Annotated in this window: 85 protein-coding genes, 1 pseudogene and 1 riboswitch (1 of these 87 only partly in view); of the genes and pseudogenes, 31 read left to right on the top strand and 55 right to left on the bottom strand. The window is 66.8% G+C overall.

Annotated features, from left to right (window positions below):
- The 14 genes and pseudogenes from AC5P7S_RS08600 to AC5P7S_RS08665 all read right to left on the bottom strand — a co-directional run.
- On the bottom strand, nucleotides 1-718 hold the 5' portion of the coding sequence (locus AC5P7S_RS08600; RefSeq protein ID WP_095378699.1) for a phytanoyl-CoA dioxygenase family protein. The gene continues 242 nt to the left of window position 1, outside the view; the window shows 718 of its 960 coding nt (coding positions 1-718); it begins with the start codon at nucleotides 716-718; its stop codon lies beyond the left edge, outside the window.
- 102 nt (nucleotides 719-820) lie between these two features.
- Nucleotides 821-1,966 (bottom strand): acyltransferase family protein, encoded by a 1,146-nt coding sequence (locus AC5P7S_RS08605; RefSeq protein ID WP_095378702.1) that lies wholly within the window; start codon nucleotides 1,964-1,966, stop codon nucleotides 821-823.
- Nucleotides 1,967-1,987: 21 nt separating this feature from the next.
- Entirely contained in the window at nucleotides 1,988-2,872 is an 885-nt protein-coding gene (locus AC5P7S_RS08610; RefSeq protein WP_095378705.1) for a class I SAM-dependent methyltransferase, read from the bottom strand.
- 36 nt (nucleotides 2,873-2,908) lie between these two features.
- Nucleotides 2,909-3,835, bottom strand: coding sequence for an NAD-dependent epimerase/dehydratase family protein (locus tag AC5P7S_RS08615; protein ID WP_095378707.1), 927 nt, complete (start codon nucleotides 3,833-3,835; stop codon nucleotides 2,909-2,911).
- A gap of 4 nt (nucleotides 3,836-3,839) precedes the next feature.
- Nucleotides 3,840-7,205: a glycoside hydrolase family 99-like domain-containing protein gene (locus AC5P7S_RS08620; RefSeq protein WP_242441382.1), complete on the bottom strand. Its 3,366-nt coding sequence runs from the start codon at nucleotides 7,203-7,205 to the stop codon at nucleotides 3,840-3,842.
- Nucleotides 7,206-7,208: 3 nt separating this feature from the next.
- Nucleotides 7,209-8,384: a class I SAM-dependent methyltransferase gene (locus AC5P7S_RS08625; protein WP_095378710.1), complete on the bottom strand. Its 1,176-nt coding sequence runs from the start codon at nucleotides 8,382-8,384 to the stop codon at nucleotides 7,209-7,211.
- A gap of 55 nt (nucleotides 8,385-8,439) precedes the next feature.
- Nucleotides 8,440-9,369 carry a Wzt carbohydrate-binding domain-containing protein gene (locus AC5P7S_RS08630; protein ID WP_495213622.1) on the bottom strand — a complete coding sequence of 310 codons (930 nt, stop codon included), beginning with the start codon at nucleotides 9,367-9,369 and terminating at the stop codon, nucleotides 8,440-8,442.
- Nucleotides 9,358-9,687: pseudogene (locus tag AC5P7S_RS08635) on the bottom strand (ABC transporter ATP-binding protein); the annotation flags it as partial. The gene AC5P7S_RS08630 and the pseudogene AC5P7S_RS08635, both read right to left, overlap by 12 nt.
- Nucleotides 9,688-9,841: 154 nt before the next feature.
- Nucleotides 9,842-10,624: an ABC transporter permease gene (locus AC5P7S_RS08640; protein WP_238379838.1), complete on the bottom strand. Its 783-nt coding sequence runs from the start codon at nucleotides 10,622-10,624 to the stop codon at nucleotides 9,842-9,844.
- Between the two features lie 71 nt (nucleotides 10,625-10,695).
- Nucleotides 10,696-11,868, bottom strand: a complete 1,173-nt coding sequence (locus AC5P7S_RS08645) for a cystathionine gamma-synthase (RefSeq protein WP_095378718.1) — start codon at nucleotides 11,866-11,868, stop codon at nucleotides 10,696-10,698.
- A gap of 123 nt (nucleotides 11,869-11,991) precedes the next feature.
- Nucleotides 11,992-13,362, bottom strand: coding sequence for a pyridoxal-phosphate dependent enzyme (locus AC5P7S_RS08650; protein ID WP_005415163.1), 1,371 nt, complete (start codon nucleotides 13,360-13,362; stop codon nucleotides 11,992-11,994).
- Nucleotides 13,363-13,662: 300 nt separating this feature from the next.
- Complete coding sequence (locus AC5P7S_RS08655) at nucleotides 13,663-13,899, bottom strand: HP1242/YdcH family protein (RefSeq protein ID WP_005407964.1); 237 nt, start codon at nucleotides 13,897-13,899, stop codon at nucleotides 13,663-13,665.
- 324 nt (nucleotides 13,900-14,223) lie between these two features.
- Nucleotides 14,224-15,108 carry an OmpA family protein gene (locus AC5P7S_RS08660; protein WP_095378721.1) on the bottom strand — a complete coding sequence of 295 codons (885 nt, stop codon included), beginning with the start codon at nucleotides 15,106-15,108 and terminating at the stop codon, nucleotides 14,224-14,226.
- Nucleotides 15,105-15,470, bottom strand: a complete 366-nt coding sequence (locus AC5P7S_RS08665) for a DUF4398 domain-containing protein (RefSeq protein WP_005415160.1) — start codon at nucleotides 15,468-15,470, stop codon at nucleotides 15,105-15,107. The genes AC5P7S_RS08660 and AC5P7S_RS08665 overlap by 4 nt, the downstream gene beginning before the upstream one ends.
- A gap of 121 nt (nucleotides 15,471-15,591) precedes the next feature.
- Between AC5P7S_RS08665 and AC5P7S_RS08670 the strand changes: the two genes are divergently transcribed.
- The 3 genes from AC5P7S_RS08670 to AC5P7S_RS08680 all read left to right on the top strand — a co-directional run bounded on the left by AC5P7S_RS08670 (nucleotide 15,592) and on the right by AC5P7S_RS08680 (nucleotide 19,572).
- Nucleotides 15,592-16,719 (top strand): PilT/PilU family type 4a pilus ATPase, encoded by a 1,128-nt coding sequence (locus AC5P7S_RS08670; protein WP_049416904.1) that lies wholly within the window; start codon nucleotides 15,592-15,594, stop codon nucleotides 16,717-16,719.
- A 128-nt stretch (nucleotides 16,720-16,847) separates the two neighbouring features.
- Entirely contained in the window at nucleotides 16,848-18,131 is a 1,284-nt protein-coding gene (locus tag AC5P7S_RS08675; RefSeq protein ID WP_095378724.1) for a putative DNA modification/repair radical SAM protein, read from the top strand.
- Nucleotides 18,112-19,572, top strand: coding sequence for a UdgX family uracil-DNA binding protein (locus AC5P7S_RS08680; protein WP_095378727.1), 1,461 nt, complete (start codon nucleotides 18,112-18,114; stop codon nucleotides 19,570-19,572). Before AC5P7S_RS08675 ends, AC5P7S_RS08680 begins: the two co-directional genes overlap by 20 nt.
- 43 nt (nucleotides 19,573-19,615) lie before the next feature.
- On the opposite strand, the gene maiA is transcribed toward AC5P7S_RS08680, so the two are convergent.
- Both maiA and AC5P7S_RS08690 read right to left on the bottom strand, forming a co-directional pair.
- The gene (gene maiA / locus AC5P7S_RS08685; protein ID WP_095378741.1) at nucleotides 19,616-20,284 is read right to left on the bottom strand and encodes a maleylacetoacetate isomerase; all 669 of its coding nucleotides are present in this window, start codon (nucleotides 20,282-20,284) and stop codon (nucleotides 19,616-19,618) included.
- Nucleotides 20,285-20,298: 14 nt separating this feature from the next.
- Nucleotides 20,299-21,288: a fumarylacetoacetate hydrolase family protein gene (locus AC5P7S_RS08690; protein ID WP_005415155.1), complete on the bottom strand. Its 990-nt coding sequence runs from the start codon at nucleotides 21,286-21,288 to the stop codon at nucleotides 20,299-20,301.
- 901 nt (nucleotides 21,289-22,189) lie between these two features.
- On the opposite strand from AC5P7S_RS08690, the gene AC5P7S_RS08695 reads away from it, so the two are divergent.
- Nucleotides 22,190-23,608 carry a DEAD/DEAH box helicase gene (locus AC5P7S_RS08695; protein ID WP_095378730.1) on the top strand — a complete coding sequence of 473 codons (1,419 nt, stop codon included), beginning with the start codon at nucleotides 22,190-22,192 and terminating at the stop codon, nucleotides 23,606-23,608.
- Between the two features lie 543 nt (nucleotides 23,609-24,151).
- On the opposite strand, the gene AC5P7S_RS08700 is transcribed toward AC5P7S_RS08695, so the two are convergent.
- Complete coding sequence (locus AC5P7S_RS08700) at nucleotides 24,152-26,746, bottom strand: M14 family zinc carboxypeptidase (protein WP_095378733.1); 2,595 nt, start codon at nucleotides 26,744-26,746, stop codon at nucleotides 24,152-24,154.
- A gap of 74 nt (nucleotides 26,747-26,820) precedes the next feature.
- Nucleotides 26,821-29,460, bottom strand: a complete 2,640-nt coding sequence (locus AC5P7S_RS08705) for a TonB-dependent receptor (protein WP_095378735.1) — start codon at nucleotides 29,458-29,460, stop codon at nucleotides 26,821-26,823.
- A 192-nt stretch (nucleotides 29,461-29,652) separates the two neighbouring features.
- Here AC5P7S_RS08705 and queD point away from each other — a divergent pair, with 192 nt between their 5' ends.
- Nucleotides 29,653-30,015, top strand: coding sequence for a 6-carboxytetrahydropterin synthase QueD (gene queD / locus AC5P7S_RS08710; RefSeq protein WP_005407953.1), 363 nt, complete (start codon nucleotides 29,653-29,655; stop codon nucleotides 30,013-30,015).
- 115 nt (nucleotides 30,016-30,130) lie between these two features.
- Nucleotides 30,131-30,478, top strand: a complete 348-nt coding sequence (locus AC5P7S_RS08715) for a phasin family protein (protein WP_005415151.1) — start codon at nucleotides 30,131-30,133, stop codon at nucleotides 30,476-30,478.
- 1,108 nt (nucleotides 30,479-31,586) lie between these two features.
- On the opposite strand, the gene asnB is transcribed toward AC5P7S_RS08715, so the two are convergent.
- Entirely contained in the window at nucleotides 31,587-33,488 is a 1,902-nt protein-coding gene (asnB, locus tag AC5P7S_RS08720; RefSeq protein ID WP_095379304.1) for an asparagine synthase (glutamine-hydrolyzing), read from the bottom strand.
- Nucleotides 33,489-33,837: 349 nt separating this feature from the next.
- Here asnB and AC5P7S_RS08725 point away from each other — a divergent pair, with 349 nt between their 5' ends.
- Entirely contained in the window at nucleotides 33,838-34,527 is a 690-nt protein-coding gene (locus AC5P7S_RS08725; RefSeq protein WP_005415149.1) for a winged helix-turn-helix domain-containing protein, read from the top strand.
- Entirely contained in the window at nucleotides 34,524-35,873 is a 1,350-nt protein-coding gene (locus tag AC5P7S_RS08730; RefSeq protein ID WP_138953163.1) for an ATP-binding protein, read from the top strand. The genes AC5P7S_RS08725 and AC5P7S_RS08730 overlap by 4 nt, the downstream gene beginning before the upstream one ends.
- Here AC5P7S_RS08730 and AC5P7S_RS08735 read toward each other — a convergent pair.
- Together AC5P7S_RS08735 and AC5P7S_RS08740 are read right to left on the bottom strand one after the other, a co-directional pair.
- Nucleotides 35,870-37,339, bottom strand: a complete 1,470-nt coding sequence (locus AC5P7S_RS08735) for a sensor histidine kinase (protein WP_095379306.1) — start codon at nucleotides 37,337-37,339, stop codon at nucleotides 35,870-35,872. The genes AC5P7S_RS08730 and AC5P7S_RS08735 overlap by 4 nt on opposite strands.
- Nucleotides 37,336-38,055 (bottom strand): response regulator transcription factor, encoded by a 720-nt coding sequence (locus AC5P7S_RS08740; protein WP_065186281.1) that lies wholly within the window; start codon nucleotides 38,053-38,055, stop codon nucleotides 37,336-37,338. Before AC5P7S_RS08740 ends, AC5P7S_RS08735 begins: the two co-directional genes overlap by 4 nt.
- 145 nt (nucleotides 38,056-38,200) lie before the next feature.
- Here AC5P7S_RS08740 and msrB (AC5P7S_RS08745) point away from each other — a divergent pair, with 145 nt between their 5' ends.
- From msrB (AC5P7S_RS08745) to AC5P7S_RS08760, 4 genes are all read left to right on the top strand, one after another.
- A complete protein-coding gene (gene msrB, locus AC5P7S_RS08745) occupies nucleotides 38,201-38,773 on the top strand; it encodes a peptide-methionine (R)-S-oxide reductase MsrB (RefSeq protein WP_005415145.1) in 573 nt (190 codons plus the stop codon).
- Nucleotides 38,774-38,775: 2 nt separating this feature from the next.
- On the top strand, nucleotides 38,776-40,548 hold the full coding sequence (locus AC5P7S_RS08750; RefSeq protein WP_095379308.1) for a cytochrome c biogenesis protein DipZ: 1,773 nt from the start codon (nucleotides 38,776-38,778) through the stop codon (nucleotides 40,546-40,548).
- Nucleotides 40,549-40,562: 14 nt separating this feature from the next.
- A complete protein-coding gene (gene msrA, locus AC5P7S_RS08755) occupies nucleotides 40,563-41,300 on the top strand; it encodes a peptide-methionine (S)-S-oxide reductase MsrA (RefSeq protein ID WP_032953890.1) in 738 nt (245 codons plus the stop codon).
- Between the two features lie 171 nt (nucleotides 41,301-41,471).
- On the top strand, nucleotides 41,472-42,920 hold the full coding sequence (locus AC5P7S_RS08760) for an aminotransferase-like domain-containing protein (protein ID WP_005415142.1): 1,449 nt from the start codon (nucleotides 41,472-41,474) through the stop codon (nucleotides 42,918-42,920).
- Between the two features lie 64 nt (nucleotides 42,921-42,984).
- Here the strand turns inward: AC5P7S_RS08760 and bioD are convergent, their stop codons facing one another.
- Nucleotides 42,985-43,677 (bottom strand): dethiobiotin synthase, encoded by a 693-nt coding sequence (gene bioD / locus AC5P7S_RS08765; protein ID WP_095379311.1) that lies wholly within the window; start codon nucleotides 43,675-43,677, stop codon nucleotides 42,985-42,987.
- Between the two features lie 68 nt (nucleotides 43,678-43,745).
- Between bioD and AC5P7S_RS08770 the strand changes: the two genes are divergently transcribed.
- A complete protein-coding gene (locus AC5P7S_RS08770) occupies nucleotides 43,746-44,228 on the top strand; it encodes a GAF domain-containing protein (protein ID WP_004140850.1) in 483 nt (160 codons plus the stop codon).
- Nucleotides 44,225-44,587 (top strand): TfoX/Sxy family protein, encoded by a 363-nt coding sequence (locus tag AC5P7S_RS08775; protein ID WP_005415140.1) that lies wholly within the window; start codon nucleotides 44,225-44,227, stop codon nucleotides 44,585-44,587. Before AC5P7S_RS08770 ends, AC5P7S_RS08775 begins: the two co-directional genes overlap by 4 nt.
- Before the next feature lie 91 nt (nucleotides 44,588-44,678).
- On the opposite strand, the gene AC5P7S_RS08780 is transcribed toward AC5P7S_RS08775, so the two are convergent.
- A complete protein-coding gene (locus AC5P7S_RS08780) occupies nucleotides 44,679-45,257 on the bottom strand; it encodes a histidine phosphatase family protein (protein WP_065179285.1) in 579 nt (192 codons plus the stop codon).
- Between the two features lie 143 nt (nucleotides 45,258-45,400).
- A riboswitch (cobalamin riboswitch) is annotated at nucleotides 45,401-45,623 on the top strand.
- A 116-nt stretch (nucleotides 45,624-45,739) separates the two neighbouring features.
- Between AC5P7S_RS08780 and btuB the strand changes: the two genes are divergently transcribed.
- Complete coding sequence (btuB, locus tag AC5P7S_RS08785) at nucleotides 45,740-47,581, top strand: TonB-dependent vitamin B12 receptor (RefSeq protein WP_095379314.1); 1,842 nt, start codon at nucleotides 45,740-45,742, stop codon at nucleotides 47,579-47,581.
- Nucleotides 47,582-47,672: 91 nt separating this feature from the next.
- Here the strand turns inward: btuB and gph are convergent, their stop codons facing one another.
- The 3 genes from gph to AC5P7S_RS08800 all read right to left on the bottom strand — a co-directional run bounded on the left by gph (nucleotide 47,673) and on the right by AC5P7S_RS08800 (nucleotide 50,123).
- Nucleotides 47,673-48,341, bottom strand: a complete 669-nt coding sequence (gene gph, locus AC5P7S_RS08790) for a phosphoglycolate phosphatase (protein WP_095379316.1) — start codon at nucleotides 48,339-48,341, stop codon at nucleotides 47,673-47,675.
- A gap of 64 nt (nucleotides 48,342-48,405) precedes the next feature.
- On the bottom strand, nucleotides 48,406-49,197 hold the full coding sequence (locus tag AC5P7S_RS08795) for a class I SAM-dependent methyltransferase (protein ID WP_005415136.1): 792 nt from the start codon (nucleotides 49,195-49,197) through the stop codon (nucleotides 48,406-48,408).
- Entirely contained in the window at nucleotides 49,194-50,123 is a 930-nt protein-coding gene (locus AC5P7S_RS08800) for a LysR family transcriptional regulator (RefSeq protein ID WP_005415135.1), read from the bottom strand. The genes AC5P7S_RS08795 and AC5P7S_RS08800 overlap by 4 nt, the downstream gene beginning before the upstream one ends.
- Before the next feature lie 108 nt (nucleotides 50,124-50,231).
- On the opposite strand from AC5P7S_RS08800, the gene AC5P7S_RS08805 reads away from it, so the two are divergent.
- Nucleotides 50,232-50,870, top strand: coding sequence for an NAD(P)-dependent oxidoreductase (locus AC5P7S_RS08805; RefSeq protein ID WP_095379318.1), 639 nt, complete (start codon nucleotides 50,232-50,234; stop codon nucleotides 50,868-50,870).
- 92 nt (nucleotides 50,871-50,962) lie between these two features.
- Complete coding sequence (locus AC5P7S_RS08810; RefSeq protein WP_095379320.1) at nucleotides 50,963-51,874, top strand: MBL fold metallo-hydrolase; 912 nt, start codon at nucleotides 50,963-50,965, stop codon at nucleotides 51,872-51,874.
- Nucleotides 51,875-52,193: 319 nt separating this feature from the next.
- Here AC5P7S_RS08810 and dinB read toward each other — a convergent pair whose 3' ends face one another.
- The gene (dinB, locus tag AC5P7S_RS08815) at nucleotides 52,194-53,288 is read right to left on the bottom strand and encodes a DNA polymerase IV (protein ID WP_005415131.1); all 1,095 of its coding nucleotides are present in this window, start codon (nucleotides 53,286-53,288) and stop codon (nucleotides 52,194-52,196) included.
- 190 nt (nucleotides 53,289-53,478) lie between these two features.
- Between dinB and fabA the strand changes: the two genes are divergently transcribed.
- Nucleotides 53,479-53,994 carry a 3-hydroxyacyl-[acyl-carrier-protein] dehydratase FabA gene (gene fabA / locus AC5P7S_RS08820; RefSeq protein WP_005415130.1) on the top strand — a complete coding sequence of 172 codons (516 nt, stop codon included), beginning with the start codon at nucleotides 53,479-53,481 and terminating at the stop codon, nucleotides 53,992-53,994.
- On the top strand, nucleotides 53,994-55,202 hold the full coding sequence (gene fabB / locus AC5P7S_RS08825) for a beta-ketoacyl-ACP synthase I (RefSeq protein WP_005415129.1): 1,209 nt from the start codon (nucleotides 53,994-53,996) through the stop codon (nucleotides 55,200-55,202). Before fabA ends, fabB begins: the two co-directional genes overlap by 1 nt.
- A 95-nt stretch (nucleotides 55,203-55,297) precedes the next feature.
- Here the strand turns inward: fabB and AC5P7S_RS08830 are convergent, their stop codons facing one another.
- From AC5P7S_RS08830 to AC5P7S_RS08840, 3 genes are read right to left on the bottom strand one after another with little or no spacing between them, the layout of a single operon-like run.
- The gene (locus AC5P7S_RS08830; RefSeq protein ID WP_095379322.1) at nucleotides 55,298-55,981 is read right to left on the bottom strand and encodes an HAD family hydrolase; all 684 of its coding nucleotides are present in this window, start codon (nucleotides 55,979-55,981) and stop codon (nucleotides 55,298-55,300) included.
- Nucleotides 55,978-56,679, bottom strand: a complete 702-nt coding sequence (locus AC5P7S_RS08835) for a pseudouridine synthase (protein WP_053498050.1) — start codon at nucleotides 56,677-56,679, stop codon at nucleotides 55,978-55,980. The genes AC5P7S_RS08830 and AC5P7S_RS08835 overlap by 4 nt, the downstream gene beginning before the upstream one ends.
- Nucleotides 56,676-57,740, bottom strand: a complete 1,065-nt coding sequence (locus AC5P7S_RS08840) for a class I SAM-dependent methyltransferase (protein ID WP_095379324.1) — start codon at nucleotides 57,738-57,740, stop codon at nucleotides 56,676-56,678. Before AC5P7S_RS08840 ends, AC5P7S_RS08835 begins: the two co-directional genes overlap by 4 nt.
- A 158-nt stretch (nucleotides 57,741-57,898) precedes the next feature.
- Here AC5P7S_RS08840 and AC5P7S_RS08845 point away from each other — a divergent pair, with 158 nt between their 5' ends.
- Nucleotides 57,899-58,162, top strand: a complete 264-nt coding sequence (locus tag AC5P7S_RS08845) for a hypothetical protein (RefSeq protein ID WP_005415125.1) — start codon at nucleotides 57,899-57,901, stop codon at nucleotides 58,160-58,162.
- A gap of 70 nt (nucleotides 58,163-58,232) precedes the next feature.
- Here the strand turns inward: AC5P7S_RS08845 and AC5P7S_RS08850 are convergent, their stop codons facing one another.
- Together AC5P7S_RS08850 and AC5P7S_RS08855 are read right to left on the bottom strand one after the other, a co-directional pair.
- Nucleotides 58,233-58,526: a DUF3247 family protein gene (locus AC5P7S_RS08850; protein WP_095379156.1), complete on the bottom strand. Its 294-nt coding sequence runs from the start codon at nucleotides 58,524-58,526 to the stop codon at nucleotides 58,233-58,235.
- 43 nt (nucleotides 58,527-58,569) lie between these two features.
- Nucleotides 58,570-60,558 (bottom strand): hybrid sensor histidine kinase/response regulator, encoded by a 1,989-nt coding sequence (locus AC5P7S_RS08855; RefSeq protein ID WP_005415123.1) that lies wholly within the window; start codon nucleotides 60,556-60,558, stop codon nucleotides 58,570-58,572.
- Nucleotides 60,559-60,802: 244 nt separating this feature from the next.
- Between AC5P7S_RS08855 and AC5P7S_RS08860 the strand changes: the two genes are divergently transcribed.
- On the top strand, nucleotides 60,803-61,366 hold the full coding sequence (locus tag AC5P7S_RS08860; RefSeq protein WP_049412742.1) for a DUF3016 domain-containing protein: 564 nt from the start codon (nucleotides 60,803-60,805) through the stop codon (nucleotides 61,364-61,366).
- 88 nt (nucleotides 61,367-61,454) lie between these two features.
- Here AC5P7S_RS08860 and alr read toward each other — a convergent pair whose 3' ends face one another.
- Entirely contained in the window at nucleotides 61,455-62,522 is a 1,068-nt protein-coding gene (gene alr / locus AC5P7S_RS08865) for an alanine racemase (RefSeq protein ID WP_095379158.1), read from the bottom strand.
- Nucleotides 62,501-63,805, bottom strand: a complete 1,305-nt coding sequence (locus AC5P7S_RS08870) for a D-amino acid dehydrogenase (RefSeq protein ID WP_095379160.1) — start codon at nucleotides 63,803-63,805, stop codon at nucleotides 62,501-62,503. The genes alr and AC5P7S_RS08870 overlap by 22 nt, the downstream gene beginning before the upstream one ends.
- A gap of 149 nt (nucleotides 63,806-63,954) precedes the next feature.
- On the opposite strand from AC5P7S_RS08870, the gene AC5P7S_RS08875 reads away from it, so the two are divergent.
- A complete protein-coding gene (locus AC5P7S_RS08875; RefSeq protein WP_005407919.1) occupies nucleotides 63,955-64,434 on the top strand; it encodes an Lrp/AsnC ligand binding domain-containing protein in 480 nt (159 codons plus the stop codon).
- A gap of 111 nt (nucleotides 64,435-64,545) precedes the next feature.
- Here the strand turns inward: AC5P7S_RS08875 and AC5P7S_RS08880 are convergent, their stop codons facing one another.
- Complete coding sequence (locus AC5P7S_RS08880) at nucleotides 64,546-64,725, bottom strand: lana protein (protein ID WP_069139404.1); 180 nt, start codon at nucleotides 64,723-64,725, stop codon at nucleotides 64,546-64,548.
- A 143-nt stretch (nucleotides 64,726-64,868) separates the two neighbouring features.
- On the bottom strand, nucleotides 64,869-65,240 hold the full coding sequence (locus AC5P7S_RS08885; RefSeq protein ID WP_053498066.1) for a hypothetical protein: 372 nt from the start codon (nucleotides 65,238-65,240) through the stop codon (nucleotides 64,869-64,871).
- A gap of 140 nt (nucleotides 65,241-65,380) precedes the next feature.
- Here AC5P7S_RS08885 and msrB (AC5P7S_RS08890) point away from each other — a divergent pair, with 140 nt between their 5' ends.
- From msrB (AC5P7S_RS08890) to AC5P7S_RS08910, 5 genes are all read left to right on the top strand, one after another.
- Nucleotides 65,381-65,848 carry a peptide-methionine (R)-S-oxide reductase MsrB gene (msrB, locus tag AC5P7S_RS08890; RefSeq protein WP_005415117.1) on the top strand — a complete coding sequence of 156 codons (468 nt, stop codon included), beginning with the start codon at nucleotides 65,381-65,383 and terminating at the stop codon, nucleotides 65,846-65,848.
- A 91-nt stretch (nucleotides 65,849-65,939) separates the two neighbouring features.
- Entirely contained in the window at nucleotides 65,940-66,794 is an 855-nt protein-coding gene (gene motA, locus AC5P7S_RS08895) for a flagellar motor stator protein MotA (RefSeq protein WP_005407915.1), read from the top strand.
- A 3-nt stretch (nucleotides 66,795-66,797) separates the two neighbouring features.
- Nucleotides 66,798-67,736, top strand: coding sequence for a flagellar motor protein MotB (gene motB / locus AC5P7S_RS08900; protein WP_065186684.1), 939 nt, complete (start codon nucleotides 66,798-66,800; stop codon nucleotides 67,734-67,736).
- A gap of 97 nt (nucleotides 67,737-67,833) precedes the next feature.
- On the top strand, nucleotides 67,834-68,328 hold the full coding sequence (locus AC5P7S_RS08905; RefSeq protein ID WP_005415115.1) for a hypothetical protein: 495 nt from the start codon (nucleotides 67,834-67,836) through the stop codon (nucleotides 68,326-68,328).
- 13 nt (nucleotides 68,329-68,341) lie between these two features.
- Nucleotides 68,342-68,617 (top strand): DUF4031 domain-containing protein, encoded by a 276-nt coding sequence (locus AC5P7S_RS08910; RefSeq protein WP_005415114.1) that lies wholly within the window; start codon nucleotides 68,342-68,344, stop codon nucleotides 68,615-68,617.
- A 107-nt stretch (nucleotides 68,618-68,724) separates the two neighbouring features.
- Here the strand turns inward: AC5P7S_RS08910 and AC5P7S_RS08915 are convergent, their stop codons facing one another.
- Nucleotides 68,725-69,267 carry a DUF6630 family protein gene (locus AC5P7S_RS08915; RefSeq protein WP_053498070.1) on the bottom strand — a complete coding sequence of 181 codons (543 nt, stop codon included), beginning with the start codon at nucleotides 69,265-69,267 and terminating at the stop codon, nucleotides 68,725-68,727.
- Between the two features lie 90 nt (nucleotides 69,268-69,357).
- Here AC5P7S_RS08915 and AC5P7S_RS08920 point away from each other — a divergent pair, with 90 nt between their 5' ends.
- A complete protein-coding gene (locus AC5P7S_RS08920) occupies nucleotides 69,358-69,606 on the top strand; it encodes a DUF3297 family protein (protein ID WP_005415112.1) in 249 nt (82 codons plus the stop codon).
- 79 nt (nucleotides 69,607-69,685) lie between these two features.
- Here the strand turns inward: AC5P7S_RS08920 and AC5P7S_RS08925 are convergent, their stop codons facing one another.
- From AC5P7S_RS08925 to AC5P7S_RS08935, 3 genes are all read right to left on the bottom strand, one after another.
- On the bottom strand, nucleotides 69,686-71,335 hold the full coding sequence (locus tag AC5P7S_RS08925) for a Na+/H+ antiporter (protein WP_005415111.1): 1,650 nt from the start codon (nucleotides 71,333-71,335) through the stop codon (nucleotides 69,686-69,688).
- A gap of 117 nt (nucleotides 71,336-71,452) precedes the next feature.
- Complete coding sequence (locus AC5P7S_RS08930) at nucleotides 71,453-72,241, bottom strand: dioxygenase family protein (protein ID WP_095379162.1); 789 nt, start codon at nucleotides 72,239-72,241, stop codon at nucleotides 71,453-71,455.
- A 31-nt stretch (nucleotides 72,242-72,272) separates the two neighbouring features.
- Nucleotides 72,273-72,683: a DoxX family protein gene (locus AC5P7S_RS08935; RefSeq protein WP_005415109.1), complete on the bottom strand. Its 411-nt coding sequence runs from the start codon at nucleotides 72,681-72,683 to the stop codon at nucleotides 72,273-72,275.
- 95 nt (nucleotides 72,684-72,778) lie between these two features.
- Here AC5P7S_RS08935 and AC5P7S_RS08940 point away from each other — a divergent pair, with 95 nt between their 5' ends.
- Nucleotides 72,779-73,660 carry a LysR family transcriptional regulator gene (locus tag AC5P7S_RS08940; RefSeq protein WP_095379164.1) on the top strand — a complete coding sequence of 294 codons (882 nt, stop codon included), beginning with the start codon at nucleotides 72,779-72,781 and terminating at the stop codon, nucleotides 73,658-73,660.
- 227 nt (nucleotides 73,661-73,887) lie between these two features.
- Here the strand turns inward: AC5P7S_RS08940 and AC5P7S_RS08945 are convergent, their stop codons facing one another.
- Nucleotides 73,888-76,950, bottom strand: a complete 3,063-nt coding sequence (locus tag AC5P7S_RS08945) for a bifunctional diguanylate cyclase/phosphodiesterase (protein ID WP_095379166.1) — start codon at nucleotides 76,948-76,950, stop codon at nucleotides 73,888-73,890.
- A gap of 177 nt (nucleotides 76,951-77,127) precedes the next feature.
- On the opposite strand from AC5P7S_RS08945, the gene AC5P7S_RS08950 reads away from it, so the two are divergent.
- Nucleotides 77,128-79,239 (top strand): M13 family metallopeptidase, encoded by a 2,112-nt coding sequence (locus tag AC5P7S_RS08950; RefSeq protein WP_095379168.1) that lies wholly within the window; start codon nucleotides 77,128-77,130, stop codon nucleotides 79,237-79,239.
- A 110-nt stretch (nucleotides 79,240-79,349) separates the two neighbouring features.
- On the opposite strand, the gene AC5P7S_RS08955 is transcribed toward AC5P7S_RS08950, so the two are convergent.
- Nucleotides 79,350-80,279, bottom strand: coding sequence for an oxygenase MpaB family protein (locus tag AC5P7S_RS08955; protein ID WP_005415105.1), 930 nt, complete (start codon nucleotides 80,277-80,279; stop codon nucleotides 79,350-79,352).
- Between the two features lie 309 nt (nucleotides 80,280-80,588).
- Between AC5P7S_RS08955 and AC5P7S_RS08960 the strand changes: the two genes are divergently transcribed.
- Nucleotides 80,589-81,203 (top strand): hypothetical protein, encoded by a 615-nt coding sequence (locus AC5P7S_RS08960; protein WP_049411437.1) that lies wholly within the window; start codon nucleotides 80,589-80,591, stop codon nucleotides 81,201-81,203.
- A gap of 39 nt (nucleotides 81,204-81,242) precedes the next feature.
- On the opposite strand, the gene AC5P7S_RS08965 is transcribed toward AC5P7S_RS08960, so the two are convergent.
- The 13 genes from AC5P7S_RS08965 to AC5P7S_RS09025 all read right to left on the bottom strand — a co-directional run bounded on the left by AC5P7S_RS08965 (nucleotide 81,243) and on the right by AC5P7S_RS09025 (nucleotide 93,747).
- Entirely contained in the window at nucleotides 81,243-81,587 is a 345-nt protein-coding gene (locus AC5P7S_RS08965) for a hypothetical protein (RefSeq protein WP_095379170.1), read from the bottom strand.
- A gap of 33 nt (nucleotides 81,588-81,620) precedes the next feature.
- Complete coding sequence (locus tag AC5P7S_RS08970; protein ID WP_095379173.1) at nucleotides 81,621-82,391, bottom strand: LytR/AlgR family response regulator transcription factor; 771 nt, start codon at nucleotides 82,389-82,391, stop codon at nucleotides 81,621-81,623.
- Nucleotides 82,381-83,640, bottom strand: a complete 1,260-nt coding sequence (locus AC5P7S_RS08975; RefSeq protein WP_095379175.1) for a sensor histidine kinase — start codon at nucleotides 83,638-83,640, stop codon at nucleotides 82,381-82,383. Before AC5P7S_RS08975 ends, AC5P7S_RS08970 begins: the two co-directional genes overlap by 11 nt.
- Before the next feature lie 212 nt (nucleotides 83,641-83,852).
- Nucleotides 83,853-85,502, bottom strand: a complete 1,650-nt coding sequence (locus AC5P7S_RS08980) for a M28 family metallopeptidase (protein ID WP_095379177.1) — start codon at nucleotides 85,500-85,502, stop codon at nucleotides 83,853-83,855.
- Nucleotides 85,503-85,862: 360 nt separating this feature from the next.
- On the bottom strand, nucleotides 85,863-87,515 hold the full coding sequence (locus AC5P7S_RS08985; protein ID WP_095379180.1) for a CsgG/HfaB family protein: 1,653 nt from the start codon (nucleotides 87,513-87,515) through the stop codon (nucleotides 85,863-85,865).
- A gap of 16 nt (nucleotides 87,516-87,531) precedes the next feature.
- Nucleotides 87,532-88,209, bottom strand: a complete 678-nt coding sequence (locus tag AC5P7S_RS08990; protein WP_005415096.1) for a hypothetical protein — start codon at nucleotides 88,207-88,209, stop codon at nucleotides 87,532-87,534.
- Nucleotides 88,210-88,309: 100 nt separating this feature from the next.
- Nucleotides 88,310-89,410, bottom strand: coding sequence for a hypothetical protein (locus tag AC5P7S_RS08995; protein WP_032953880.1), 1,101 nt, complete (start codon nucleotides 89,408-89,410; stop codon nucleotides 88,310-88,312).
- A complete protein-coding gene (locus AC5P7S_RS09000; RefSeq protein ID WP_005415094.1) occupies nucleotides 89,401-90,597 on the bottom strand; it encodes a hypothetical protein in 1,197 nt (398 codons plus the stop codon). The genes AC5P7S_RS08995 and AC5P7S_RS09000 overlap by 10 nt, the downstream gene beginning before the upstream one ends.
- A gap of 106 nt (nucleotides 90,598-90,703) precedes the next feature.
- Nucleotides 90,704-91,966, bottom strand: a complete 1,263-nt coding sequence (locus tag AC5P7S_RS09005; protein ID WP_095379182.1) for an RNA polymerase sigma factor — start codon at nucleotides 91,964-91,966, stop codon at nucleotides 90,704-90,706.
- A gap of 45 nt (nucleotides 91,967-92,011) precedes the next feature.
- Entirely contained in the window at nucleotides 92,012-92,368 is a 357-nt protein-coding gene (locus AC5P7S_RS09010) for a DUF1428 domain-containing protein (RefSeq protein ID WP_005415092.1), read from the bottom strand.
- 24 nt (nucleotides 92,369-92,392) lie between these two features.
- The gene (locus AC5P7S_RS09015; protein WP_021202152.1) at nucleotides 92,393-92,803 is read right to left on the bottom strand and encodes a VOC family protein; all 411 of its coding nucleotides are present in this window, start codon (nucleotides 92,801-92,803) and stop codon (nucleotides 92,393-92,395) included.
- A gap of 40 nt (nucleotides 92,804-92,843) precedes the next feature.
- Nucleotides 92,844-93,266, bottom strand: a complete 423-nt coding sequence (locus tag AC5P7S_RS09020; RefSeq protein ID WP_005415090.1) for a VOC family protein — start codon at nucleotides 93,264-93,266, stop codon at nucleotides 92,844-92,846.
- Between the two features lie 67 nt (nucleotides 93,267-93,333).
- Nucleotides 93,334-93,747, bottom strand: a complete 414-nt coding sequence (locus AC5P7S_RS09025; RefSeq protein WP_053500761.1) for a YciI family protein — start codon at nucleotides 93,745-93,747, stop codon at nucleotides 93,334-93,336.
- Nucleotides 93,748-94,375 lie beyond the last annotated feature (628 nt).

Genomic DNA, 94,375 nt, shown 5'->3' on the forward strand with positions numbered 1-94,375 from the left:
AGTACACGATCGGCTCGATCGCCTTTTCCTTCATCTGCGCGGCAAGGTAGACGCTGAGTTCATCCGGCTGGCGGACGCTGTCCGGCTCGAACAATACCGACCCGTTGCCCCAGTCGAAGAAACCGGACTTGTCCACGCGGTGCGAGCCGGGGTAGTAGGCCAGGGGGCCTGAAGCCGGATCGATGTCCTCAAGCGGGATCCAGCTTGCAGCAAGGTGTGCAACCGGGTCCTGGCAGCGGACATAGGGATAATCGATATGCACCGGCTGCTGGCTGCCCTTGTAGAAGGTCAGCGACTGCATCGCGCAGGCCGGCCCGCCGAAGACATGACGGAGAAAGACCGCGACGTGACGGGTCAGGCTCAATTCTGCCGCGACACGGGAAATGGTATGGATACTGTTGAACTTCAGGCCGGAAAAATCGAGCTCTTCCGCTGTGAGATCGCGAATGTGCTTCTGGACACCGCGAACCTCGACGTTCAGGTCGAAGTCGAGGAAATTCCTGCGCAGGTGCTCGATGTCATTCTCCAGCGCATCAATCAGGCTGCGATTGACCACGTCCTTGAACAACACGACACCGTTCTCATGCCAGTTCTTCAACGACTCGCGAAGGTCAAAGTCCAGCTGCTCGCTGACCTTGGCCACGTAAGCATCAATCGCAGGATTGTCCAGATCCAGCCAAGGACGGCCAGCCAGCCATTTGTTCGCGTCGTACAACATTACTGCTCCAGGGAAATTCGGGGTGACTCCTGCTCATGCCCCCAATCTGATGGTGCCGGGCAGGTCCTTGTTGCTTTCGGTCCGGCATCCTCCGCCGGGCCACTATCGTCTCACAACCGCAGCCTGACCGGCCGGCTGCTTCCACCAACGTTCCTCCAGCGCCCTGCCCAGGCGGATGCCCGGCAGCTCGATGAACCGATAACCCAGCCAGGCCAGGGGCAACATAATGCTGAAGGTCAGCAGCGTGCAGGCCAGGAAGGAAAGGGTCACCGGATGCTGGCCGGCGTAGATCCACCGGTAAACCGGCATCAGCAGGACCACCACCGGAGGGTGCATCAGATAGAGGGAGTAGCTGATCTTGCCCAGGAATGCAGTGAACCGGTTCACCAGCAGCTGCCAAGGGGCCTGCGCCAGGCCCGCGAAGATCAACCCATAGGCCACGCCCTGCAGGTAATACGGCATTCCCAGCAGATTGGGCAGCCACCCACGGATCAGTGCAAGGAAAGTGAAAACGCCGGCAACGAGCATCATCGTGCCCTTGGACCGCCGCTCCGGGTCGGCCGGGTCCAACCTGGCAAACCAGAAATAGAGCAGGCCACCTACCGCGAAGATCGGCAGATGCCGTAATACGCTCCACTGCTCGATCGACTCACGCCACCCCGCCGGCAACGCCACAAGGTCCAGTGCAGCCAGAGTCAGGTACCAGAGCAGCAGCATGGCAAACACCATTGCGATTGCCGAATACAGATTCCGCACGCGGGCATATATCAGCGGGAACACGGCGTAGAAGATCATCTCCACGCCGATGGTCCAACCTGCCCAGACGATACCCTCCTGACGGAGCGGGAAGAAGTTGAACACGAACAGGACCGACGCCATCACTCCTTGCAGGGAATGGTGGTTGTCGAACACCCATGCATCGCGAAGAACGGTCGCGGCAATCATGAAGTAGAACAGCGGGGCGATACGCAGGAAGCGGTGTAGATAGAACGCTTTCAAGGGAGCCCCACCCGCCTGGCGCAGCGGCATGGTGTAGTAGAGCGAGAACGCGCTGACGATGAAGAACAGGGTGACGCCGGTTCCTCCCATCAACGTGAACGTCTCGGCCCAGCGCGGCAGCAGCAGCTGAGGCTGCGGGATAAGCGCCATGTGGTAGACGACGACATAGGCCGCAGCCAGTCCCCGCAGGCTGTCCAGAAACACCAGCCGCTGCTTTCCGCTCACGTCGGCAGAGTTGAATCCCTTCATTGTTACTCTCTGATCAGCCTGTCAGCGGACAGCTTTGATGACCACGGGCAGCATAAGAAAATCGTCGCTGTACCGGTAGTTGTTGGTGACCATCCCCGCGTACGGCGCGTAGGAAAGGCCAAACTGGACGCTGCGAAAACCAGCATCCAGAAGCAGTTCCGGGAGATCGGCACCAAAGCTGTTGAAGGTGTAGACACCTTCCGGCCGCAACCCATCACCATGCATTTCGGTCGGCAGGAACTCGTGCAGGACACCCTCCGCGTCGAGCCGTCCGCGTACCAGAGTCTGCGGCAGCCAGGGGAACCACGGGACATTGAACAGCAAGATGCCATCCTCTTTCAGTACGCGGCTGCATTGACGCAGTGCTTTCGAAGCATCCGGCACGTGCTCGAGAACATCGTTGTGCAGGATCCCGTCCAGCTCTCCATCGGCAAACGACAGTGCCTGCATGTCCTGATGGATCGCATGCCGGCGCTGTTCCTCCTGCCCCTCCCTGCCCGGGAACTCGTAGATCATGCCGCTCAGCGCGGCCGGATCATGGAACTCCGAAAGACGGCAGTCCCGCCAAGTCGCCGCGCAGTAACGCCCCAGTGGGCTGAATGCCTCCAGCAGCGCCAGCTTCGCGTCATCGGCAAACAGGCGCCTGGCCGCGATGAACAACTGCCTGGAGCGTGCGTTCAATCCGCAGCGTTGGCAAACCAGTCCTTCGCGAAGATTGACATCGTCGCCGAACATCGCACCGCCATTGACCGCCATGTCCACCACATGGCGACAATGCACGCAGTAGCCTTCGAATACCGGCCTGGCCGCAATCGCCGCATCGATTTCGCGCATGTCGTCCAGTTGATCCTGGACCGCAGTGGTCAGCAATGTTACCGAGTCGTACCACATCAAGCTGGGATACATTCCGTCTCCTTGCGCTGCAAGGCCGGAGAGGTACGCTCAGGGAAGGGACGAGGAAGCACCCTCGATAGCCTGCCACGTGCGTCGGACGCCAGCCTCAAGATCGATTCGCGGATACCAGCCCAGCTGTTCACGGGCCTGCGTAACATCCAACACGACAGCCTTGACGTCAAATGACCGTCCCGGCAGGTAGTCCACCTGCACGGGGATTCCGGTCACCCTGCGAATAGTATCGCAGAGGGCATTCAAGCTGTTGCCTGCGCCCGATCCGACATTGAAAACACTGTTCTTCCCCGAGTCAACGGCCATCATTGCCAGATCGACCACGTCATCAATGTAGACGTAGTCGCGGATGATCTCGCCGTCCCCCCATATCTGCACCCGCTGGCCAGCCAGCGCTTTGCCCAGGAAAACCGCGACGGCGCCCTGGATTCCCCCCAGCGCCTGCCCGGGACCATACGGGTTGGACGGCCGGATGATGACCGGATCAAGCCAGCCCTGCCGCTGGAACATGGCCAGGTACTGCTCGATGGCCACCTTGACGATGCCATAGGAAGAGATCGGCCGCAGCGCATGGCTTTCCGGCACGGGCACCCGCTCCGGGTTGCCATACACTGTGCCACCGGACGAGAAATAGCAGATGCGCCGGATGCCCTGCTCGCGCATCGTTGCGAGCAGGGCGAGCGTACCGAGCAGGTTGCCTTGGACGTCGGACTCCGGTTCGGCATCGGCGGTGCTGGGCACGGTACAGCTGGCAAGGTGGTACACCGCGTCGACCCCTGAAAGCACGCGCCGCAGCAACACCGGATCGTGGAAATCACCCGTGTGATAATCCACACCGGTCAAGTTCCTGTCCGCGCGTGGTGCGAAGCGGTCAAGGACCACAACGGTATCGCCGCGCCTGCTCAACGCCCGCACGAGGTGGGTGCCGATGAACCCGTTACCGCCGATGACCAGTGCCTTCATGCGATCACTCCGTCACTGCTGGACCGTCGTGCAGACCGAATTGCGCCCTGAGCCTGCCTTCATAACCCGCAGCCGCGGCGCGTGTGGCAGCGCTGAGCGGGAACAAGCGCTCGGCATGGGCGTGCAGGCGGCGGATCTCGTCCAGATGCCCCTGCGCCTTGGAGCCCAGCGTTACGCTGTTCCCATGGCGACGGTGCTTGTTCAGCGCCTCGGCATTGAAACTCAGGCCACCTTCGCGCAACAGCAGCAGGTAGACCAGCCAATCCCCCGCGATGCGGAACTGGGCGACCTCCTCGATATGGGCCTGCATCACCCTCAACAACGGCTCGCGACGGAACAGCACGGCGCTGACATTGGGCAGGGTGTTCTTCACGGCAAGGCCAGCCTCGACTTCCTCTGCTCCCTGGGCAGAATAACTGCTGCACCAGCGTTCACGCGAAAGGTCGTTCGTGTAGTCCAGGTAATCGGCAGCCATGACATCGCCGAACTCATCGATCTGCTCGGACTGCGAATAGGCAAGCACCGAGCGCGGATTGGCCTCCAGCAGATCAACCAGTGAGCCCAGGAAGCCCGGCTTTGACAGGTCATCGGCTTCAGCGATCCACACATACTCGCCACGCGCCAGGCTGATCCCCTTCATCCACTGGCGGAACACCGAGCCGCTGTTGGCCGCAGAAGCTTCCAGCCGCGGCTCAGGGTCCAGTTTCGGCCACAGCCGCTCCAGTTCGCCCAGGCTGCCATCGGAAGATGCGTCGTCAAGGATGATCACCTCGTAAAGCGGGAACTCCTGTCCATAGATCGAGGCAAGACGCTGCTCAAGGTAATGAGCGTAGTTGTAGTTCGGCACGATGACCGACACGCGCGGAATGCGATGTCCCGCCATTTCGAGCAGATCGAGCAGATAGGCGCGGAATGAGAAGTCGGCATTGACCAGGCGGCGTCCTGCACGGCCCGTGGTCACCCGCAGCTCCTGATCGTCGATCAGTTGCGTCAGCGCGGCGCCATAGGCCGAGGCATCCAGGGCCGGCACCACCACTCCACTGTGATGCTCTGCAACCAGGTCCGCACCACCACCCGTGCCGGCAAAAGCCACCACCGGAAGCTCTACGGACAAGGCTTCCAGCACCACTGACGGGAAGGGATCCTCCCGCGAAGCCAGCGCATAGACGTCGGAACCGGCGTAGTAGTCATCCGTATCGAAATCCAGGCCCACAAAGTGGAAGCGCTCGGTCATGCCATGACGCGCCAGGGTCTTTGCCGCTGATTCACAGGCGGCCTCGTCACGATGGCCGACCCAGACGACGTGCACATCGGCACGCTGCGCAAACGCGCTGGTGAATGCCTCGGCCAGCAGATCGACACCCTTGCGCGCATCGGCATAGCCGACAGACAGCACGATCCTGGTGGCCGGTTCCAGGCCGAGCCGCTTGCGCAGGGCTAGGCGCGCTGCGCTGCGATCCTGGCGACCACGGTGACGATTGGCTGCGAAAAGTCCCTGCGGCAACTTGCTCACCTTGCCGCGCCCCGCGTCGTCCAGATACGGCTGCAATCCATCGCGGACAGCATCGGACGCAACGACGATACGGCGGGCAACACGCGAGATATCCGCCAATGCCGGCTGCAGTCCGTAGCTCTCGATCACTCCGGGCAGCTCGTGGATCATGGAAACCACGGTCAGGCCCGCCTGGTCCAGGGCCTCGACGATGCGACCACTGACCGCAGTGTTGGCCAGCACCGAGCGAATACCCAGCTGCCGCAGCTCGAGAGCCAGGGCGGCGGCGTCCCGATTGCCGAGGAGGTGGACGGTGGCGCACTCTTCAAACTGGGAACGCAGCCTTCCGTCCTCAAGCAGGACCACATGCACGTCCAGGTCCAGCCCGGCAGCCATCTTCCTGGCCATGTTCAGCGCAAGATACTGTGCGCCATGAGGATGCGCGTCATGTGATACCAGCGCGATGCGCGCACGGCCTGTGCCGGCCGTTGCGTTGCGCGTGGCCTGCAGGAAGGCATAGCCGTAGTGGCGATCAGGCTCAAGGTGCGCACCTTCGGCCCATTCGTTCCACGCATTGATGAATACAACACTCTCGCCACGGACCGGATGGGCGAGAGCGAACTCACCGGCCGATTCAAGCCAGCGCTGGTACTCGTCTGGCGAGGAGTGGGCGAAGGTGTAGCCCCGACCTGGCTTGCGCGCTTCATTGTCCCAACGCGGCGTAACCCCCTTGAACAGCGGGTAGTCCTCGGCGGGCCACTCACGGGAGCGTTTGGCCATCTCGCGGTAGTCGACCACGTAGCCTTCGTAGCGCGGATTGGCGATGTCCAGGGTGTGGTTGATGCTGGGCAGGTTGCGGGCAACCTTGTGCGGCGGGAACTCCAGTGCAGCATCAAAGCCGTAGGTCCGCGGGTCATCCACGTCGAACTGCACCATGGCGATGAACAGCTCACCCAGGCCGTGCTCGCGCGCATACGCGCGCCAGGTCTCGAGCGAACTGCGCGCGTCAGGGAGCAGCGAAGGCCGGTAGATGATCAGCAGCGGCCGTCCATCAATGCGGATGTAGCGGGCATCGGACAGGTAGGGCATGGCGTCGCGGATGAACGCCAGATCATTGTCAGCCGTGTAGTTCTGTCCAATCAGAACGTCATTCTCATGACCATCCCAACGTCGGGTCCAGTTTTCATTGGCCCAGCAGATGCAGAACGGCAGGTCGATTTCCGGGTGCTCCAGCAGCTGATCGACCGGCCGTTCCATCAGACGATGGCCAGAGAACCAGTAATGGTGGAAGCAGAAACCATGCAGACCATAAAGCTTGGCCAGTTCGGCCTGGCGCTTGAGCACATCGATCAGGCGCAGATCGTAGAAACCCAGCTCGCCTGGCAGGTGGGGCTGGCGATGTCCGGCAAACTGGGGCACCGCCTTGCTGACGTTGGTCCACTCGGTGAACCCACGTCCCCACCATGCGTCGTTCTCCGCAAATGGATGGAACTGCGGAAGATAGAACGCAATGGACTTGAAGCGCAGGGTTGCCGGCGGTTGCAGCGCCGGCGACAACTCGACATATTCAGGGCCGCGTACGCCCGCCGCAGCATCCACTGCGCCAGCATAAAGACGCGCTACGGCCGGCACCTTGACTCCCTCGGCGACGAGGGTTGCGGTTGCCGGCGGCGGCGATTTGGCGAAGGTTTCAGCGGACAGCCGCTGCCCAGCGCCCACTGCCCGCCAGCGGCGGTACGCGTTGGTATTGGCGAATGCGAAACTGAAATTGCGGAACAGGAAGTCCTTCAGTGCCAGTCGGGCATTCCAGCCGGGCACAGCCATGTAGATGCGCCTGGCGAACGCTCCGAGCTTGCCGCCGTTGTGATTCTGATGCATCTGTTACAGGTGCCTCCGTGCGCTACCGGTCAATCGGCGTAGCCAACCAGTGTACCGCCAACTGCGAGACTCCTTCAGCAGTTGGACCTCGCGCTCCCGCTGCTCGCCAATCAAGCGCTGCTCGGTGACAGCCAGCTGCAGCTGCTGGACCTGCTCGCGATCTTCATTGTGCTGCGCCACCAGGCGCGCCAGTTCATCGCGAAGCGCCCCTTCGCCGGCGAACTGGGTAAGCAGGGTCTGCTGCGATGTCGCCAGCAGGCCTTCCAGATGACGCACCTGCTCGCCGACCTCCCGCAACGCCTCGTGCTGCCGCGACAGCTGGCGCAGAAACTCATCGTGCGACTGGTCGTCGGTCTTTGCCTGCAGCACAGCCACCTGGTGATCGGCGCTGCTGACCCGCTCGAGCAGGTGGACGCCGTAGAACGTCGCAGCATCCAGCCCATGAACCTTCATCTCATAGAAGCTGGATTCTGCTTCCGGCAGCTCTCCATCACTGGCCAGGATGAGGTCGTAGAGGGGGCGGCTCAGTCCCCGCTCGCTCTCGCTGCTATCCGGACCCGTCCCAAGGATTGAATCAAAGGCAGCCTTGCCCTCCGCAATGAGCAGGGAGCCATGCACCACGCGCTGCGAGTAGATCTGGACGGCGCTGAAATGGCGGCCAGCCAGAGCGAGCAGCTCCTCGCGGAAAAGCTCCTTTACATGGTACGGATTGGAGTATCCCGGCTCGATGGAGTAGTACTGCTTGTTCGGGCTCGACAGCACCAGCAGGCCGCCTGGACGCAGGACGCGACGAATCTCGGACAGCATTTCCTCATGCTGATCGTGATGCTCGATGGTTTCGAAGCTGACAACCACATCGAACGAGTCATCCGGAAACGGCAACGAGGCAGCGGACGCTTCCACGAACTCCAACGAACCACATGCGTACTTGCCCTGCGCATGGGCAACGGCCTCAGCCGAGATGTCCACACCCACCACTGACGACGCAGCGTTGGACAGAATGCGGCTGCCATAGCCTTCGCCACAGGCGACATCGAGCACCCGCTTGCCTTGACAGAAGCGCGAGGCAAAGTGATACCGATGCAGGTGCTCGAAGGCGATCTGGCCAGCCACTTCGGGCATGAAGCGCTCGCCGGTGAACTCCAGATCGTTGGTTTGTACGTCAGTCTGCGATGTCATTGGGCATCTCGCTCATCAGTGGAGTGCAGGATGCCGCTCGGCACCCACACCAAGATCATTCGGCAACGGCATCTTCCGCTTCCACGGCAAGATGTACGCGCTGCATGGGGGCGCGGAACATGCCCAGGCAGACGCCCTTTGCGTGTACATGGAAGGCCAGGGCGTCGTGCAGCCAATGGTGCTGCACATGGCGTTCCTGGTTGCCATCGGCGATTGCGGCACTAAGTGTGTAGTCACCTTCGCGCAGCACGGGCATGCGGAAATCGAACGCAGCGGTCAGGACCTCGCCCGGTGCAACCAGCGGCGGGGGTTCCGCCGATGCAACGTAGGTATTGTCGGCGAACAAGGTCTGCCCCAGGCGATCATAGACCTCGAAGCCGATGATGGGCGATGCCAACGCCACCTGGGTCCGGCATCGAATCTGCAGCCGCACCGCTTCACCGCCGATCACCCATGCCAGCGGCCGATTGCTGGCATCAACGAAACTGACCGATTCAATCTGCGCACCTCCCAGTCCGAATCCGTTCTCACGATTGAATTCGAACAGCCGGATATCGACCCGCTGTGCGCTGGCATTGATCAGGTCCTGGCGGAAATCACGCGGCGCCATAGCCATCGGACCCGGCTCATTGGCGGGTGCCGGCCTGGCGCCTTCGGCGGCTTCCGCAGCGATCGCTGCCGGCGCTGGACCAGCCGCCGCCATCTCCACCGCATACAGGTCTTCCAGGTACTTGGCCGTGACCTCTTTCGGGGAACCGTCGGCAACGACCTTGCCCTGCGAAAGCCAGATCACCCGGTCACAAAGATTGATGACGGCAGCGGTGTCATGGGAGACAAACACCACGGTGCCATTCTTCATGAATTCGCGCAGGAACCGCATGCACTTCTGCACAAAGAAGGCATCACCGACGCTCAGGGCCTCGTCGATGACCAGGATGTCGGCCTCGACATGGGCAATCACAGCGAACGCCAGGCGAACGAACATGCCGCTGGAATAGGTTTTGACCGGCTGATCGATGAACTCGCCGATATCGGCGAATTCGACGATCGAGTCGTACTTCTCGCGCAGCCGATCTTCAGACAGCCCCAGCAGCGAACCATTGAAAAACACGTTTTCGCGGCCGGTGAATTCGGGGTTGAAGCCCGCGCCCAGCTCCAGCAGAGGGGCGACCCGGCCATCGACCAGGATCTGCCCGGCACTCGGTGACAGCGTGCCGCTGAGCAACTGCAGCAACGTGGACTTGCCCGAGCCATTACGGCCAATGATTCCGACGGTTTCACCCTTGCGGATGCTAAAGGAGACGTCATCGAGCGCACTGAACCGGCGCCCCGAGGACTCACGCCGACGCCCCAGCATGCTGGCTGCCTGATTGAACAGCGCTGCCTTCAGCCGCTGCTGCGGAGAAGCGTAGATCTCATAGTGCTTGGACACACCATCGACCTTCAATGCGATCGGGTCAGATGACATCGGCGAATCCATCCCGCGACTTCTGGAAGAAGAAATAGCCGACATAGGCGACGGCCAAGCCAATGAGGGAACCGATCAGCAGGTTCGAGATGGACGGAAGCTCACCGAACATCAGGACCTTCCGCGCCGACTCAAGCACGCCGGTAAGCGGATTCATCTCGATCAACGGCCTGTATTTCGGTGGAATTGAATCCAGCGCATAGAACACCGGTGACAGGAACAGCAGCAGCGTGGACAGCGTGCCCGTGATCTGGACGATGTCCCGGAAATAGACTCCCAGCGCCGACAGGAACCAGGACACCCCCAGGCAGCCCAACAGCAAGGGAATCATCACGACCGGGAACAGCACCGCCGTCCAGGGCAACGGAACACCCATGCAGATCTGGGCGATGGTCAGGACCAACCAGCTGATGCCTGCGTGGAAGACTGCCGAACCGACGGTCACCCAGGCGTAGATTTCCAGTGGGAAGACCATCTTCTTGACGTAGTTGGCATTGCCGGTGATCAGACCTGGGGAGCGGTTGATGCACTCGGCCAGCAGGCCGTGCACGATGAGGCCGGAGAACAGGATCAGCGCGAAGCCGCCGCTGGTATCGAAGTCCTTCCACTTCGCCTTGAACACGACCGAGAAGACGAACGTGTACAGGACCAGCATGATCAACGGCGTGATGAATGACCACGCTAGGCCAGCGAATGAGCCACGATACCGGCCGACGATCTCCCGCTGGATGAGCCGGAAAATGAGGTGGCGATGGCGGATGGGCGTGGACACGAAGCCCACCAGAGGGTTCCGCCTTGAAGAAGCGTACGGTCGCAATCCTTCCGTTGTGCTCACCGGGTCGGTCATTGAAGCGCCCTCTCCAGATCCACCTGCAGATCCCCCAACTCTTCCACACCCACGCTCAGCCGCACCAGCGCATCGCTGATGCCCAGCTGCTCCCGACGCGCCACCGGGATCGAGGCATGCGTCATCACCGCCGGATGGTTGACCAGGCTTTCCACACCGCCCAGCGACTCGGCCAGGGTGAACAGTTCGGTCTTCTCGCAGAAACGCTTGGCGGCCTCGAAACCACCCTTCAGCACGATCGAGACAATGCCGCCGTAGCCGGCCATCTGCTTGCGGGCAAGATCATGCTGCGGATGCGACGGCAGGCCCGGATAGATCACCTTGTCCACCTCGGGATGAGTTTCCAGCCATTTGGCCAGCGCCATCGCATTGGCGCAGTGCGCCTTCATGCGCAGCGGCAGGGTCTTCAGGCCGCGCAGGGCCAGGAAGCTGTCGAACGGGCCCTGCACGCCACCCACCGAGTTCTGCAGGAACGCCATCTGCTCGGCCAGCGGCGCGTTGTCGCCGACCACGACCATGCCACCGACCATGTCCGAGTGGCCATTGAGGTATTTGGTGGCCGAGTGCAGCACAAGATCGGCGCCCAGCAGCAGCGGGCGCTGCAGCATCGGCGAGGCGAAGGTGTTGTCCACCACCACGATCAGGCCATGGCGCTTGGCGATGGCAGCCACCGCGGCGATGTCCACGATCTTCAGCATCGGGTTGGTCGGGGTCTCGATCCAGACCATCTTCGTCTTCGACGTGATGGAGGCTTCGAATGCGGCCAGATCGGTGAGGTCGACGAAGCTGAAGTCCAGCCCGGCGGTGCGGCGGCGCACGCGCTCGAACAGGCGGAAGCTGCCGCCGTAGATGTCGTCCATCGCCACCACGTGGCTGCCGGCGTCCAGCAGCTCGATCACCGTCGAGCTGGCCGCCATGCCCGAGGCGAAGGCGAAGCCACGGGTGCCGCCTTCCAGCGAGGCCACGCAGCGCTCATAGGCAAAGCGCGTCGGGTTGTGGGTACGCGAGTACTCGAAGCCCTGATGCTCGCCCGGGCTGGACTGGGCATAGGTCGAGGTGGCGTAGATCGGCGGCATCACCGCGCCGGTGCTGGGATCGGGCGACTGGCCGCCATGGATGGCCAGCGTGGCCAAGGCCAGCGCGCGGTCGGGCGAAGAGGAGTTGGACATGTCGTTTCCTGAATGGCGCCGACGTGCGGCGCCGTCAAAGGATCGGGAGTCTATCAGCGCAGCCTTAACGAGCTTTGACGCGAATAAACCGGAATTCAGCGGTGAACGGCAGCGATCAGCGGTTTACTGCACGCGACGGCGCAGATAGTTCAACAGGTCGATGCGGGTGATCAGGCCGAGGAAGGCGTCACCGTCCATTACGATCGCCACCTGCCCGCGGTCGAACACCGGCAGCAGGGCCTCGATCGGCGACTTCACGTCCAGCCGGTCCAGCTTGCTGACCATCGCGGTGGCCACGGTGTCGCGGAAGCGCGCTTCGTCACCATAGACATGCAGCAGCACGTCGCTTTCATCGACGATGCCGACCAGCTGCTCACCGTCCATCACCGGCAGCTGCGACACGTCATACAGCTTCATGCGCTGGTAGGCGGTGGTCAACAGGTCGTTCGGACCGATCACCACCGTGTCGCGCTGGCCGTACGGACGCAGGATCAGGTCGCGCAGGTCACCGTGCTGCGGGCGCTCCAGGAAGCCGTTGTCCAGCATCCAGTAGTCGTTGTACATCTTCGACAGGTACTTGTTGCCGGTATCGCAGACCAGCACCAGCACCTTCTTCGGCGTGGTCTGCTCCTTGCAGTACTTCAGTGCCGCGGCCAGCAGGGTGCCGGTGGACGAACCGCCGAGGATGCCTTCCTTGCCCAGCAGCTCGCGCGCGGTGTGGAAGCTCTCGGCGTCGCTGATGGCATAGGCCTTCTTGACGCGGCTGAAGTCGGAGATCGAGGGCAGGAAGTCCTCGCCGATGCCCTCCACCAGCCAGCTGCCCGACTTGTCGTTGAGCACGCCGTCGTTGATGTACTCGGCCAGGATCGAGCCGACCGGATCGGCCAGCACCAGCTCGGTCTTGGGCGACAGCCTGGCGAACGCACGCGACAGGCCGGTCATGGTGCCGGAGCTGCCGCAGCCGAACACGATGGCGTCGAGGTCACCGCCCATCTGCTCGAGGATCTCCGGGCCGGTGCCGAACTCATGCGCGGCCGGGTTGTCCGGGTTGCCGAACTGGTTGATGAAGTAGGCGCCCGGGGTCTGCTCGGCGATGGTCTTAGCCAGATCCTGGTAGTACTCCGGGTGGCCCTTGGCGACGTCCGAACGGGTCAGGCGCACTTCGGCGCCCATCGCCTTCAGGTTGAAGATCTTTTCCCGGCTCATCTTGTCGGGAACAACCAGGATCAGCTTGTAGCCCTTCTGCTGGGCCACCAGTGCCAGGCCCAGGCCGGTATTGCCAGCGGTACCCTCGACCAGGGTCGCCCCCGGCTTCAGGTCACCCCGCTGCTCCGCTGCCTCGATCATCGACAGGCCGATGCGATCCTTGATCGAACCGCCCGGGTTGGCGCTCTCGAGCTTCAGGTAAAGCTCGCAGACGCCGGTGTCCAGGCGCTGGGCCTTGACGATCGGGGTCTGGCCGATGAGTTCGAGGACGGAAGAATGGATGGGCATTCGGAGGACTTTCGATTCGCGCCACGCAGGGCCGGACCGATGATTATCCGACGGATGACGCTGAATGTCAGGTCGGCGCGGGCATGCCGCCCGCCGTCCCGTAGAGGGATGCGGACGGCCCCGGGTCGACGAGGAGACCGGTACCGCCCGCATCGGTGAGTTGTGCCTGCAGGCCAAGGCACCACCGCCTGTGGTGCCTTGGCGCGGCCGCCTCATCGGCGGTGCCGCGATGCCGGGGCAGGAGCGCCCGGCCGGGCCATCGATGGCCGGGTCACGCCGTTCCGGGCGTGACGGGGTGCGTCAAAGCGTGGGGGACGTCGTTGGGAGCGGTGTTTCGTACATTCGCAGAAGTCGTTGCTTGGCCAGCAGCTTCTCGCGCTTCATGCGACCCAGGGTGACATCATCGATCGGGAGTACACCCAGCTCCGCGTCCATGCACTTCTTGTTCAACTTGCGGTGCTGGTCATGGAGTGCCCTGAACTCCGGATCACGCGCGCGACGTGCGTCGATCTCGCTCTGGGGCTGATCTTCAAACATGATGGACCTCCTTCGACAGATACACGAACGCCCCGGCCGCAAGGCACGGGGCGTTGTTCATGGAGGAGTGCCGGCCGATGGCCACCTGGACGCCTGCAACGACCTGCGGCACTGGCCTGCGCACGTCGATCTGCTGCGGTTCGCGCCCTGCTTGCATCGGCCCGGCCCTCCCATCGTCCGGTCCGCGGCATTGCGTCCCGGACGATTGACCCTACGCCTGCTCAAGGCGGGGTACAAGACCCCTGCGTCAAAAAGACCGAACCCCGCCGGGGCGGGGTTCAGGCTGAATGCTCATCGCAACGAAAAACAAACAATATCAATGCATTACGGCGCGATGATGACCTCGGCCGAGCGCCCCCGGGTGGACGCAGCCTTCTTGCCGCTGACCTGGATCCGGTTGCTGGCGACACCACCCGCGACCAGGGCGTCGCGCAGCGCTTCGGCACGCTTCTGGCCCACGCCGTTGGCGCTGTCGTAGGCCTCGATGCGCAGGCGCCCCTTCTTGCCGATGTTCAGGTACTCGGCCAGGGCCTTGGCCTGGTTGCGGGCGCCACCCGACAGGCTGGAGGCGCCTGCGGCGAACGCGTCACCACCGAAGGTGAAGACCTCACCGCGAGCGTCGAACTTCGAACCGGGCAGCTTCTGCCCGGACACCAGCTCGGCTTCCTCCCGGGCCAGCCTGGCAGCGTTCTGCTGGGCAGCGCTCAGACGCTGCTGCTGCTTGCCGGCCACGCTGGTCAGGGCATTCTCGGCGTCCTGGCGGGCCAGAGTCTCGGCCTCGGCCGCCTGGCGCAGGCGTTCGGCCTCCTCGGCCTGCATCTGCGCCTGCATGCGCAGCTGCTCGGCTTCCTGGCGGGCACGGGCGGCATCGCGGCGGCTGGCCTCGATCAGCAGGTCGCTGCGGGTACGCTCCAGGCGGTCGACCTCGCGCGCGGCCAGCGCGGTGCGCACGGCGGTCTCGGCAATCTCCACCCGACGCTCGGCCAGGTACGTGGCCAGCTCCTGGTCGCGACGCTTGGCCTTGTCCAGGGTGGCGATGGCCTGCTGCGCCTGCATGCGCTCGAAGGCGCCCAGCTCAGCGGTATCGGGGTTGGCCTGGATGGCCATCAGGCGCTGGCTCAGCTGCGCCACCATCGGGTTGTCGGCGGCCGTGGCCAAGGTCGGCAGCGCCAGCAGCGCGGCCAGGGTTGCGGCGGTCATCGGCTTCACCGGCGGTCCTCCCCGGTCGACAGCTGGCGCTGCAGCTGGTTGACCTCGTTGCGGCGCAGCTGCAGCTGCGCGGTGACGGTGGCTTCCTCACTGCGGACGCGGGCCAGGTCGGCATCGGCGGCGGCGCGCAGGGCCATCGCCGGGGCGTTCTTGCGCTCGCGGCGGTCGCCGGCGGCGCGCTGGGCCTGCTCCAGCCCCTGCCGGGCCAGCCCGATCAGGTCCGGGGCGTACTGGTCGGCATCGGCCTGGGTGGCCTTGTCGACCGCCTGCCGGGCCTGCGCCAGTTCCAGGGCAGCGTCCTGCGCCCAGGCGGGGGCAGACAGTGCGAATGCAAACGCCATCACATACAGGCCATGGCGCATTCGTGCGAAGCTAAGTCGTTTCATTGGGGAGGCCGTACCGGTTGTCGGTTCACGGCCATTGTCGTCAAGCCGACACCGTGCTGGCAACGGGCGTCGGCCGTTTCGTTGGGGAAAATTCGCAATGGATATCGGCTACTTCCTGAAGCTGATGACCGAAAAGAACGCTTCGGACATGTTTCTGACCACCGGGGCACCGGTCTACATCAAGATCGAAGGGAAGCTCTATCCGCTGGGCAACACCGGCCTGCCGCCGGGCATGGTCAAGAAGATCGCTTACTCGCTGATGGACGAAGGCCAGGTGCCGCAGTTCGAGCGCGAGCTGGAGCTCAACATGGCCATCGCGCTGCCCGATGCCGGGCGCTTCCGCGTCAACGTGTTCAAGCAGCGGGGCGAGGTCGGCATGGTCATCCGCGCCATCCGCAGCCGGATTCCGAGCATCGAGGAGCTGAACCTGCCGCAGGTGCTGAAGGACGTCATCATGACCCCGCGCGGGCTGGTGCTGGTGGTGGGGTCCACCGGTTCCGGCAAGTCCACCTCGCTGGCGTCGATGATCGACCACCGCAACAGCACCACCACCGGTCACATCCTCACCATCGAGGATCCGATCGAGTACCTGCACAAGCACAAGATGTCGATCGTCAACCAGCGCGAGGTCGGCCTGGACACCCACGCCTTCCACAACGCGCTGAAGAACGCGATGCGTGAAGCGCCGGACGTGATCCTGATCGGCGAGATCCTGGATGCGGAAACGATGGAGGCGGCGATCGCCTTCGCCGAGACCGGCCACCTGTGCCTGGCCACCCTGCACTCCAACAACGCCGACCAGACCATCGAGCGCATCCTCAACTTCTTCCCGGAAAGCGCGCACAAGAACGTGCTGATGAACCTGGCGCTGAACCTGCGTGCGGTGATCAGCCAGCGCCTGGTGAAGAACAAGGAGGGCCGTCGCCTGCCGGCCACCGAGGTACTGATCAACACGCCGATGATCCGCGACCTGCTGCGCCGCGGCCAGGTGCACGAGATCAAGGCGGCGATGGAAGCCTCGCTGGAAGAAGGCATGGAGAGCTTCGACCAGTGCCTGTTCCGGCTGGCCAAGGCCGGCACCATCGAGCAGGAGGAAGCGCTGCGCGCGGCCGATTCGCGCGATGGCCTGGCCCTGAAGTTCCGCCTGTCCGAAGGCAGTAGCGGCGAGCACGACCCGTACGCCGATTTCTCGGCAGGCGCACCCAGCATCACCCACGGCTTCTGATCCCACGAAAAAGGGGACGGAGGGGATTAAGTCGTTTGTGCACTTGCGACTTTATCCCCCGTCCCCTTTTTCTGAAGAATTCAGGGGCGGTCTCATCCAATGAGACCCCTCATCCGTAGGTTTCCTCAATGGAAACCATCCGCAAGCTGGCCATTCTGGCTGATGCCGCCAAGTACGATGCCTCCTGCGCCTCCAGCGGCTCGGGCAAGCGCGATTCGCGCGCCAGCGGCGGTATCGGCAGCACCGAGGGCATGGGCATCTGCCACAGCTACACGCCCGATGGCCGCTGTGTTTCGTTGCTGAAGATCCTGCTGACCAACTTCTGCGTCTACGACTGCGCCTATTGCGTGAATCGGGTTTCCAGCAACGTGCCCCGTGCACGTTTCAGCGTGGATGAGGTGGTCACGCTCACCCTGGACTTCTACAAGCGCAACTACATCGAGGGCCTGTTCCTGTCCAGCGGCATCATCCGCAATGCGGACTACACCATGGAACAGATGGTGGAAGTCGCCCGGCAACTGCGCGAAGAACACCGCTACGCCGGCTACATCCACCTCAAGACCATTCCCGAGGCCTCGCCGGAACTGCTGGCCAGTGCCGGGCGCTATGCCGACCGCCTGTCCATCAACGTGGAACTGCCCACCGAAGCCGGCCTGAGCGCCTTGGCGCCGGAGAAGACGGTTCATTCCATCCGTGGCGCGATGGGGGAATTGCGCTGGCGCATCGAGGAAGCCAAGGAAGCTCGCAAGGCCCCCGCAGCGGTGGCACCGACGGCCAGCCGCAGCACTCGCCCGCGCCCTCCCCGTTTCGCACCGGCCGGGCAGAGCACCCAGATGATCGTCGGCGCGGACGGGGCAAACGACCAGCAGATCCTGGCCAGCGCCGACAGCCTGTACGGCAACTACCGCATGCGCCGGGTCTACTACTCCGCGTTCAGCCCGATTCCGGACGCCAGCCGGCAGCTGCCACTGCAGCCGCCACCGTTGCAGCGCGAACATCGCCTTTACCAGGCTGACTGGCTGCTGCGCTTCTACGGGTACGGCGTGGATGAGATTACCGATACCACCCAGGACGGCATGCTCGACCTGGATATCGACCCGAAGATGGCCTGGGCAATCCGCCATCCCGAGCGCTTTCCGGTCGATCTGAACCGGGCACCGAAGGAGATGCTGCTGCGCGTGCCCGGCCTTGGCGTGCGCAACGTCACGCGCGTGCTGATGGCACGCCGTCACGGGCGGCTGCGCGTGGCCGACATCGCACGCCTGAAGGCACCGATGAGCAAGCTGCTGCCGTTCGTGCTGCTGGCCGACCATCACCCGCGCAAAGCACTGGACGATCCGGCGGCGCTGCGCGCGCAGCTGGCCCCGCCGCCGCGACAGGGTTCGCTGTTCGATGCCCCGTCCGCGGCCTGACGCGCAGCGCTGGTCGCTGCGGGTGGATCCGCCATGGTCGCTGGAGGCCTGGCGCAGCGGTGCGCGCGAAGCCCTGCTGCGCGGCGTCGCGCCGGAGCAGCTGGACTGGCTCGAGGGCAGCGACGCATCACTGCTGGACGCGCCAGCGGTCACCTCGGCGCCCGCACAGGCCGACGCTGGCGCACCGACGGTACCTCGCGACTTCCTGGAGCTGGCGGACACCTGCCTGTGCCATCGCGACGGACAACGCATGGCCCTCCTGTACCGGTTGCTGTGGCGCATCGCCCATGGCGAACGCTCGGTGCTGTCAAACCCTGCCGATGCCGACGTACTGAGGGCGATGGCCATGGCCCAGGCGGTCCGCCGCGACACGCACAAGATGAAGGCATTCGTGCGCTTCCGCGAAGTGCCTGGCCAGCCTGATGCGTTCATCGCCTGGTTCGAGCCACAGCACCACATCGTCGACCGGGTCGCGCCGTTCTTCGCGCGCCGCTTCACCGGCATGCGCTGGGCCATCCTCACGCCTTCGCGCAGTGCCTCCTGGGATGGGCAGGCGCTTGCCTTCGGCCCCGGTGCACGACGCGAGGATGCCCCGGCCGAGGATGCACGCGAGTCGCTGTGGCAGACCTATTACGCCAGCATTTTCAATCCGGCCCGGCTCAACACGCGGATGATGATGCAGGAGATGCCGGCCAAGTACTGGCGCCACCTGCCTGAAGCCCGATTGCTGCCTCGCCTGGTACGCGACGCCGCCGACCGCGTGCAGGAAATGCATGACCGTCCCGCGCAGGCACCGCAACGCAGGATTCCGCTGCGAGCGAACCCTCCGGCATCGGCAGCCGAAGCCAGCAGCCTGGACAATCTGCGCGGGCAGGCCAGCGCCTGCCGCCAGTGCCCGTTGTGGGAGCAGGCCACGCAGACCGTATTCGGACAGGGGCCGGCAGGGGCCGGGGTGATGCTGGTCGGAGAGCAACCCGGTGACACCGAAGATCTGCGTGGGCAGCCATTTGCAGGACCTGCCGGCCAGGTGCTGGACCGCGCATTGGCGGAACTGGGGATCGATCGCGCCACGCTGTACCTCACCAACGCGGTGAAGCACTTCCACCATGAACGGCGCGGCAAGGTGCGGCTGCACAAGCGGCCGGAGAGCCGTCACATCCAGGCCTGCCGGCCCTGGCTGATGGGTGAGATCGCGCGCGTGCGGCCCCAGGTGATCGTGTGCCTCGGCGCGACAGCGGCAGCCTCGGTGTTCGGCCATGATTTCGACCTCTCGCGTGACCGCGGGCGCTGGCACACCCTCGAGGACGGCACGCGCGGCTACGCCACGGTGCACCCGGCATGGGTGCTGCGACAGACCGACGATGCCCGCCGCGAGGAGGCCTACCGGTTGTTCCGCGATGACCTGGCCCGATTGCAACAGAAAGGGGACGGAGGGGATTAAGTCGTAAGTGCATATACGACTTAATCCCCTCCGTCCCCTTTTTTCAGGCGGCGTCGGGCTGGTGTTCCGGGCGTGCGCGGTCGAAGGCGTCCAGCGCCTGGCAGGCCGCTTCGATGCGGCGCAGGGTCGGGTACGGTGCCAGGTCCAGGCCGAAGCGGTGGGCGTTGTACAGCTGCGGCAACAGGCAGATGTCGGCCAGGCCAGGGCGGTCGCCGTGGCAGAAGGTGCCGGTGTCGCGGCTGTTGGCCAGCATCGCTTCCATCGCGTCAAAGCCCTCGGCGATCCAGTGCAGGGTCCACTGCGTGCGGGTTTCGGCAGGCAGCTGCAGGTCGCGTTCCAGGTACTGCATCACCCGCAGGTTGTTGATCGGATGGATATCGCAGGCCACAAGCTGCGCCAGCGCCCGCACCCGTGCGCGGCCCGCAGCGTCGGCCGGCAGCAGCGGCACCTGTGGGAAGCGCTCTTCCAGGTACTCGATGATCGCCAGCGACTGGGTCAGCGTGTGCCCATCATGCAGCAGGGTCGGCACCAGCTGCTGCGGATTGAGCGCGCGATAAGCCTCATGGTGCTGCTCGCCACCGTCGCGCACCAGATGCACCGGCCGCACCTCCCAGGCCAGGCCCTTCAGCTCCAGGCCGATGCGCACGCGGTAGGCGGCGCTGGATCGCCAGTAGGTGTACAGCACGATGCCGTCGTCGACCGGGATCTCCATCGCCGCCTCCATGCTCAGGGCTTGGCCGCCTGTTCGATGCGCTGCTCGATCGCACCGAAGATGCTGTTGCCGGCAGCATCGAGCATCTCGATGCGGACCACGTCGCCGAAGGACATGAACGGCGTGCTCGGCTTGCCGTCACGCAGGGTCTCGACCACGCGCTGCTCGGCGAAGCACGAGGCACCCTTGCTGGTGTCTTCATTGGCGATGGTGCCCGAGCCGACAATGGTGCCGGCACCCAGCGGGCGGGTCTTGGCCGCATGCGCGACCAGCTGGGCGAAGTTGAACTGCATGTCCACGCCCGCCTCCGGCGCACCGAACCACTGGCCGTTGATGTGGGTCAGCAGCGGCAGGTGCACCTTGCTGTCCTGCCACGCAGCGCCCAGCTCATCGGGGGTGACGAACACCGGCGACAGCGCCGAACGCGGCTTGGACTGCAGGAAGCCGAAGCCCTTGGCCAGCTCGCCCGGGATCAGGTTGCGCAGCGAGACATCGTTGACCAGGCCGACCAGCTGGATGTGGCTGGCGGCCTGTTCCGGGGTGGCCGCCATCGGCACGTCGTCGGTGATCACCACGATCTCCGCTTCCAGGTCGATGCCGTAGTCCTCGCTGACCACCTTGACCGCATCGCGCGGGCCGTAGAAGCCTGCGCTGGTGGCCTGGTACATCAGCGGGTCGGTATAGAAGCTCTCCGGCACCTCGGCACCGCGGGCGCGGCGCACGCGCTCGACGTGCGGCAGGTAGGCGCTGCCATCGACGAACTCATAGGCACGCGGCATCGGTGCGGCCAGCGCCTGCGGATCGAGGTCGAACACGCCATCGGCGTCGCCAGCGTTGAGCGATTCGTACAGGGCGTTCAGGCGCGGTGCGATGTGGCTCCAGTCCTCCAGGGCCTGCTGCAGGGTGGCGGCGATGCCGGTGGCGCGCACGCCGTGGCGCAGGTCACGCGAAACGACGATCAGGGTGCCGTCGCGGCCGCCTTCCTTCAAAGAACCAAGCTTCATGGGTGGGTGTCCGGAGTCGTGGGCAAACAAGTTTCAAGTGTAATCAAATCTGCGGCGGCGCCAAGCTGCAGCGCGGCATCGGCCCACCCTACCGCAGTGAGGGTTCGGCAGGGTTGCACCCTGCACCCGCTTCAAGCCAGGGCAACAGCCGACGCAACAGCAACAGCGGACATTCCGTGGGATGGCGAGGCACTGTGGGTTTGCGGGGACGCGGTAAACCCATCCATGGGGGCTTGGTCGCGGCATCCATGCCGCTCACACCCCGCAAACCCACAGTGCCCCGCCTTCGACAGTAGGCCGGTGACCAGTAGATCCACGCCATGCGTGGATGAAATCTGTCAGATATCGAATGGAATTCCGGGGTCAGATCCGTTTTCCTGCGGAAAACGGATCTGACCCCATGCCATTCCGACAGATCGCGGGAAACTGTCGAAGGCGGGGTGGGTCCGGTGGCGAGAGTGTCCGCGGCATGGATGCCGCGGCCAAGCCCCCATGGACGGGTTTACGGCGTCTCCCACCACCGGACCCACCCCGCCATCCCTCAAGAAACCTGCTTTTGACGTTGACGTCGCTTTGGCCTCTGCGGGTGCAGGACGCAGCCCTGCAGAGAGCCCCCCTTACCTGAACGGGGCTTTTTGCGCGAGGTCTCAGCCATCGGTTAGACTAGGCAGGTCTGCAGCGGCCGTCCGTTTCCCTCCGGGATCGCCGGCGACCAGGGTCCGCCCTCTTCGCCCGCCCCCACTCCGACGCCGTTCGTCACGCATTCCAGCCTGCGCTTCGTGCCGGCTGCACCCAACTTCTCGCAGCGCGGTTCACGGGAACGCTCCGAGTCAGCCGATCACTTTGATCTGCCCCCGTCTGTCCGCTCGGACAGGCGTTTCTTGTACCTGGAGCAATCTCAATGTCTTTTGAATCGCTGGGCCTGGCGCCCTTCCTGCTGCGTGCGCTTGCCGAGCAGGGCTACGAAACCCCGACCCCGATCCAGCAGCAGGCGATCCCGCTGGCGCTGGCCGGTCGCGACCTGCTGGCCGGCGCACAGACCGGTACCGGCAAGACTGCTGCGTTCGGCCTGCCGTTGCTGCAGCACCTGGGCACCGCCTCGCAGGAGGTGCGTGCCGGCCCGCGCAAGCCGCGTGCGCTGATCCTGGCCCCGACCCGCGAACTGGCCACCCAGGTGCATGACAGTCTGCGCGGCTACAGCAAGTATCTGCGCATTCCCAGCGCCTGCATCTACGGCGGTGTCGGCATGGGCAACCAGCTGGACATCCTGCGCCGTGGCGTGGACCTGCTGGTGGCCTGCCCGGGCCGCCTGATCGACCATCTGGAACGTCGCAGTGTCGACCTGTCCGGCATTGAACTGCTGGTGCTGGACGAAGCCGACCGCATGCTCGACATGGGCTTCCTGCCGTCGATCAAGCGCATCCTGGCCAAGCTGCCGAAGCAGAACCGCCAGACGCTGCTGTTCTCGGCCACCTTCGAGGACAACATCCGCCAGCTGGCGCTGGAGTTCATGCGCAACCCGGAACAGATCCAGGTGACGCCGAAGAACACCGTGGCCGAAACCATCACCCATCGCGTGCATCCGGTCGATGCCGGCCGCAAGCGCGACCTGCTGCTGCACCTGCTGGCGCAGGACAGCCGCGAGCAGACCCTGGTGTTCGCACGCACCAAGCACGGCAGCGACAAGCTGGCCACGTTCCTGGAAAAGTCAGGCATCAAGACCGCGGCGATCCATGGCAACAAGAGCCAGGGCCAGCGCCTGCGTGCGCTGGGCGACTTCAAGGCCGGCCGCGTGACCGTGCTGGTGGCCACCGACATCGCTGCGCGCGGCATCGACATCAACGAGCTGCCGAAGGTGATCAACTTCGACCTGCCGATGGTGGCCGAGGACTACGTGCACCGCATCGGTCGTACCGGCCGCAACGGCGCGACCGGCCAGGCGATTTCGCTGGTGGCGCAGGATGAAGTGAAGCTGCTGCGCGCGATCGTGCGCCTGCTGGGCCGCGACATGGACATCCGCGATGTGCCGGGCTTCGAACTGCAGGTTCCGATCCGCTGGGGCAACAGTGCGCCGGGCAAGGCCGAGCACGATACCGGCGAGCGCGCACCGCGCAAGAGCCACGCACGCCGTCCGCACGGTGATGCACCGCGCCATGCGCATGCCGGCCCGAAGAAGGCCGGTGGTGGCCGTCGCGAGGGCAGTGGCAACGGCCAGCAACGTGCGGGTGCAGGCGCCGGTCAGGGCCAGCGTCGTGGCGGTGGCGGTAATGGTGGCGGCCGTGGCCGCGGCCAGGGCGGCGGCGGCGGTCGCGCCGGCTGATCCCAGCTGCCAGGGAGGGTGCTTCCCGCTGCGCGGGGGGCTATCGAGGGACGGCGCTGACGCGCCGTCCTTTTTTTTTGCTGGCTACCGTGGCTGAAAGCACGCGGTGGCGGTACCGAGGGCGGATGGGCATGGGGGCAGCGCAGAACACGCTGTAAATACGTCCATGTAAGCTCGATGGCGCCATCCATGGCGCCAACGGTTCTGCGCTGCCCCCATGCCCATCCGCTTCAAGCATTGCCTGCGCCTTCTTCTCCCGCCGGGTAGCCGGGAGAAGAAAGATCAAATTCAAATTCAAGTTCAAAGGCAAAAGCCGAAGTCGCAATTCCTGGCTGTGCCTTTGCCTTTGCCTTTGCCCTTGCTCCCGCCTTGGGGTCTGATGCGTCCGCGCCCGCAGGAAACCGTCGAGGGGCGGCCGGGCGGGCTGCGCAGGACCGTTGGCGCCATGGATGGCGCCATCGAGCCCCCAAGGACGGGTTTACGGCGTGTCCTGCGCAGCCCGCCCGGCCTCCCCCAAGCGCATCAACCAAGGCGCGCAAAGCCTCAACCCCGCGCCTTACTCGGATTCACCAGATTCCCGAAGAAGATCGCGTTGATCAGCAGCCGATCCGTCCCGTGCCAGTACTTGCGGTGCGCCGGGTCATCGGCAAACAGCACCACGTTGCCCTGCCCCTGCGCCGACACCAGCAGCCACGCGCTGCCCGCCACCCGCGCACGGTTGCGCTCGGAAAGATAGCCATTCACCCGCGGCGGCGTGTCGATGCGTACCACCGTCGAGAATGGGTTCGCACTCGGCTGCAGCGTCACCGTGTTCTCCTTGTTGATCGCCAGTTGCCGGCGCGGCACGCCGAACGCCAGCGGATGACTGGTGTCCACATCGGCGCTGAGGATGTTGCCGCTGACCCGCTCGATCGCGGCGATGTCGCGCTGGTCGCCGAATGCACGGCGGCTCTCGTCGGCAGTCTCTTCGTCCTTGCCGAGCTTCTCGCCGTCGGCGAGCTTCTGTTCGATCGCCCACTTCGAGGCACTGCCATAGGTCACCAATGAACCACCGGCCTGCACCCAGCGCTTCAGTGCAGCCACCGCCGCGGCATCGACGCCGGTATAGGTGCCACCGGACAGCACGATCGTGGTGTAGCGGTCCAGGGACACTTTGCCCAGCTGCTGCGGGTCCAACTTGCTGGCAGGCAAGTGCAACTGCTGGTCGAGCAGGAACCAGGCCGAGCCGATCTCGGTGGCGGCCACGCCCTCCCCCATCACCAGCGCAACCTCGGGTTTGCGCAGCGCCTTGACGCCGTCACTGCCCAGATCGATGCCTTCGCGGCTGCGGCCAGTGGACAGCGCGTGCACCTGCACACCTGCCTCGCGCGCGGCCGATGTCACTGCCTCAAGCAGCGCCGCGCCCTGCAGCGTTTGCCCGGCAACCGGAATCACCAGGCTGCCGGCGGCGAAGCTGACGTCGCCCTGAGCGGTCGCCGTGGTGAACGGCTGGAATGCCGCACGTGCGCTCACGCCCTTGCCCTGCAGCACCGCCAGCGCACGCCCGGCGTTGTAGTCGCGCCAGTCGATGACATAGGCGAAGCCGGCCTGGCCACCCAAGACCGCGCCCTGCTCCTCCGGCAGCGCGGCCACGCGGGCGCCACCTTCGATACGACTGCGGCTGCCGGCGAAGGCCACACCGTAGGCCGGTGCGATCGCATAGCTGGTGCTGCCGTAGAACACATCCCCCTTGATCGGCGGTGTCTCGTCAAAGATCGAATGGACCAGGCGGAACTGCGCCTGCTGCACCGGCACCACGTAGGCGCTGCCGGCATCGAAGCGCTGCCCATCGACGATGATTGCACGCTCCAGCGCGCGTACCTCGATGCGATGCAGCAGCAACAGTTCCAGCAGGCGGCGGGTCAGTGCCGGATCATGCACATCACCGAACACGAAGCTCTTCACCGGCTGCTGTGCGGCCTGCTTCAGCGCGCTCTGGAAGAACTGCTTCTGCAGGTCGAACAGGCCGCTGCGCTCAGTTACCGCGCCACGCACCGTGCCCAGCCCGGTGGCGACCTGGTTGCGGATGGTGAACGGGAAGGTCAGCAGGCCGTTCACCGATTCCTGCACGCGGCCACGCGAACTGGCCTGCTCGACGGTAACGCCGACGGCACCATGGAAGTCCGGGTAGGTGGAACCGTACACCGGCGAGAAGTTGTCGAAGTTCTCGCCGGTGTAGTACAGCGAACCCAAGGCATCCAGCGCCTGCGCGTGGTACTTGGCCAGGGTCTTGTTGAATTCATACGACGCCGCCGGAATCAGCGGGCTGTGCATGCTCTTCGGCGAGGGCTCGAAGTAGTAGGTGCTGTCCTTGCCCATTTCGTGGAAGTCGATCTGCACGTTCGGGTACCACTGGTGGAACACCTCCACCTTCGGCCGCGAGTCCTGCTGGGTGAGGGCAAGCCAGTCGCGGTTGAGATCGGTGAAGTAGTGGTTGGTGCGGCCCTGCGGGAACGGTTCGACGTGTTCCTTGTCGGCCGGGTCGGCCGAGGCCGGATCGGAGGCCCAGGCGTTGTGCCAGTTGGCCGCACGATCGCGGCCATCCGGGTTCTGTGCCGGATCGAACAGCACCACCGCGTGCTGCAGCCACTGCTGGGTTTCGGCACTGCGGTTGGCCACCAGGTAGTAAGCAGTCAGCATCGCCGCCTCGGCACTGGACGTCTCGTTGCCATGCACGCTGTAACCCAGCCACACCACCACCGGGCTGTCACCGGCCGCGCTGCGCGGTTGCGCCGGATCGGCCAGGGTCGCATGCTGTTGGCGCAGCTGTTCCAGCCGCGCGTGATTGCCGGCGGCGGTGACGGTGGCGATCAGCAGCGGGCGGCCCTCGTAGCTTCGTCCGATCTCGCGCACGCTGATCTTGTCCGAGCGTCTGGCCAGCTCCTGGAAATACGCCACCAGTTGGTCGTGCCGGGTGTAGCGGCTACCGATCGGGTAGCCGAGGAACTGCTCCGGCGTCGGCACCGCTGCATCGAAGGCTGCCGCATCCGTGGCCTGCGGGAAGAAATAGGCACTCTGTGCCTGCGCCGGCTGCGGGCAGGACAGTACGGTGGCGGCGGCAAGCAGCAACGGAAGAACGGCACGGCGATGCAAGGACACGGTGACTCCCCTGGAACACAACGGCAGACGGTCGCGCGGCCGGTCCCTTCAGGTGGCCGGCCGCGGCGGATGGATCAGAAGCGGTAATCGAAGCCCAGCGTGAAGTAGCGGCCGCGCAGGTCGTACTGGCTGAAGTCGTATGGCGCGCGGATGCCCGGGAACGAGGCGTCGTACGGCGGCGTCTTGTCGGCCAGGTTCTGCACCTTGGCATACAGCGTCAGCTTGTCGATGCCGGTGTAGGCCAGGTACAGGTCGTACTGGCTGTAGCTGCCGACGCGCTGCTGCACGGCCTTGGCGGCGGTGCTGGCTTCCTGGCGGTAGCTGCTGGTGTAGTACCAGGTCACGGCTGCGTTGAAATCACCGTACTTCCAGTCCAGCGTGGTGGTGGCCTTGTCCTTGGGCAGGGTCGCGCCCAGGTTGCTGCCGGCGTAGTCGACCAGCGGGCCACCGACCACGGTCGGGCGACGGTAGTCGCGCACGTGGGTGTAAGCCGAGGACACGGTGAAGTCACCCAGCACCGCGGTCGGGATGCGCTGGCGCAGTTCGACGTCGATGCCCGAGGTCTTCAGCTCGCTCAGGTTCTGGTAGCGGTTGTAGACCGCCTGCAGCTTGCCGCGCTCATCGCGCTGCACCGCGCCAGCCACATTGTCGTTGACCAGGGTCTGGGTGTTGTTGGTGCCGACCAGGTTGTCCAGCTGGATGCGGTAGTAGTCCACGCTCAGGTTGGTGTTGGCCCACGGCGACAGCACCACGCCGAAGTTCACGCTCTTGGTGCGCTCGGGCTTCAATGCGTTGTTGCCGACGGTGAAGAAGGTCGGGTTCTGCCGCGAGCCCGGCACGTCCGGATCACGCGGATCGACCACGCTGCCATAGGCGATGCTGGTGCTGTTGGAGTTTTCCGACAGCGACGGTGCACGGAAGCCCTTCGACGCCGACGCACGCACCAGCAGGAAATCCAGCGGCTGCCAGCGCAGGCCGATCTTCGGCGAGAACGCATCGCCGAAATCATCGTAGTGATCGGCACGCGCGGCGGCGGACAGCTCCAGGGTCGAGGCCAGCGGCACGTTCACTTCGGCGTAGGCGGCACTGACCTGGCGCTGGCCATGCACTTCGGCGATCGCCGGGCGCACCTGCAGGCCGGCATCGATCTGCCACGGGTTGTTGGAATCGAGCTTCTCGCGGCGCCACTCGGCACCAGCGGCGAAGCCGATCTCGCCGGCCCAGGTGCGGCCCAGGCTGCCGGAAATCTTGGCATCGATGCCCTGCAGCTTGGACTCGGCCGGACGCAGCGTGGCGATGTTGATCGAATCACGCACCGACTGCGGCGTGGCTGCCGGGTCAAGCAGGTTGTAGCTGCCCGTGGACAGTGCGTTGGCCAGCGCCCAGCGGTTGGCGAAGCCGCCGGACACGCTCTCGCGCTCGCTGCTGCGCGCACCGAATGCGGCCACTTCCCAATCCCAGTTGGCGGTGGTGCCACGCAGGCCGAACACGCCGCGATAGGCGGTGGAGCGGTTGGTCTTGATCGTGCCGCCGAGGTCGAAGAAGGTGTACTCGATCGGGATCGCACGCCCGTACGGGTTGTACGGATTGCTGGCCGGCAGCAGCGACGACACCGGCTCGGCCAGGCCGCTGTCCGCGTTCAGTGCGAAGCGGCCGCTCTCCAGGGTGAAGAAGGGGCTGCTGCCAAACCAGGCAGCGCTCTTGATCTGGCTGTACAGCACTTCGCCGAAGGCTTCGACATTGTCGTTCAAGCGGAAGGTGCCGTTGGCATAGGCCTGGTAACGCTTGGTCGAAGGGATCAGCGTGGTGAACGGTGCCTGGTTGAAGCCGCAGGTATCACCGGACAGGCCATCGATCGGCGCGCTGGCAACGCGGGTGGTGCCGGCCGGGCAGTTGCCGTTGGCATCGAGCATCGGCACCGACACGCCGTTGACCAGGTAGCGTGCGCCCTTGGCCGACCAGCCGTTCCCGCGGCCACCGGGCTTGTCGGTGTAGATGCCACTGCGGGTCAGGTTGCGCTCGTCCTGGTCCAGGCGCTCGCGGTTGTAACCCTGCAGGCTGAAGAGGATGTTGTAGCCATCGGTGTCCAGATCACCGAGGCCGCCGACGAACTTCAGGTTCTGCTCGTGCAGGCCGCCCTGGTCGGCACCGCCGAAGCTGCCGCCGATCTCGGCGCCTTCGAAGTTCTGCCGGGTGATGATGTTGACCACGCCGGCCACGGCGTCGGAGCCGTACACCGCCGAGGCGCCGTCCTTGAGCACTTCGATGCGCTCGACTGCGACCAGCGGCAGCGCGTTGAGATCAACGAACGTATCGGACAGGCCGCCGGCCGGGAAGCCGTAGTTGGCCAGACGGCGGCCGTTGAGCAGCACCAGCGTGTTCTTCTGCGACAGGCCGCGCAGGCCGATGCCGGCCGAGCCGGAGGCCCAGCCGTTGTTGGTGGTTTCGTTGGCGGCGTTGCCGGTGTTGGCCGAGATCGAACGCAGCACGTCGGCCACGGTGGCCTTGCCGGTCTGTTCCAGCTGCTGGCGACCGATCACCTGCACCGGGTTGGAGGCCTCGGTATCGGTGCGCTTGATGTTGGAACCGGTGACACGCACGGCGGCGAGGGTATTGGCGTCACCAACGGCGTCGGCGGAGGTTTCGGCGGCGGCGGACAAAGGCGCGGCCAGAGCGACGGCCAGGGCCGCCACGAGCAGGGTGTGCTTGGGCATGACGATGTGGGGGAGGTGGTAAGGACGACGAAGTTCCGCAGTAGTCCATGCCTGGCCGGCGCCCGGCCAATAACATCTCTTCATACGGATATAAGAGAAACTATCATCTCTTCATCCGGATGGAAAGAGTCACTTCACGAAAGCCCGGCGTCCGCTCAGGCTGCCGGGCCGCCTGCGGCGTACAATTGCGCCATGGAAATCTTCAAAGTCTTCATGCTCGAGGCGGCGCACCGCCTTCCCAACGTGCCGCCGGGGCACAAGTGCGCGCGCCTGCACGGCCACTCGTTCCGGGTGGAACTGAAGGTCGAGGGCGAGCCCGGCGCGCAGACTGGCTGGATCATGGACTTCGGCGACGTGAAGGCGGCTTTCCAGCCGATCTATGACCGCCTGGACCATCACTACCTCAACGACATCCCCGGCCTGGAGAACCCGACCAGCGAGAATCTGGCGGTGTGGATCTGGAACGAACTCAAGCCCAGCCTGCCTGCGCTGAGCGAGATCACCGTGCACGAAACCTGCACCTCCGGCTGCCGCTACCGCGGTCCGACGGCCTGATCAACCCATTGATCTGAAAGGTGTTTCAAAGGCGCCCTGGGCGCCTTTGTTATTTTTGTTGCATTGCCACATCAAGAGCGTATGCTGCACTGCATCAAGCCACTCCCTGATGCCCATGGCCGCCGCCTTCAGCGATCGCTTCAGTGATGCCACCCGCCAGCTCGCCGCCGCAGCCACGCGTGCGAACCGGCTGGCGTTGGAGAACGCGGAGAGCATGTTCGGCGTGCAGTTGAAGGTGATGGAGCGCAACCTGACCGCGACCGGCGGCTGGCTGGGTGAACTGGCCCGCAGCGACGACACGGCTGGGATGCTCAACAAGGGTGCACAGCTGTGGCAGGACAACCTGCAGCGGCTGGGCCAGGCCCAGCAGGATGTGGTCGGTCTCGGCCTGCAGGCCAGCAAGGCGTGGTCCGAACTGGTGCAGGGCTGCAACGAATCAATGGCGGACGCGAACAACCACTGACGCGACGCAACGCTCATTGCATGGGTCCCTCCCCCCATGCAATCCGGACCCGGCAGATCCCTCCCTCTGCCGGGTCTTTTTTTGCCTGGTGTTCGGATTCCGAAGTGCGTCTTCGTCCGATGTCTCTGCGAGCTGAGGGGCCCCGCCGGGACAGGCAGGGGCCTGGGCAAATGTCCCCCGGCGCCGGCCGTTGGCCGTCACCTCCTCCTTTACTTTGCCCAGACCCCTGCCCGCCCCGACAAGGCTCGGCGTGCGGTGGGTAGAGCGCAGTGCTCGCGGCAACCTTTCAATGACGCGCCGACGAACTCCGAACGCAGGGCGGAGGCCCTTGCGTACGAAGTAAAGGAGGAGGTGACGGCCAACGGCCGGCGCCGGAGGACATTCGTACGCGAGGGCCTCCGCCCTGCGCCACGCAGAATGAGCCCGCCACAAGCGTGTCTTCGTCTCGATTCCCCGCGAACTGATGGGCCCCGCCGGGGCAGGCAGGGGTCTGGGCAAATGTCCCCCGGCGTCGGCCGTTGGCCGTCACCTCCTCCTTTACTTTGCCCAGACCCCTGCCCGCCCCGACGAGGCTCGGCGTGCGGCGGCCAAGGCACCGAGCAGGCTGCCTTCAATAAAGCGCCGATAGATTTCGAACGCAGGGTGGAGGCCCTTGCGTACGAAGTAGAGGGGGAGGTGACGGCCAACGGCCGGCGCCGGAGGACATTCGTACGCAAGGGTCTCCGCCCTGCGCCACGCAGAATGAACCCACCGCACGCGTGCCTTCGTTTCGATTCGCCGCGAATTGAAGGGCCCCGCCGGGGCAGGCAGGGGTCTGGGCAAATGTCCCCCGGCGTCGGCCGTTGGCCGTCACCTCCTCCTTTACTTTGCCCAGACCCCTGCCCGTCCCGACGAGGTTCGGCTTGCGGCGGCCAAGGCACCGAGCAGGCTGCCTTCAATAAAGCGCCGATAGATTTCGAACGCAGGGCGGAGGCCCTTGCGTACGAAGTAAAGGAGGAGGTGACGGCCAACGGCCGTCGCCAGAGGACATTCGTACGCGAGGGCCTCCGCCCTGCGCCGCGCAGAACGAATCCGCCACGCGCCACGCAGAACACACCGCGAAGGAACCTCAGCGCCCGCGACCACCGTGCCAGTGCTGGTGCCACGCCTGGAACATCAACACGTTCCACAGGTGCGTGTGCCACTTGCGCTCGCCGCGCAGGAACGCATCCCAAATGCCGCGCACGCGTGCCGGATCGAAACAGCCCTGATTGCGAAGCAGCTGCGGGTCCAGCAGCGCCTCCGCCCAATCGCGCAACGGACCGGCCAGCCAGCGCGCCATCGGCGGGCCAAAGCCGCGCTTGGGACGGTACACCAGCGGCTCGGGCAGGTAGCGTGCCAACAGGTGCTTCAGGATCAGTTTGTGTTCGCCGTCGTGGTACTTCAGGTGCTGCGGCAGGCGCCAGGCCAGTCGCACCACCTCCATGTCCAGCAGTGGCGCACGGGTTTCAACGCCCGCCGCCATGCCCGCGCGGTCGACCTTGGCCAGGATGCCCTCGGCCAGATCCATGCGGAAATCCAGCAGCTGGATGCGCGCTTCGGCCGGCAGCGCCGAGTCCTGCTGCTGGAAGATCGTCACCGGTTCACGCGCGCCCAGCACCACCTGCGCCGGCTGCCGCCAGCGCGTCACCCGCTGCAGGTAGTGGCCTTCCACATCGTTGGCAGCAACTTCGGCCACCAAGGCACGCCATCCACCGAGACGACCACGCTCGGCGTTCATGCGGTTGCCGCTGCGCCGCGCCAGGTCGCGTACCCAGTCCGGCAAGCCACCGCACAGGCGCGCATTGCGCAGCGCGCGGCCATAGCTGGGGTGGCCGAAGAACAGTTCATCGCCACCGTCACCGGTCAGCGCCACCGGCTTGCGTGCCCCCAGCAGTTCACTGGCCAGCAGCGTCGGCAGCTGCGAGGCGTCGGCGAACGGTTCGCACCAGACCTGCGGCAGGCGCTGCAGAAGATCCAGGCCCTGGCGCGCGTCCATGCGGTGCAGGTGGTGCTGCACACCCAGATGGCGCGCGACCTGCGACGCCCAGTCGCTCTCGTCATGTCCCGGATCGTCGAAGCCGACCGTCCAGGCTTCGATCGGCAGGGTCGATTGGGCCTGCATCATCGCCGTCACCAGCGAGGAGTCGGTGCCTCCGGACAGGAACGCGCCACAGGCCAGCGGCGAGTGCATGCGTGAAGCGATGGCTTTCTGAAGTACCGCCTCAAGCTGGTCGGTGGCCTGTTCCAGGCTCGGCGCCGGTTGCAGCGGCTCCTGCAGTGCACGCTGCATTGCTTCACGTGCGCACCAGTAACGCGCGCCCCCCTGCTCGGCCTGGCTGGAGCAACCCGCGGCATGGTCGCTGAGATCGATGCGCAGCATCGCGCCCGCCACCAGCTTGTGGATGCCGCGGTAGATGGTGTGCGGCGCCGGCACATAGTCGTGACGCAGCAGAAGGCTCAGCGCATCCTGGTCGATGCTTGGTGCGAACCCGGCGAAGGCCTGCAGCGCCTTCAACTCCGAGGCGAACAGGAACTGGCCCTGGTACCAGCCGTAGTACAGCGGCCTCTCGCCCACCGGATCACGGGCCAGCCACAGCACGCGCGACTCGCGGTCCCAGACGCTGAAACCGAAGGCGCCCTCGATACGCGACAGCGCCCGCTGCACGCCCCATTCGACGATCGCCTGCAGCAGCAGCCGTGCATCGCTGCAGCTGCGTGGCAGATCGCGCAACTGCGCCTGCAGGTCAGCGCGGTTGTACAGGCGGCCGTCCAGGCACAGCACGTAGCGACCGCAGTCCGAGCTCAGCGGCTGCAACGGCGTGTCGGTCGGCGCCCGGCAGTGGCCCAGCGCGAGGCCGGCCTCGGCGTCGGTCCAGTAGCCGATGCGGCCACGCCCGCGCTGCTGCAGCGCCCGCAGCATCGGCGCCAGCTGCTGCAGCAACTGCTCGTCCTCGGCGGGCGGCAACCAGGCCCCGACCACGCCGCTCATCGCGAGCCTCCGCACTGGCGGCGGCGGGACGGGTTCAGCAGGCAGGGGGCGGCGGGCGACATGGGGACGGCACGCGGAGCGGAGGAGACTCCATGCTCGGCGCCGGGCCGCGCGGCGTCAGTCGCTTTGCTGTCAGCGATCGTCACCCGTCGTATCACGAAGGTAACGTTTTGTAACAGCATCAGGCTATGCTGAACGCCAAGTTGTTGCCGGGACTGAGACCCGGCCCCTGCGCCAGCAACCCCGGCTGAATGGCGCCCGCCCCCGGGACCCGGGCGGCCCGATGGCTGGGATAGCATCGCCGCGCTCGTGCCGTGGCGGTACGTTTGCGCCTACGGAGGCCTTGGAAATGCTGGATATCGTACTGGTCGAAGACGATGCCCGCCTGGGAACGATGGTCAGCGACTACCTGCAACGGCATGGCTACCAGGTGGCCCACGAGCGCAGCGGCGAGCGCGCAGTGGCCCGCATCCTGGCCGAGAAACCAGCCCTGGTGCTGCTCGATGTCGGCCTGCCCGACCAGGATGGTTTCGAAGTGTGTCGGCAGATCCGGCCCCTCTATGACGGCATCATCTGCGTGCTGACCGCCCGCACCGACAACATCGACCAGGTTCTGGGGCTGGAGCTGGGGGCCGACGACTACATCGGCAAACCGATCGAACCGCGGGTGCTGCTGGCGCGGCTGCGCGCCCACCTGCGCCGCCACCGCCGGGTCGAACCGCGTGACGGCAGCCTGCGCTTCGGCGAGCTGAGCATCGACCCGTCCACCCGCAACGTGCACCTGCAGGGCAGCCTGCTGGAGCTGACCACGGCCGAGTTCGACCTGCTGTTCCTGCTGGCCAGCAATGCCGGCCAGATCCTGGACCGCGACGCGCTGCTGCGCGGCCTGCGTGGCATCGCCTTCGACGGCCTGGACCGTTCGATCGATGCCCGCATCTCGCGCCTGCGCCGCAAGCTGGGCGACAACCCCGAGCAGCCGGAACGGATCAAGACCGTCCGTGGCCGCGGCTACCTGTTCAGCCGCTCGGCATGGGGATGAAGCGCACGCCCTCGGCGATGCGCGGCCACGCCTTCCACTTCCTGCGCTACGGCATCGGCTTCCTGGTTGCCCACCTGTTGCTGATCGTGCTGGGCCTGTGGGCCTGGGATGCCCTGCTGGAGGACCGCACCGAAGCCGGGCTGCAGGCCGAAATGCGTGGCACCCATGCCCTGCTGCAGCACCGCTTCGCCGAAACCCCGCGCGACCAGTGGCCGGTGCTGGCACGCGAACTCGACGCCGATTTCGCCTACGCGCTGCGCATGGTGCCGCTGGCTGAGGCAGTGAAGGCGTTGCCGGCCAGCCAACGTCCGCCGTTCAACAACGGCCGCGTGCAGATCGACCTGGAGCACATGCGCAGCCTGCAGCGCATCGGTGACAGCGACTACGCGGTGATGCTGGGGCCGCTGGATGAAGCGCTGCCGGACGAGGGCTGGCAGGACAGCGAAGTGTCCGGCGTGGCGATCCTGCTGCTGATCCTGATGGTGGCGGTGGCATTGCCGATGTACGTGATGGTCTATCGGTTGTGGCGCGACGTCTCGCAGCTGGCGCAGGCGGCCAGGCAGATGCGCGATGGCCAGTTGGACACGCGTGCGCCGCGTGCGGGCACCGCGCTGGTGCGGCCACTGGCCAATGCCTTCAACCACATGGCCGAGCAGCTGCAGCAGCTGCTGGAAAGCCAGCGTGTGCTGGCGCAGGCGGTGGCGCACGAAGTGCGCACGCCATTGGCACGGATGCGTTTCGGCCTGGCCGACCTGGAGGACACCGCGCTCGATGATGGGCAGCGCGATGCACTGGGCGGATTGCGCACCGATGTGGATCGGCTGCAGCACCTGACCGATGCAGGCGTCGAGTACGCCGCACTGGGCCGCTGCCATCAGCTGACCCGCCAGCGCCTGCAGCTGGCTGCGCTGGTGCGCGGCGTGGTCGCCCAGTTCGCGCCGCTGCCGATGCCGGTGCAGCAGGCGCTGTCGCCGGTGGGTCTGGTCAACGTCAACCGGCATATGCTGGAGCTGGCACTGCGCAACCTGCTCGGCAATGCACTGCGCTACGCGCGCCGGCAGATCCGTATTGCCAGCAGCGTCAATGACGGCTGGCTATGCCTGCAGGTGGAGGACGACGGCCCCGGCATCGCACCCGAACTGCGCGGCCAGGTACTGCAGCCCTACGTCCGGCTGGACCCGGGCAGTCCCGGCTTCGGCCTCGGCCTGGCACTGGTGCAGGTGGTGGCCGACAAGCATGGCGGCCACGTCGAAGTGACCGATTCGGCGCTGGGCGGTGCCTGCATCCGCCTGCACCTGCCGCTGGAAAACGGCGGCGGCATCGTCGAATGCGAAGCGGCCTGCTAGGCCGCCGGTTCCGCACGCGGCAAGGCAAACACGAACAGCGCGCCACGCTCGCTGTCGCGCAGTTCGATGCGGCGGCCGTGCAGCTGCACGATGCGCTGCACGATCAACAGCCCCAATCCGCCGTTCTCGCCGCGCCGCGCGCCCAGCGCGGCCGGTGCCTGGAACAGCTGGGTGCGCAACGCCGGCGCCACCCCTGGGCCGTCATCAGCCACGCTGACCTCCACGCTGTCGGGAGTCGCACGCAGGCGCACCTCGATCTGCCCACCGTCGGGTGCATGGCGCAGCGCGTTGTCGAGCAGGTTGGTCAACACCCGTTCGACCAGGCCCAGGTCGGCGCGCACCAGCGGCAGGCCGGGGGGGAACGCCGCGTGCAGCTGCTGGCCGCGCGCCTGTGCCGCCAGTTCGAACTTCTGCAGCACGTCCTGCAGCAGCTCGGGTAGTGCGAACACCTCCCACTCCAACCGCACTTCGCCATGCTCCAGCCGCGCCAGCTCGAACAGCGCGCGCGCCAGCCGGCCGACCTTGGCGCTCTGTGCCAGCGCGATGCCGAGATAGCGGCGGCGCTCGTCCGCTGACAGCGTGGCGTCCTTCAACGCCAGCGTTTCCAGGTAGCCATGCAGCGACGACAGCGGCGTGCGCAGGTCGTGCGAGATGTTGGCGACCAGTTCGCGGCGCTGCAGGTCCTGCTGGCGCAGCTGCTGCCACTGCTCGCCCAGCCGCTGCGCCATCTGCGCGTGCGCGTGTTCGAGGATCACCAGCTCGTCGCGCTCACCGGGGCGCAGCGGCTCCGGCGGTGGCAACGGCGTGGGTGCGTCGATGTCGAAGGCCTGGATGCGCCGGGTCAGCCGCCGCAGCGGACGGGTCACCCAGTAGAACGCCACCAGCCCGGCCAGCAGGCCGAGGCCACCGACCAGCACCACCGACCACAGCGTGGTGTTCCACTGGCTGCCGGCGGCAAGATCGTCGGCCAGCATCTGCCGGTGCTCGCCGACCAGCACCACGTACACGTAGCCCGCCGGCCGGCCCTGCACGATCAGAGGTGCCGCGCTGAACACCTTGCGGCCATTCGCGCTGCGCGGGTCATCGCCGAGGATCGGCAACGGCGCACCGGCCAGCAAGCGGCGCAGCGGCGCCACGTCCACCCGGTTTCGCACCAAGTGCCCACTGGGTGCATCGTGGCCGAGGATGCGGCCCTGGTCATCCAGCAGGTAGACCTCGACGCTGGGGTTGACCGCCATCAGCTGGCCGAACAGCGCCCGCACCGCCGCATCACGCATGCCGCTGGTATCCATCAGCTCGCTGCGCTGGGCGATGTGCTCGGCCAGGCCCAGCGACAACCGCTGTACCACCTCCTGCTCGTGGCGGGTATTGGCACGCATCTGCAGTGCAAGCAGCGCCATGCAGCACGCCAGCATCAGCGCAGCGGTCACCACTGCCAGCTTCTGCCACAGGTTCGGCTTGATCATGCCGCTGCTCCGGCCGGGTCGACCAGCTTGTAGCCGCGGCCCCACACCGTCAGCAGCCGCCGTGGATTGGCCGGATCGGGCTCGATCTTGCTGCGCAGGCGGTTGATATGGGTGTTGACCGTATGCTCGTAGCCATCGTGCTGGTAGCCCCAGACCTGGTTGAGCAGTTCCATGCGCGCGAACACCTGGTCCGGGTGACGGGCGAAGAACAACAGCAGGTCGAACTCGCGCGGGGTCAGCTCCAATGGATTGCCATCCACCGAGGCGGTACGCGCGACCGGGTCCAGCTGCAGTCCCCCCAGCTCGATCGCGCCGGCATCGATGCGTGCGCTCTGCGCCATCGCCTCGGCGCGGCGCAGCAGCGCGCGCACGCGTGCCACCAGTTCCGGCATCGAGAAGGGTTTTGCCAGGTAATCGTCCGCGCCCAGTTCCAGGCCGACGATGCGCTGGGTTTCGCTGCCGCGCGCACTGATGATGATGATCGGCACATACCGCGCCATCGCGCGTGCGCGCTGGCACACCTGCAGGCCGTCCACGCCGGGCAGCATCACGTCCAGCACCAGCGCATCCCACGGGCCGTCCTGCTCGAGCAGGCGCAGGCCGGCATCGCCGCTGGCAGCATGGGCGACATCGTAGCCCTCATCGCCCAGGTGCATGCGCAGCAGGTCGGCGATGTGGGCATCGTCTTCAACGATCAGCACGCGTTTGGTCGACATCGTCAGCTCAAGGCCAGTGGGGAGGCGGGTTGCATTGTGGCGCGGGACGGCCGCCGATACCTCACGAAAAATTGAATCCTGCGTGAGGATTCGTTGACCCGGGCGGGCGCAGCATGGCCCCGTCACCCCCTTCCCGGAGTCCGCCATGTCCTTGTCCCGCCGCCATCTGCTGGGCCTCGGAGGTGTTGCCACCGCCGCCGGCCTGCTCGGCCTGGGGGCCTGCAGCCGCGCCGCCCCAGCCGCCGCCGAAGCGCGCCCGTCGCGACAGTTCGAGGTCATGCACAGCGATGCCGACTGGCGCCAGCGCCTGACCCCGGCGCAGTACGCGGTGCTGCGCCAGCAGGCCACCGAACGGCCGTGGAGCAGCCCGCTCAACAAGGAACACCGCCAGGGCACCTTCGCGTGTGCCGGCTGTGCGCTGCCGCTGTTTTCCTCCTCCACCAAGTTCGAGAGCGGCACCGGCTGGCCCAGCTTCTGGGCGCCGCTGCACAACGCCATCGGCGAAGACCGCGACGTTACCTTCGGGATGCTGCGGGTGGAGGTGCACTGCCGTCGCTGTGGCGGCCACCTCGGCCATGTGTTCAACGATGGCCCACGCCCGACCGGGCTGCGCTACTGCATGAACGGTGCAGCGATGGTGTTCGTTCCCGGCGCCACGGATGGCACTGCCGACGGCTGGCGGGTGCCGGTCGGTTCTTCCCCTGTTTCCGGAGCCTGACGATGCTGCTGTTGCTGCTTGCCTACCTGGGGGGCGCACTGACCCTGCTCAGCCCCTGCATCCTGCCGGTGCTGCCGTTCGTGTTCGCGCGTGCCGACCGTCCGTTCCTGCGCAGCACGCTGCCATTGCTGCTGGGCATGGCGCTCACCTTCACCGTGGTTGCCAGCCTGGCCGCGGTGGGCAGCCAATGGGTGGCACAGGCCAACCAGGTCGGGCGCTGGATCGCCCTGCTGCTGATGGCACTGTTCGCGGTTGCCCTGCTGTGGCCACGACTGGCCGACCATCTGCTGGCGCCGTTCCAGCGCGTGGGTGCCCGTCTGAGCGCGCGCGCCGATGCCGCGGATGCCGCTGGGCGCGGCGGCGCGTGGACCTCGCTGCTGATCGGCATCGCCACCGGCCTGCTGTGGGCACCGTGTGCAGGTCCGATCCTCGGCCTGGTGCTGACCGGTGCCGCCCTGCATGGTGCCAGCGCTGGCACCAGTGGGCTGCTGCTGGCGTATGCGCTGGGCGCGATCACTGCGCTGGCGCTGGCGGTATGGGTGGGTGGCCGCGTGTTCCGTGCGCTGCAGGCGCGGCTTGGCCTCGGCGATGTGCTGCGCAAGGTGCTGGGCGTGGCCGCCTTGCTGGCGGTGGTGGCAATCGGCCTGGGCTGGGATACCGGCCTGCTGACCCGTCTTTCCACGGTCAGCACCGCGCGTATCGAGCAGGGCCTGCTGGACGCGGTACCCGGCGCGCAGCCGGCGGCACCACCGATGATGATGATGATGGCCGGTGCCAACGCCGCTGGCGATGCACCGCTGCCGGTCGAGGGCACCCTGCCCGCGCTGGACGGGGCCACCGGCTGGCTCAACAGCCCACCGCTGACGGCCCAGCAGCTGCGCGGCAAGGTGGTACTGGTCGACTTCTGGACCTACTCCTGCATCAACTGCCTGCGTGCGATGCCGTTCGTTCACGAATGGGAGCGCCGCTACCGCGACCACGGCCTGGTGGTGATCGGCGTGCACACGCCGGAGTTCGCCTTCGAGCGTGACCCGCGCAACGTGATGAAGGCGGTGCAGCAGCTGAAGGTCGAGTACCCGGTGGCGCTCGACAACCAGTACACGATCTGGCGCGCGTTCAACAACCGCTACTGGCCGGCGCAGTACTTCGTTGATGCGCAGGGCAACATCCGCGGCCACCAGTTCGGCGAAGGCAGCTACGCGCGTTCGGAACAGATGATCCGTCGCCTGCTGACCGAAGCCGGGCAGGCCAACCTGCCGCCGCCTGCCGATCCTGCGGCCGCCGACCTGAAAGGCGTGGCCGTGCAGGCCGACATGGGCAACCTGCGCTCGCCGGAAACGTATCTGGGCCACGCCCGCGCCGAACAGTTCGCCTCGCCCGGCGGGCAGCGCAGTGATGCCGCGTTCGACTACTCCTTGCCAACGACCCTGGCGCTGAACCAGTGGGGACTGTCGGGGCGCTGGACCGTCACCGATGAAGCCGCACAGCTGCAGCAGGCCGGTGGCCGCATTGCCTTCCAGTTCCATGCGCGCGACCTGCACCTGGTGCTGGCGCCCAGCCGCGACGGCAGGCCGGTGCGCTTCCGCGTCTGGCTGGATGGCAAGGCGCTGCCCGCCGCCGATGCCGGTAGTGATGTCGGCGCCGATGGCAGTGGCGTGGTCGACGAGCATCGCCTGTACCAGCTGGTACGCCAGCGCGGCACGGTCGGTCCGCATCGCTTCGAGATCGAATTCCTCGATGCGGGCGTGCAGGCCTATGCCTTCACCTTCGGTTGAACCGGGAGCACATGATGAAACTCTCCTTTGAACAGGGCATCGCCGCCGGTGTGGCCGGCCTGGTGGCCATGGCATTGATTGCCGGGGTGCTGCTGGTCGATCACGGTGCGGCTGCGGCGCCGGTCGAAGCCAGCGCGCAGATCCAGGCACTGCCGGCCCCCACCGGCGATGCGGCGTTCCGCGATGACGCCACCCACGCCAGCGTGGTGTTTGCCGGCGGTTGCTTCTGGGGCGTGCAGGGCGTGTTCCAGCACGTCAAGGGCGTGAGCAATGCGGTGTCCGGCTATATCGGTGGCAGTGCAGCCAATGCGCGCTATGAGCGCGTCAGCGGTGGACAGAGCGGCCATGCCGAAGCTGTAAAGATTGACTACGACCCGCGCCAGGTCAGCTATGGACAGCTGATGCAGGTGTTCTTCTCGGTCGCGCACGATCCGACCCAGCTCAACCGCCAGGGTCCGGACCACGGCAGCCAGTATCGCTCGGCGATCTTCAGTGATGACGCCCGCCAGCAGGCGGCCAGCCGTGCCTACATCGCCCAGCTCGGCCAGGCCGGCAGCTACCGCGCACCGATCGTCACCCAGCTGGTCAGCGGCCAGCGCTTCTATCCGGCCGAGAGCTACCACCAGAACTACATGACCAACTACCCGCAGGCCGCCTACATCCGCTACTACGACGCACCGAAGCTGGCGGCCCTGGCCAGGCAGTTCCCGGCGCTGTACCGGCGCGAGGCGGTGCTGGTGCCGATGCGCTGACGGCATTTGCCCTGGGGCTGATCGGTGCTCGGCTCTACACACAAAAAAAGACGCACGGCGGTCCCGCCGTGCGCGTGGAATGCGCCAGCCACGCCCCGATCAGGCCCGGCCGACGACGACATGCTAGGCTCGCCATCATCATGGGTACAGAACCAGATGGCGGGATGTTCGATGGATACAGATGACCAGGCCACGATGATCCCTCCACGCTACCAGCGGCTCTCCGACGAACTGGCCGAGGCCATCCACGGCGGTCGCCTTCCGGTCGGCAGCCGCCTGCCCTCGCTGCGGCAGATGGCGTCGCAGCGCAGGCTCAGCCTCAACACGGTGATCGCCGCCTATCGCCAGCTGGAAGATGCCGGCCTGGTCATTCCGCGGCCCAAGGCCGGCTTCGAGGTGGCGCCGCGGCTGTCGGTGCCGGAACGATCATTGCGCGATGCGCCCTCGGCACCCACCGCACCGCTGCAGCAGGTGCTGATGGCGCGCGTGCTGGAAGCGCAGCGCCGGCCGGGTGTGGTCGACCTGGCCTTCGCCGGCCCGCGTGGTCGCCAGTTCTACCCCGGCGCGCAGTTGGCCAAGCACACCGCGCAGGTACTGCGCCATGGCCAACAGACGGTGGAGACCTACGCGCGCCCGAATGGTTCACCGCGGCTGCTGGCGCAGATCGTGCGCCGCAGTCCGCGCATGGGCCTGCACACCCACGCCGAGCGACTCCTGCTGACCCATGGTGCGATGGAAGCCCTGCAGCTGGCATTGCGCGCGGTCACCCAGCCCGGTGATGCGGTGGGCATCGAGGCGCCGTCCTACTTCAACCTGTATCCGTTGCTGGCCAACCTCGGCCTGCAGGCCATCGAGTTGCCCACCCACCCGCAGCACGGACTGGATGTAGATGCACTGGATGCGCTGCTGGAGCACACGCCGCTGGCCGCACTGGTGGTGATGCCGACCGTGCACAACCCACTCGGCTGCACCATGCCGACCGCCGCCAAACAACGCTTGGCCGAGCTGGTCAACGCACGGCAGCTGCCCCTGATCGAGGATGCGGTGTACGCCGAGCTGCAGTTCTGCGAGCCACCGGCACCCTTGCTGAAAGCCTTCGATCGCGATGGCTGGGTGATGGTGGTCGGTGGCTTCTCAAAGACACTGGCGCCGGATTACCGCATCGGCTGGCTGGATGGCGGCCGCTTCGCAGAGCGCATCGCGCTGCTGAAGTTCCAGTCCACCGGCGGCGAGCCGCAGCTGCTCGGCGATGCGGTGGCCGCGTATCTGGAAGCAGGCAGCTACGAGCACCATCTGCATCGCATGCGCCGCCTGTACCGCGAACAGGTGGGACGGCTGCGCCAGCTGGTAGCCGAGCATTTCCCGGCAGGCACCCGCGCCACCGAACCACAGGGCGGATTCCTGCTGTGGCTGGAACTGCCGGGCGTGGACACGCGCGAGCTGTTCGAGCGAGCGTTGCAGGAGGACATCGTGTTCATGCCCGGCCAGGTCTATTCGCGTGGTGCGCGCTATCGCCACTGCCTGCGGCTGTCGTGCTGCCAGAGCCTGGATGCGCGCTTCATCGGTGCGGTGGAACGGCTGGGTGCGATCGCGCGGGAGCTGGCAGCTGCAGCACGGTAGTGCCGGCCGCTGGCCGGCAACTGCACGGACGTGATTCATCGAGGTTGCCGGCCAGCGGCCGGCACTACCCCAGGTCGTCGAGCAGGTGCGCCGCCAGCACTTCACCACTGGCATTCGGCAGATGCGGCAGCCGTCCCCAGCACGGCATCGGCAGGCGCTGCTGCAGCGTGGCGATGTTCTCGTCCTGGCGCTGCATCGCCGGGTCGATGTGGTTGCCGATCCAGCCCAGGCAGTCCACGCCGCTGGCCTGCAGTGATTGCGCAGTCAACCGCGCGTGATTGACGCAGCCCAGCCGCATGCCCACCACCAGCAGCACCGGCAGCTGCAGCGCACGCACCAGGTCGAGCTGGTCCAGCGTGGCCGAGACCGGCGCCAGCCAACCGCCCACGCCCTCCACCACGACGATATCGGCCTTCGCGCGCAGGCGTTCGAACGCGGCCACGATCGGCGCCAGCTCCACCTGCACGCCGTCCTCGGCAGCGGCCAGCTCCGGTGCCAGTGGCTGCCGCAGCGCATAGGGATTCAGATCGGCATAGTCCGGCACCGGCCAGCTGGCCGCCTGCAGCGCCAGCGCGTCCTCGTTGCGCAGGCCCTGCCCCAGATCCTCGCTGCCGCTGGCCACCGGCTTCATGCCCACTGCGCGCAGGCCACGCTGGCGCAGTGCATGCAGCAGCGCGGTGCTGGCCGCGGTCTTGCCGATTTCGGTATCGGTGCCGGTAACGAACAGGGCGGGCGGCAGCGTAGCGGGCAACGGCATCGATGGGCTCCAACAGGGCAACAGTGTGTGCATTATCGCCGGCCCGGTGCACTTGCTAGACTGCAGGCATGTTCGCCAATGCCTCGCTCACCGGCAGCAAGCCGGAACAATACGCCCAGCTGCTGGAACAGGCCCGTGGCCTGGTCTACGCCGAGTCCGACCGCATCGCCAACGCGGCCAACCTCTCCGCACTGGTCTATCACGCCCTGCCCGACCTGAACTGGGTGGGCTTCTACCTGTATGACGGCAAGGAACTGGTGGTCGGCCCGTTCCAGGGCCTGCCGGCCTGCGTGCGCATCCCGCTGGACAAGGGTGTGTGCGGTGCCGCCGCCAGCCAGCGCGTAACCCAGCGCGTGGACGACGTCGATGCCTTCCCCGGCCACATCGCCTGCGATTCGGCCTCGCGTTCGGAGCTGGTGGTGCCGCTGCTGCGCGGCGATGAACTGATCGGCGTGTTCGATATCGACAGCCCGAAGGTCGGCCGCTTCGACGCCGACGATCAGGCCGGCCTGGAAGCCATCGCCCGCGTGTTCGTCGAGGCACTGGGATGAGCGCACCGAAGCTGCGCAACATCGGCCCGAAGAGTGCAGCGTGGCTGCGCCAGGTCGGGCTGCGCAGCCGCGAGGACCTGGTTGCGATCGGCGCAGTCGGCGCCTTCGTCAAGGTCAAGCGGGCCGGCTTCAAGCCCAGCCTGAACCTGCTGTACTCGCTGGAAGGCGCATTGCTGGACTGCCACTGGCAGGAGCTGAGCGAGCCGCAGCGTGAAGCGCTGGTGCAGGACTACGAGGCGCGCATCGCCGCGCATCCGCTGAAGGCGGCCGGCCCGGCGTCGGGCCCGGTGCATGAGCAGCGCTTCGATGCCGACGATGAGGCCGAGGACAACGTGGCCGAGCGCGCGGACGAGGATTGACTGCACCGGTAGTGCCGGCCGCTGGCCGGCAACTGCGTGATCCTTGCAACGTTCCTGAGGCTGCCGGCCAGCGGCCGGCACTACCGATGGACTACGGCTGCTGCAGTTCCAGCAGCTCGCCCACCAGCCCGACCTCGCCCCGCTCCAGCCACACCCGCAGGCGCGTGCCGTGGTCGATGCGCAGGGCCCAGCACAGCGACATCGGCAGGCCGCAGACCTGCGACAACACCATGCGCAGCGGGCCACCATGGCTGACCACCAGCGTCGGCACCGGATCATCATCATCGAGCAGGCGATCCAGCGCGCGCGCGATACGCCGCTCGAAATGCCCCCAGCTCTCGCCGTTCGGCGGCGGGAACGCATGCGGATCGGCGTGGAAGGCGGCCAGCGCATCTTCCGGCAGGTCGAACAGCGACTGCCCGTCCCAATCGCCGAAATCCAGTTCTTCCCATTCCTCGTCCGCTTCGACGTCCAGCCCGCGTGGGGTGGCCAGCGCCATCGCCGTGTGCAGGGCGCGCAACCGCGGTGAACTGATCACCCGCTCCCAGCGTTGCCCGGCATAGGCCTCGACCAGCTCCTGCGGCAGGCCGGCCAGCTGCGGTGGATCGCTGCGGCCATCAAGGAACTCATCGCGACCGTTGCCGGCATGGCGGACCAGGTCGAGGATCATGCGTGCGTCCCGGACGGGCGACGCAGGTACAACGGAGAACGGGCAGACATCGGTAACGGCACCACGGGATCGAGCAACCATTCTAAAGGCACAGCAAAGGCAGCCGCGCAGGCGCGACGCAACGGGACGGCCTGCGATGCCGTAGACTGCGCGCACTTCCAGGTGACCTGCGGCCGTGGCCGGCAGGTTGAAACGGGAAGCCGGTGACGCGTGATTCCACGCCAGGCCGGCGCTGCCCCCGCAACGGTAAGCACGTCAGTTCCAGGCAACACCGCCACTGTGCCGCAGGCATGGGAAGGCGCCTGGACGGTGGCCTCGCGCCACCCGGCGGCAAGCCCGGAGACCGGCCCGGAAGCCTCAGGTCGCGATGCGGTGGGCATGGCGCTGGATGACCGTGGCGTGCGCTGCGGCATCGGCGCGTGCCTGCCTTCGCGGCTCCTCCCCTTCGCCACGCGGGCGTGCGTGGCACCTGGAGTCCCCCCATGAAGCTGCAGTCCCGAATGCTGTCCCTGGCCGTACTGGCCGCCCTGCCCGCGCTGGCACAGGCCGCCGATGACACCACCGCGCTCGACCAGATCCTGGTCACCGCCACGCGCACCCCGATCGCCCTGCAGGACAGCATCGCGCCGGCTCAGGTGATCGACCGCGCGCAGATCGAATCCAGCCAGGCCACCTCGCTGCAGGAACTGCTGCGCGGCCGCGCCGGCATCAACCTGACCAATGCCGGCGGGCTCGGCAAGCAGAGCTCGCTGTTCCTGCGCGGCACCAACTCAGGCCACACCGTGGTGCTGGTCGACGGCGTGCGCATCAACAGTGCCGACCTCGGCCTGGCGATGTACCAGGACCTGCCGCTGGCGCAGATCGAGCGCGTGGAAATCGTGCGTGGCCCGCAGTCGAGCCTGTACGGCGCCGATGCCATTGGCGGCGTGATCCAGATCTTCACCCGCCGCAACCAGGGTGATTTCGCCCCGCACTTCCAGCTCGGTGGCGGCAGCAACGGCCTGCGCGAAGCCAGCGGCGGGATCGGCGGCGGGACCGAACGCGGCTGGTTCGGCGCCGACATCGCCTACCAGCATTCCGATGGCATCGATGCCTGCCGCGGCTCGGCAACGCTGTTCACCGGCTGCTTTGCCGACGAACATGACCGCGATGGCTACCGCAACCTGTCCAAGAGCCTGCGCGGTGGCTACACCTTCAACGACCAATGGAACGTGGAAGGCAGTGCATTGCGTGCCGACGGAAAGAACCATTACGACGGCTACTACAACTATTCGGAAACCCGCCAGCAGGTGCTGGCCGGCAAGGTGCGCTACACCCCGTCCGAACGCCTGGCGTTCACCGCCAATGTCGGGCGCAGTGACAACGAGTCGGACAACTTCGGTGACTTCGGTGCCCGTGGCAGCGCTCAGACCCACCGCGACAGTGCCTCGCTGCAGGGTGACTTCGCCTTGGCCGAAGGCCAGCTGCTGAGCACCGGCGTGGACTGGAGCGAAGACAACCTGGATGGCAGCAGTGCCGGATATCGGGTCGACAGCCGCCGCAACACCGGCGTGTTCGTGCAGTACCAGGGACGCTTCGGCCGCCACCAGCTGCAGGCCAGCGCGCGCAACGACGACAACCAGCAGTTCGGCAACCACGCCACGGGCAGCCTCGGCTGGGCGATGGAGCTCGGCCACGGCCTGCGTGTCAATGCCAGTTACGGCACCGCGTTCAAGGCGCCGACCTTCAGCGACCTGTATGACCCGTGGAGCGGTGTGCCGACGTTGAACCCGGAGAAGTCCAAGAGCGCCAACCTGGGCGTTTCGCAGCAGGGACAGGGCTGGCACTGGGGCCTGGACGTCTATGAAACCCGCATCGATGATCTGATCACCTACGATGCGGCGACCTTCAGGATGCAGCAGGTGGAGAAGGCGCGCATCCGCGGTGCCGAACTGACCGGTGGCGTGCTGCTGGCCGGCTTCGACATCAACGCCCAGCTGAGCTACACCGACCCACGCAACCGCACCGGCGGCAGCACCCAGTTCGACAACTGGCTGCCGCGTCGTGCACAGCAGACCGCGCGCCTGGACCTCGATCGGCGTTTCGGGGCCTTCCGCGCAGGCCTGACGGTTCAGGGAGCGGGCAAGCGCTATGACGATGCCGCCAACGCGGTGAAGGTGGGGGGTTACGGCACGCTGGATCTGCGCGCCGAGTACGCGCTGACGCCATCGTGGTCGCTGCTGGCGCGTGCCGCCAACGTGTTCGACCGACGATACGAGACCGTGGCGTGGTTCAACCAGCCCGGCCGTGAGTACCAGTTGAGCGTGCGTTACCAGCCGAAATGAAAGAAGGCGCCGGGCATTGCCCGGCGCTTTCTCTGTAGAGCCGAGTCCATGCTCGGCTCAGGCAGCAAAGCAGCCGAGCATGGGCTCGGCTCTACACCGGGACGCCGGCGGTCAACCCCGGCAGTTCACGCAGGTCATCGATCACCGCCACCGCATGCGCGGTGGCCAGGTCCAGACCGCGCGGGTAGCCGTAGCGGACCAGCGCGATCGGCATGCCCGCATCTTCGGCGGCGCGGTAGTCGGTCAGCGAGTCACCCACCATCAGGCAGGCATCGACCGGCAGCCCGAAGTGCGCAGCGATATGCCGCAGCGGCTCACCGCTGGGCTTGCGCTGTGGCAGTGAATCGCCGCCCAGTACCAGCGCGAACGCATCACCGATGCCCAGGTGCTGCAGCAGCGGCGGCACCAGTGCTTCGGGCTTGTTGGTGCAGATCGCCAGTGGCACGGCGCGCGCGCGCAGCTGCGCCAGTGCCTCGGCCACGCCATCGAACAGGCGCGGGCTGCGCAGCAGGCATTCACGGTAGTGCACCATGAACACCGGCATGACCTCGGCCAGATCGACCTCACGACCGGCGGCGTGCACGGCCTGTTCGACCAGGCGGCGCACCCCGTCGCCGATCCAGCCGAGCACGGTGGCTTCCGGCACGCGTGCCATGCCGATGGCTTCCAGCGTGCGGTTCAGCGCTTCGGCGATGTCAGATGCGCTGTCGACCAGCGTGCCATCGAGATCGAATACGACCAGCGGATAGGGATACGACAAGGGACGACGCCTGTACAACGTGGGGCCGTCCATTGTACGCCGCGCTTTTCCCCCGGGATCCGCCTCAGCCGATCCTGCGTGCGCGGGTGGCCAGAAAGGTGGGCAGGTAACGGTCGATCAGGAAGCGTGGCTTCGGCTGCCAGTCTTCCATGAACCGATCAATCACGAAGCCTGCATCCAGCTGCCCGCCGATCAGTTCGGTCAGGCTGTGGCCAAAGGTCAGCGCATCACCGCGCGCGAGTTTCGCCTCACGCTCTGCGGCGGGCAGGTCTTCCAGGTCCGAATAGGGAATGGCGTACTGCGGCCGGATCAAACCCTGTGCATCCAGCTGCGGATCACGTGCACCGACGAACAGCACCGGGTTGTAGAAGCTGGCCATCAACATGCCATCGCGCGCCAGCACGCGGCGGCATTCGGTCCACACCGGGCGCACGTCGGGTACGTACAAGTTGGAGATCGGATGGAACACCACGTCGAAGCTGTCATTGGCGAATACGTGCAGGTCGCGCATGTCGCCCTGCACCGTGCGCAGCTGCAGGCCGTCGCGCGCAGCGACCCTGCGGTCCTGTTCCAGCTGCCCATCGGACAGGTCGAACACGGTGACGTCGGCGCCCGCAGCGGCCAGCACGGGTGCCTGCTGGCCGCCGCCCGAAGCCAGGCACAGGATGCGACGGCCGCGCACGTCGCCCAGCCAGTCCAGTGGCAGCGCGCGTGGGGTCAGGTGCACCTGCCAGCGCCCTTCGCGCGCGGCGGCAATGGTTGAACTCTCCACCGGGCGCGACCATTCGCGCACTTCGCTGGCCTGGCGGTCCCAGGCAGCACGGTTGTGGTCGATCAAAGCCTGTCCATGGTTCATGTGTTCTCCTTGCCCGGCGGGCGCCAATCCAGATCCTGGAAGGCCGGGCTGGCGAAACACTCGGCCAGGTAATCCAGGAATCGCCGCATGATAGCGGGCTGCTGGCGCCGTGACGCGTACACGGCATGAATGCCGAGCTCGTCCAGACTGAATCCGGGCAGCAGTTCGATCAGCTCGCCGCTGCGCAGCAGTGGCGCCACCTGGTAGGTCGGCAGCATGGCGATCCCGGCACCGGCGCGTACCGCCTCCAGCAGCAGCGAGGCCTCGTTGGCGCTGATGTTGCCGCCCACCGCCACCGACAGCGAACGGCCATCGCGGTGCAGCTGCCACAGGCTCTTGCCGACGTAGTGGTGGGTCAGGCAGTTGTGCGCGGCCAGGTGCTCCGGCGCGGTCGGCGTGCCACGCGCCTGCAGGTACGACGGCGTCGCGCACAGCACCGAGCGGCAGGTGGCCAGCCGCCGCGCGATCAGGCTGGGGTCGATCTGGCGCGCAATGCGCACGGCCAGGTCCACGCGCTCCTCGACCAGGTTCACCGTGCGGTCGACCAGCAGCAGCTCGATGCGCGCCGCCGGATGGCGCGCGACGAAACCGGCCACCGCCCGTGCCAGGTGGCTCTGCCCGAACGACACGCTGGCGGTCACGCGCAGCGTACCGTGCGGCTCGGGATCATCACTGGCCAGCTCGCCCTGCAGTTCTTCGCCGATCGCCAGCATCTGCCGGAAGCGCGCCAACGCCGCCTCGCCCGGGCCGGTCAGGCTGACCCGGCGCGTGGTCCGGTGCAGCAGGCGTGCACCCAGCCAGCCCTCGACCTCGGCCAGGTAGCGGCTGACCATCGCCCGCGACATGTCCAGCACTTCCGCGGCGGCGGTGAGGCTGCCGCGCTCGGCCACCTCGACAAACACGGTCATGGCGGTCAATCGGTCCATATGCTCGATCCACGCAACAAACAAGCGCGTTATACGCTGTTTTTCGAGCGACTGCAGCAGCCTAGAGTGGCCCCATTCCCAGCCCACATCGCCCCACGGAGTCCTGCCATGAAGATCGCCCTCGTTGGTTCCACCGGCAACATCGGCCGCCAGATCGCCCGCCACGCGCTGGCCCACGGCCACGAACTCACCGTCATCGTGCGCAGCGCGCAGGACCTCCCGGCCGAACTGGCCGGCGCCCATCCGGTGATCGCCTCGCTGGATGACCAGGACGCGCTGGTCGCCGCCATCGCGGGCCACGACGTACTGGCCAGCGCCTACGGCCCGCGCCCGGGCGACGACATCGGCCGCGTGGGCGAGATCGCCGCGCAGCTGGCGGCCGCCGCGCGCAAAGCCGGCGTACCGCGCCTGGTGGTGGTGGGTGGCGCTGGCAGCCTGGAAGTCGCGCCGGGCGTGCAGCTGGTCGATACCCCCAACTTCCCGGAAGCCTACAAGCCGTACGCGCTGGCCCATCGTGAAGCCTTCAATCGCCTGCAGGCAGTGGACGACCTGGACTGGACCTTCTTCTCGCCGGCCGCCGAAATCGGCCCGGGCGATGAGCGTGGCCAGTATCGCGTGCAGCCCAAGGCCTTCCTGGCCGACGCCAGTGGCCACAGCCGCATCAGCTATGCCGACTACGGCGCCGCGTTCGTCGCCGAGCTGGAAGCGCACGCTTACCCGAAGCAGATCATCACCGCCGCGTACTGATCCAGCTACGCCCCTTGTAGAGCCAAGCCCGCGCTCGGCTCTACGCGAACATGCAGCCGGGCATTGGCCCGGCTCTACACAAGGAATTCCCCATGCGCGCCGCTGCCCTGCTGCTCCCCCTCGCCCTGGCCGCCACGTTCACCAGTGCGCCGCTGCTGGCCGCACCGGCCACCGCGGCGCCGGCCGCCGCGACGAAATCACAACTGCACCTGCAGACCTTCCATCCCGGCCCGCAGGCGATGTTCTCGGTATCCTCGGTACTGATCGAAGGCCGCCATGACGCGATCCTGATCAACGCGCAGTTCGGCGCCAGCGACGCACGCAAGCTGGTCGAACGGATCCGCGCCAGTGGCAAGCAGCTGACCACGATCTACATCAGCCACGGCGATCCGGACTACTACTTCGGCCTGGCCACCCTGCAGGATGCCTTCCCGCAGGCACGCATCGTCGCCACTGCGCAGACCGTCGCCCACATCCAGCAGACCCGGGCCGGCAAGCTGGCCTACTGGGGACCGAAGATGGGTGCCGACGTGCCCGCGCGCATCGTGGTGCCGCAGGTGCTGGACGGCGATGCCCTGCAGCTGGAAGGCCAGCGCCTGCCGTTGATCGGCCTGGATGGCCCGACCCCGGACCGCACGGTGCTGTGGGTACCATCGCTGCGCGCGATCGTCGGTGGCATTCCGGTGGTGGCCGGTGAGCACGTGTGGATGGCCGACACACAGACGCCGAAGTCGCACACTGACTGGCTGCAGACCCTGCAGCGATTGCAGGCACTGAAGCCGAAGGTGGTGGTGCCGGGGCATTACGCGCCGGGTGCGGCGCTGGATGCCAGTGCGTTGCGCTTCACCGCGGACTACATCCGCGCGTTCGACGCCGAGGCGGCAAAGGCGAAGGACAGTGCGGCGCTGGTGCAGGCGATGCAGGCGCGCTATCCGAAGCTGGACGGCGTGGCGTCGCTGGAGCTGAGTGCGAAGGTGGCCAAGGGCGAGATGCAGTGGCCATGAGGTGGGAGTTTTCTTTTGCAGGGCTGCGCCCTGCACCTGCCCAATGCAACGGCAACAGCCGAAGCAACAGCAACAGCAACAGCTGGCTATCCGTGGGATGGCGAGGTGGGTCCGGTTGCGGGGGGGCGCTGCAAGTACGTCCATGTAAGCTCGGTCGCCGCATCCATGCGGCTCACGCCCCCGCAACCGGACCCACCCCGCCTTCGACAGTTTCCCGCTATCTGTCGGAACCTGCTGCTGATGGTGGGTGCCGACCGTTGGTCGGCACGGGGTCAGAGCCCGTTGCTGCGCAACGGGCTCTGACCCCACTATTTGATGATTAGGTATCTGTGGGATTGTTCATGTCGTGCTCGAACAACTCCCCCTGCACCACCGGTTCCTTTTCGCGGAAGCCACCCAGCCCGACACCCACCAGCCGATAGCGCGTCTCCGCTGGCAGGTCGACGCGGGCGCGCAGGGCCAGTGCGATGTCGCGCAGTTCTTCCATCGACTCCGGCGGACGTTCCGGGGTGAAGCTGCGGGTGAGAATGCGGAACTGCGCGGTTTTCAACTTCAGCACCACGGTATGGCCGACACGTTCGGTCTTGCGTGTGGCATTCCAGGTCTTCTCCGCCAACTGCACGATCGCCTCGCCCAGGTCTTCCAGCAGCAGGTCTTCGGCGAAGGTGTCCTCCGAGGAAATCGACTGCACCTGCTGGTCCGGTTCCACCGGCCGCTCGTCGATGCCGCGTGCGCGGTTGTACAGGCTGCGGCCGAAACTGCCGAACGCTTCTTCCAGATCGATCAGTGCCCACTGCCGCAGGTCGCCGCAGGTGGCGATGCCGCGCGCGGCCAGCTTGCCTTCCATCACCTTGCCGACGCCAGGCACCCGGCTCACCGGCAACGGCAGCAGGAAGGCGTCCACCCGCTGCGGCGGAATCACGAACTGGCCATCGGGCTTGCGCCAGTCCGAGGCGATCTTGGCCAGGAACTTGTTCGGCGCGATCCCAGCTGAAGCAGTCAGGTTGGTCTCCTCACGGATCTGCATGCGGATGGTACGGGCGATGTCGGTCGCCAGTTCGATGCCGCTCTTCGGCTCGGTCACGTCCAGGTAGGCTTCATCCAGTGACAATGGTTCAACCAGGTCGGTGTGGCGCAGGAAGATCTCGCGCACCTGGCGTGACACCGCCTTGTAACGTGCGAAGTCGGGCGGCACGAAGATCGCATCCGGGCACAGGCGTTCGGCCCGCACTGCCGGCATGGCCGAACGCACACCGAACACGCGTGCCTCGTACGATGCCGCGCACACCACCGAGCGTGCGCCGCGCCATGCCACAACCACCGGCTTGCCGCGCAGTGACGGATCGTCGCGCTGCTCCACCGACGCGTAGAACGCGTCCATGTCAACGTGGATGATCTTGCGCAGTCGGGTCATGTCAGGTGGAAAAGGCGGGGCCGGGCCGGGTGGGCCACACGCCGAAGTATGGTCGTTGCACATCAACAGGATGCGCGTATTCCCTTGAAAACACTACGGTTGCGTACGGTTGAAATGTTTGATCGGGACAGTTTCCACGGGCATTCTCGGGCGCTTGTTTCCCTGTTCTCCGCTTCCAGGATTGTGCTTCATGACCCGTCTCCACGCGTTCAACCGCGAACAGCTGCTGGCCAGCGCACGCGGTGAACTGTTCGGCACCGCCGCCGGCCGTTTGCCCAACGACCCGATGCTGATGTTCGACCGCATCACCGACATCCGCGAGGACGGCGGACCGCATGGCAAGGGCATGGTACGCGCCGAACTGGATATCCGCCCGGACCTGTGGTTCTTCGGCTGCCACTTCATCGGCGACCCGGTGATGCCAGGCTGCCTGGGCCTGGATGCCATGTGGCAGCTGACCGGCTTCTTCCTGACCTGGCTGGGTGCGCCCGGCAAGGGCCGCGCGCTGGGCTGTGGCGAGGTGAAGTTCACCGGCCAGGTACTGCCGGACGCCAAGCTCGTACGCTACGAGATCGACATCAGCCGGGTCATCAACCGCAAGCTGGTGATGGCCCAGTCGGACGCCCGCATGTACGTGGACGACCGCGAAATCTACAGCGCGCGCGACCTGCGCGTCGGCCTGTTCACCGAAACCGGGAGCTTCTGATGCGTCGCGTCGTCATCACCGGCATGGGCATCACGTCCTGCCTCGGCAATGATCTGGATACCGTTTCGGCCGCGCTGCGTGAAGGACGCTCGGGCATCACCGCCCTGGCCGACCACGCCGAAGCAGGCCTGCGCAGCCAGGTCGGAGGCCGCGTCGACCTCGACCTGGACGCCTTGATCGACCGCAAGCAGAAGCGCTTCATGAGCGACGCGGCGGCCTTCGCCTACCTGGCCATGCGCGATGCCATCGCCGATGCCGGGCTCAGCCCCGAGCAGGTCAGCAGCCTGCGCACCGGCCTGATCGCCGGTTCCGGTGGCGGCTCCAGCGAATGGCAGATCGGTGCCGTCGACCTGCTGCGCGAACGTGGCGTGCGCAAGGTCGGCCCATACATGGTGCCGCGCACGATGTGCTCGACGGTCTCGGCCTGCCTGGCCACGGCCTACCAGATCAAGGGCGTCAGCTACTCGCTGTCGGCTGCCTGCGCGACCTCGGCGCATTGCATCGGCGCCGCTGCGGACATGATCCGGCACGGTGCGCAGGACATCATGTTCGCCGGCGGTGGCGAAGACCTGCACTGGTCGATGAGCGTGATGTTCGACGCGATGGGCGCGCTGTCGACCAGCTTCAACGAAACCCCGGCCAGCGCCTCGCGCCCGTACGACAAGGACCGCGACGGCTTCGTCATCGCCGGAGGTGGCGGCATGCTGGTGCTGGAGGATTACGACCACGCCGTCGCACGCGGTGCCCACATCCATGCCGAGCTGATCGGCTATGGCGTCACCTCCGACGGTGCCGACATGGTGGCGCCCTCCGGCGAAGGTGCGGTGCGCTGCATGAAGATGGCGCTGCAGGGTGTCGATCGCCCACTGGACTACCTGAACACCCACGGCACCTCGACCCCGCTGGGCGATGTCACCGAGCTCAACGCGATCCGCGAAGTGTTCGGCGATGCAGTGCCGCCGCTGTCTTCGACCAAGGCGTTGTCCGGGCACTCGCTCGGTGCAGCCAGCGTGCACGAGGCGATCTACTGCCTGCTGATGATGCGCGATGGCTTCGTTGCCGGTTCGGCCAACATCGGCGAGCTGGACCCGAAGGTGGAGAGCTTCCCGATCCTGCGCGAGAGCCGCGAGCAGAAACTGGATACGGTGATGTCCAACAGCTTCGGCTTCGGTGGCACAAACGCCGCGTTGGTGTTCGGACGGGTGTGATGGGGGCAGGTGTGCCGACCAACGGTCGGCACCCACCAATAGATGTAGAGCCGAGCCATGCTCGGCTCAGTGCCGGCCAACGGTCGGCACCCACCTTACTTCGGCAGCAACGGCAGCAGCAGCGCGTGCGCGTCCACCAGGGACCCAACGATGCGGTGGCCCAGTGCGCGCAGCTCTTCATCAGGATGCACCAGGTCCGGCACCTGGATCACGGTCATGCCGGCCGCCAATGCTGCGCGCGTACCGGCCGGTGAGTCTTCCAGCGCCAGGCAGCGTTCCGGGGCCTGGCCCAGCCGCTGCGCGGCCAGCAGGTAGATATCCGGCGCCGGTTTCGGCCGCGCCACGTCGCCACTGGTGATCACCGCATCGAAGTACGGCAGCAGGCCAGCGGCCGTCAGCTTGCGGTTGGCCCGCGGCTGCCGCGTGGTGGTGGCCACCGCACGCGGTACCGCGTGCGCCTTCAACAGCTCCAGCAGTTCCAGGATGCCCGGCCGCAGCGGCAGGCCGGTCTGGGTGCGTGCTTCGTACAGCTCATGGCAGCGTGCAGCCACCGCCTCGATCATGCTGTCCTCGATCCCCTGCGCACGCAGCAGCGCGTGCGAATCGCGGTCGCCGAGGCCGACCATGCGCAGGAACACCGCCTCGTCCAGGCCCAGCCCGAATGCGTCGGCCGCCTCGCTCCAGCAGGCCAGCGAAACGCGCTCGCTGTCGATCATCAGGCCGTCCATGTCGAAGATGACGGCGTCGGGGAGGAACGGCAGCGCAGCAATGTTGGTCATGAAGCGAACAGCGTATCCAGGTCGGTGGAAGTGAGCTGCCGCCATTGCCCCTCGTCCAGCCCCTGCAGGTCCAGCCCGCCGACGCGGCTGCGGTGCAGGGCCTGCACGTGGTTGCCGGTGGCGGCGAACATGCGGCGTACCTGATGGTAGCGGCCTTCGTGCAGCACCAGCCGCGCACGGCGCGCATCCAGCACCTCCAGTTCAGCCGGCAGCAGGGGCGTCTTCTCCGATTCCAGCATCAGCGTGCCGCTGGCGAACAGCGCCACCTCGTCGCCGCGCAGGTCCTCGCTCAACTCGACCTCATAGACTTTCGGCAGCTTCGACTTCGGCGAGATGATCCGGTGCAGCAGGCCACCATCGTCGGTCAGCAACAGCAGGCCACTGGTCTCGCGGTCGAGGCGGCCGACCGTGGACAGCACCGGATCGCGGTCGCGGAAGCGCGGCGGCAGCAGGTCGTAGATCAGGCGCCCGGTGTCCTTGGTCGAACAGGTGTAGCCGGCCGGCTTGTGCAGCGCGATCGACAGCCCCGGCGGTGGGTCCAGCGGCTCGCCATCGACCCGGATGGCGTCATGCGGCACCTGGTCGTCGGCATACAGCACCTCGCCATCGGCGTCGGTGACGCGGCCTTCGCGGAACATCCATTGCACCTGCTTGCGGCTGCCATAGCCCAGGTTGGCGATGTGCTTGACCAGCTTCACTTGCCCTTCCCCTTCACTGCTTCCACCAGCTTGAAACCGTCGCGTTCGGCGACCACGCGCACCGCGCCGAAGCTGTCGTTGAGGGTGTGCTCGTAAGGCAGGTGGCGGTTGGCCACCACGTACAGGCGCCCGCCCGGGCGCAATGCCTGCGCAGCCACGGCGATGAAGCGCTGGCCGATGTCCGGGCGGTCAGCGCGCGACGGCGTGTGGAACGGCGGGTTGCTGATGATGACGTCGTAGCCCGGCTCGATGCCGGCGGTGACGTCCTGCCACAGGAAGCGCAGCGGCAGCGGGCGCGGTGGCGGCGCCAGATTGAGCTCGGCCAGCGCCAGTGCGCGCTGCTCGGCCTCGTACAGGTCCAGCGCGGTGATCTTCGGGCAGCGTTCCAGGAGTTCGCGCGACAGGTAGCCGTAGCCGGCGCCGAGGTCGGCGGCGCGTCCGGCCAGGTCGGCCGGCAGGTGCTCGGCCAGCAGCGCCGACGCCGGATCGATGCGATCCCAGGCGAACACGCCCGGGCGGCTGAGGAAGCGACCGCCCACGATCGGGCGCACCGCATCCAGCGCCGACCAGCGCTTGGCCAGGTCAACGTCGTGCTGGCCCTGCAGCGGGGCGGTCCAGTACACGCGGCAGTGGTTCTTGGTCAGGGAGCCACCGAGGCCGGCCAACTGCTTGAGGTCGCCCTCGCCCGAACGCGCACCTTCGTTGTTGGACTGGCAGGCAACGATGCGGCCGCCGTCGGCGACCAGCACAAGCGCACGGGCGAACAGCGCACGGGCTTCTTCGCGCTGGCGCGGCGGCAGCACCAGCACCAACGGGTAGCGGCCCTTGCCGGCCACGTCATCCAGCTGCCCGCTGACGGTCCAGCCGGCAGCCTGCTGCAGCGGTTGCGCGAACGGGGCGAAGCTCTGTTCGCAATGCACCTCGCGATCGCCGGCCACTTCGCGCAATGGCCAGCCATCGCGGGCACGCAGGAAGGCCACCGGGCCCTCAGGCCAGCGCAGGGCGCCTTGGGAGAACGGCAGGAGCAGGGTCTGCAGGGGGGCGTCGTCGCTGGAGGCCATCGGCGCGGGTACTTCAAGCGTGAGGGCCGTCCATTGTACCGGCTTGGCCGGGCCGGCCCCGGCGGCCCGCTTTGCGAAACCCGAACGGGGCCTTGATCCGCCAGAAACATTGAAACGTTCAGGGTAGAGGCTCCCCCCGGAAACCCAGGAGAACCTGCATGCGAGCCTTGTTCGTCGGTGGCGTGGTCGACAACAGTGAAATGGACCTGGAAGGCAGCCATCCGCCCGTGCACTACCCCGAGGACACCGGCGGCGGCCACTCGCGCTACCGGCTGCATCAGATCGGTCATGGTGCCGACGGCAGCGTTGCCTACGCCGTCTATGGGGCACCGGACCTGGCCGATGACGAGGTGGCGAGGGTTGCAGAGGAGCGTGCGTACGCACGCCGATTCGAGGCGACGCCGACGTTGTTCGAGCATTGACACACCGGTAGCGCCCGAGCCCACGCTCGGGCGACGGTGCAGCCGAGCGTGGGCTCGGCTCTACATCCGATCAAGGCGCCGTGGGTGGCAGGCGGTTGATGCTGGCGATTTCATCCAGCCACACGTGGTGCTGCTGCACCGGCGTGTCGTAGTCATCCAGGCGCAACTGGCCGTTGCTGCCTTCGTCGCCGGCCTCGTTGCGGTATTGCTGCACGGTTGGCCTCACCGCCACCGTGCCGAGCAGGCGGCGGCCATCGTGCAGAATCAGTTCCACCTGCGTTTCGCCATCCAGCTGCGGCAGCAGGGCTTCCAGGCGCGCAATCTGCGCCGGATCGGTGTGGATACGTGGAGCTATACGGGACATCGGCGACCTCCTGACTGCAGGGTCGCCGATCGGCCGTGAATGTTCAGTGCAGCGCGCTGTCCGCGCGCGGCACCTGCACCTTGCGCACGGCAGCCACCAGCTGCGCTACCGAGTACGGCTTGGCCACATGCTCCTGGAAGCCCGACGCCAGCGCGCGGCGGCGGTCGTCGGCACGCGCCAGTGCAGTCACCGCCACCGCAGGCAAGGTCGCCGCATCCACGCCCATGTCCTCGCGCAGCGTGCGCACCAGCCCATAGCCATCCATGCCCGGCATGCCGATGTCGGTCAGCAGCACGTGGTATTGCAGGTGGCCGGTGTCGGCCAGCAGTGCCAGCGCTTCGCCGGCCGAACTGGCCGCAGACACGCTGGCGCCCTGCTCTTCCAGCATGCGCCGCAAGTACTCCAGCACTTCCGGCTGGTCTTCCACCGCCAGCACATGCATGCCGCGCAGCGGATACGGCTCGACGATCACCGGCTCCAGGATCGGCCCGCTGATCACTTCACGCAGCGGCCGCCGTTCGGCATCGGGAACATGCTGGGGCAGGCGCACGGTGAAGGTCGCGCCGTGGCCGTGGCCCTCGCTGGCCGCAGTGACCGTGCCACCATGCAGTTCCACCAGCTGCTGCACGATCGCAAGGCCCAGGCCCAGGCCGCCATGGCGGCGGGTGGTGGTGCCGTCGGCCTGGCGGAAGCGGCTGAACAGATGATTGAGGAATTCGGGTGCGATGCCATCACCGCTGTCACGCACGGTGATCTCCCAGTAGTTGCCGTCAGCCCGCAGCTGCAGGTCGATGCGGCCTTCAGCCGGGGTGAACTTGATCGCGTTCGAGAGCAGGTTCCAGAACACCTGCTGCAGGCGCGTGGCGTCGCCCAGCACCAGGCTGGGTTGCGTGGGCAGCTGCAGGTGCACGTCCAGCGCCTTGCCTTCGGCCACCAGTTCCTGCGCGCCGATCGCCTCACCCAGCACCGCGCACAGGTCCAGCACTTCCACCTCCAGCTGCACCTTGCCCAGCAGCATGCTGCTGAGGTCGAGCATGTCCGAGATCAGCCGCTTCTGCGCACCGGCGCTGTTGGCGATCACGTTCAGGCCCTTGTACAGCGGACTGGTGTTGTCCACTCGCTGCAGAAGCAATTCGCTCCAGCCGAGGATGGTAGTCAACGGCGTACGCAGCTCATGCGACAGCGTGGCCAGGAATTCATCCTTCAGCCGCGCCATGTTTTCCGCAGCACTGCGCGCGGCACGCTCGGACTGCAGCAGTTCCTCGCGGGCCAGCTCGATCTCGCGGCGTTCGGTCACGTCCGGGCTGCTGCCGGCCAGGCCGATGAAGCGGCCCATGCGCGAGAAGCGCGGGCGGGCGTTCATCTCCAGCCAGCGCCACTGGCCATCGGCACGGCGTGCGCGCACCAGCGCATGCATGGAGCGCTGCGCCTTCAATGCTTCCTGCAGTTCATACTCGAAGACCGATGCGTCGTCCGGATGCACCAGGCCGCGCCAGACGTCCTCCGGCACGCGCGTCTCGTCACCGCCGAAGAACTCGCTGAAGGCACTGTTGACGAAACGGGCATGGCCGCGCTCGTCCAAGACCCACACCGGCATCGGCAGGCCGTCGGCCAGCGCACTGAAGCGGGCTTCGCTTTCGCCCAGCTCCACTTCCATCTGCTTGCGTGCGGTGATGTCGAAGAACAGGATGCCGACCTTGTCCTCGCCCGGCCGGCCCACGCGCACCGCATCCACCGCGAACGAGCGGCCCAGCGCACGCGCCTCCATCTCGAACTGGGCCGGGCGGCCGCTGCGTGCGACCTCGCCATAGATGCGGAACCAGTCCTGCTCATGGCCGGGCTCCAGCGCCGTCATGCGCTTTCCACGCGCATCCTTCAGCCCTGTGTGGCGCTCGAAGGCATCGTTGACCTCGATGAAGCGGTAGTCGACCGCACGATCACCCTCGAACAGCACCTGGATCACGCAGAAACCGGCGTTGATGCGCTCAAGCACGCCATGATGCAGGTCGGGTTCGGGCGCCGGCACCGTCATCGGTGGGCGCTCCACGAGGGGCGGCAGTGTGGACAAGGGTGTCTGTGCAGGCCAGGTTGGAGGCACAGCATCTTCCAAAGGGCGTATTCACAGCGTCAAGCGCCGTCAGTCATGGTTGACGTCGATGAATTGGCGGCAACCGCTCTTGCAGACGACGCATGCGGCCATTGCCGATACCGGGAAGCAGGATCACACTCGATCTGTGATCAACATCGCCCCCATCGAGGGGACGCAGGAGACCGTGATGAAACGCTCACTCGCGATTGCCCTGTTGGCAGGCGCCCTGGCGGCGGGCGGCGCCAGTGCGGCACCGCGCACCGTGACCGACCCGGAAGCTCCCCGCGCATTGCAGGCCGATGGCCCGGTCAGCGTGAAGTGGGACGATCCGGCCAAATTCACCGAGATCCGCCAGAGTACCAACCGCTTCGAGGCCGAGCGTGGCGACTGGGTGCAGCAGCTGGCACGCTACCTGCAGACCGCTGCCGCCAAACCGCTGCAACCGGGACAGACGCTTGATGTGACCCTGGTCGACATCAAGCGCGCCGGTGACTACGAGCCGTGGCACGGCCCGCGCGGCCGCGACATCCGGATCATGCGCGACATCTACCCACCGCGGATCAGCCTGCAGTACACGCTGAAGGACGCCAGCGGCCGCATCGTCAGCGAGGGCGACGCGCGCCTGAGCGATACCGGCTACCTGCACAACATCGGCCTGAAGAGCGACAGCGATCCACTGCGCTACGAGAAGCGCCTGATCGACGACTGGGTGAAGCGGCAGCTGACAGCGCAGGCCACCGCAGCACGGTAGGTCCATCGGTAGGTGTCGACCTTGGTCGACACGCATTCACAGCGCCAACCAAGATAGGCTGCTACTGAAGCCGAGCGTGGGCTCGGCTCTACACGTACAGCTTCGCCACGCGCTTGACCGCGCACGGCAGCTGGTAGGCACTCACGCCACAGCGCGGCGCCAGCTCCGACAGCGTCGGCGCGGAGCCCCACAGCTCCACCACGCTGCCGATGCCGGCCTGCGGATGCGCGGTCAGGTCCACCGTCAGCATGTCCATCGACACGCGCCCGATCAGCGCACCGGGCTGGCCGTCGATCAGCACCGGGGTGCCATTCGGTGCAAACTGCGGGTAACCGTCGGCATAGCCGAGTGCAACCACGCCTACGCGGGTGCGCGCCTTGGCCACGAAGCGCGCGCCATACCCCACCGGTTCACCGGCTTCGATCCAGCGCTCGGCGATCACCTTGGACTGCATCGTCATCACCGGGCGCAGTCGCTCGGTCAACACGGTGTTGTCCGGCAGCGGGTTGGCGCCGTACAGCATCAGGCCCGGGCGCACCCAATCGCTGCGCACCTCCGGCCAGCCCAGCAGTGCGGGCGAGTTGCACACGCTGGTCTCGCCCTCCAACCCGTCAATGGCGCGCGCGAAGGTCGCCGCCTGCTCGCGGGTGCGCTCGCTGTCCAGTTCGTCGGCACGTGCCAGGTGGGTCATCAGCACGATGCGCTCGACCTGCGGCAGCGCCGACAGGCGTGCATGCGCCGCGCGGAAGCTGTCCACGTCCAGGCCGAGGCGGTGCATGCCGCTGTCCAGCTTCAGCCACACCGTCAACGGGCGCGGGCTGTCGAACGCCGCCAGTGCCTCCACTTGCCACGGCGAACCGACGGCGAACCAGAAGTCATGCTCGGCCACCAGCGCCATGTCGCTGGGCTCGAAGATGCCTTCCAGCAGCAGGATCGGCACACGGATGCCGGCCTGGCGCAGCTCCAGTGCCTCTTCGATGGTGGCCACGCCGAAACCATCGGCCTCGCCTTCCAGCGCCTGCGCACAGCGCACCGCGCCATGCCCATAGGCATCGGCCTTGATGATCGCCAGGGCCTTGCCACCGCCCAGTTCACGCGCGAGCCGGTAGTTGCTGCGCAGGGCGCCCAGATCGATCAGCGCGCGGGCAGGACGCATGTGCGGTTCTCGTGTTGCGGCGCGTGACCGTACTGGCCGTAGCGGAAAATATCCAGGCCTTCGGTGCTGATCTGCGGCTGTCGCGCGCTCATCAGGTCGGCCAGGTAGCGGCCCGAGCCGCAGGCCATGGTCCAGCCCAGCGTGCCGTGGCCGGTGTTGAGGTACAGGTTGCGGAACGGCGTGGCGCCGATCACCGGCGTACCGTCCGGCGTAGCCGGGCGCAGGCCGGTCCAGAGCTGCGCGCGCGACAGGTCGCCACCCTTCGGGTAGAGGTCACGGACCACCAGTTCCAGGGTCTCGCGGCGGCGCTGCGACAGCGACAGGTCGAAGCCGGCCACCTCGGCCATGCCGCCGACACGGATGCGGTCGTCGAAGCGGGTCACCGCCACCTTGTAGCTCTCATCGAGGATGGTCGAGGTCGGCGCCATCGCCGGGTCGGTGATCGGCAGGGTCAGCGAGTAACCCTTCAGCGGGTACACCGGCAGGCGCATGCCCAGCGGTGCGACCAGCGCCGGTGAGTAGCTGCCGAGCGCAACCACGAAGCGGTCGGCGGTTTCCAGCTTGCCGTCGATGCGCACGCCGGTGATGCGGTCGCCATCGAACTCCAGGCCGGTGATGTCCTGGTCGAAGCGGAATTCAACGCCGGCATCCACGCACATCTGCGCCAGGCGGCGGGTGAACAGCTGGCAGTCGCCGGTCTGGTCACGCGGCAGGCGCAGCGCGCCGACCAGGCCATCGACGTGGGCCAGGGCCGGTTCGGCCTGGATGATGCCGGCCCGGTCCAGCACCTCGTACGGCACGCCGTACTGGGCCAGGATCTCGATGTCCTGCGCCGAGGCATCCAGCTGCTGCTGGGTGCGGAACAACTGGGTGGTGCCCAGGTCGCGGCCTTCGAATTCAATGCCGATCTGCGCGCGCAGCTCGTTCAGGCAGTCGCGGCTGTACTCGGACATGCGCACCATGCGCGCCTTGTTGATCGCATAACGCTCGTGGGTACAGTTGCGCAGCATCTGCCACAGCCAGCGGTACTGGGCCAGGTCCATGCCCGGCTTGATCGCCAGCGGCGCGTGCTTCTCGAACAGCCAGCCGATCGCCTTCTTCGGCACGCCCGGCGCCGCCCACGGCGAGGTGTAGCCGAATGACAGCTGGCCGGCATTGGCGAAGCTGGTCTCCAGCGCCGGGCCGGGCTGGCGGTCGATGACCGTGACTTCAAACCCGGCCTGTCGCAGGTACCAGGCACTGGTAGTGCCGATCACGCCGCTGCCGAGAACTAGGACTCGCATGGGACTTCTCCAACCCGATCATTCCCTGCACTGGAGCGTGCCGGGGCCATAATTGGGGAAGTATAGACAGCCAATACCAGTTGATTTGCCTGAATTGAAATCAACCGGCAGGATGTTCTCCTGCAATTCATTCCCCAAGGTTGACGGCCATGGCCACCCGTACCCGCGAACTGGACAAGATCGACCGCAAGATCCTGCGCATCCTGCAGGCCGAAGGCCGCATCTCCTTCACCGAGCTGGGCGAGCGGGTCGGCCTGTCGACCACCCCGTGCACCGAGCGGGTGCGCCGCCTGGAACGCGAAGGGGTAATCACCGGCTATCACGCCCACCTCGACCCGGCCGCGGTAAAGGCCAGCCTGCTGGTGTTCGTGGAGATCAGCCTGGCCTACAAGTCCGGCGACATCTTCGAGGAGTTCCGGCGCGCCGCGCTGAAGCTGCCCAACGTGCTGGAGTGCCACCTGGTGTCGGGCGACTTCGATTACCTGCTGAAAGCACGGATCAGTGAAATGGCTTCCTACCGCAAGCTGCTCGGCAGCACGTTGCTGACACTGCCGCATGTACGTGAGTCGAAGAGCTACATCGTGATGGAAGAGGTGAAGGAGACGCTGAGCCTGCCGATTCCGGATTGAAGCTGGGAACCGGTTGGGGTCAGATCCCGCTGCGCGGGATCCGACCCCGGTCGGCATCTGGCAAGGGGTCGGATCCCGCGCAGCGGGCTCTGACCCCGGTCATGGCGACAGTCAGCGCTGCTGCGGATGCTTCTGCGTGCGCTGTTCCTGCTGCTTGCCGCCCTTGTGCGGCGGCTGCGGCTCCATCTGCTGTTGTTGTTGTTGCTGGTGCGAGTTACGGCCCTGCGGTTCCTTGCCGGGATGACGGTTCTGCTGGTTTTTCATGGTCGCGATCCAGTGGACGAAGGACATGCGGCGGCGGGATGCCGGCGCAGGGCCACGGTGGTCCCGGAACGGTTAATCGCAGGCGAAAAAGCAGTGATCGGCTGGATGTTGTTTTCGTGCGTTCAGCCCGCTCAGCGCCAGGTAGCGGCCAACCTTGGTGGCACCAGGACTCAGCGCTTGATCTGCTGCCCATCGCCGGCCGGCACGCTGTCGTAATAGCGGCCGGTGCGCGAATCGAACACGCGGTTCGGGCCGGCCGGGCGCACGCCCGGAACGATGCGGCCATTGCGGTCATAGACCTTGTCGGCCGGCTTCGGCACCGGCGTCGGCGCGACCCGGGCCGGACCGGTGGATCTGATCGGCTGCGCCGGCTGCGGCGACGGCAGCACCTGCGGTTGCGGGCGAGCGGCCTGTGGCGGTGGTGCCACGGGCTGCGGCGCCACGGTGGTCGCGCTGCGGGTCGCAGTCGGGTCGGCGGTCGGCACCTGCGCCAGCGCGACGATGGGCAACAGGGCCAGCAGCAGGGGAAGGATCGGTTTCATGGCACGCTCCGGCGTGGATCGCGTTCACCTTGCGCCCGCCCCTGTGTGCCGCCCATGAACGGCCATCACACTTGCAAGCGCGCGCCGGCACCCCCACGTTTTCCGGCATCCCCAGGCCATCGACCCCACGGAGCGCCGCCATGACCGCCTTCGACCTGACGCCCCCCACTGCCACCCAGACCGAGGCGCTGATCGCTGGCCTCAGCAGCGAGGAGCGCCGCGTGCTGCTGCAGCACGGCACCGAGGCGCCGTTCTGCGGCGTGTTCCTCGACAACAAGCGCGAGGGGGTCTACTGCTGCAGGCTGTGCGCGCTGCCACTGTTCCGCTCCAGCACCAAGTTCGATTCCGGCACCGGCTGGCCCAGCTTCTTTGCCCCGTTCGACCCGGCGCACGTGCGCGAGATCCGTGATACCAGCCACGGCATGGTGCGCACCGAGATCACCTGCGCGCGCTGCGGCAGCCACTTGGGCCACGTGTTCCCGGATGGTCCGCCGCCCACCTACGAGCGCCACTGCCTGAACTCCGTCTCACTTTCGTTCACCGGCAATGGCGAGCCCTGGCCCGATCCGTTGCAGCGTGGCGGCGCAGAAAGCGGCGTGGCAGGCTGAAACACCCCGCTGACCGATTTCACAGAATTCCCTCTTCAGAAAACCGGGCGACGGGCCGACAAGGAGATATCCCCTCTCCTTGCGTCGCCCCATGCTCATCATCGTTGGATTCCTGGTCGTCATCATCAGCGTGATCGGGGGCTACCTCGGTGCCCACGGCCGCCTGGGTGCCCTCTGGCAGCCCTATGAGCTGGTCATCATCGGCGGCGCCGCGCTCGGCGCCTTCCTGGTCGGTACCCCGGCCAAGACGGTCAAGCAGACCCTGCAGGCCATGGTGGGTGTGTTCAAGGGCCCGCGCTACAAGCAGCAGGACTACATCGATGTGCTCAGCCTGCTCTATGAACTGCTCAACAAGGCCCGCCGCGAAGGCTTCATGGCGTTGGAAGACCATGTCGAGCGCCCGGCCGAAAGCGCGCTGTTCGGCAACTACCCCAAGGTGCAGGCCGACCACCACCTGATCGATTTCATCACCGACTGCCTGCGCCTGATGATCGGCAGCAACATCGAGCCGCATGAGCTGGAACCGCTGCTGGAACTGGAGCTGGAAAAGCACCACGCCGAGGCCATGGCCCCCTCACAGGTGCTGACCAAGGTCGCCGACGGGCTGCCCGGTTTCGGCATCGTCGCCGCGGTGCTGGGCATCGTCATCACCATGGGCTCGATCGGTGGCGACATCGTCGAGGTCGGTGGCCACGTGGCCGGCGCGCTGGTCGGTACGTTCCTGGGCATCCTGCTGGGCTACGGCTTCGTCGGCCCGATGGCCGCCGCGATGGAGGCCCGCGCCGAGCAGGACAGCCGCATCTACGAATCGGTCAAGACCGCCCTGCTGGCCTGCCTGCGCGGTTACAACCCGAAGATCGCGCTGGAGTTCGCCCGCAAGACGCTGCCGTCGAACGTGCGCCCGGCCTTCTCCGATTTCGAGCAGCACCTGAAGACGGTCAAGTAAGCCATGGCCGAGACCAAGCCCACCGTCATCGTCCGCCGGGTCAAGAAGGCCGGCCACGCCGCCCATCATGGTGGTTCGTGGAAGGTGGCCTATGCCGACTTCGTGACCGCGATGATGGCGTTCTTCCTGGTGCTGTGGCTGATGGCCACCACCAACAAGAACGACCGTGCGGCCATTTCCGAGTACTTCCGCAACCCCAGCCCGTTGAGCGGTCAGAGCGCCACGCCGGCGCCCGGCATGGCCGGCCCGGGCGGCGCCAGCACCTCGATGATCAAGCTGGGCGGTGCCACCGACATTTCGCGTGGCAACAGCAACGACCCCTTCCAGAACCAGAAGGAAGCGGTACCGCAGCCGGTGGACCAGCAGCAGCGCGACAAGCAGCAGCTGGAAGCACTGATGAAGGAGCTGCAGGAAGCGATCAGCAGGAGCCAGGCCCTGGAGCCGTTCAAGGACCAGCTGCTGCTGGACCTGACCCCGGAGGGCCTGCGCATCCAGATCGTGGACAAGCAGAACCGGCCGATGTTCGACCTCGGCAGCGCCACGCTGAAACCGTACACGCAGCAGATCCTGCACGAGCTGGCCAACTACCTGAACCACGTGCCGAACCGGATCAGCCTGACCGGCCACACCGACATCACCGCCTATTCGGCTGCACGTGGCTACGGCAACTGGGAACTGAGCGCCGATCGTGCCAATGCCGCCCGCCGCGCGCTGGTGGACGGCGGCCTGGAGGACAACAAGATCACCCGCGTGGTCGGTCTGTCTTCATCGGTGCTGTTCGACAAGGCCGACCCGCAGAACCCGATCAACCGCCGCATCAGCATCGTGGTGATGACCCAGGCCGCCGAAGCGGCCGCTCTGGCCGGTGCCGGCCCGCAGGTGGGGCTGTCGGCGCCGACCGCCGACCCGGACGTGCAGGCCGCGCAGGGTGAGGCGCACTGAACCGGGGTCAGATCCCTTTCCCCTGGAAAGGGATCTGACCCCACCTGCGTGCGGCCGCTACAATGGCGGTCTTTCCGTTTCCAGGTGACCCCACCCCATGTCCCAGAACTCCAAGGCCAAGCGCGACAAGCGCAAGAAGCAGCAGGCCAAGCGCCCGTTCCTGCGCCTGAATGCCCAGCAGCAGGTGCAGAACCATGCCGTGCTGACCAACGAAGACGGCCAGGTGGTCGCCGCCATCGGCCTGCAGGGCCGCGAATGGCTGCTGGCCATCGGTGGTCAGACCATGGGCAACGCCGAGAACCCGGTGCCGATGCTGGCCATGCTCAAGCACCTGTCCAACGTGCAGGAAAAGGAAGGCCGCAAGGTCAACCTGGAGTATTCCGAGCTGCTGCAGAAGCTGCTGGACACCCTGGCCGCCGAATCCGGCCAGACCGCTGACGAGTACCTGGACAAGCTGGTGTCCGAGTTCGAGACCGTGGAAGCCGAAGAAGGCGAAGAAGCCACTGAGGCCGCCGAAGGCGATGTGGTTGAAGCTGCTGCCGACGCCGAGGCCAGCCCGGCCGCTGACAGCGACAGCAAGCCGCAGGCCTGAACCGGCCGCGGGGGTGACGGTCTACGTCGATGACGCGGTGCATCCCTGGCGCGGACAGCGCTGGGCGCACCTGATGGCCGACACCCTGGCCGAGCTGCACGCGATGGCGGCGCAGCTCGGCATCCCACCGCGGGCCTTCCAGAACAAGGCCAGCGGTGCCCACTACGATGTCACGGCCGAGCTGCGTACGCAGGCGATCGCGCTTGGCGCGCGAGCGATTTCCCGGCACACCGATCGTGACCTGGTCAAAGCGGTGATTGCCAACGCCAGGGCGCAGTACCGGCCGTAGGCGCGCTGCCGTTTGCCTCCTGTAGAGCCGAGCCCATGCTCGGCTGCTCTACGCGGACTGCAGCCGAGCGCGGGCTCGGCTCTACATGCGCAGCGCTGCCGGCCCGCTCAGAACGGGTCGCTGCCCAGTCGGATCTCCACGTTCAGCAGCGAGCACAGCGCCAGCATCGCGTCGTCGTCACGGGTCAGCGCCATCACGCCGGTGAAGCCGTCGCTGCCGGTATCCACGCTCCACAGCGTGTAGTTGTGCTCGCGCAGGCGGTCGAAGGCGGTGGACATCAGCTGCACACCGTCCAGGTCCTCGGCGAAGTCCTCGTCATCCAGGTCGCCGCCCCAGTCCAGCTGCAGGTTGAAGCGCGCCGACAGCTCGTTGACCGCCGACTGCAGCGATTCCAGGTCGTCGCGCTCCACCTCGAAACCGGACTGCCAGGCGATGGCAGTGAACAGCGCCGGCAACCAGTCGCTGTCCGCTTCCAGCGGCTGCCCGTCCTCGGACAGGTGCTCGCGCCAGCGGTTGAACTGCTGCAGGGCCAACTCTTCGTCGCCCGGGTTGATCAGCACCAGCAGGTTCCAGACCCGCGCCTCGAATCCATCCTCGTCGAAGTCGTGGATGTCTTCCTCGAAGTCGAAATAGTCGCTGTTGTCGGGCATGGCGGAACGTCCTCTGGGGCAGGCCGGCATTCTACGGTTTATCCTGTGCCGCTGAAGCCGGCCTTGGTGGCCGTCACTGTGAATGAAGCGATGAGCGATACCCCTCCCGACCACCTGGCGATCAACCCGGCCAGCCCCTTCCATGATGCGCAGGCGCTGGAGCGCGGCGTCGGCGTGCGTTTCAACGACGTCGAGCGCGACAACGTCGAGGAATACTCGGTCAGCGAAGGCTGGATCCGCGTGCAGGCCGGCAAGGCCCGCGACCGCCGCGGCAACCCGATGACGATCAAGGTCAAGGGCAAGGTCGAAGTGTATTTCCTGGACCAGAAGCCGGAATAACCGGCTGTTCCGAGCTGGCGTCAGATCCCTTTCCTGCGGAAAGGGATCTGACCCCGCTCGACGGCGCATGGCCGCCGAGTCACTCGCGCTTGCGCGATTCCAGCAGGTCCAGGTTGCGGATCAGGCGCCGCGAGATCTCATCGGAGATCACCCCGCGCCGGGTCAACCGGAACAGCTCCTCACGCTCGGCATTGAGGCCGGCGCTGCGCAGCTGGCGGTAACCCAGCTCCATGCGCCGCACTTTCTCCGGGTCCACGTCGGGCCCGTCGTTGTCCTTCTCCAGGTGCCGCTGATACAGCAGGCTCACCCGCGAGGCAGCGTCGTTGTACAGCTGCACGTTCTCGGTGTTCTGGTTCATCACCAGCTGCTGGCGCATGCGCTCGACCCCGGCCAGCGCAGCCTTGGACGACAGCCGGCGTGCCAGGTCCTCTTCCTTGCGCTCGCCCGAATCGGCCGGCAGCTGCAGGCCCTTCAGCAGCTGCGGCAGCGCCACGCTGGCGCCGACCAGCGAGAACAGGATCACCGCCGCGGCCAGGAAGATCACCAGGTCGCGCGCCGGGAACGCGCTGCCATCAGGCAGGAACAACGGCAGGGTCAGCACGCCGGCCAGGGTGATCGCGCCGCGCACGCCGGCCACCGAGGTCGCCACCACGATGCGCCAGTTCGGTGCCTCGCCGCGTTCCAGGCCTCGGCGGCGTGCACGCAGCAGGTTCCAGCGCAGCGACAACCATACCCACAGCAGGCGCAACAGGATCAGCGCCAGGTTGATCACCACCACGTACACCAGCAGCCACCATGCACTCTGGTGGCCGGACTCGTTCATGGTGGTGGTGGCACGCTCGACGATGCCGGGCAGCTGCTCGCCCAGCAGCACGAACATGATGCCGTTGAAGCTGAACTGCAGCATGTTCCAGACGCCCGCACGCTGTACGCGCATGCTGCCGGAGACACGGCCGGTCAGCTCGACGTAGCTCATCGCGATACCGGCCGCTACGGCAGCGAGGATACCCGAGGCATGGATTTCTTCGGCCAGCAGGTAGGCCGCGAACGGAATCAGCAGGTTGACCAGCATCGCCGCACCCGGTTCCTCGCCGAAGCGGCGCCACAACCAGCGCTGGAAGGTGGAGACACCGAGGGTGACCGCCACGCCCACCGCAAGGCCGGCCACCGCCACCCACAGGAAGGTCAGCGAGGCCGTGGCCAGCGAGAAGGAGCCGGTCATCACCGCCGCCACCGCGAAACGGAAGCAGACCAGGCCGGACGCATCGTTGAGCAGCGATTCGCCTTCCAGGATGTGCATCAGTCGCTTGGGAATCGGTGCCTTGGAGGCGATCGCGCCGACCGCCACCGGGTCGGTCGGCGAGACGATGGCCGCCAGCGCAAAGCACACCGCCAGCGGCATCACCGGAATCATCCAGTGGATCAGCAGGCCGGCACCGATGACGGTGAACACCACCAGGCCGAACGCCAGTTCGAGGATCGCGCCCTTGTCGCGGAACAGACCCTGCTTGGGGATGCGCCAGCCATCAAGGAACAGCAGCGGCGGCAGGAACAGCAGGAAGAACACCTCCGGCTCCAGCGCGTGGCCGCGGTTGAACACCCCGGCGATGACCGCGCCCAGGCCGATCTGCACCAGCGGCAGCGGCAACGAGAACGGGAGGACGCGAACCAGGTAGCCGCTGGCGACAACGGCCACCAGCATCGCCAGGACGACTTCAATGGTATGCATGCTTCTTCCAGGAAGCGGCGCGCGGGGAGGCTCGAAGGCCAGCGCCGGAAACCCGGAAAAAACTACCACATGCGGCCATGAGCGCGACGGCCGGGGCGGTCGCGCGTCAGCCCCGGCTCATGCCCCGTCGAAGCGGTACAGGTCCATGGCGAGGAAGCCGGCATCGATGCCGGCATCGATGCGGCGTGCACCGAAGCGGTCCTCGCCGGCTGCGCCCATCGCGAAGAACAGCGGCAGCAGGTGCTCGTCGGTCGGGTGCGCGCGTTCGGCGAACGGTGCCTGCCGGCGGTAGTCGAACAGGGCCTGGCGATCATCGGCGGCCAGGCGCTGCTCGACCCACTCGATGAAGGGCCGCACGTACGGCGCTTCCTTGCCGTCCTGGTAGTCGCCCCAGTCGTGCAGGTTGTGGGTGATGCTGCCCGAGCCGACCAGCAGCACGCCCTGCTCACGCAGTGGCGCCAGCGCGCGGCCCAGCGCGAACTGGTGCCCGGGGCCGAGCAGCGGCTGGATCGACAGCGGCACCACCGGGATGTCGGCTTGCGGGCGCAGCAGCCGCAGCGGCACCCACGCGCCATGGTCGAGGCCACGCTGAGGGTCGAGCGCCACCGGCAGGCCGGCAGCGGCGATGCGGCGGGCCACTTCTTCGGCCAGCGCCGGATCGCCGGGCGCCGGGTACTGCAGTTCGAACAGCGCGCGCGGGAAGCCGCCGAAGTCATGGATCGTCGGCGGCTGCGGATGCGCGCCGACCAGCGGCTGCCGACCCAGCCAGTGCGCCGAGGCCATCACGATGGCGCGCGGCGTCGGCAGGTCGCGCGCCAGCTCGGCCAGGCGCACGCCGACCTGGCCCGGATGCAGGGCGGTCATCGGCGAGCCGTGGGAGATGTACAACGAAGGCAGGCGGGACATGGAATGCTCCAGTTGCAGGATCAGGCGGCGATCAGCGCGAACGCAGGGTCCACTTGCCGTCGCCGACCAGGAACAGCACTACCAGCGCCAGTGCCCAGAACGCGGGGTATTCCCAGCCGCCGCCGGCATTGGCGAAACCGAAGCCGTTGGCGCCGTGCACGGTGACGATGGTGCCCAGCAGCAGCGGCACGCCGACCAGGCCGACCCAGCGCGCGTAGATGCCCAGCAGCAGCGCAGTGGTGATCACCAGCTCGGCGCCGATGGTGAGGTAACCCAGCACGCCGGGCAGGCCCAGCGATTCGAAGAATGCCGCCGTGCCCGCCGGGGTGAACACCAGCAGCTTGATCAGCGCATGGACCAGGAACAGCACGCCCAGGGCCAGGCGCAGCAGGGTGGCACCGTACGGGGCCAGCGGCGAAACGGGAGTGGGGGCGGTGTGCATGGGAAGCACCTTGAAGGGAGTGGATACAGGTTATTGCTACTTCACGAGCCGATAAATACGATCGTCTGACGGTATTTATTTCATAAGGCGCAACAATGGACACCCTCGAGGCGATGCGCGTGTTCGTAGCGGTGGTCGAGCGCAACGGCTTCAGTGCCGCGGCACAGGCCCTGGACATGTCGACCGCCGGCGTCACCCGCCAGGTCGCGGCACTGGAAAAGCGCCTGTCCACCCGCCTGCTCCACCGCACCACGCGGCGGGTCAGCCCCACCAGCACCGGCGCCGCCTATTACGCCCAGTGCGTGCGCCTGCTGACCGAGTTCGACGCGCTGGAGGCCAGCATCGGCGCGCAGGCGCTGGAACCCTCGGGCACGCTGCGCATCAACGCACCGGTCAGCTGGGGCATCGCCCGCCTTGGCCCGTTGCTGGCCAGCTACCGCGAGCGCTTCCCGCAGGTGGAACTGGACCTGGCCCTGTCCGACCGCCTGGTGGACATGGTCGAGGAAGGCTACGACGTGGCCATCCGCATCACCCGCGAGCCGAGCCCGGCGCTGATCGCGCGCCGGCTGGGCGAATCGCGGGTGAGCCTGTGCGCGGCGCCGGCCTACCTGGCTGCACGCGGTATCCCGCAGACGCCGCAGGACCTGCAGGATCACGCATGCCTGAGCTACAGCTACTGGGCCGCTGGCGACCACTGGCCGCTGCAGGGACCCGGCGGTGAAGTGAAGGTGGCGGTGAACAGCCTGCTGCACGCCAACAACGGCGACGTGCTGCGCGAAGCGGCGATCGCCGGCATGGGTGTGATCCTGCAACCCGACTTCCTGCTGGAAGACGCGCTGGCTGATGGCCGCCTGGTGCGCGTGCTACCGGAATGGGAGGCCTCGCCGATCGGCATCTTCGCGGTGTATGCCAGCCGTAGCCACCTGGCGCCGAAGGTGCGCAGCTTCATCGACCACCTGGTGGAAACCGGGGTGTAGCCGAATCGGGTGCCTGCCGGCCAGCGGCCGGCACTACCATCATGCTTCGGCCGGGTGCCTGCCGGCCAGCGGCCGGCACTACCGTCATGCTTCGGTCCGGTGCTTGCCGGCCAGCGGCCGGCACTACCATCATGCTTCGGTCGGGTGCCTGCCGGCCAGCGGCCGGCACTACCGTCATGCTTCAGTCGGGTAGTGCCGGCCGCTGGCCGGCAAATACGAAGCCCCGATCAGGCAGGGACTTCATCCAGCGCGTCGATGATCCGCTCCAGCGGCGCCGGCCGCCCCAGCAGGTAGCCCTGCACCTGGTCGCAGCCATGCGCAGCCAACCAGTCCAGCTGCCCCGGCGTTTCAACGCCCTCGGCGATGATGGTCAGGCCCATGCTGTGGCCGAGCGACAGCAATGCGCGGCAGATCGAAGCGTTGCGCGGATTGGTTTCCACGTCCGCGACGAAACTGCGATCGATTTTCAGGATGTCCAGCGGCAGGTGCTGCAGGTAGGACATGCTGGAATAGCCGGTGCCGAAATCGTCCAGCGACACGCTGATGCCCTGCTCGTGCAGGCGCTGCATGGTCTGCATCGCCTGCGCCGGCTTGCGCATCAGGCTGCTCTCGGTCAGCTCCACGTGCAGTGCGCCGCGGGCCAGTCCGAACTCCTGCTGGACGCGGGTGAATTCGGCCACCAGGTCGCTGTTGAAGAACTGCACTGCCGACACGTTGACTGCAATCGGCAGCTCGCCCCAACCGGCCTCGACCAACCGCCGCTGTGCCTTCGCCGCGGCGCGGATCACCCAGCGGCCCAGTGCCAGGATCAACCCGGTGTCCTCGCACAGCTGGATGAACTCGTTGGGCGGGATGAAGCTGCCATCGGCCTGCGGCCAGCGCAGCAGGGCCTCCAGCGCGGCCGGGCTGCCATCGCTGGCGTGCCGGATCGGCTGGAAGTACAGCTGGAACTCGTTGTCGATGGCGGCATGGATGCGCCCGGCCAGGCGCAGGCGGTCGGCCAGCCGCGTGGTCACTGCCGCATCGAACCAGACCACCACGTTGCCCTCGGCACGCGCCGCGTGCGCGGCCTGCGCGGCCATGCCGATCACCTGCTCGGCGCTGTGGCCGTCACCGGCAGTGTGCACGGCCACACCGATGCGCGGTTCGAACTGGTGCAGTGAATCCTTGCCACGCATCGGCGCTGACACGATCTGCAGCAGGTCATCCAGCACGCGCTGGGTATCGTGCTCGGCCCCGATCGCGAACACGAAGTCTTCCGCCGGCTGGAATGCCAGCGTGCCGCAACGCGCCCCCAGTCCACCGAGCCGGGTCGCCATCGACTGCAGCACCGCATCGCCGATCTCACGGCCCAGCGTATCGGCCACAAGCTGCAGGCCACGCAACTGCACGAAGGCGATGGTGTAGCCCTGCTGCTGCTCGTCCAGCTGTTCGGTCAGGGCGCGCACGTTGAGCAGGCCAGTGGCCGGGTTGTGCCGTGCCCGATAGGCCAGGTCACGCTCGTAGGCCAGCCGTTCGCTGACATCCTCGGCCAGCACGAGGCACGCGGGTTGTCCGTCGAAATCGAGCCTGGACAGGTGTGCGCGCACCTCGAACACACTACCGTCCTTGCGCCGGTGCAGGCGGACGGTCGCGTCCGGAGGATCGCCCACCTGTGCGCGCTGGATGGCACCACGCACTTCGTCCCAGCCTTCGCGCGGGCGGATGTCGAGGATGCTCATCGACAGAAACTCGTCGCGGCTGTAGCCGTACTGGCGCACCGCAGCGTCGTTGACCTCGATGAAGCGCAGCGTATCCGGGTCGAATACCCAGAACGGTGCAGGATTGCGGTCGAACAGCAGCCGGAAGCGGCGCTCGACCTCGCTCACCTGCTCGCGCGCCTGGTAACGCTCACTCAGGTCGGTCAGCGCCCCGATCATGCGCCGCTCGCTGTCGGCCACTTCCACCCGCTGCCCACGTGCGCCCACCCAGCGCACCTCGCCCCCGGGCAATACCAGGCGGAACACCTGGTCGAGCACGGCGCTGCCGGCGAATGCCTGGTCAAAGGCATGCTGCAGGCGCGCGGCATCGTCGCGGTGCACGCGTGCGAAGAAATCGGCAACCGGCAGCGCATCGGTCTGCACGCCAAAGATCTCGCGCGCCAGCGGCGACCAGCGCAGCAGTGCGGCGTCCTCATCCACGTACCAGGTGCAGACACGACCGACCTGGTGCGCAAGACGCAGCTCGGCGTGGCCTGTTTTCAGCTCCTCGGCCATGGCCTGCTGGCTGCGGGTGCTGCGCCGCACGGCGTACAGCAGCACCAGCAACACCACGATGTAAGCCAGTACGATCGCCACCGACGCCTGCAGGTACGGCCACCACGGCGCCAGTACGTCTTCGTCGGCCAGGCCGACCTGCACCGCCAGCGGGCTGTGTTCCAGCGTGCTGATGGTGATGATGCGCGGTACGCCGTCGACCACGCCCGGCACGCTTCCCAGCTCGACCACCGCCTGCGTGCCGAGCAGGTCACGGCGCGGCAGGTCGTAGCGGCGGCCCACCGTGCCGTGCGGATCAGGCACGCGGGCCAGCATGTAACCCTCGGCATCGCTGATCGAGACCAGTCCGTTGGGGCCGACATCGAGGCCGCCGACGATGCGTTGCAGTTCGCCACAGCGCAGCCGCGCCAGCAGCCAGCGCCCGTCGGCCATCGCCAGCGCCAGCGGCACCACCCAGCCGCCATCGCTGGCCCGCTGCGGCGGGCCGATGTACAGCGCGCTGCCCAGGCCACGGCGCTGCGGATCGGTCCACAGCGGCAGCTGCAGGTCGCCCGTGCCGGCCGTCAGCGGTCGGCCATGGCTGTCGAGCACGACGATGCTGTGCAGCTCGGCATGCCGGCGCAGCACGCCGCCGATGGAGGCATCCATCAAGGCCGGCGCCTGTACCGGCACACTGCGGAACACCTCGGCGGCGTCGGCGGCGATGCCGGACAGGGCGCGTTCCAGGTTGCGCAGCTCCAGCGCCAGCAGGCGCTCGCTGCCCACCGCCAGCGCGCGGCTCTGCCGCTGCGCCGCTTCCAGGCGGCGGTGGTAGTCATTGACCAGCATGAGGGTCAGGCCGGTCACCAGCAGAACGCCCAGCAGCACACCGCCCCAGGTGATGGCGCGCAGCGGCCGTGCCAACGCCCGTTTCAGCGCGGGCATCGGTTGATCTTCCTTGTGCAGTCGGCTGGCTTCATGCGCGAACGAATCCTCCACGTCCCCGACCTCAACGGCCGGCGGACGCCATTCTTGACGCCTGACCCCACCCTGCATGGCCACCTCCCCCGTGTCCACGCAGGGCTCCAGGGTCCAGCATGCACCACCCCGGTGACGGCGTGAAGATCGCGTCTGCGCGTTCAGCCAGATCCTGCACAGGACGGGCGGCGCAAGGACGCGGCCAGTGGCGCCGGAGCGGATTAGACTTGGGGTTTTCCGCTGCAAGAGAAGTCCATGTCCAAGCTGCGCCGTCCCACCCTGGCGCTGGCCATCGTTGCCAGCCTGTCCCTGGCCGCCTGTGACCGCCCGGCCGAACCGGCCGCCGGTGCCACCGCGCCGGCCGATGCCGCCCCCGCTGCGGCCAAGCCGATGCTGGGCAGTTTCGGCTTCGATGCCAGCGGCATGGACCGCAGCATCGCCGCCGGCGACGACTTCTTCGGCTTCGCCAATGGCACCTGGGTGAAGAACACCGAGATTCCGGCCGACCGCTCGCGCTTCGGCAGCTTCAACGTCATTGCCGAGAAGACCCTGGCCGACACCCGCGCCATTCTCGAAGGTGCCGCCGGCAACACCAAGGCCAGCGGTGACGACAAGCTGATCGGCGATTACTACGCCGCCTACATGGACGAGGCTGGCATCGAGCAGCGCGGTCTGGCGCCGGTGCAGCCGCAGCTGAAGGCCATCGATGCGATCGCCGACAAGGCCGGGCTGGCCCGCGCCCTCGGCGGCGACCTGCGCGCCGACGTCGACCTGCTCAACGCCACCAATTTCTACACCGACCGCCTGTTCGGCCTGTGGGTGTCGGTGGACCTGCTGCAGCCCGACCGCACCGCGCCGTACCTGGTGCAGGGCGGGCTGGGCATGCCCGACCGTGACTTCTACCTGGGCGATGGCCGCATGGCCGAGCTGCGCAAGCAGTACCAGGCCTACATCGCGCAGATGCTGCAGCTGGCCGGTGTGGCCGACCCGGCCGGCAAGGCGCAGCGCATCCTGGCGCTGGAAACGAAGATCGCGCAGGCGCATGCCACCCAGGAAGAAACCAACGACGTGACCAAGGGCGCCAACCCCTGGACCCAGGCCGACTTCAATGCCAAGGCGCCGGGCATGGACTGGAACGCCTTCCTCGACGCGGCCGCGCTGGGCAAGCAGCAGGACTTCATCGTCTGGCAGCCCAAGGCCGTGGCCGGCCTGTCCAGGCTGGTCGCCACCGAGCCACTGGAGGTGTGGAAGGACTACCTGGCCTTCCACGCGCTGGACCGTGCCGCCGCCTACCTGCCGAAGAAATTCGCCGATGCCCGCTTCGCCTTCCATGGCACCGCGCTGAGCGGCACGCCGCAGCAGAGCGACCGCTGGAAGCGCGCCGTGGATGATGCCAACCATGCCGTCGGCGAAGCGATCGGCAAGCGCTATGTCGAGAAGCACTTCGACGCGAAGACCAAGGAACGCGCGGACCAGATGGCCAAGAACATCATCGCCGCCTTCGCCAAGCGCATCGACGCGTTGGCGTGGATGTCGCCGCAGACCAAGGCGAGCGCCAAGGCGAAGGTGGCCGGCCTGACCGTGGGCATGGGGTATCCGGAGAAGTGGCGCGACTACACTGGCCTTGAGATCCGCCGTGATGACCCGCTGGGCAACGCGCAGCGCGCCGAGCTGTTCGAGTACCAGCGCAACATCGCCAAGCTGGGCAAGCCGGTCGACCACAGCGAGTGGGCGATGCTGCCGCAGACCATCAATGCGATGAACGTACCGCTGGAAAACCGCCTGGTGTTCCCGGCGGCGATCCTGCAGCCGCCGTTCTTCGACGGCGCCGCCGACGACGCGGTGAACTACGGTGCGATCGGCGCGGTGATCGGCCACGAGATCAGCCATGGCTTCGACAACGCCGGTGCGCTGTTCGATGAAACCGGCAAGCTGCACAACTGGTGGACCCCCGAGGACCTGAAGCAGTTCAACGCCGCCGGTGATGCGCTGGCCGCGCAGTTCAGCAGCTACGAGCCGTTCCCGGGCGTGCATGTGAACGGCAAGCTGACCCTGGGTGAGAACATCGCCGACGTGGCCGGCCTGGGCACCGCCTACGATGCCTACCAGCTGTCGCTGCAGGGCAAGCCGGGCCAGACCCTGGAAGGCTTCACCCCGGACCAGCGCTTCTTCCTCGGCTTCGCCCAGGCCTGGCGCAGCAAGAGCCGCGAGCAGGCGCTGCGCAACTCGCTGCTGACCGATGTGCATGCACCGGGCCAGTTCCGCGCACTGACCGTGCGCAACATCGACGCCTGGTACCCGGCGTTCGAGGTGAAGGAAGGCCAGAAGCTGTACCTGGCCCCGGACAAGCGGGTCAAGGTGTGGTGATGTAACCGGAACGGGCGCCGCAAGGCGCCCGTTTCACTTGCGGGTAGCTGCCAACCTTGGTTGGCGCTTCCGCGGCACCGCGTGAAAGGCGTGCCAACCAAGTTTGGCACCTACCAGGCAACCGCGGGCCACTCGCGCAGGATCTCCACCGGAGCGCCCATGCGTGCACAGGCGCGACTGGCCAGGCCATCGGGCAGTGCGCGGCGGAACAGCGGCGCCATGCCCTGCATCAGCTTCGCAGACGCCGCCGCCTGCGCGCGCTGGCGGCCACTGCGTTCAAGCATGCCTTCGGCCCAGTCCGGCAGCAGCGCCGCGCCCGCACCGAGGAACACCTCGCGCGACAGCCCCGGCACCGGTACCGGCAGGCGCACGCCGGACAGCACCTCCAGCACCTCGCGCGAGCGCTCATCCACACGCAGCTCCGGCTGACGTGCACAGAAGTACGCCGCCACTTCCGCTTCGCTGCGCGGCACATCCACCGCGCCCAGTGCCTCGGCCACGCAACGGTACTCGTCGTAATAGCGATCGGCGATGTGCGCCGGCACCTCGCGCCCGTAGCGTCGGAACCCCTGCAGGAAACCGAAGGCTTCGGTCACGTGCACCCAGGTCAGCAACTGCGGATCGTCGGCGGCGTAGGGCTCGCCCTGCGCGGTCTGGCCGCGGATCTGCGCATGGATGCGGCGCACCTTGGCCACCAGCGCCTCCACCTCGCCGCTGGGCGCATAGCTGGTGCCGGCAACGAAGGCCGTGGTGCGGCGCAGCCGACCCACCAGGTCCTGGCGGAAATTGGAGTGGTCATAGACCCCGGCCAGCGCGCGTGGGTGCAGTGTCTGCAGCATCAGCGCGCACAGGCCACCGGCGAGCATCGAGGGAAATTCGGCGTGCAGCCGCCAGGTGACGCTGTCCGGGCCGAACCAGCCCGGGTCGCCCTGCGGATGGTCGTAATCGATGCCGCTCTGGCCGCGCGGGAAGGCGTCCAGTACCCAGCGTCGGATCGGCGCGGTGACGGGGCGGGAGAGTCGCTGCAGCAGAGCCGGCATCACAGGTCCAGGAAAGGCGGAAGAACAGTCGCGTCTTGCGCGGTTGGCTCCGATTCTCGGCGATCACGCCTCCGGCGGCGAGCCTCCCCGCTCAGCGACGGTTTCATGTGCGGCCGCAGCACGTTTCACCCTGCGACATCCTGTCGCAGGCTGCGACTGCGATGATGCAATGCATCAATTTTCACCCCCGCCGGGCAAACCCTTGCGCCGCTTGGCATTGCCCCCATTGCACGGCTCGCTGGAAGTGCTAGAACTGGATCCGCCACACCGTCCAATGCTGATCGACGCACGTTCCACAAGGAGCCAGCCATGATTGCCTTGTTCAAGGGTTTGGGAATTCTGCTTCGCGACAACGAGCTCTACAGCAGCCCGTTCGACAAACAGGTGGCGCACTGGCGCAACCTGAGCGAGCAGCAGATCCGCGATGAAGTGGCGGTGCTGGCCCAGGCCAAGTGCCAGTGGCTGATCGCCTCGATCGTCGGCTGGCAGGCGGCCTCGCTGCTGATCCTGGGCCTGATCGCCAATTACCTGTGGCGCGATGACTTCCATATCACCTTCACCCGCGTGGTGATCGTGTTCGGCTCGTGGGTCTCGATCCTGTTCGTGATCTGGTTCATGGCCAACATGTTCGATCAGCAGGCCGGCTTCGAGCGCTGGATGAAGGCGTTCAACAGTCGCGCCCGCATCAGTTCCAAGGCCGACAGCGTCGAACACGTGGCCGAGGCGCTGGACCTGGCCGAGCACTACCCGGAAGTGCTGGACTACAAGCAGGCGGTCACCGCCAGGCGCGAACTGCGCCACGAGGACATCCGCATCATGACCGAGATCGGCCGGATGAAGCAGCACTCCGAACTGGTCGGCCGCCTCAACCATGTGGGCGAGACCGAGCACCATCACGACCTGACACTGCAACCTGCCTACTGAGCCTTCAGGGAAGCGGGGGGACCCACACTGCCACCGTGATCAGTCATGGTGGCAGTGTTCTATCGGGTCCTGGCTGACGCACTGGCGGAAGCCGTCGGGCAGGCCACGCATGGCCTCGGTCTTGCCTGCCGCAACTGCGAACCGGCGCAGCGGCGGTGTGGTACACGCCGCATCGGGGCTGCAGCCCGGATCGAGCACCAGGTAGTGGCAGGCACCACTGCTGCTGGCAATGCACTGGAAACGAGCCTCGCCATCGACGACGGTAGCCTTGCTGTACAGCGTGTCCACGCCGTTGGCGTGGGTGCGCGTGATCGAGGTGTTGCGGGACCTTTCGCAGCCGGCCAACGCCAGCACGACAATGCACGCAATCAACAGTCGGGGCATGTTCGTTCCTCGGTGAAGGGGATGCTGCTGCGGCTACATGCCGCGGAACAGGCTCATGAACGGCTGGCTGACCACCAGCGTCTCCGTGCGCCCGCGCAGGCGCAGCACGCCGCGCCCGGTATCGTCGCGGCTGACCGCCGCCACCGCCTTCATGTTGACGATGGTCGAACGATGGATCTGGCGGAAGTGCTGCGCATCGAGCACTTCCAGCAGCTCGCGCAATGGTGTGCGCAGCAGGCTTTCGCCGGTGGCGGTGACCACGGTGGTGTACTTGTTGTCCGCGCGGAAGTAGGCCACGTCTTCCAGCATGATCAGCTGCGTCTCGCGCCCGTTGCTAGCGGTGATCCAGGCCAGTGGCGGGCGCTCGGCTGCGCCCTGCGATGGGCCCAACCGCTGCAGCAGGCGCTCCAGCACGGCATCGTCCTGGCGCGTCGATGGCAGCCGCGACAGGATGCGCTCGCGGGTGGCCAGCAGGCGCTCGTCGCTGACCGGCTTCAACAGGTAATCCATCGCGCCCTGCTCGAACGCATCGATGGCGTACTGGTCGTAGGCGGTGACGAACACTACCTGGGTGCGCGGGCTCAGCTCGGACAGCGAGCGTGCCACCTCGATGCCGCTGATGCCAGGCATGCGGATGTCGAGGAACGCGATGTCCGGCTGTTTCTCGGCCAGCTGCTCCAGCGCGCTGGCGCCGTCCTCGCACTCGGCCACCAGCTTCAGTTCCGGCCACAGCCGGCCCAGCTGCTCCACCAGTGACTGCCGCAGCAGCTCTTCGTCTTCGGCGATCAAGGCTTCAAGCGGCATGGCTGCGCTCCTTGGGCGACTGCGGCAGGGTCATGGTCGCGGCCACGCCGCTGGGGAAGTTGGCCACGATCGCCACGCCGGCCTGCTCACCGCAGGTCAGGCGCAGGCGCTCGCGCAGGTTCTTCAGGCCGATGCCGGTACCACTGGTGCCCTGGCCGAAGCCGAGCCCATCGTCGGCCACGGTCACCGTCACGTGGTCATCGAAGCCGCGCGCCAGGATCCAGATCGTGCCTCCGCCGGGCTTGGGTTCAAGGCCATGCTTGATCGCGTTTTCCACCAGCGTCTGCAGCGCCATCGCCGGCAGGTGCACGCCATGCAGTTCGTTGGGCACCTGCACTTCCACCGCCAGCCGTGCACCCATGCGGATGCGCAGGATCTCCAGGTAGGCGCGGGTGCGTTCCAGCTCCACGCCCAGCGTGGACACCGATTCGTCCACCTGTGGCAACGAGCTGCGCAGGTACTGGATCAGGTGGCCGAGCATCTGTTCGGCCCGTGCCGGGTCGGTGCGGGTCAGCACCTGCGCATTGGCCAGCGTGTTGTAGAGGAAGTGCGGTTCCACCTGCGCATGCAACAGGTTCAAGCGCGCCACCGACAGTTCCTTTTCCACCTGGGTCTGTTCGGCCGCAGCCTGTTCGTCGCGGCGCTGGTCGGCGACGCGGCGACTGATCGCACGGGTGACTGCTTCGGCGTTCTCGAAGTTGCTGCCCTCGTCCAGCGCCAGCAGGTCGGCCCACCAGCCAGCATCGGGTTCGAACAGCAGGGTAACGGTGCTGGTGCCCTGCCCCGGCGTGACCGTTGCCAGCACGCTGTTGCGCTTGATCGCCAGCCGCGCCGGCAGGTTCCAGCGCGAGGGCTGACGCCCATTCCAGAGATCCACGCGGCGAACATAGGCGCGCACCTGCAGGCTGCCGGCCGAGCTTTCCACATCCTCCACGCGGGGAAGTTCGGCGATCGCCGCTTCCACTACCGAGAACGCGTGGCCGGCGTCCATCGGCAGTTCTATCTGGCGGCGCTGGCGCCCGGACAAGGTGGTGGCATCCAGGCGACCGGCCACCAGCCAGACCCGGCGGATATGGGTGATGGCACTGCCCAGCGCGGAAATGATCAGGAACATCGCCAGCAGGCCGAAAATCCAGCCCGGGCCATCGTTCATGCCACTGAAGATGCCGCTCCAGACCATGCCAGCGACGAACAGCGCCGCAGCCCAGGCCAGCAGGTGACGGAACAGGAGTGAAAGGCTGGCGAACACGGCGGCGCCTTGGAGGAAGGGGGTGAGCCGAGCATAGGGCGGCCCGCCGGGCAAGCAAGCGGCCTGCGACGAAGGCCGGGAAAGTGGGGATGGAAGGCCTTCTGGTAGTGCCGGCCGCTGGCCGGCTCCCCATGACCTCCGCAAGCATCACAAGGTTGCCGGCCAGCGGCCGGCACTACCCGGGAGGCGCCGGGCGAACCCGGCGCATTCCCTTACCTGCGCTGGTCGGCGCTGGCGTCGCGTACGGCGCGGAACGACTCGTCCTTGCTCCAGTTCGGCCAGGCACGGGAGTTGGCCAGCTGGTTGCCCAGCGTGTACAGCACTTCCAGGTCGCGGGCGGCACCGGCGAACACCCAGTCCGGCTGCCATTCGTCGCCCTGCTGGTGGTAACGCTTGGCGGTGTAGTCCTCGGAGGCCTTCTTGCCTGCGGCGACGCCACCGTCCACCCAGTCCTGGCCGGCCGACCAGGACAGCGCCGGCACGCCACGCTTGGCGAACGGGAAGTGGTCGGAGCGGAAGAACAGGCCCGCTTCCGGCTTCGGGTCCGGCGTGTAGCGGATGTCCCAGCCCTTGGCCACGTCCTTCAGCTGGTCCAGCAGCTCGAAACGCGCGGCACCGTAGATGCCGAAGTCACGCGACGGGCCGAACGGCGCCATGCCGTCCATGTTGATCACCGCCACGGTCTTTTCCAGCGGGTACAGCGGATGGGTGGCGTAGTACTCCGAACCCAGCAGGCCCTTCTCCTCGGCGGTGACCGCCAGGAACAGCAGCGAACGCTGCGGGCGCGTTTCCTTGGCGAAGCCACGGGCAAGCTCGAGCAGCGAGGCGGTACCACTGGCGTTGTCCAGTGCGCCGTTGAAGATGCGGTCACCGCGCGCGTCCGGCTCGCCCACGCCGATGTGGTCCCAGTGCGCGCTGTAGATGATCGTCTCATCCGGATGGCGGCTGCCTTCCAGGCGTGCGGCCACGTTGTGCGAGGTGATCACTTCGGTCTTCACCGCGTACTTCGCGTCCAGGCTGGCGCCGGTCAGCGGCACCGGGGTGAAGTCGCGCTGCTGCGCCTTCTTCTTCAGCGCCTCGAAGTCCTGCCCGGCGGAGCGGAACAGCTCCACGGCAAGGTCGCGCTGGATCCAGCCTTCCAGCAGCGGGTGGCTTTCGGCCGGGTTGTCGCGCACCACGTCGAACATCGTGTTGGTGTTGGAGCCGGCCACGGTGGCCCAGCCGTACGACGCCGGTGCGGTCTCGTGCACGATCAGCACGCCCAGCGCGCCCTGGCGGGCACCTTCTTCGTACTTGTAGGTCCAACGGCCGTAGTAGGTCATGCCCTTGCCGTCGAAGTCGCCCTGGCCGGTCTCGAAGTCCGGATCGTTGATCAGCACGACGGCGATCTTGCCCTTCAGGTCCACGCCCTTGAAGTCGTCCCAGTTGCGCTCCGGGGCCTTCACGCCGTAGCCGAGGAACACCAGCGGCGCCTTGCTGATATCGACGTTGCTGGCGCCGTTCATGGCGGCGCGCACGGCAATCTGCTTGCCCTGCTCCAGCGGCAGGGTCTTGCCGCCCTGGTGCAATGCCAACTGCGGCGCGCCGACGATGTCGCCCTTGCGCAGCGGCACGGCTTGGGTCCACAGGCGCTTGCCGTCCTTGAGGTCACCGCCCGGCTGCAGGCCGGCATCGGCGAACTGCTTGCTGAGGAAGGCGATGGTCTTCTCTTCGCCGGCGGTGGCCGGCGAGCGGCCTTCGTAGGCGTCGGAGGCCAGTTCCTTGACGTCGGCGGAGATCCGCGCGCCATCGAATTTCGGGGTGGCCGCCATCAGTGCGCTCGACACTGACAAGGCCAGCAGGCCCAGTGCTACTCGCTTCATTGCTCTCTCCAGCAGGGAAATCTCTCTGGAGTGTAATGGGATTCGGCAGGGCTGCGCCCTGCACCCGCCGAAGCCAGGGCAGCAGCAACAGCTGGAGCAACAGCAACAGCAGAAGCAGGCATTCGGTGGGATGGCGGGGTGGGTCCGGTTGCGGGGGACGCCGTAAACCCGTCCTTGGGGGCTTGGCCGCGGCATTCATGCCGCGGACACCCCCGCAACCGGACCCACCCCGCCTTCGACAGATCTCTGCTGCTGTTGGTGGGTGTCGACCTTGGTCGACACGGACGGAAACACGAAGGGGTCAGAGCCCTTTCCCGGCGGGAAAGGGCTCTGACCCCATCTGTGTGTTGCTTGGGCGTGTTACCAGTTCGGGTCTTCGGCCGGGGCGGCAGCAGACTTGGGCTTCGGCTTGGCGGCCGGGCGGGCGGCGGCTGCAGCCGGGGCGGTCGCGCCCGCAGCAGCGGCGGCAGCCGGCTTGCTGCCCAGCTTCTGGCGCAGTTCGATCTGGCCCGGACGGAAGCCGCCGCGCATCGCGTCAACGCCGTCTTCGATGGTGCCGTACGAGGTCTGTGCAGCCACGCGGTCGATGCGGATGGTGCAGCATGGGTGTTCGCTGCGGCCCAGCGAACGGCCGGTCTGCGGGTCCTTCAGTTCCTCGCCCAGGCGCACAGCCTGCCAGCGCTGGCCGGCCTGCACGGTGTCACCGCCCTGGCTCAGCACCACCTGGTCACCGTCCACCGACACCACCGACACCGGGAACAGCGTGGTGACGATGCTGGTGCCGATCTGGCCGGACAGCGATTCCATCATCGCCGCAGCCATGTTGCGGCCGTTGACCACACGCGGCAGGGTGCTCGGGCCGGTCGAGGCCAACTGGTGATCGAAGCTGTCGGACATCACCACCTGGCCGGTGGTGGCGTTGACCAAGCGCAGGGTGATGCGGCCGCCACCGGAGTATGAGGTCACCTGACGGTCGGACATGCGCAGGTTGCGCACGCTGCGCGGGTACTCGAAGCGTTCGATGGTCGGGATCAGGATCAGGTCGGTCGCCAGCTGCTGGCCGACGCGGGCAGTGTCCTGCAAACGCACGTTGCCGCTGTTGATGTGGTCGATCTCGGCCTGCAGTTCGTCGCCGAACTCGCGATCCAGCACGATGAAGCGCTGGGTCTGGGTCAGCGTGTCGGACAGGCGTGCGCGGATCGCGTCGGCCACTTCATCGGCGCTCACGCGGCCATCGCCCACGGCATAGCTGCCGGCCTTCGTACGCGGCAGCGCTACCACGATCTTCGGCTTGCCCTGCTCGTCCGGTGCGCGGTACTGGGCGATCTGGGCACGCACGCGTACCTTCCAGTAGCTGCGCATGCTGCGGTGGGTCACGTCGGAATCGAACGAGCTTGCGCCACGCTTGGCATCGACGCTGACCTTCTCGTCGTAGCGCTCCTTGACACTGGCCGAGGCACCGCCGCCCTTGGCCGTGGCTTCGCCAGAGGCGCTGGCAGAGGCCGAACCCTTGAAGCTCCAGCCTTCATCGCTGGCGCGCACGCGCGCGATGGTTTCCTCGTCCAGCTGCCGCACTTCGTCCTGCGACAGGATTTCATAGCCCAGCACCGCGCCCTGCGAGCCGGCGATCATCTGCTGGGTGAACGCGTCGGCGCGGATATCGCCGACGTGTTCGTCATCCACGTCCACATGCAGGCCTGCGCGCAGGCCCTGCATCTGGCTGGCCACGCGTACACCGTTGACCTGCGCCACCGCCGACTGCAGCGCCGCCAGCACCGCCAGTTCCGGGGTGCTGCCGATGCCGTCGGCCTCGCGCGCGACCTGGGTGGTGCCGCCGAAATCCGGCGTGCCACGCAGGGGCGCTGCTTCCACTGGCGCATTGCTGGCCAGTGCACTGGTTGCCTTGTCCTTGGCGGGTGTGGGCGCATCGGCGGCCGGGGTGTCCTGCTTGCCGCAGGCTGCAAGCAGCACGGCGGCCAGGCCCAGGCCGATCAAACGGGAGGTCGTACGCATGGGGTTGATCCTCGGATCAGATCGAGTCGAGCATCGAATCGGCGTTCGACGGCACCTTCACCTTGCTCTTCTTGGCGAAGGTCACGGCCGACTTGGTCGAGCCGTACAGGCCCTGGATGAAGCCCGGCGATTCCTTGGCCACCCATGCACCGGCAGCCAGTTTGCGGCCGACGGTGGCCATCTGGGTGGCGCCCAGGTTCTTCATGCCGGCGGTGAAGTTGCTGGCTTCGCCGCCCAGCTTCTGCGCTTCGGCAGCCGACGCCAGCAGCGAGACCAGGCCTTCGGCATAGTGCTGCTTGGATTCAGCGTTCAGCTCCGGCTGCGCGGCCTGGCGCTCGTCGATCGCGGCCTGGGCGGCTTCGCTGACCGACACCGACTTCTTCATCGCATCGACGCTGACCGAACCCGACGACAGCGCCTGGCGCTCGGCTTCCAGCAGCTGCACCTGCTCGGCCAGGCCGAAGGCACGGGCGAACGAGGTCTGGGCCTGCAGCGAGTGCGACTGCGAGCTGACGAAACGACGCACCAGTGCTTCCTGCGCGGCTTCATCCGGTGCGGCGGCGCTGGAGGCGCTGCTGCTGGAGGTACCGGTGGCGGCGCCGGCCAGGTCCTTCAGCTTGCCCAGGCCAGCGTGCGCCGGCATCGACAGGGTGGCGGCCGCGATGGCCAGGACAAGAGCGGTATTGCGGATCATGTGAGAGTCCTTTGGGAGAGACGGCCGCGGTGCGGCACGTGGGGAATCGGTGAGCCCCGGGGCGATGCCGAGCGCGCTCGGCACCCACCGGGGCGGCGGATCAGCGCACTGCCTTGACGTTCAGTTCGTTGATCATCTGCTGGGCGGCCTTTTCGGCAGCCAGCTGCAGTGCGTTGGTACGGGCCACGGTTTCATTCGGGCCGGTACCGGAGAACTGCACCGGACCGACCGACGACACGGTGCGCGGGAAACGACCGGTCACATCCAGCACCTTGCCGGTGACGGTGACGAACACGCGGGTGTTGCCACTGGCCGGATCACGGTCGCGCATGCCGATGTCGAGGGTGCCGACGGCGATGTACGGAATGTTGGCCGCACGGATGCCGTTGGCGGTGTCACGCAGGGTGGCCGGGGCCAGGTCGTTGCCGGTGCTGAAGTCCTTGCGGATGCGCTCGATGCTGAGCAGGCCACGCGATTCGCCTTCCACGTATTCGGCTTCAACCACTTCGTAGCCCGCGGCGCTGAAGGCCCCGGTCATCGCGGTGTTGACCTCGGCGGCGTTGGCCACCTTCCAGGTGATGTTGTCGGCGCGCGCGGTGGTGCTGCCGCCGCTGGTGACCGACACCGAACCATTCTGGTTGATGCTGCCGTTGGTGCTGACCGAGTTGCCGCGGAAGCTGTCGCCCTCACGAGTGTTCTCGCTGTAGCTGCTGCTGGCGTCGACGCGGCGGTATTCCTTGTCCTGGAACGACTGCACGGTGTCCTGCGAGCGCGCCATGAACAGGAAGGTCAGCAGCGAGCGCTGCGCGGCGGTGGCACCGGCCACGGCCGAACCCGCATCCAGCTTGGTCTGCAGCAGGGTGGTGTTGATCTCGGCACGGACGGTGACGGTGTAGGTCTTGGCCTTCTTGTCTTCGGTGTCCGACAGCTGCACCGCGCTGAGCACGTAGCGGTCGATCTCGCCGATGAACTCGGCGCGGCGCGCTTCGAACAGGCGCAGCTTGGCCGCACCGGTTTCGGCGATGTACGCCTCCAGGGCATTGACCTTGGCCTTGTTCAGGGCCTGGGCACGGGTATCGGCACTCAGGCGCAGGCCGTAGCTGGCCGAGCCGGTGCCGCGCGAACTCGCGGTCTGCGCAGCGACCGGCGAGGCCACCACCAGCGCGATGAGGATGAGCAGGATGGTACGCATCAACGACATGACTTGATCAACTCCTGGAGGGCTTGGGTCTGCTGCTGCAACGGGCGGCCGCCCGGCTTCTGTTCGTCCAGCCAGGCGCGCGAATCGGCACGCTTGGCGGCGGCGCCGGCGAAGGCATCGAGCCCGGCCAGCAGGGTTTCGTAGCTGGCCGACCACTGGTCGACCTGCCACTGCGTGGCCGGAACCACCTTGGTGGCCCCCTTGCGCAGCGGCTGTTCGAAATAGACCTTCCCCGAGAACGGTTCGGTCACCTTGGCGGTGAAGAAGGCGCCGAACAGCATCGTCTTCATCGCCGGGGTTTCCTCGATCACGCCGTTCTTCAGTGCATCGACCTGCAGGTTGATGACGTAGTCGGGTTCGGGAATCTTCAGCTGGTAGACCTTGCCGTCGGCAAAGCGGGCAGCCATCGCGCCACCGATCGCCTGGCCCGAGGCCGGCGGCAGCAGCCCGACGCCGGTGTTGGACGACAGTGTCTTGGACAGTTCATGGGCCAGCGTGGCGCGCAGCGGCGCTTCCCACTTCGGGTCGGGCAGCTTGGCGCGGACCGCGTCGGACAGGGTTACACCACCGACCTGCAGACGGCGCACCGCCGCGTCGGGCAACCTGGCCTGGGCAAGGCTGGCCGCCAGCACCTGCGACAGGCTGGTATCGGCGCCGCCATACAGCAGATCGGCGACGATCGCGTCGATATCGTCGTTGTCCGGTCGGTAATCCTGCACGTCGATGCGCTGCAGCGTAAGCGGATAGGACGCGATCACCTGGCGCTCGCGGAAGTCGAAGAACAACGCCTGCAGCGCCACTTCCACCAGCACCTTGTACTGGTCACCGATCGGCTCGACCGAGACCAGTTCGCGGTCCAGCGCGGCGGCCAGCACGGTGGCGCTGGTGGTGCCGTCGAGCATCGCCACCGGCTGGTCGATCAGCTCCAGGTGGGCCGGTGCGCGGCGCTTGAGCGACTGCGCCAGCGTCTGGTTCAGCGGGACCAGGCCACGCCGTTCCAGCACCGCATGCGCATGCGGCGTGGTCGCCTGCACGGCGGCGGCGTCAGCGGTATAGGCAAAACCGGCCCAATAGGCCTGTTGCGATTTGTCCGCGGCCTGCACGGCCGTCGGCCATACGGCCAGGCACAGGGCACAGGCAAGCAGGCGCGCAAAAGCGCGCGATGCGCTCTTCGTCCTTGAATACATCCAACCGCTCCTCGGTCAATACGCACGGAATGCGGGCGCTGATGCGTCCGCTGGGCGCGAAACATAGCCGCTCAGGCGCGCGGCGACAAGTGCTGTCCTTGTCGGCTCAGTCCGTGGGGGGCAGGCCGGCCCGTTGCCGCAGCAGTCTGCGCTCGGCCTGGTTGTGGCTGAGCCGAGCCGCCTCGCCAAAAGCGTCACGCGCATCCTGCTCGCGCCCCAGTGCCTGCAACAGCTCGCCACGCACCACCTGCAGCGGCGCGTAGTCACGCAGGCGCGCGTCGACCAGCAAGGGCTGCAGCTGCGCCCAGGCGGCAAAGGGACCGTCGCTGCGCAGGATCGCCACCACCCGGTTCAATGCCACCACTGGCGAAGGCTGCACCTGCAGAAGCTGTGCATAGAGCGCAGCAATGCGCGGCCAATCAGTGGCGTCAGCGCGACGCGCAGCCGCATGGCAGGCCGCGATGCGCGCCTGCAGCACGTAGGGATCCTGCCCGCCGCCTGCGGCCAGCGCACGTGCCAGTGCCTGCTGACCACGTTCGATCTGCAGCCAATCCCAGCGCGCGCGGTTCTGCTGGTCCAGCAGCACCGGCGCGCCCTGCGCGTCCACCCGCGCCGCTGCACGCGAGGCCTGCAGCTCCATCAGCGCCAGCAGGCCCAGTACCGGCGGCACCGGCAACCGATGGGCCAGGATGCGGGCCAGGCGCAGCGCTTCCTCGCACAGTGCCGGGCGCATCCAGTCATCGCCGGCGCTGGCCGCATAGCCTTCGTTGAACACCAGGTAGATCGCCTCCAGCACCGAAGCCAGGCGCTCCGGCATCGCCTCCGCGCGCGGCACTTCATAGGGCACCTGCTTCTGCGCCAGGGTGCGCTTGGCGCGCACGATGCGCTGGGCGATGGTCGGTTCCGGCTGCAGGAACGCGCGTGCGATCTCCACGGTGGTCAGGCCACCGAGCAGGCGCAGGGTGAGTGCCACGCGCGCATCGGCCGGCAGCACGGGATGGCAGGCCACGAACATCAGCCGCAGCAGGTCATCGCCCAGGTCATCCTCCAGCGCCTGGTTGTCATCGGGTGCCGGCAGCGCCGCCGGATGCAGTTCCTCGCCCCATTGCGCGTGCTGCTGCGCCACGCGCTGGTGCTGGCGCAGCACATCGATGGCACGGTTGCGCGCGGTGGTCATCAGCCAGGCTCCGGGGTTGTCCGGGATGCCCTGCTCCGGCCAACGCTCCAGCGCGGCCAGCCAGGTGTCCTGGGCCAGTTCCTCGGCACGGCCGACATCGCCACCGAGCAGCCGCGCCAGGCGCGCGATCAGCACTGGCGACTCCATCCGCCAGAGGGTTTCCAGACGCTGCGTCAGTGCGGGCTCGAGCATGCGCCGATCACAGCACGCACGCCCGGCCCGCACAAGCGCCGCAGCTCACGCTTCAACAATCGGCTTGAAGCCACCCCAGAACATGCGCCGGGTATCGAACGGCATGTCCTTCGGGCCCAGCGACGCCAGCCGCGGGTCGGCCATCACCTTTGCGTTGATGCGGTCGCGTGCCGCGCGCGAGCGGAACACCACGAAGGCGACGATCACCGTCTCGCCCGGTTTCGCCTTGACCGCGCGCGGGAACGAGGTGCTCTTGCCCGGTTCCACATCGTCGGCCACGCATTCCATGTACTGCAGCGCGCCATGGTCCTTCCACACCACGCCGGCCTTGCGGGCAAGGCGGCGGTAGGCCGCCACCTTGTCCTGCGGGCACGGCAGCACGTACGCATCCACGTAAGCCATGAGGGTCCTCCCTTGCGGCGGCCGTCAGCCCGGCTCGCCATCCATGTGTGCGATTTCCCAGAGATGGCCATCCAGGTCCTGGAAGCCGCGCTGGTACATGAAGCCCAGGTCGCGCGCCGGCTGCGGCTCGCTGGCGCCGGCGGCCAGTGCCTTGTCCACCAGCTCGTCAACGGCCTTGCGACTGGGTGCCGAGAGCGCATTGATCACTTCGGTGTGGGTGTGCGCGTCGGCAATCGGCTTGTTGGTGAACTGCTGGAAAAAAGGTTGGGTCAGCAGCATCACATAGATGCTCTCGCTTATGACCATGCCAGCCGCATCGTCATTGGTATAGGTTGGATTGAAGCTGTAGCCCAGCGCGGTGAAGAATGCCTTGGACTTCTCCAGATCCTGCACGGGCAGGTTGACGAAGATCATCTGCGGTTGTGGTGCACTCATTGGTAACGCTCCTTGCGGATGAAGAGGAAAGAGGGAGGGATCAGGGCTGCTTCATGCAATTGACCATCCACGGCTTGCCGTAACGGTCGATCAGCATGCCCCAGCGATGTGCCCAGAACGTTTCGGCGATCGGCATCTGCACCTGGCCACCTTCGGCCAGCGCAGCGAACACGCGTTCGGCTTCTTCGATGCTGTCGACGTCGACATTGATGGTGGTCGAGCCGCCCTCGCCACCGCCGGGACCGTCGGCCGCCATCACGATGGCGCTGCCGATCTCCAGCTGGCTGTGCGCAACGTGGTCGAGGGTTTCCGGCGGCATTTCGTTGCAGCCCGGCGAGCCATCGGAGGGCGGCATGTCGCGGTACTTCATTTCCGAGGTGACCTGGCCACCGAGTGCCTTGGCATAGAACGCCATTGCCTCGTGGGCCTGGCCGCTGAAGCCGAGGAAGGGAATCAGTCTCATGGCAATACTCCGTTGTGCGGTTCAGGGCGATAGTGCCGGGGCGTGCCCGGCAGGGAGAGGAATCGGATCAGCCTTCCAGCTGTGCACGCAGACGCTGTTCCTGCTGCTGTAATTCGGGGGTGAAGGCTTCACCAAAGTCTTCTGCGGAGATCAGCGGACGCAGTTCCAGCGTGCCGCCCTCGCCGAACGGCGCACGGCTGGCCCATTCAACGGCCTCGTCCAGCGACCGCACCTCCCACAGCCAGAAGCCGGCGATCTGTTCGCTGGCAGGACCGAACGGACCGGCCTCGACCTTGGGTGCCCCGCCGCCGAAATGAATGCGACGGCCGCGCTGGGTGGCGTGCAGGCCTTCACCGGCCAGCATGATGCCGGCGGCCACCAGTTGTTCGTTGAAGGCGCCCATTTCGGACAGTTCCTGTTCGCTGGGCATGCGGCCGGCTTCGGAGTCGGCGTTGGCCTTCACGATCACCATCACTTTCATTTCGGTCTCCCGTGGGACGCGTGGTGCGTGCCCTTCACTGGGTACAACGAACCAGGGGGCTGGGAATCGACACGTCCTCTGAAAATTATTTCTTCCGTGGAAAGCGCGCCTTCGGCGGGAGTCGGCGAACGGCGGAGCCCCTCCGTGGTGGTGTGGGTTGGTCGCTGAAAGCTGGTTTTCTGGGAGTGGGCCGGGCGGGTGGGGTTGGCGGGGACGCCGTGAACCCATCCGTGGGGGCTTAGCCGCGCCATCCATGGCGCGGATACCCCGCCAACCCCACCCGCCCGGCCCCAGACAGATCTCTGCGGCTGCCCCACCACGGGAAAATCAAGAGAAAAGGCAAAAGCAAAAGCAGCAGCAACGGCGGTTGGCTGGCGGCCTCAGCTTTACGAGCGAAGCGACCCGCTTTTGCTCTTGTTTGTGATTTTCCGTGGTGAACGCCGCAGGAAACTGTCCAGGGCCGGGTGGGTAGGCGGGGCGGGGGTGTCTGATCTGGCCCCCCGTCAGCGGACGCCAAGAAGCGATACTTTGATCGCACTTGGAGGTCCCTTATGTCCCGTATCACCCGTCGTAGCTATACCGATGAGTTCAAGCACCAAGCCGTGGAGTTGGCCGAGTCGCTCGGGCC

This window comes from Stenotrophomonas sp. YJH_SMC_32 (genome assembly GCF_059369975.1).

Bases quoted from the DNA above. Each gene is read 5' to 3' on its own strand.
- AC5P7S_RS08605 (WP_095378702.1), bottom strand. From the start codon at position 1,966: ATGAAGGGATTCAACTCTGCCGACGTGAGCGGAAAGCAGCGGCTGGTG.
- AC5P7S_RS08610 (WP_095378705.1), bottom strand. From the start codon at position 2,872: ATGTATCCCAGCTTGATGTGGTACGACTCGGTAACATTGCTGACCACT.
- AC5P7S_RS08615 (WP_095378707.1), bottom strand. From the start codon at position 3,835: ATGAAGGCACTGGTCATCGGCGGTAACGGGTTCATCGGCACCCACCTC.
- AC5P7S_RS08620 (WP_242441382.1), bottom strand. From the start codon at position 7,205: ATGCATCAGAATCACAACGGCGGCAAGCTCGGAGCGTTCGCCAGGCGC.
- AC5P7S_RS08625 (WP_095378710.1), bottom strand. From the start codon at position 8,384: ATGACATCGCAGACTGACGTACAAACCAACGATCTGGAGTTCACCGGC.
- AC5P7S_RS08630 (WP_495213622.1), bottom strand. From the start codon at position 9,369: ATGTTCGTTCGCCTGGCGTTCGCTGTGATTGCCCATGTCGAGGCCGAC.
- AC5P7S_RS08645 (WP_095378718.1), bottom strand. From the start codon at position 11,868: ATGTCCAACTCCTCTTCGCCCGACCGCGCGCTGGCCTTGGCCACGCTG.
- AC5P7S_RS08650 (WP_005415163.1), bottom strand. From the start codon at position 13,362: ATGCCCATCCATTCTTCCGTCCTCGAACTCATCGGCCAGACCCCGATC.
- AC5P7S_RS08655 (WP_005407964.1), bottom strand. From the start codon at position 13,899: ATGTTTGAAGATCAGCCCCAGAGCGAGATCGACGCACGTCGCGCGCGT.
- AC5P7S_RS08665 (WP_005415160.1), bottom strand. From the start codon at position 15,470: ATGCGCCATGGCCTGTATGTGATGGCGTTTGCATTCGCACTGTCTGCC.
- AC5P7S_RS08670 (WP_049416904.1), top strand. From the start codon at position 15,592: ATGGATATCGGCTACTTCCTGAAGCTGATGACCGAAAAGAACGCTTCG.
- AC5P7S_RS08675 (WP_095378724.1), top strand. From the start codon at position 16,848: ATGGAAACCATCCGCAAGCTGGCCATTCTGGCTGATGCCGCCAAGTAC.
- AC5P7S_RS08680 (WP_095378727.1), top strand. From the start codon at position 18,112: ATGCCCCGTCCGCGGCCTGACGCGCAGCGCTGGTCGCTGCGGGTGGAT.
- maiA (WP_095378741.1), bottom strand. From the start codon at position 20,284: ATGGAGATCCCGGTCGACGACGGCATCGTGCTGTACACCTACTGGCGA.
- AC5P7S_RS08690 (WP_005415155.1), bottom strand. From the start codon at position 21,288: ATGAAGCTTGGTTCTTTGAAGGAAGGCGGCCGCGACGGCACCCTGATC.
- AC5P7S_RS08695 (WP_095378730.1), top strand. From the start codon at position 22,190: ATGTCTTTTGAATCGCTGGGCCTGGCGCCCTTCCTGCTGCGTGCGCTT.
- AC5P7S_RS08705 (WP_095378735.1), bottom strand. From the start codon at position 29,460: ATGCCCAAGCACACCCTGCTCGTGGCGGCCCTGGCCGTCGCTCTGGCC.
- queD (WP_005407953.1), top strand. From the start codon at position 29,653: ATGGAAATCTTCAAAGTCTTCATGCTCGAGGCGGCGCACCGCCTTCCC.
- AC5P7S_RS08715 (WP_005415151.1), top strand. From the start codon at position 30,131: ATGGCCGCCGCCTTCAGCGATCGCTTCAGTGATGCCACCCGCCAGCTC.
- asnB (WP_095379304.1), bottom strand. From the start codon at position 33,488: ATGAGCGGCGTGGTCGGGGCCTGGTTGCCGCCCGCCGAGGACGAGCAG.
- AC5P7S_RS08725 (WP_005415149.1), top strand. From the start codon at position 33,838: ATGCTGGATATCGTACTGGTCGAAGACGATGCCCGCCTGGGAACGATG.
- AC5P7S_RS08730 (WP_138953163.1), top strand. From the start codon at position 34,524: ATGAAGCGCACGCCCTCGGCGATGCGCGGCCACGCCTTCCACTTCCTG.
- AC5P7S_RS08735 (WP_095379306.1), bottom strand. From the start codon at position 37,339: ATGATCAAGCCGAACCTGTGGCAGAAGCTGGCAGTGGTGACCGCTGCG.
- AC5P7S_RS08740 (WP_065186281.1), bottom strand. From the start codon at position 38,055: ATGTCGACCAAACGCGTGCTGATCGTTGAAGACGATGCCCACATCGCC.
- msrB (WP_005415145.1), top strand. From the start codon at position 38,201: ATGTCCTTGTCCCGCCGCCATCTGCTGGGCCTCGGAGGTGTTGCCACC.
- AC5P7S_RS08750 (WP_095379308.1), top strand. From the start codon at position 38,776: ATGCTGCTGTTGCTGCTTGCCTACCTGGGGGGCGCACTGACCCTGCTC.
- msrA (WP_032953890.1), top strand. From the start codon at position 40,563: ATGAAACTCTCCTTTGAACAGGGCATCGCCGCCGGTGTGGCCGGCCTG.
- AC5P7S_RS08760 (WP_005415142.1), top strand. From the start codon at position 41,472: ATGGATACAGATGACCAGGCCACGATGATCCCTCCACGCTACCAGCGG.
- bioD (WP_095379311.1), bottom strand. From the start codon at position 43,677: ATGCCGTTGCCCGCTACGCTGCCGCCCGCCCTGTTCGTTACCGGCACC.
- AC5P7S_RS08770 (WP_004140850.1), top strand. From the start codon at position 43,746: ATGTTCGCCAATGCCTCGCTCACCGGCAGCAAGCCGGAACAATACGCC.
- AC5P7S_RS08775 (WP_005415140.1), top strand. From the start codon at position 44,225: ATGAGCGCACCGAAGCTGCGCAACATCGGCCCGAAGAGTGCAGCGTGG.
- AC5P7S_RS08780 (WP_065179285.1), bottom strand. From the start codon at position 45,257: ATGATCCTCGACCTGGTCCGCCATGCCGGCAACGGTCGCGATGAGTTC.
- btuB (WP_095379314.1), top strand. From the start codon at position 45,740: ATGAAGCTGCAGTCCCGAATGCTGTCCCTGGCCGTACTGGCCGCCCTG.
- AC5P7S_RS08795 (WP_005415136.1), bottom strand. From the start codon at position 49,197: ATGAACCATGGACAGGCTTTGATCGACCACAACCGTGCTGCCTGGGAC.
- AC5P7S_RS08800 (WP_005415135.1), bottom strand. From the start codon at position 50,123: ATGGACCGATTGACCGCCATGACCGTGTTTGTCGAGGTGGCCGAGCGC.
- AC5P7S_RS08805 (WP_095379318.1), top strand. From the start codon at position 50,232: ATGAAGATCGCCCTCGTTGGTTCCACCGGCAACATCGGCCGCCAGATC.
- AC5P7S_RS08810 (WP_095379320.1), top strand. From the start codon at position 50,963: ATGCGCGCCGCTGCCCTGCTGCTCCCCCTCGCCCTGGCCGCCACGTTC.
- dinB (WP_005415131.1), bottom strand. From the start codon at position 53,288: ATGACCCGACTGCGCAAGATCATCCACGTTGACATGGACGCGTTCTAC.
- fabA (WP_005415130.1), top strand. From the start codon at position 53,479: ATGACCCGTCTCCACGCGTTCAACCGCGAACAGCTGCTGGCCAGCGCA.
- fabB (WP_005415129.1), top strand. From the start codon at position 53,994: ATGCGTCGCGTCGTCATCACCGGCATGGGCATCACGTCCTGCCTCGGC.
- AC5P7S_RS08830 (WP_095379322.1), bottom strand. From the start codon at position 55,981: ATGACCAACATTGCTGCGCTGCCGTTCCTCCCCGACGCCGTCATCTTC.
- AC5P7S_RS08840 (WP_095379324.1), bottom strand. From the start codon at position 57,740: ATGGCCTCCAGCGACGACGCCCCCCTGCAGACCCTGCTCCTGCCGTTC.
- AC5P7S_RS08845 (WP_005415125.1), top strand. From the start codon at position 57,899: ATGCGAGCCTTGTTCGTCGGTGGCGTGGTCGACAACAGTGAAATGGAC.
- AC5P7S_RS08850 (WP_095379156.1), bottom strand. From the start codon at position 58,526: ATGTCCCGTATAGCTCCACGTATCCACACCGATCCGGCGCAGATTGCG.
- AC5P7S_RS08855 (WP_005415123.1), bottom strand. From the start codon at position 60,558: ATGACGGTGCCGGCGCCCGAACCCGACCTGCATCATGGCGTGCTTGAG.
- AC5P7S_RS08860 (WP_049412742.1), top strand. From the start codon at position 60,803: ATGAAACGCTCACTCGCGATTGCCCTGTTGGCAGGCGCCCTGGCGGCG.
- alr (WP_095379158.1), bottom strand. From the start codon at position 62,522: ATGCGTCCTGCCCGCGCGCTGATCGATCTGGGCGCCCTGCGCAGCAAC.
- AC5P7S_RS08870 (WP_095379160.1), bottom strand. From the start codon at position 63,805: ATGCGAGTCCTAGTTCTCGGCAGCGGCGTGATCGGCACTACCAGTGCC.
- AC5P7S_RS08875 (WP_005407919.1), top strand. From the start codon at position 63,955: ATGGCCACCCGTACCCGCGAACTGGACAAGATCGACCGCAAGATCCTG.
- AC5P7S_RS08880 (WP_069139404.1), bottom strand. From the start codon at position 64,725: ATGTCCTTCGTCCACTGGATCGCGACCATGAAAAACCAGCAGAACCGT.
- AC5P7S_RS08885 (WP_053498066.1), bottom strand. From the start codon at position 65,240: ATGAAACCGATCCTTCCCCTGCTGCTGGCCCTGTTGCCCATCGTCGCG.
- msrB (WP_005415117.1), top strand. From the start codon at position 65,381: ATGACCGCCTTCGACCTGACGCCCCCCACTGCCACCCAGACCGAGGCG.
- motA (WP_005407915.1), top strand. From the start codon at position 65,940: ATGCTCATCATCGTTGGATTCCTGGTCGTCATCATCAGCGTGATCGGG.
- motB (WP_065186684.1), top strand. From the start codon at position 66,798: ATGGCCGAGACCAAGCCCACCGTCATCGTCCGCCGGGTCAAGAAGGCC.
- AC5P7S_RS08905 (WP_005415115.1), top strand. From the start codon at position 67,834: ATGTCCCAGAACTCCAAGGCCAAGCGCGACAAGCGCAAGAAGCAGCAG.
- AC5P7S_RS08915 (WP_053498070.1), bottom strand. From the start codon at position 69,267: ATGCCCGACAACAGCGACTATTTCGACTTCGAGGAAGACATCCACGAC.
- AC5P7S_RS08920 (WP_005415112.1), top strand. From the start codon at position 69,358: ATGAGCGATACCCCTCCCGACCACCTGGCGATCAACCCGGCCAGCCCC.
- AC5P7S_RS08925 (WP_005415111.1), bottom strand. From the start codon at position 71,335: ATGCATACCATTGAAGTCGTCCTGGCGATGCTGGTGGCCGTTGTCGCC.
- AC5P7S_RS08930 (WP_095379162.1), bottom strand. From the start codon at position 72,241: ATGTCCCGCCTGCCTTCGTTGTACATCTCCCACGGCTCGCCGATGACC.
- AC5P7S_RS08935 (WP_005415109.1), bottom strand. From the start codon at position 72,683: ATGCACACCGCCCCCACTCCCGTTTCGCCGCTGGCCCCGTACGGTGCC.
- AC5P7S_RS08940 (WP_095379164.1), top strand. From the start codon at position 72,779: ATGGACACCCTCGAGGCGATGCGCGTGTTCGTAGCGGTGGTCGAGCGC.
- AC5P7S_RS08945 (WP_095379166.1), bottom strand. From the start codon at position 76,950: ATGCAGGGTGGGGTCAGGCGTCAAGAATGGCGTCCGCCGGCCGTTGAG.
- AC5P7S_RS08950 (WP_095379168.1), top strand. From the start codon at position 77,128: ATGTCCAAGCTGCGCCGTCCCACCCTGGCGCTGGCCATCGTTGCCAGC.
- AC5P7S_RS08955 (WP_005415105.1), bottom strand. From the start codon at position 80,279: ATGCCGGCTCTGCTGCAGCGACTCTCCCGCCCCGTCACCGCGCCGATC.
- AC5P7S_RS08960 (WP_049411437.1), top strand. From the start codon at position 80,589: ATGATTGCCTTGTTCAAGGGTTTGGGAATTCTGCTTCGCGACAACGAG.
- AC5P7S_RS08965 (WP_095379170.1), bottom strand. From the start codon at position 81,587: ATGCCCCGACTGTTGATTGCGTGCATTGTCGTGCTGGCGTTGGCCGGC.
- AC5P7S_RS08970 (WP_095379173.1), bottom strand. From the start codon at position 82,391: ATGCCGCTTGAAGCCTTGATCGCCGAAGACGAAGAGCTGCTGCGGCAG.
- AC5P7S_RS08980 (WP_095379177.1), bottom strand. From the start codon at position 85,502: ATGAAGCGAGTAGCACTGGGCCTGCTGGCCTTGTCAGTGTCGAGCGCA.
- AC5P7S_RS08985 (WP_095379180.1), bottom strand. From the start codon at position 87,515: ATGCGTACGACCTCCCGTTTGATCGGCCTGGGCCTGGCCGCCGTGCTG.
- AC5P7S_RS08990 (WP_005415096.1), bottom strand. From the start codon at position 88,209: ATGATCCGCAATACCGCTCTTGTCCTGGCCATCGCGGCCGCCACCCTG.
- AC5P7S_RS08995 (WP_032953880.1), bottom strand. From the start codon at position 89,410: ATGTCGTTGATGCGTACCATCCTGCTCATCCTCATCGCGCTGGTGGTG.
- AC5P7S_RS09000 (WP_005415094.1), bottom strand. From the start codon at position 90,597: ATGTATTCAAGGACGAAGAGCGCATCGCGCGCTTTTGCGCGCCTGCTT.
- AC5P7S_RS09005 (WP_095379182.1), bottom strand. From the start codon at position 91,966: ATGCTCGAGCCCGCACTGACGCAGCGTCTGGAAACCCTCTGGCGGATG.
- AC5P7S_RS09010 (WP_005415092.1), bottom strand. From the start codon at position 92,368: ATGGCTTACGTGGATGCGTACGTGCTGCCGTGCCCGCAGGACAAGGTG.
- AC5P7S_RS09015 (WP_021202152.1), bottom strand. From the start codon at position 92,803: ATGAGTGCACCACAACCGCAGATGATCTTCGTCAACCTGCCCGTGCAG.
- AC5P7S_RS09020 (WP_005415090.1), bottom strand. From the start codon at position 93,266: ATGAGACTGATTCCCTTCCTCGGCTTCAGCGGCCAGGCCCACGAGGCA.
- AC5P7S_RS09025 (WP_053500761.1), bottom strand. From the start codon at position 93,747: ATGAAAGTGATGGTGATCGTGAAGGCCAACGCCGACTCCGAAGCCGGC.